Below are 112145 nucleotides of genomic sequence, written 5' to 3'. Positions count from 1 at the left end.
CGTTCGCCTCCTGCCCGACCGTCCGGTCGAACGCACCGCCGCCCTGGCCCAACTCACCAAGCGCGACGTGGTGGTCCTCTTCGACTACCGCCGCTACGAGGACGACAAAACGGCCATCGCCCAACTCGTCCGCGAGACCGCCGGCAAAGTGATCGTCTTCACCGACCCCTGGCTCTCGCCCGCCGCGACCCACGCCGACGTCGTCCTGCCCAGCCAAGTCGGCACCCTCTCGCCCTACGACAGCCTCGTCCCCACCCTCGCCGTCGTCGAAGCACTGGTAGCCGGCGTGATCAACGCTCTGGGATCGGGAGCCCACCAGCGGATGAAGAGCTACGAGGAGGTCGCCCGCCGGTCGGGACTCGTCTGACCACTCCCCGGCACGCTTTGCCGGGCAGGTCAGACAGTCACTCACAGCTTCCACGCGCGTCGACAAACCGCACTGGGACGTGAATGTGGCTGTGATCATTTTCCATGGCGTGCCCGCTCTCGAACGGCGCCCCCGCGGTGGCTCCCTCAGCACTCCCTGAGTAGGCGGCCGGCGCCTGTGATGCGGTCGTCGAGGCCGTGCTCGCGCAGGGCGTGCCACAGCGTGGCCGTGTTGATGGCGACGACCGGTTTGCCGAGTTCGGATTCGAGGGCGTCGGCTTGGGAGACGAAGGAGAGGTTCGTTCCGACCTGGACGATCGCCTCGACGGAAGGGTCGTCGAGTTCGAGGACCATCTCCCGGATGCGGGGCGGCCCGACCCGGGCAATGTCCAGGGCGCTCGGGCAGCGCAGCCCGGAGACAGCCAATACGTCGAATCCGGCTTCGGCGAAGAATCGCTTCACCTCGCGGTCGGCGACGGGCTGGTAGGGAGAGAAGACGGCGATGCGTCGGCATCCGAGCGCATGCAGTGCTGCGCGGCAGGAGCTAGCACCGGTGGTGACCGGCAGCCCCGTCCGTTCGCGGAGCCGCTGTTCGAAGGCGGCGTTTCCTGCGACACCGCCCCAGAACGTCTCCGCTGACATCCCCATCACCATTCGGTCCGGCTCGGCTGTCAGGACATCACGGACCGCCGCGCCGAGCGAGGTTCTGATCTGGGCCAGCAGGGCTTGGAAGTCGTGGTCGCTGTCCATCGAGGGGTGCGCGATGTGCATCGACCCGGCGCGGTAGGTGACACCGGGGATTCGCGCTGCCCAATAGTCATGCTCGACGACGGTGTTGGTGCTCGGCACGATGACACCGAAGACGGCTCGGGGACCGACGGCATTGGTCATTTCGGGCTCTCCAGTCCGGGGCGGGGATGTCGTCAAGGCGTCCGGTGTTGTCGGTGCCGTTCTGGCGCCCGACCCCGATGGACTGCCCGCGCTGCGGCGGGCGGGTCGTTGCCGGCGGTGAGGCCGCCCGCCGGGTTTCCCCGGCAGGGCCGTCGCCGAACTGCTGCTCGGTGCGACGGGCGCGTAGCTGGGGAAACCCGCCCCCTTCGGCCTGGGTGGCGCCGCCGACGCGGTGTTGTGCCGGAAGGAATATGAGGCAGCATGTCCGCGCTTGCGGGGCAGCCGCAGGTCCGAGGAGCGGAACGACGGGGTGGCACTCCTGGCGTGGCGGCAATCGGGTTCACACGTGTTTCGGTCTGTGAAACTATGTTTCGCAAATCTAGAAGAAGGTCGTCGGGCCGTCAACTGACACCCGGCGTCGGCGCCGTCGGGGGCCGGGAGGCGGCCGTGCGGACCCGCTCGCGCCGGAGTTCTTTGAGGTAGCTCAGGGCGTCGACCTGGATGGTGTGGCGGGTAGAGGCGACGTAGCGCCGTGCCGTCTGCCTGCGGTACGTGGCAATCTCGCGGTGCATGGCGCCCTGCGGGGGCAGGGCGCAGCGTCCTTGGAGGAGGTCGGCGACCCAGTGGGACTGTGCCTCCGCCAGCGGCATGATTGCCCCGAGCGGCTGGACCAGGCCGATGAAGTACAGGCCCTGGTGATCGGGTGCGGCGACGCGGCGGTAGAGGCTCACCGCGTTGCCGGCGGGGTCGATCAGGTCTTTCGGGAGGAAGGGGAAGGCGATGTCGTACCCCGTGCAGTAGATCACCGCGTCGATCTCCTCCCTGTGGCCGTCCTCGAAGAGGGCGCTTCCCCCGTCGAGTGCGCTGATCATCGGCGTCACGGTGATGTCGCCGTGCCCGAGGCGTGAGAGCAGGTCGTCGGAGATGGTGGGGTGGGCTCCGAGTACGCCGTGGCGCGGTTCGGGCAGGCCGTAGGCGGAGAGTCTGCCGCGGCTGAGCCGCAGGAGGGCGGCCAGGCCGCGGGCTTGCACGGGCAGGGGTGCCCGGGCGAGCCAGGAACCGGTGAGGTGGTCGGTGGGGGAGCCGAACAGGTATTTGGGCAGGATGTGCGCGCCGCGGCGCATGGTGAGAAGGGTGCGGGCGGAGACGCGGGAGGTTTCCACGGCGATGTCGCACGCCGAGTTGCCGATGCCGAGGACGAGGACGCGCGTTCCCGTGAAGGGCTCTGGAGTGCGGTAGTGGTGGGAGTGCGTCTGGATGCCCGTGAAGGAGTCCGCTCCGGGCAGTGCCGGGCGCGGCATCCGTGGTTTCCAGTGGTGTCCGTTGGCGACGAGGACCGCGTCGTAGATCCCGGTGGTCACGGCGCCGTCGTCCCGCCGGCGGGCGGTGACCTCCCAGCTGCCGCCGGAGGACTTTTCCACGCCGGTCACCTCGGTGCGGAAGGCGATCGAGGGGCGTAGGTCGAAGTGGTCGACGAAAGCGTCGAAGTAGCGGGCGATGTCGAAGTGGCTCGGGTAGACCGGGTAAGTCTTCGACATGGGGAAGCACGCGTACTCCATCACCTGGCGGGAGGTGTTGATGTGGAGCGAGCGGTAGGCGGAGGACATGCCGTTGTCGTTGAGGTAGCGCCAGTTGCCGCCGACCTGCGACCCGCTCTCGTAGCAGTCGTAGGCGATGCCGCGTTCGGCGAGCACCTGGCAGGCGGCGATGCCGGAGGAGCCGGCTCCGATGACGCAGACACGTTCCATGCGGACCTCCCTTGTGACCACCCGGTCACGTGACCGGGTGGTCACAAGGTTCGTCCGGTGGTGAGGCGTTGTCAACGAGTCTGACTGTGCACCGAGTTGGCGCCAGCTGCCCCGCTGCACGGGCGTCGTCGGACTCATTGACAGGGATTCCCCGGTCGCACACTATGACCGGGCGGTCACGTGACCGCCCGGTCATAGTGTGGACGCGCGCCCTCGGCCGCAATGTGACCGCCCCGGGTCGGTCGCATGCGGGAGCCGTGATGCCCACCTCTTCACCACCGAAAGCCGCTTCACCCAGGAATGGCCCGCCGCCCGCCGCCCCGCCCGACGACGTCGACGTGCTCGTCATCGGCTCCGGATTCGGCGGGAGCGTCACAGCCCTGCGCCTGACCGAGAAGGGCTACCGCGTCGCCGTCCTGGAGGCCGGCCGCCGCTTCGCGGACGACGACTTCCCCCGTACCTCGTGGCGCGTGCGCGACTACCTCTTCGCCCCACGCCTCGGCTGTCGAGGCATCCTCCGTATGACCTTGCTGGGCAGGGTCCTGGTGCTCACCGGAGCGGGTGTCGGAGGCGGCTCCCTCGGCTACGCCAACACCCTCTACGACCCCCCGCCGCCGTTCTACGAGGGAACCCGCTGGGCGTCCATCACCGACTGGCGCACCGAACTCGCCCCGTACTACGACCAGGCCCGCCGCATGCTCGGTGTCACCCCGAACCCCCGCGTCACCCCCTCCGACCGCGTACTGAAGGACGCTGCGCGGGCTATGGGACGCGAAGACACCTTTCGCCCCACCCCCGTGGGCGTTCACTTCGGGCCGCCCGGAACCGCACCCGGAACGACCGTCCCCGACCCGTACTTCGGCGGCGCCGGGCCTGACCGCAGTGCCTGCCTGCACTGCGGGGCCTGCATGACGGGCTGCCGCCACAACGCCAAGAACACCCTGCCCAAGAACTACCTCGGCCTTGCCGAAGCCGCCGGCGCGACCGTCATCCCCGAACGCACCGTCACCGACTGCCGCCCGAACGGCGCCGGAACCGGCGCGCACCCCGGCTGGACAGTCACCTCCGTACGCACCGGACGCGCCCTGCGCCGCGACCCCCGCACCACCACCGCACGGCACGTCGTCTTCGCCGCCGGAGCCCTCGGCACCCAGCGCCTGCTGCACCGGCTACGCGCCGACGGCGCGCTGCCCCGCCTCTCCCCGCGCCTGGGCCACCTGACCCGGACGAACTCCGAGGCCATCTTGGCCGTGCGCTCCAAGGACCCTGACGCAGACTTCACCCACGGCGTGGCCATCACCTCCTCCGTGCAGCTGGACGACGACACCCACGTGGAGCCCGTCCGCTACGGCCCCGGCAGCAACCTCCTCGCTCTGCTGGGCGCGACGCTGACCGACCCGGTCCCCGGCCGCCCCCGGCTCATGGCCGGTCTCGCCGCGATGGCCGCGAACGCCCGCAGCCTGCCCGCCCTGCACCGCCCCCGCCGCTGGGCCACCCAGTCGGTGGTCCTGCTGGTGATGCAATCCGTGGACAACTCCCTCACCACCCATCTCCGCCGCGGCCTGCTCGGACCCCGCCTGACCAGCCGGCCCGGCGAGGGTGCGCCCAACCCCACCTGGATCCCGGCCGGCCACCGCCTGGCCCGCACCGCTGCCCGGCAGAACGACGCACTGGCCTGCGGGACCTGGGGCGACCTGCTCGACATACCCGCCACCGGCCACCTCATCGGCGGCTGCACCATCGCCGCCGACGCCGAGCACGGGGTCGTCGACCCCTACCACCGCGTCCACGGACACCCCGGGCTGCACATCATCGACGGCTCCACCATCTCGGCCAACCTCGGTGTGAACCCCTCCCTCACCATCACCGCCCTCGCCGAACGGGCCACAGCCCTGTGGCCCAACCACGGCGACGCCGACCCCCGCCCCCGGCCCGGCGCACCCTACCGCCGGGTGGACCCCGTCCCGCCGCGCCACCCCGCCGTCCCCGCGCATGCTCCCGCCGCACTGCGCCTGGGCCCCCGACCGCCCGAAGGGCAGGACACCGATGCCGACGTACCCGCCTGAACCCTGGCACCTCGCCGGCCAGATGTACCTCTCCCTGTGGCCCGTACCGCGCCGCGCCCTGCCGCCCCTGCCGCCGGGAGTGCGGCCCTTCACCCTCGCCGGCCGGGCCCTGATGGGCGCCGCCTGGGTCCTCTACGAGAACGACAGCGTCCTGCGCTACAACGAGGTCCTCTCGGCGGTCCTGGTCCGCGACGGCCTTCGGCCGCGGGTCACCATCACCGACATCTGGGTGGACAGCTCCCCGTCGATGGCCGGAGGACGCGAACTGTGGGGGATCCCGAAAGAGCTGGCCGCATTCGACGTCAGCCGGGACAAGGGCTTTGACGCCTCTGCCCGCACCGGATCCACGGCGCTGTGCACCGCGTCCTTCCGCTCCCTGACCAGCCTCCCGGGGCGGTGGCCGGTGGCCTACCGCGTCACCCAGCTCCTGGACGGACACCTCAAGACCAGCCCCGTGCGCAGCCGCAGCACCGTGGGCCTGGCCCGCGCGACCTGGCAGATCCCGCCAGGCAGCCCCCTGCGGCTCCCGGCAGACCGCCCACCGCTGCTCAGCCTCACCCTGCACGACTTCACCCTCAGCTTCGGCAGCCCCGCCCCGACCCCGTCCGCCCGCACCGTCTGAGCCGCCTCCCCGCCGGGCCGCCGCAGCCGCGCGGTGGCCCGGCGCCCTTCCCGAGGAGCCTGTATGACACCCACGCCCGATCCGCCAGCCACCCTCTGCGAGGCCTTCCAGTGGACCGTTGCCGCCCGGCCGCAGGAACCCGCCCTCCTCACTCTCGCGGGCACCGCGCTGACCTGGGCCCAGTACGCAGAACGCGTGGCCTCCGTCGCCGCAGCGCTGCGCCACCTCGGTGTCCGCCGGGGCGAGCCGGTGGCCCTGATGCTCACCAACCGGCCCGAGTTCCACGTCGCCGACTGCGCCGCCCTGCACCTGGGAGCTGTCCCGTTCTCCCTCTACAACAGCCTGCCCGCCGATCAGATACACGACCTGCTCGCCAACACCGCGGCCCGGCTGGTCGTCACCGAACGCCGCTTCCTGCCGGTACTCCACGCCGCCGCAGCCGGAACCTCAGTCCGGTACCTCGTGACCGTGGACCAGGTTGATCAAACACCGGAGGAGGGCGTCCTCACCCTCGAGGAAGCCGAGGCGAGGGCCCCCCGCCCCTTCGAACTCGCTGCCGCCTTGGACTGCGTGGGGCCCGACGATCTCGTGACCCTGATCCACACCTCGGGCACCACAGGCCGCCCCAAGGCCGTCGAAATCACCCACCGCGCCATGCTGAGCCAACTCTCGGGCAGCCAGCAGGTGTTGAAGGTCACCGACCAGGACAGCCACATCTCCTTCCTGCCCGCGGCCCACATCGCCGACCGGTGGGGCTCCCATTACACCAACCTCCTCTGCGGAACCCGTCTGACCTGCCTGGATGACATCACCCGGCTGTCCGAGGCGCTCGCCCTCGTGCGGCCGACGCTCTTCGGAGCCGTCCCCTCCGTCTGGCAGCGCATGCGCACCACGCTGGAAAGGGCCCTCGCCGAAGCCGACCCCGGGCTCCGCGCCCTCGCCGAGGAGGCCCTCGCCACCGGACGGCGCCACGCCCCCCGCCGGTGGAAGGGCGTCCTCACCCAGGCCGAGCGCAAGGAACTCGACGGGGCCGACGCCGTCCTCGCCGAACTGCGTCGCCGCGTCGGTCTTGACCGAGCCCGGGTCTGTATCACGGGGGCCGCGCCCGCACCTGAAGGTCTCCAGGAGTTCTTTCACGCCCTCGGGCTGCCGCTCACCGACGCCTGGGGAATGTCCGAGCTCAGCGGTATCGCCCTGATCGCCCCGCCCGGAATGCCGCGGCCCGGCACTGTGGGCCGGCCGGTCCCCGGCGCGGAGATCAGGATCGCCGACGACGGCGAACTCCTCGTACGGGCGCCCTTCCTGATGCGCGGATACCGCGGTGAGTCGGAGCTCACCGCGCGGACCATCGACGCGGCAGGCTGGCTGCACACCGGTGACCTCGCCGCCGTCGACGCCCAAGGAGACATCCGGATCATCGACCGGAAGAAGGACCTCATCATCAATACCGGAGGCCAGAACATGGCCCCCGCCCGCATCGAAGGGGTCCTGAGGGAATCCACGCCCCTGATCGCCCACGCCGTCGTCATCGGCGACGGCCGACCCTACAACGTCGCCCTCCTGGTCCCCGACCGGGAGGCAGTCACCGCTTGGGCCAGGCGAACGGGCATCGCAACGGCGGCGCCCTGGGACACCCGCGGCGCCGAACTCGCCGCCGCGTTCGCCGGGGCTGTCGCCGACGCCAACGCACGCCTTTCGCGAGCCGAGCGGATCCGCGTCCACGAGGTGATCGCCGACGAGTGGGCGCCCGGTGGACCGGAGCTCACCGTGACGCTGAAGGTCCGGCGGGCCGCCGTCACCGGCCGGTACGCCGACCTGGTCGAGACCTTGTACCGGCGCGGGGCGGCGGACCGGTGATCTCGGCCGGTCTCGCGCTGCTCGCAGCGTTCCAGATATGCCTCGCCGCGGCCGCCTGGCGCACTGGTGCGGCCGGCCGGCTCACCGGTGTCCTCGGCTATGCCCTGGCCTACGATTCCGCCGTCGTGGCCGCCGGCGCCATGCTGGGCGAGGGTCGGCTGCTGGAGAGTTTGAGCGCCGGCCGCTTCATCATCCACGTGTTGGGCACACCCCTCGTGCTGCCCTGCGCCGCCCTCGCCCTGCGGGCCGGCCGCGCCGCCCTCGGCGTGGCTTGGGCCACCGCCGGCGCTCTGGCCGTGCTCGGCGCGGCCACTACCCTGCCGGGCCTGGATCTGCGGCCCCGCAGCTGGGCCGACACCCTGCGCTATGCGGACGCCGATCCCGACGGATTCCCTGTTGCGGCCGTCCTCGCAATCGTGGTGCTCCTGCTGATCGGCATCGCCGCGTGGGTGAGCCGGGGAACACCTTGGATAGCGCTTGGCGCTCTCGCCGTGTTCGCTGCCTCGGCCGCCGCCTTCGCGGCGCCGCCGCTGGGAAACCTTGGCGAAGCGTTCATGCTGGCCGGACTGCTCGTTGGCATGAGGCGGCTGATGGCGCAGCCCAGCGACAGCTGGCGAGTTGTTCCGCCAGAGTGAACGACGTTTCACTGAAAGAAACGTCTCGGCTATTGGCGTGTACGTGTCAGCATGCTGAACTGTCGTACAGCGTTTCCCTCTCCGATACCCCCATAGGAGGGCACTTCCGTGTTGCGCAGTCTCATGCGCGCCGTCCCAGCCATCATGCTGGCCGTCGCCGCCACCCTGACCGCCCCCACCGCCCTGGCGGTCCCCGCCGCCCCCGCCATCGCGGCCGACCCCGCCGCGCCGGGGGCTTACCCCGTCGCCTACGCCGACCTCACCGTCTCCGCCTCCGGCCGTTCCTACAGCGCCCGCGTCTGGTATCCCGGCACGACCGCCGGCGCCAACGCCCCCGTCGCCCAAGGCCTCCACCCCGGCCTCGCCTTCGGACACGGCTTCTTCCAGGACATCTCCAAGTACGAGAGCACCCTGCGCCACTACGCCTCGTGGGGCCTCATCACGGTCACCCCCAAGTCCCAGGGTGGCATCTCACCCAGCCACAGCGGATTCGCCGACGACCTCAACGCCGGCCTGACCTGGCTGACCACCCAGAACTCCACCACCGGATCCCGCTTCGCGGGCGCCGTCGACACCAGCCGCTACGCCCTGTCCGGCCACTCCATGGGCGGCGGCGCGGCCCTGCTCGCCGCATCCCGCAACCCGGCAGTCAAATCCGTCAGCACGCTCGCCGCCGCCGAGACCAACCCCTCCGCGGTCACGGCCTCCGCCGCCCTCACCATCCCGGCCCAGTACGTCGGCGGCAGCAAGGACACCGTCGCAGGAGTCGACGGCCACCAACGCAAGATGTACAACGCGAAGCCCGCCCCGACGCAGTTGCGCGTCATCACCGGCGGATTCCATTGCGGCTTCACAGACAGCGGCGGCTTCGGCTGCGACAGCGGCTCGGTCACCCGCGCCGAACAGCAACGCCTCACCCGCGCGGTGACCACCACGTACCTGCTCTACACGCTCGGCCTCGACACCTCCCTCCGGGACCAGGTGTGGGGCGCCGCCGCGCAGAACCTGCCCGGAGTCGTGTACACGGCAAGGCCCTGACCCCACCTCGCTGATCCGCCCGCCCGGAGGAGCACCGTGAGCGAAGCCGCCCCTCATCTCGACCCCGATCGTGAGCTGCGCGCGTTCACCGTGTTCCCCGGGCGGCCCCCGGTCACCGTCCGGCGCGGCGATCCCGCGCCGTTCGGATGGTGGCCGGCCGTCTGCATCGCCCTCGTCGCGGCGATCGACCGTATCGAGTACAACCTCCTCGCCGGCGCCCTGCCCAAGATCCAGGAGGAGTTCGGCTTCGGCGACGCCGCCGGCGGCGCCATCGCCACCGCCGGATCGCTCGCCGCCGTGATCCTGCTGCTCCCGGCCGGCCGGCTCGCCGACACCGCCCGCCGCAACTGGACCATCGCCGGCGTCGTGGCGGTCTGGTCGCTGCTCACGGTCGGAACCGGGCTGGCCGGCAGCTTTCTCACCCTCTTCACCGTCCGCATGTTCCTCGGGGCCGCCGGACAGCTCTACAACCCGTCCGCCTCCAGCCTCCTCGCCGACTTCTACCCCGGCCCCGGCCGCACCCGCGCCTTCGGGTACGAGCGCATGGCCTATTTCGGTGGCCTGCCCATAGGCGTCATCGCCGGCGGCGCCCTCGCCGAGACCGTCGGCTGGCGCACCGGATTCCTCCTCGTCGCCGTGCCCGGCCTTGTCGTCGCCGTCCTCGTCCTCACACTGCGCGAACCGGACCGCGGCACCGGCGACCGTCTCACCCTGTGGTACCGGCGGGATGGCGGGGCCCCGGCCCCTCCGGCCGGTACGGAACGCCGTGCCGACTCCCCGACGCCGCCACCCCTGCGCACCCAGCTGCGCGAACTGCTGCGGATCCGCACCCTGCGCACGGTCGTCACCGGCCTGAGCATCCTCATCTTCGGCCTGGGCGGTCTCTTCTACTGGATGCCCTCCTACTACAACCGCTTCTTCGGCCTGGGCGAGGCCGAGGCCGCCGCCGTGGCGGGCGGCAGCGGGCTGGTCGGCATCGTCGCGGGGATCGTGACGGGCAGCTGGCTCGGCGACCGCGAACGGGGCCCGCGCAAAGGCCGCCGCATCGCCATCGGCGGCGCCGGTCTGCTGTTCGGCACCTTCGCCCTGGCCGGAGCCGTCGCGCTGCCGGTCCTCGTGCCACAGGCCCTGTGCTTCACCCTCGCCAACTTCGGATTTGCCGCCGCGCTGGCCAACCTCACTGCCGCGAACGCCGACGTCGTCGCGGCCGAGCGCCGGGGTCTCGGCTTCGCCGTCCTGCAACTCCTCGTCACCCTCGGCGGATCGCTCGGTCCCTGGCTCATAGGCCTGGCCTCCGACGCCACCGGATCGCTGCGCACGGCCTTCCTGGCGGTGCTGCTGCCCCTGCTCGTCGGATCCGTGGTCGTCCTGCGCGGCCGGGGCTCCTACGACGCGGACGCGGCTGAGGCGGCCCGCCGCTCGGCCTGAACCGGAACCGGAACCACCTTCACGTGCGGAGGTCTCGCTCAGCTATTTACAGGAAGCAATGTTCCGTCTAGAGAAACAAAACTCACGCCAATGACAGCGAAGAAGATCGGATCACTGATGGCACACACCCCGCACCGCGCGCCGCGCAGCGTCAGCCGCGCCATCGCGGCAGGCCTGCTCGGATTCGCCCTGCTGACCGCCTCGGGCACCGCGGCCGCCGCCGAGACCCCCGAGAACCCCACCCCCGTCCCCACGCTCGCCTACACGGCCTCGGTCGGAGCGGACGTGGCCGACGTCTACTACCCCGAGACCGGCAGCCTGCTTCCGGTCGTGCTGCTCCAGCAGGGCGCCAACGTCGACAAGAGTCACTACGAGGGATACGCCCGCACCGTCGCGGCGTTCGGCTTCGTCGTGGTGGTGCCCAATCACCTCCGGTCCGTGTTCGGCGTCCCCGGCCTGTGGGCCTCAGCCGACCAGGGCCTGACCACCGTCGCCTGGTCGAAGGCCGAGAACGCCCGGGCCGGCAGCCCCCTCGCCGGCCGAATGGAGCCGACGACCTTCGCACTCCTCGGCCACTCCTTCGGCGGCGCCGCGGGTGTCGCCACCGTCCAGGGCCAGTGCGCGCCGCCGTTCTGCTTCGGCCTCCCGCCGGGCGCGGTCAAGCCCGCCGAACTCAAGGCGGCCGCCTTCTTCGGCACCAACAACGCCCCGCCCGGCGGCGGTCCGGTCGCCCCGGTCAACAACACCGTACCGGTGGCGCTGATCCAGGGCTCCGCCGACGGCGTGGCCGCCCCCGCGGCCGCGCAGGCCACGTACGAGGCCCTCCTGGGCAAGCCGAAGGCGCTCGTCACCGTGGCCGGCGTCAATCACTACGGCATCACCAACGTGCAGAACCCGCCCGGCGCCGCCCCCGATCCCTCGGCCCAGTCCATCGACCAGATCGACGGTATCCGTACGTCGGCCCGCTGGGCGGCGCTGTTCCTGAAGGCCTCGCTGGGCGACGCCTTCGCCCGCTCCTACGTCCGCTACTGGGGGGACGCCGCGGACCCCGCGGTCACCGTCCAGCAGGCCTACTGAGCCCCACCGCACGCCAAGAGGCGGCGTCCGCCCGGTCCACCGCCGGCGGGCGCCGCCTCTTGGCGTGCGGGGCGCGGCTCAGCCGTGCCGCAGCCGGATCAGCACACGCAGGACGGGGCGCTTCCACCACGGCGAGCGCAGCCGGGTCAGGCCGGACCCGGTCAGGTGCGCGCGGCGTACGGTCACGGCCTGGGCCGAGGTGAACTCCCGCAGCCCCTCCCGCCCGTGCACCCGGCCGAAGCCGCTCGCGCCGTTGCCGCCGAACGGCAGGCCGGGAATGCCGCCGAAGGTCAGGACGCCGTTCACCGACACCATGCCCGCCCGCAGGCGCGCGGCGACCGACTCGTCCGCCGAGCGGGAGAAGACGGCGGCGCCCAGCGCCTGCGGGACGGCGTTGGCGAGCGTGAGGCCCTCGTCCAGATCCCGTACCAGCCGTACCACCGCCACCGGCCCGAAGGTCTCCTCCTGTACCGCGGGCCGGCCCTCGGGGACATCGGTCAGCACCAGGGGATCGACAACCCCGGACGTGCGGAACGACTCGGGGCCGCCGAAGAGGAAACGGCCGCCGTGGGCCGTCGCGTCCTCGACGTGGACGCGCACCACCTTCTCCTGCTCTCCGGTCGTCAGACGGCCGTAGTGGAGTCCGGCGCGCACCGGCGCCAGTTCCGCCGTCAGCGCCGCGAGGAACTCCTCGCCGACCGCCCGGGCCACGTAGATCCGCTCCACCCCGGCGCAGGTCTGCCCGGCGTTGGAGAAGGCGCCCCACACGGCGGCCCGGGCCGCGGCCCGTACGTCCGCGTCCGCGGCCACGATCAGCGCGTCGTTGCCGCCGCACTCCAGCACCACCGGCGTGAGGGAGTCGGCGCAGGCGGCCATCACGGCCCGGCCGGTCCGCGTCGAACCGATGAAGGCGACCTTGTCCACGCCCGCCCGGCACAGTGCCTCCCCGGCCCGCGCCCCTCCGGTCAGCAGCCGCAGGGTGCCCGCCGACCCCGGGTTGGCCCGTTCGAAGGCGTCGACCAGCGCCCGCCCGGTCTCCGTCGTGTGCTCGCTCGGTTTGAACACCGCGGCGTTCCCCGCCGCCAGTACGCCGGCCAGCACGCCCAGCGGTGTCAGGGCCGGGTAGTTCCACGGGCCGATCACGCCGACGACCCCCAGCGGCCGGCGCTCCACCCGCGCCCGGTGCTCCGCGGCAAGCAGCCCCGGCGACACCCTGCGCGGGCGCAGGGTCCGGCGCGCGCGGCGGGCGGTCCAGGCCAGGTGTTCCAGACCGACCAGCAGTTCGAGTTCCGCGTCGGCCGCCGGTTTGCCGGTCTCCTCCCGGATGGTGGCGACGAGAGCGGCCCGCGAGCGCGCCAGCTCGGCGGCCCACCGGCGCAGCCGGTGCTCCCGCTCGCCGAAGGTGAGCGCGCTCCAGTCGGCCGCGGCCTCGCGGGACCGCGCCGTCATCCGGTCGACCTGTGATGCGTTCATGGTGATTTCAGCTCCCTGGCCGGGCGGCGGGCATGGGTGACCCCCGGGCGCCGCGCCGCGGCCGGCCCCCGGGGGCTGTGCGGACGCGCCGTCAGTGCTCGCGCAGTAGCGTGCCGAAACCGTGCAGCGTGTCACGGCAGCCGTTGTCCCGCAGCGCCATCCACCACGTGGCGGCGTTGATGGCGATAACGGGCAGGCCGAGCCAGCGTTCCGCCTCGTCCGCGAGTGAGACCATCGACAGGTTCGTCCCGCACTGCACGATCGCCTCGACGCCCGGCAGTGCCGCCAACTGCGCGAGGGCGGTGCGTAGTTCGGCCTCCGGTACATGGGCGATGGACACGGCCGTCGGGCAGCGCAGGCCCTTGATGCCCGCCACCTCGAAGCCCAGCTCGGTGAAGAACCGGTCGACGTTGGCGTCGCCGACCGGCTGGTACGGGGTCACCACGGCGATGCGCCGTGCCCCGAAGAGGCGCAGGGCCCGCTCGCAGGCCTCGGCGCCGGTGGCCACCTGGAGGCCGGTGATGTCGTGGATCTGCTGGACGAAGGCCCGGTTGCCCTCGACGCCGCCCCAGAAGGTCTCCGCGCTCATGCCCATGACCATGTACTCCGGCTCGCAGGTCAGCACCCGCTCGCAGGCTGCGCCGATTTCGTCGCGGATCTGCTCCAGCAGCCGTTCCATGCCGGAGTCCTCGGCCATGTTCTGATCGCGGATGTGGATGCGCGAGAAGTGCGCCGTCACACCCGGTACGGACATGCGGGAGAAGTCGGGTTCGACGATGGTGTTGGTGCTGGGGGCGATCACGCCGAACTTGCGCCGCCAGCCGAGACTGTCCGTCATTCACGCCGCCGATCGGGTCGGGGTGGTGGGGGATGGGGGGAGAGCGCGGCGGTGGCGTTTGGCCAGCCGCCACGCGAGCAGGGCGAAGGCCCCCTGGGTAAGGGTGTTCGCCGACTGCTCCACCCACTGCAGAGCCACGCTCTGGTCGGGACGGGCCGCCAGCGGCCCCAGTACGTACATGCCGGTGAGCCAGAGTCCGCCCGCCGTCGCCGCCGCGGTATCCCCGTGGGAGCGGGCGAGCAGGATGAGCCGGACGCCGCAGACGGTGACGGCCACGACGGTCAGCACCATCAGCGGCGCCGTCGACCCAAGGAGCAGCCCCGCCGCGCCGGCGGCCAGCCAGACCGCGGCGAACCCCCACAGCGGCGGAGGCGTCCGGCCGGCCGCCGGCTCGCGTCCGTTCGCGGGCAGCGTGAGCAGCGCGTGGGCGAGCAGCAGGAACCCGGCCGACAGGCACGGGAACAGCGCCTTGTTCATGACCTGGACGTTGGGACCGTCCAAGGCCACCACGAGCTTCCAGGTGGCTTTCGAGAGTCCGCCGAGGAGGACCAGCGCCGTCCCCGCCGCTGCGATCCGGCCGGTGCGCACGGCGTGGCCGCGCAGCGGCCTGACCAGCAGGGCGGCCCCGACACCCGTCAGGAGGACCGGGACGAAGTCCTCCACCGCGAGCGACAGTGGATAGTCCAGGGCCGCGTTCACGAAGTCCCCTCCTGCTCCTGCGCGGCCGACGATGCCTCGGGCAGCGCCTCCGGCAGGACCGACCGCTTGCGCAGCGCGGCCGCGGCGAAGCGCCCGGCCGCCTTGCGGCGCGTCAGCCACGCCACCCGGCAGCCGTTGGCCGTACGGTCGGCCAGCACGCGGTCCGCCAGCCACGGGGTGACCGTCTCCACCCGGTCTGCCAGGATGTTGAGCACGGCCCGCGCCTTCGCGTACTCGTCCGGGGTGTAGTCGTGCAGCAGCAGGTCGGTGACCACGATCCCGGGCGACAGCAGCAGCGCCCGGACGTCGTGGGGGCGGGCGTTAGCCTCCTTGCGGAGGTCGGCCGCCAGGGCGCCGGTGAGGTAGCTGACGGCGCGCTTGCTCGCCCCGTACACGCTGAGCCCGGGCATGATCCGCCCGTCGGAACCGAAGCCCTCCATGTTCCACACGCGGCCGCTGCCCTGGCGCAGGAAGCGCTCCGCCGCGACGGCGCTGCCGTTGACGACGCCGCGCAGATTGACCGCCGTCACGCCGTCGGCCTCGTGCGGGCCGAGGCTCCACAGCGGTCTGCGCGCCGTGGTCGCCCCGGCGTTGTTGATCCACACGTCGACCCGGCCGAAGGCCCCCTCGGCCGCCGTCCACAGGCCGGCCACTTGGTCCCGATCGGTCACGTCCGCCACATGGCCGACTGCGTGCGCCCCGCCCCCGAGGCTCTTGAGTGCGGCCTCCACGCCCGCCGCGTTCCGCCCGCAGACGGCGACCCGGCAGCCGCGGGCGAGGAACGCCCGGGCCAGCCCGTGCCCGATGCCGCGGGTACCGCCGGTGATCACCACGGTCGAGGTCATGACGCGGGCTCCCAGTCCAGTACCCCGTGCAGGACCGCGGACAGCGCGTTCCCGCCGAACAGCTCGTACGTCACGGCCATCCGCCCGCCCGCCGCCATCGCGGGGCGCGCGTCGAGAACGAACTCTCGCCCGCGCACGCGGTGCACGTCCCCGCCGGTGAAGTGCCACAGCGGGAAGTTGGCCCGGCCGAACGCCTGCGCGTTGCCCCAGGCATCCGGGCCCTCCCAGAACTCGCGGGTGCCGTCCCGCCGGCGTTCCACCGTGAAGGACCGGTCCAGGCCGGCCCCGCGCCAGGTGACGTGATGCCGCGCGCGCAGCAGGTCCACGGGTCGTACGGCGATCTCCACCTCGACGTCCCCGAGGTGCTTCTGCTCCGCGCTCCACAGCTCGCACGAGCCCGTGAAGCTGCCGGGCCGTTTCGTGGGCAGGATCCACGGCACCGGCCCAGCGTCCGTCTCGGCCGCCACGTGTCGCGCGACGTGTGCGCGGGTGGCCTCGTTGTCGTCGTGGTCGGCGGTGCGGACGTACACGCCGTTGAAGCAGCCGATCACGGTCCAGCCTTGGTAAAGCACCGAGGAGTAGACCTGGGTCAGCCCGTCCGGCAGGACGTGGTTCCAGGTGTTGAGGGCCACCTGCCAGCCGGGCCCGTAGTAGTGGGCGTCGACGAAGGAGCCGTAGGGCTGCCCGCTGCCGTGGAAGTCGGGCCCGGTGTAGAGGCGGTTGTCGTCGGCGTCGGTCACCGCGAAGGCGAACGGCGCGGCGAGCTGGAAACGGCCGGCGAGCGGGCCGCCCTGCAGGAGGCCGCCGTCCATCCGGTAGACGGTCTCCCCGTCGGTGAACTCGGAGGAGCGGCGGATGTCCTCGTACCCGCACCAGGTGCCCTGTGCGTCGAACAGCGAGGGCCGGCCGTGCCATTCCCCCGCGATGCGCTGCTGCCACTCGCTCGGCTCGGGCCTGGAGACGTCGCTCATGCCCCTGCCTCCTCGGCCGGCAGTCTGCCGGTGGTCAGCAGCCCGCGCAGGCCGTCGGTGGCGGCCGTCCCCAGCAGCCGGTCCACCTGTGCCCAGACGGGGTCGATCTCCCGGCTGAACAGGGCTTGGCGCAGCCGCCGGTCGCGTACCGCCGCGTCGCCCTCCTTGGCCTCGCCGGCGGCGCCGGCCGGGAAGGTGCGGGTGAGTTCCAGCCAGTGCCGCAGGTACGCCTCGGCGACGGGGGTGATGGCCCGCAGTGCGGCCTCGTCGGCGCGGTGGACGAGCATCCACGGCGACATCAGGGAGCGCTGGCGGGGGCTGATCGCCGCCGGGGCGAGTCCCGGTATCTCCGAGGCCCGGGCGAACGGCGCCGTGAGCGGCCCGTACACGAGGTCCGCGTACGCGGGGCTCACGGCGAGGTCGACGCGCTGGACCAGGTCCAGGTGGAAGGCGTACCCGCCGCCCGCCTGGACGGAGTCGAGGGTGAAGTGCGGCAGCGGGGAGTCCGCGGCGCCGAAGGCGAACACCATGTGGCTGTCGAGGCCGAAGGCGGGCACGACCAGGGAGACGGTGACGACCGCGTCGACCCCGCCCTGGCCCCCGCCGCGGAAGTACCGTACGGAGCCCACCGGATCGGGGGTCGCCGGGTTGGTCAGCGCGGCCCAGGGCGTGGGCCGCTCTTCGAGCGCCGTCCCGGCCAACAGCGCGTCCAGGACGGTTCGGGACAGCCGGGCGGCGGGGGTCGCGCCGTCCGGGGCGGCGTCGGGTGCGGGTGCTGAGGACGTCATGCGACTACTCCTTCTCACTGGCCGGTGCCGGGGACTGGGCCCCTTCGACCGTCGGGTGGAATCCCTGGGCCTTCTGCTCCCAGGCGCGGGCCAGCTCGGGGACCGCGCGCCGGCCGGGGGAGGCGATCACGGTGGCGCTGCGCGCCGGGACGTCGCCGATGATGCGGTCGGCGTCGCTCACCGCCCAGCCCTTGGCGGCGAGCTCCTGGCGACGCCTGCGGTAGGCGACGGAGATCATGTCTGAGCGCAGGTGCAGCTCGGCTCCGAGGTCGGCGGGCAGCAGCTCGGGGCGGGTCCCGTCCACGACCGGGGCGTCCTGGTCGAAGATCCCCAGGACCCGCTTGCGGGCGTTGTTGTCCGCCCAGCCACCGGTGAAGAAGTCGCGCAGCGCCACCCACTTCACCAGGGTGGTGGTCTCGTCCACGGGGATGTTGGTGTCGTAGATGATCATGTTGCCGAGCGGTAGCCGCACATGCAGTTTGATCATGTTGGGCAGCATCCAGCCCGCCGTGGTCACCACCGGCGGCCGGTCCTTGCCCCGGGACCTGTGGTCCGTGTACAGCTTGGCCCACAGCCCCTTGGCGGCGGGCGGGTTCAGGGCCACGGTGGCGAAGGCCGACCACTCGTCGGGCTGCTCGACCGTGTACTCCTCGACCTCCGGCCGGTCCGGGTTGCCGAAGGCGCCCGCGTGCACGAATGGGGTGTGCGCGATGTCGCAGCCGTTCTCCAGGATCCGCTCGTAGTTGGAGTGCCACAGGTATTCGCCGGTCACCGCCTTGAACCGGCCGCCGTCCTGGACCAGGTCGTCGAACTCGGGCCAGTACGGGATCGGCGGCCGCTCCTCCTCGGGTAGATCGCCCAGGAACACCCAGACGAATCCGTACCTCTCCTGCACGGGGTACGAGTCGACCCGTGCCTTCTTCGGGATGCCACGGCCCGGCTGGTTTGCGGGAATCGTGGTGCAGGCGCCGGCGGGGTCGAAACGCCAGCCGTGGTAAGGGCACACCACGCAGTCGTCCTTGAGAGTGCCCGCCGACAGCGCGGCCCCGCGGTGCGCGCAGAGGTCCGACAGCGCGACCGGATTCCCGGCCGCGGTGCGGTACAGCACGAGGGACTGGCCGAGGCAGACGACCTTCAGCGGCTTGCGGACGACACGGTCGCAGAACTCGACCGCGTACCAGAAATTCTTGAGCATCGGATGGGCACCTCGCGCTCCGCTAGCGTTTCGACAAGGAAATGAGGAGTGGACATCAGCGGCGCAGCACGGAGACCAGTCCCGGATGCGGCGGCGCCAGCAGCGCGCCGTAGGCCCTGGTGTCCGCGGGGGACGGCCGCTCAGGGAGGGTCGCCGCGCAGAACGCGGCCGCGAGGCGGCCGATGAGGGCGCGCGCCTGGTCCCCGCCCGCCTGCGGCGCCTCCAGGAAGCTCCGGGCGCTGGTCGCGTCCACGGGATCGCAGATCGTGAAGTGGCCCGCCCCGGCGATCTTGACCCAGGCGTGCGCGCCGCCGGCGTCGGTCAGGGCGTCGTGGAAGGTGCGGGCGACGGGGTCGGCGATGGCGGCCGGGGCCGCTCCGTACCGGTCAGTGCTCGCGGCGACCACCCCGTCGTGCTCGCCGGACATCAGCAGGACCGGAACCTCCGCGCCCACCGGCAGGACCGTCCCCGGCGGATGGCCGAGGGCCGCCGCCACCAGCGTGTGGGCGCTGTACGTGAACACCCCGCGCAGCCCCGGTACGTGGGCGGCAGACTGCAGCGCCACTGTGCCGCCGGCCGAGTGGCCGCCCACCACCACCCGATCCACGTCCAGCAGCCCCGCCAGCGGGGAGGCGGGGGCCCGTTCGGCCAGGGCGGCGAGCACCGCGCCGATCAACGGCGTCGTCGCCCGGCTGCCGAACGCGCCCGGGCCGCAGGCCTCCAGGTCGATGCCCGGCGTCACTCCGTGGCTCCCGCCGAACAACTCCCCGACCAGTTCGGGCGTCACCACGACGAAGCCTCGGCCGGCCAGCAGTACGGCGAGCCACCGGTAGGAGTCGGTGGGCACGTTGATGCCGGGCAGCAGCACGACGACCGGGAACGGGCCGCTCCCGGCGTCGGCCGCGACCACCCCGGTCAGCCGCTCGGCGTCGGACCCGGTGGCGCGGGCGGGGTAGAAGACCCGCAGGTGCGCGGTGTCGAAAGGCTCCTTGAGACCGGGCACCCGGCAGGCCCACCAGAGGGAACGGACCTCGTTCACGAGGGCCTCGGCAGGCCGCGGTCGCCGCCCCACAGGGCCCGTACCAGCCGGTCGGTCATCCGCTCGCCGAAGTACCGTACGGCCATCACGTTCGCCGGGTCACGCTCCACGATGTTGCGGCGGACCGCCAGGTCGGCGCCGGCCAGCTCCTCGCGCTCCCCGGCCGGCACCGCCTCCGCCTCCTCCACCCAGGCGAGCCAGCGGTCGACGTGCTCGTGCAGCAGGCGGCGGACCAGCTCGATGTGCCGCGCGTCGCGGGGCATGGAGTAGCAGTAGGCGGTAGGGGAGAGGCTGCCGCGGATGAACCCGGAGCGGCTGGTGAACCACGACAGGTCCTTGTACTCCTCGCGTACCGCGAGCCACTCCTCCTCGGCGGGGGCGTAGTAGCGGTCGTAGTAGTCGCCGTCGGCCACCAGGCTGGCACGCGGCACAGAGTCGAGGTAGAACCAGCCACCGGGCCAGCACAGCAGGGCGATCCCCAGGTGCGGGACACGGACCTGCGGGCCCAGCCAGACGGTGAGGTGGAGGTTGACGAAACCGTGCTCGGGGTCGCCGACCCAGGAGTGGATCATCCAGTCCACCTCCGGGCCGCTGAAGCCGGCCAGCGAGCCCCGCGGGCCGCCGGTCTCACCGAAGGACTCCAGTTCCTCGGTGGAGGGGTCCCGGTGCAGTTCGAAACGGGCCGCGATCTTCTTCTTGAGCTCGCCCAGCAGCTCCTGCCACTGCACGAAGGTCTCGGTCACATCGGTGGCCGGGGCCTCGTCCGTCATGTCCTGTACAGCCTTGAGTGTCTCTGACACGTCGCTCCTTCACTGACCGGGTAGGGGGTGGGGAACGGGGCTCGGGCCCGGGGCGGGAGGCCGCGGAGACACCAGGGCGTTGGCCAGCTTCCAGGGGCGGCCGTCGACCAGGTCCGTACCGCGCGACACCAGCCGCCTCTCGGCCTGGCGGGGGCGGACCGGGGCGAGGGTGAGGCCGGGGCCGGCAGCCGTGGTGGCGGGCGTGCTGATGGTGCCGTCGAAGGGGCTTTCCCGGGAGCGCCACAGGCCGAACTCCACGGGCAGGGCGTGAATGGCGCCGGCGTCGTGGCCTGCGGTGACGAGGTTGATCCGGTTCTCTGCCGCCCGCTCGGGCAGACCGAGGGCAGTCTCCCAGGGCTCGGCCGTGCCGAGGCAGACCGCCGCGGTGTCCACTCCCATAAGCGCTGCGAGGCGGAGCGTCTCCGGCTGGGCGGCGTCATCGCCCAGGACGACCGCGACCCGGCCCCAGGGCGTGTCGTGGGTGAGCAGCGCCTCCGCTTCACCCGCGCGGGCCCAGCCGTCGTGCCGCCTGCTCTCGTGCAGCTGGCGCTGGGTCAGCACCGGCCCATCGCGGTCGAGCAGCACGGCGCCATGACCGTCTGGCAGCGGGATCGTACAGGCGAGGTATGCCGGACTGCCCTCCAGCGCGGCGCGCAGGGCCAGCAGGACGGCCTGGCCCTCCTCGGTATCCGGCCGCCGCGGGCTGGTGCGAACGCCGCTGGGGTGCCAGAACAGTTCGGGCAGCACGATCAGCGCCGCGCCGCGTCCCGCGGCCTGGCGGGCCAGTCGCGCGGCGTCCGCGACGGCGGCGGGGCCGCTGCCGGACGGCCGGACGACCGCGGCTCCGACCTGCTCGGCGCGGGTCCCGGTGAAGGTGGGGGCGGGGGCGGGCGGGGAGGCGATCGGCAGGTAGAGGTCGGGCCGGCGCACCGCGAACGCGTCCGTGCCGTCCGTCCGGCGCTTGTCGGCGGCCGCGGCCGGCTGGATGTCGGCGACCACAACAGCCTCCCCGCGCCGGGGACCCTTGGCGACGACCGTGCCGTCGGGGGCGACGATCTGGCTCTCGCCTGCCCCGTCCAGGGCCTCGGGCGGCACCCCCATGGCGGCGCTTATCGCGTCGATCCGGTCGGCTGGGAGCAGCGGGCCGACCTTGTTGGCCGCGATGACCCACACCCGGTTCTCCGCGGCGCGTACCGGGATGTGGAGCGCCGCCTCGTCGAGGGCAAAGGAGTTGAGGCTGTTGAGCAGCAGGTGCGCCCCGCGCAGGGCGAGCCCCCGGCACACCTCGTGGATCACTCCTTCCATGCACGAGTACAGCCCGACGGGCCCCAGGGCGGTGGCGATGACCGGTCCGGCCTCGATGGCGGGGTCCAGATGGTCGTTCTCACTTCCCATCAGGACCTGTTTCTCCGCCGTTCCGGTCAGAGCGCCGTCCGGTCCGTAGAGCATGCTGGCCGCCGTGATGCGCTCAGCGCCAGGGCTCCCGGAGGCCAGCGTGACGTGGATCTTGACGTAGACGCCGTGGCGGGCGGCGTGTTCGGCCACCGGCGCCAGGAAGTCGTCCCCCGGCCGACAGGCTGCGGCCAAGGCCTGCTGCCGGTCGTCGTACCAGGAGAGGTGATTGCAGAACTCCGGCAGGACCACGAGAATCGCGCCTTGCTCCGCCGCGGCGTCGATCATCCTGAGACAGGCGGCCAGATTGGCCCTCCGGTCCCGGCCCACGGCGAACTGGGCGGCCGCGACGCGGAACGTGCGCGCTTCGTCCATGGTGAACTCCATTGGTTCCTCTAGCGGAACAGCGTTTCCCAAACATACACTCGGTGGCCCCACCGCGACAGGGGAAGCGACATCGACCCGAAGGAGCAAGTGCCTTGCTGGTGCACGTCGTTCTGATGCGATTCACCGATCCCGCCCGCGCCCCGGAGGCCGCTGAAAGGCTGCGGAGCCTCGACGTCACCGGCTCCGACGTCTCCTACGACCTCGTCCTCACCACCTGCCACGAGGACGCCGGCGAGCTCGCGGCCTACCAGCGGCACCCCGAACACCAGGCGCTGGCAGCATGGCTGACCCCGCTGCTCGCCCAACGCGCCGTCGTCGACCACCTGGAACCGGCACGGCGTCAAGTTCCGGGACCGCCGACCGGATAGGCCCCCGGCGCCATGCCCCCGCCCCCTGTCCGGAAGGCGGCCGGTGCGTGTGTGAGCACCGGCTGTACGTACTCCATCAGCCCCTCGGCACCGTACTCGCGGCCGTGTCCGCTGCCCTTGACCCCGCCGAAGGCGGCGCGCAGCGCCATCCCCGTCCGGTTGTGGGTGTTCACAAAGCGGAAGCCCGCGTCGAGCCGGGCCGCCAGCGCGAAGGCCCGTGGCTCGTCGGCGCTCCACACGGATGCCGCCAGGCCGTACGGTCCGGCGTTGACTCGGTCGACGAGCTCGTCCTCGTCCTCGTAGGCCAGAACGGGGAGAGCCGGGCCGAACTGCTCCTCGCACACCAGCGGCGCGTCCTCCCTGAGCCCCAGCAGCAGCGTGGGACGCACGAAGTGTCCGCCGGAGAGGTCCGTACCCGGCTGTACGGTCCCCAGCTCGACGGCGCTGCCGCCGCGCGCCCGGGCGTCGGCGATCAGCCCGCGGACCCGGTCCGCGGACGCCGCGGAGATCACCGGCCCCACGGTGGTGCGGGCGGCCAGCGGGTCCCCCAGCCGCAGTACGCGTCCGGCCGCCGCCACGTACCGCTCCACGAAGGAGTCCAGCCCGGCTCGCGGCGCGTAGATCCGCTTGGCGGCCATGCACACCTGACCGGCCGTCGCGAAACTCGCCAGGACCAGCCGGTCCATGTCCGTGTCCGTCAGCGTGGCGTCGTCCAGCAGCACAGCGGCGTCGTTTCCGCCGAGCTCCATCGTGGCCGGTGTCAGCGCCCGCGCGGCGGCCGCGCCGACCGCCCGGCCCGCCACCGCCCCGCCGGTGAAGGACAGCTTGCCCACAGCCGGATGGCCGGCCAGCCGCAGCGCGGCCTCCGCGTGTCCGTGGCATACCCGCACCGCGTCCGGCGGAAGTTCGCGGGCGGCGCCCTCCAGGAACGCCGAGACGGCCAGTGGGGCCAGCGGCGACGGCTTGACGACCACCGTGTTGCCCGCGGCGAGCGCGGGGGCGAGCTTGACGGCGGTCAGGATCACCGGGGCGTTCCACGGGGTGAGCGCGGCGACCACCCCGTACGGCCGGAAGTCGCGCTCCAGCCGGCCCTGGGCGTCGTCGACCGTGCGCCGCACCAGCAGCGGCGGAGCGTGCTCGGCATACCAGCGCAGCACGGCGCAGGCATAGCCCACCTCGCCCCGGCAGTCGGCGAGCGGCTTGCCGGACTCCCGCGCCAGCAAAGCCGCGAGGTCCCCGGTGGAGGCCTCCAGTCCGGCGGCTATCCGGGTCAGCGCCGCCGACCGGTCCGAGCCGGCCGTCCGGGCCCAGCCGGGCGCCGCGGCGGCCGCGGCCTCAACGGCGGCGTCCACCTCCGCTTCGCTGTGGAGCCGCACGCTCCCCACGGGGCGCGCCGTGCACGCCGGATTCTCCACCGTGATGGCCGCCCCGATCTCGCCCGCCTCCCACGGCAGTGTCACCGTGACCACCGCACGCCGCGCAGCGAGTCGATCATCGAACTGCGCAGCAGTGACCGCCGTGCCGCCGCCGGGTCCGCGGCCGTCGCCCGCAACTCTGCCGCGAGCGCCGCCCGTTCTTCCGGATCCCGGGTGCGCAGCCGCTCCCAGTTCCCGTGCGTCTCGGCCCCGACGTAGCGCAGCGCGCAGGCGCGGCGTTCCTCGGCGCAGTCCGACAGCTCCTCGTCGGACCCCGCGCCCGTCAGGAGGTCTGCCAGCGCGCGGCCCATCAGTACGGCGTCGTGGATCCCGCTGTTCATGCCCATGCCGCCCAGCGGGTTGTTCACGTGCGCGGCGTCCCCGCACAGCAGCACCCGGCCGCTGCGAAAGGTCCCGGCCACCCGCTGGTGGACGCGGTAGAGACTGGCGTGGGCGAGGGCGGGGCCGCCCGGATGCGCGGTGATGTCCAGCAGTCGGCCGGGCAGGCGCGCCAACTCGCTCCGGTCGGACGTGCCGGCCGGCGTGGGCAGCAGGACCCGCCAGTGGTCGGGGGTCTGCAGCAGCACCATCCACTCGTCGGGATCCAGCACGTAGGCGATGGGTGCCAGGTCGGGCAGGACGGCGCCGGGATTCTCGTCCAGCGAGGCGACAAGGAACCGCTCCGGGTAGGTGATGCCGTGGAACTCGGCCCCCACCGAGCGGCGTACGGCGGAGTGCGCCCCGTCCGCGCCCACCAGCCAGCTGCCGAGCACCCTGCTCCCGTCGGAGAGGACCGCGCAGACGCCCCGCGAGGTCCGCTCCACTTCGGCCACCCGCGCCCCGAAGCGCACCTCGCTGTCGGGAAAGCGGCCCAGCGCGTCCACGAGCAGCGGCGTCAGCTTGTTCTGCTCGCACTGGAGCCGGAAGGGGTACGGGGTGTCCTCGGACAGCAGCGACAGGTCGAGGGTCGCGACGGGCCCGGTCCGCCGGTCGCGGAACTGGAAGGAGCCGGCGATCAGCCCGCGCGCCAGGAGCGCGTCCACGACGCCCAGTTCGGCCAGCATCTCGAGCGTGGGCGGATGGAAGGTGGAGGCCCGGGACTCCGTCGCCAGCTCTGCCCCCGCCTCCAGCACGGTCACGGGCACGCCCCGGCGGGCCAGGACCAGCGCGGCCGTCAGGCCCACCGGGCCGGCTCCCGCTACGAGGACCCGGTCGGCGGCGGGCGTCCGCCGGGTGGCGGTCACCGGTTCTCCTCCTGCCAGTGCGATGTGCGCGGGGTGAAGCCCGCTTCCACGCCCGTTACCCGGGTGCCGGTGAAATGCAGCAGGGTCTCGGCGCTGCCCTCGTCGACCAGGCCGGACGCCCCCCAGGCCGGGCGGGGGGTGTCCAGGTGGAGGCTCATCACCGACGACCCGTTCACCTTTACCTCCCCGGCGGTGATGCGGGCAGCCACGCGCAGCCCGTCGTCGGGGTCCGCGGCGCACACGTACCCCTCCAGGCCGTAGCCGGTGGCGTTGGCCAGGTGTAGGGCCTCCTCCTCCCGCTCGTAGGTGTGCACGGCGGCCACCGGGCCGAACAGTTCCCGGCGGGTCGCCTCCTCGGGCGCTCCGGTGATCAGCAGCGGCGCGAAGTGGCTGCCGCGTTCCGGCACCTCGGTCCACGTGTTGGCCTTGGCGCCGGCGGTGGTCAGGGCGTGTACGCCTGCCGTCAGGGTCGCGTGGTGGCGGGAGTGGGCGAGCGGTCCGTAGCCGGTGCCCAGGGCCAGGGGGCCGCCCGCCCGCAATGCGGCGAGCTCGCGGCCGGTGGCGTCCAGCACCTCCGGTGCCAGGTCGGTGGGCAGGATCAGCCGGCCCAGCCCCCGGCACCACTGGCCGTTGAGTGCCGTCAGCAGTTCGGCGGCCATCCGGCCGGCTACCACCGGGTCGGATCCCGGCAGGACGAGCAGCGGGTTGTTGCCGCCCAGTTCGAGCTGTACGGGCTTGAGGGACTGACCGCAGACGGCGCCGATCCTCCGGCCCGCCTCGGTCCCCCCGGTGAAGGAGACGACGCGGATCCGCTCGTCGGCCACCAGGCGGGCTCCGGTCGCGGCGTCCCCGTGCAGCAGTTGCAGGACGGCCGTCGGCGCCCCGGCCGCCGCCAGACCCAGGGCGGCGGACTCCACCAGCAACTGGGTTCCGTACGGGCTGATTTCCGGAGCCTTGACGACCACCGGGCAGCCCGCGGCGAGGGCACTGGCCGCCTTGTGGGCTGCCATCGGCGCGGGGGCGTTGTAGGGGAGCACGCACAGGGCGGGACCGAGCGCGGCGCGCCGCACCAGCACCGGGTGGCCGCCGTGACCCGTGACCGTGCGCCGCAGCAGTCCGGCGCGCAGCTGGGCCGCCGCGATGTGGAAGGCCCCTGAGAGGATGACCCCCAGGCGGGTCGTCTGGGTGAGCGGTACACCGGTGGCGAAGGCCTCCGCCGCCACGATGCGCTCCACCGATCCTTCGACCGCGGCGGCCGCGCTTTCCAGCGCCCGGGCGCGATCCTCGTCCGGCAGACCGCGCCAGGCCCCGGAGCGGTGGAGCGCGGCGGCCGCCGCCAGTGCGGTTTCGACCCGCTCGGCGGAGCTGGCGAAGGCCGGCCGGATCCGGTCGCCGGTGTCCGGGTCCTCCAAGTCGAAGCCGAGGCGCAGCTCGCAGGGCTGCCATGTCCCCTCAACGAAGTCGCTCGTGGCAGGCAGGGTGACGGGTGCGCCGGCGGGATCGGGGAGAGGGGGTACGAGGGTCACTGGCTCTCTCCGAGCGTAGCGAACAGCGCGTTCTCCTGCGCCTCGGTGGCGATCTTCGCCGCCTCCAGGCGGCCACGCTCGGCGGGGAAGGTCATCACGAGGCCCATGGCCAGGTCGCGCAGGGTGCGACCGATGACGCCGTCCAACCGTGCCTCTGAGGTGCCAGACGCCTTCAGGGCGCCGAGGGCGACGCCGAAGCAGGCCTCGGTGACCGCGCCCTTGCCCAGCCGCCACTGGCTGAACACCTCTGACTTGGGCCTGATCGGGGGCTCGGAGGTCTCCAGTTCGAGCTGGCGCCGCAGCCACTGGTAGGCGGTCTCCAGGTTTTGGGTCATGTCCCCGATGAGGACCTGGTGCATGGGGGAAGAGGCGATGGGCCGGCCGGTGTCGGCGAAGGTCTTCCTGGTCAGCAGGTCCAGCGTGTAGTCGTAGACGGCCTGTGCGGCGCCGGTGTAGACGGCTGCGATGGCGAGCTGGTTGCCCACGAAGCTGCCGCGGCTTACCTGGAGCATGCGCGTGAAGGCCCCCGGCACGGTCAGGGCGTCGCGGTCGGCGACGAAGACCTCGTCGAGCCGGATGCCGTGGTTGGCGCTGCCGCGCATGCCGAGTCCGTTCCAGTGCGGGCGGGAGGACACTCCGGCGGCGTCGCGCGGCACGAGGAACATGGCCAGGCCGTCCGCGGTCTCCGTCTTCTCCCGCCGGGCGGTGACGAGGTAGACGTCGGCGACTCCGGTCGCGCAGCCGAAGGACTTCTCACCGGTGAGGACCCAGCCGCCCTCGGTACGGGCGGCTGTGGTCGCAATGGATATGTTCGCGGCGGCGCTCTTGGCCGACTCGCTGGCGAAGTTGGCGAGCCAGGAGCCTGCCGCCATCGTGGTCAGGACCCGCTCGGCGAAAGCGGTGACGGCGGGCGTCTCCTCCTGGGTGAACAGGCCCGCGCGGATGGCCTCCAGGGGCAGCAGACCGCGCGAGGCACTGGTGTTGTGGAAGAAGAAGGCGAGCGCCGTGGAGGGGCAGGCAGTGCCCATGGCGTAGGTGGCTGCCGCGAGGTCGCGCAGACCGCCCCCGATCCCGCCGTACTTCTCGGGCACGACGAGCCCGAGCAGGCCGGCCTCTCGCAGCAGCCCGGTGTGACCCGTCGGGAAGGCGGCCTGCGCATCGGCGTCGGCGGCCGCCGCCCGCAGGGCAGGCAGTACGGATTCGACGCGCTCGGCGCGGGCCCGCTCGGCCGGCGTCATGCGGTCGACGAGCTGCGCGCCCGTGAGTTGATGTGTGGTCATCGGCGTTGACTCCTTACTGGGATTCCGGGCCGCGGGAGGCGGCTGCCCGGGCGGGGGAGCAGGGTGCGGGCGCGGCGGGCGGTTGCCGTCGCAGCACACCCAGTTCGGCGCGCAGAGCCCGTACCGCGGCGATGTCCAGGGGGGCCGCGACGCCCATGCGGGAGCAAAGCAGCACGAGCCGCTCGGTGGCCAGAAGGCCGCCGTGGCCGCCGAGGGCGGTGTCGAAGCACCTGACCCCGCTTTTCATCCCGGTCAGGGCGTTGACCAGGCCGAGGCCGTGGTTGTCGCGCAGCGCGAGGCGCAGGGGGACGGGCCCGGCCGCGGGGACCGCGTCCTGGAGCAGTCGGCGCAGTGCCAAAGGTGATGCTCCGTCCGCGTCGTCGGGGCCCTCTGCGGGTTCCTCCAGGACGATCTCCCCGCAACCGGCGGCGGCCAGCCGCTGCACGGTCAGCAGGACGGCTCGGGCCGCCCCCGGGCGCAGCGCGTCGCGTATCCGTGCGACCACGAGGGTGTCCGGGTGCCCGGCGCCGTTGACCGCCCGGACCGCGTGGACGGACTCCCCGCCGGTACCGTCCGGTGCGACGGTGAGCTCGATGGCGGGGCAGCCGGCCTCGGCGGCGGCGACGGCGGCCGAGGCGTTGTCGACGTGGACCGAGGAGCAGCTCAGACCGGCGGCCCCGGCGCCGGCCGTTCCTGCGCCGTCGAGCGATGTGAGGCGCACCCGTACGCCCGCCCGCCGCAGCGCGTGGGTCAGGCGAGCGGTGTGCGGCGCTGCCACCGCGTCGGTCAGGCCGGTCTCGGCCAGGTCCACGCGGTCGGGGAGCGGATCCGCGAGCTGCCCCCAGGAGCGCGAGTGGAACAGCAGCGGGGAGGTGATGCGCGGTACTCCTGCTGCCACTACCTCACCCAGGAAGATGGAGTGGTCCCCGCCGGGGTAGCGGTGCAGGACGCGGCAGTCGACCCAGGCCGCCGAGTCCGTCAGCACGGGACTGCCGGTGGCGCCGGGCAGCCAGTCGCCCGCCGCGAAGCGATCGGTGACCCCCGGCTCCATGCCCGCGAACCTGCGTCCCAGTGCGAGGTGGTCCCGGCCCAAAACGTTGACGGCGAACACCCCGTTGCGTATGAGGAGATCGTGGGAGCGGATCCCCTGGGCCAAGCAGACCAGGACGAGAGGTGGTGCGAGGCTGACGCTGCTGAACGAGCTCGCCGTCATGCCGTGCCAGCCCTCCTCGCCGGCCGTGGTGACGATCCCCACGCCACTGGGCCACCGGGACAGCACCTGACGGAAGGTTGTTTCGTCGATGACGGTGGTCATCGCACCCCCGCTCGATTGTGTTTCCTCTAGTGGAACACTGTATCCATGAGCGTAACGACGGTCGCGGCGCGGTGTCAACGAATTCACCCGCCCCGGGATCACTGTTTCCCCTGGGGAAATCGACGTTATGCTTTTGCCAAGTCGGGGGACGACCTCGAAACCATCGCGCAAAAGGGGCACCTGTGACCGAGGAGACGAGCAGCAGCAGGTCCATCGCCGCAGTCGAGCGCGCCATGGACGTGCTGCTGATGTTCGGCCGCAGCGGCCGCCCCGACCTCGGTGTCACTGAGATCGCCCAAGAACTGGACATCACCAAGGCCGCCGTGCATCGCGTCCTCACGGCCCTGCGCAACCGCGACCTGATCATCACGGATCCCGTCACCCGCCGCTACGCCCTCGGACCGGCCGCCATCTCCCTCGGCCGCGCCTACTTGGCGCGCACCGACCTGCGGGTCCTCGCGGCCCCGGAGCTGCGCCGGCTCGCCGCCCAATGCGGGGAGACCGCCACCCTCTCCATCCGCCGCGGCGACACCAGGCTCTACGTCGACCAGGTCGTCCCCGAGCAGGAGCTGCGTATGGAAGTGGCCCTCGGGATCCCGCTCCCCCTGCACGCGGGCAGCTCCTCCAAGGCGTTCCTCGCCTTCCTGCCCGACGCCGAGATCGAGACCTACCTCGAACGCCACCCCCTGGACGCGGTCACCGACCGGACCATCACCGACCCCGAGCGCATGCGCAAGGAGCTGTCCGCCATCAAGCGGCGCGGCTACGCCATGTCGGTGGGGGAGCGGCAGAGCGGTTCCGCCTCGCTCGCCGCGCCCGTCTTCGGGCACGACGGCCATGTCATCGCGGTGGTCAGCCTGGCCGGCCCGCAGTCCCGGTTCAAGCCGCGCCTGGCCGAGTGCGCCCCGCTGCTGATGGCGAGCGTCGAACGGCTCTCGGCCGAGTTCGGGTACCGGCCAGGGGTCCGGTGACCCGCCTCAGAGGTCGGCCCCAGGCTTGAGCACCCCCAGCGTCGCGGCGGCCAGGACGCACGTCCAGATCCCCGCCACGTACGGGACGCAGCCGTTGACCGCCCGACGCAACGTCCGCTCGACCCCATCGCCTCCTCCCGAGCCCGCCAGGTCGCGGAACGCGGCCCCGAACGGGCGCAGCGTCAGCCGGATGCCCAGCCCGCAGGCGATCGCCGTCGCATACAGCAGGACCTTGGCGCCCAGCCAGCGGGGATCGGTCCGCACCCCGAACGGCTCCGCGGCCAGCAGGGTGTAGAGCCCGACGCCCCACAGTGAGGCCGTCAGTGCGATGCGTATCGCCCAGTCCGCTCGGCGTATCCAGGGGCGGCGGCCCGGACGGTGGTGCTCGCGCACGGTCAGCCATAGCCAGAGCGCCGCGAACACCCAGGTCGCCCCGGCGGACCAGCCGTTGAGCAGGCGCTGCGCCCCGTGCGGCTCCAGCGCCATGAGCGTGATTCCGCTCGGCAGTATCAGCACCAGGCAGATCTTCGGGCCGAGATCCAGCACACTCATGATCGACAGCGCCGTCGAGCGGGCGGCGACGGGCAGGCCCGGCTGCAGGACGTACCGGCTGGAGACGTAGACGCCGAGGTCGCCGCCCAGCCAGAAGACGAATAGCAGGATGTGGAGCAGGATCCACCATCCGTGCGGATGTGCTCCCATGTCTACTCCTCCCCCCGCTCGCCGCTGCGCCCGGACCCGGGGAAGGGGCCTGCCCGGCCCAGCAGGGCGGGCACCTGGATGCCGAGCACGGTGCCCAGCCAGGTCCCCGCCGCAGCGGCCGATTCCAGGTCGATGCCCGGTTCCAGGCCCATCCGCCGCAGCAGGTAGACCAGGTCCTCGGTCGCGATGTTGCCGGTGGCGGCCGGGGCGAAGGGGCAGCCGCCGATGCCGCCGAGGGAGGAGTCGAGCCACGCCGCACCGGCCGCGGCGGCTGCCACCGCGTTCGCGTAGCCGGTGTTGCGCGTGTTGTGGAAGTGGCAGCGCAGGACCACTCCGGGCGCCTGTTCCCGTACCGCCGTGAGCAGCCGGGTGACCGCGTCGGGGGCGCCCACGCCGATGGTGTCGGCGAGGACGATCTCCTCGGCGCCCGACTCCGCGGCGATCCGCGCCAGTTCGGCCACGGCCGACTCCGGGGTCTCCCCCTCGAAGGGGCAGCCGAACGCCGCCGCGATGGTCAGTGAGCGCCCGATCCCCTCCGCGTGGGCGCGGGAGGCGATCCCCTCCCACGCGGCCAGCGCCTCGCGCGTGCCCATGCCCTGATTGCGGCGCGAGAACGCGTCGCTCGCCACCACCACGTAGTTGACCTCGTCCACGCCGCTCGCACTCGCCCGTTCCATGCCGCGGGCGTTGAGCACCAGGCCGCTGTAGCGAACACCGTCCGGGCGCTTGAGCAGTCCCATCACCTCCTCCGCTCCCGCCATCTGCGGCACCCGGCCGGGATGGACGAAGGCCACCGCCTCCACCCGCCGCGCGCCCGCGGCCACCGCCCGCTCGATCAGGGCCACGCGCTGCGCCGGGGACAGTGCACGCACCTCGTTCTGCAGTCCGTCACGCGGGGCCACTTCCACCACGCCGGGACCAGTGAGCGGCTTGGCCGCCAAAGAGTTGTCCATGCGTCATATTCTGTCGCGTCGATTCCTCTAGCGAAACAGTGTTTCCCAAACTTACACTCGCCGTATGAGTGGACCCCTCTCCGACATCCGTGTCATCGAGACCGGCACCCTGCTTGCCGGTCCCTTCTGCGGCCAGCTCCTCGGCGACCACGGCGCCGAGGTCATCAAGCTCGAGGACCCCGGACGCGGCGACCCCATGCGCCAGTGGGGACGCGAACGGCCCTACGGCAAGTCCCTGTGGTGGCCGGTCGTCGCACGCAACAAGAAGTCCGTCACCTGCAACCTGCGCCGCGAGGAAGGCCAAGAACTGGTCCGCCGCCTCGTCGCCCGCGCCGACGTCCTCGTGGAGAACTTCCGCCCCGGCACCCTGGAACGCTGGGGCCTCGGCTTCGAGGAGCTCCGCGCCATCAACCCCGGCCTCGTCATGGTCCGCGTCACCGGCTACGGACAGGACGGCCCGTACGCGCCCCGCGCCGGCTTCGGCTCCATCGGCGAGGCCATGGGCGGCATCCGCCACATCACCGGCGAACCCGACCGCCCCCCGTCCCGCGCCGGCATCTCGCTCGGCGACGCCCTCGCCGGCACCATGGCCGCGTACGGCGCCGTCATGGCCCTGCACGCCCGCACCCGCACCGGAACCGGCCAGATCGTCGATTCCGCGCTCTACGAAGCAGTCCTCGCCTACATGGAGTCCCTCCTCCCCGAATGGGAGGTGGGCGGCTACCAGCGCGAACGCACCGGCCCCGTCCTCCCCAACGTCGCCCCCAGCAACGTCTACCCGACCGCAGACGGAGCCGCCGTCCTCATCGCCGCCAACCAGGACACCGTCTTCCGCCGCCTCACCGAGGTCATGGACCGCGCAGACCTGGCCGAGGACCCCCGCTACGCCACGCACACCGCGCGCGGAGCCCACCAAGGCGAGCTCGATGACGTCATCACCACCTGGACCGCCGGCCACGACGCGGCCACCCTGCTCGGCGCCCTGCACGCCGCCGGCGTCCCGGCCGGCAAGACCTTCACCGCCGCCGACATGCTCGCCGACCCGCACTTCGCCGCCCGCAACGCCATCGTCCGCCTCCCGCACCCCGACTTCGGCGAGATCCCCATGCAGAACGTCGTCCCGAAACTCTCCGGCACCCCCGGCGCCGTACGCTGGGTCGGCCCCGAACTGGGAGCCCACAACGACGAGGTGTACGGCGACCTCCTGGGCCTCACCGGGGAAGAGCGCGAGAAGCTCACCGCGGACGGAGTGATCTGACGTGGCCTACACGCCCCTCGCCGATGACTACGAAGCCGCCGGATTCGGCCGCCGCATCGGCTGGGGCGAACACCCCGCCGTCCTCCTCGTCGACCCCGTCCAGGCCTACGCCGTCCCCGACAGCCGCCTCTACCTCGACACGGCGGAACCGGCCCTGCACGCCATGGCGCACCTCGTCCGCGCCGCCCGCCGCACCCAGTTTCCCGTCATCTTCACCGCCGTCCACTACGACGACGAACCGAGCTCCCACGCACCGCACTTCGCCCGCAAGGTGCCCAGCCTCGACGCCTTCCGCGCGGGCAACCCCCTCGCGGCCTTCACCCCGCTCTGCGCCCCGCAACCGGGTGAGATCGTCATCCACAAGCACTACCCGAGCGCCTTCTTCCAGACCCGGCTGCGCGACGTCCTCACGGTCCTCGGCGTGGACACGCTCGTCATAGGAGGGTTCTCCACCAGCGGCTGCGTGCGGGCCACCACCTTGGACGCACTTCAGTACGGGCTGCGCCCCATCGTCGTGCGCGACGCCGTGGCCGACCGGGACACCGGTCCCCACGAGGGCAATCTCTTCGATCTCGACTCCAAGTACGCCGACGTGGTCGATGTCGGCGTGGCCTGCCGCCGCCTGGGGGACCCCGTGCACCCCCGCCCCGGGCGGATCTGACGGCCGTCATCCGACACGGTCCCGGCTCTCCGGTCCCAGCCCCGGACCCAGCCCCGCCCGTGCCCAGGGCTACCCTCGGGCGGTGAGGGCGGCGCGGGAAGCGGATCCGCACGAACCCCACCGCGTGCGGGCGGACCCGCTTCCCGCACCGCCACCGCTCACGCCCGGCTGCCGCGCCGCAGCAGGACCAGCGTGCAGCCGCCGAGCAGGAACAGCGTGCCGCCCAGCAGGGCGGCCACCGGCAGGCCGTCGGTGGACCCGGTCTGCGGCAGCGACCCCGCCGCGCCCGCGCTGGCCCCCGTCGTGCCCGCGCCGGACGTGGCCGTGCCTCCGCCGGACGCCGTCGGTGCCGGACGGGAGGGCGGCGGACTGCTCGCGCCGGGGCCGGCCGCCCCCACGGTCAGCGGCACCTCAACCAGTTCCTTCGTCGCGGAGATCGACACCGCGATGACGCAGTTCCCCGCCTTGGCCACGCAGTCCGCCCCGCCCGCCTTGGCCTTGACCGTGATCTCGGCCGTGGTCGCGTCGCTGGCCGCGCTGTGCCAGACCCCGGACGCGTCGGTCTTGCCGATGACTGCGGCGTCGGGTGACGTCTCGCAGTCCGTCGGACCGGCCGGCTTCGGCTTGCACAGACCGATCGGCACGAAACCCTGATTTGGGCTCAGCCCCTTCGCCGACACCGTGACCTTGTCCCCGACGGCGAGTCCGGTCGACTTGCTGACGGTCAGTGTCCCGGCGGCGGCGGCCGGCCCGGCCGAAACGGCGACCAGGGCCGAGGCCGCGGCGAGTGCGCTCGCGCAGCGGATTCTTCGTAGCGATGTCATGAGTTTCCTCCAGATGGGGACAGCGGGGACCTTCCGGGCGCCGCCCTCCGGCGGCCCCGGACGAGGGAGAGGACGCCGAGCACGAGACAGGCGACGGCCACGCCGAGGGACAGGGACCACACCGGGGTCGACGGCCCGCTCCAGTCGTTGCCGCGGCCACCGCTGGGAGCGGCGGCGGATGGCGCGGCCGGTTCGGCTCGGCCGGTGCCGGATGCCTCGCCGGGGACCGTCCCGCCCTCGAAACCGACCGCGACCTGAACGCTGTTGGCGGCGATCAGCGCGGGCGGGGTCCCGGAGGGCAGTGGCGCGACGCCGACCACACACGGCGTGGAGCGGCAGTCGCCACCGGCGAAGCGCGCGTGCACGGTGAGGGTGACCTGCGGGAGCAGTCCGTCGGGGCCGATGGTCACCAGCCGGGCCCCGCCGCCGAGGTCGCAGTCCTTGTTGCCGGTGTAACCCTTCTTGCACAGGCCGACGGCGACAGACGTCAGCCCGGCGCGGAACCCGGAGCCGTCGACGGTGATCTGCTGGCCCTCGGTCAGCCCGGTTGCCGCGGACACGTGAACCGTGGCGGTCGGCGTATCGGCGGCCCCGGCCGTGCCTGCCGCAATGGCGGCAGCGGCGAACTGGCCGGACAGAGTGAGCACCGTGGTCGCCGCGAGGGCCACCCGGCAGCTCCGGCTCTTCGTCGAGATCCTCACGGCATGGCCTTTCTGTTCCGTCGCAGGAGGGCTGTCCGGGAGCCGCCGGACGCGGGGAGCGCGATCGGACGCTGACCGGGGACGGCCTGCGCCGGGGCGGAGGCGACCAGGACCGCCGTCCCCTGGCCTGCGATGTGGCGCAGTACGGACGTGACCGCCGGATCGGCTGCGAGCGGCCCGCATCCGGGCCCGGTCAGGTCCAGCAGGAGCAGCGCCGGCTGCGCGATGAGGGTCTGGACCAGCCCGAGGACGCAGCGTTCGTCGGGGCCGAGCCGCCCGCAGGGGTCGGCGCCCTTCGCCGCGAGGAACGGGAAGGCCGCGCGGGCGGCCACCGTCAGCTCCGCCGCCCGCTCGGGGTCCAGATGCGCGGCTGCGGCCGCCACCGCGTCCGTCACCGAGACCGCGGGATGACCGGGGTGCAGAGCGCCCGTCCGGGCCGCGTCCGCCGGGTCCACGAAGGCGGAGAGCCGCAGGTCCCACCGGGCCCGCGCCTCGACGCGGGAGACGTCGTGGCCGCGCAGCCGCCAGGTTCCGCCGTCGGCCTTGCGCAGGCCGGCGAGGACCGCCAGTACAGCGCCCGCCCGTCGGCCGGGGAGCGCGTCGGTCAGGCATGCGATCTCGCCCGGCGCCAGCGTCAGGTCGAGACGGCGCACGGGCGGCGCCCCCGCCTGACGGACGCCGAGGCCGCGGACGGTCAGGGGGCCGTCGCAAGCACCGGCGCCGTTGTCGTCGTCCGGCTCGGCGTCCTGCCCGCGCCCGCGGTGCGCCATCGCGCCGGCGGCTGCCATGGCGGGCGCCAGGCCGATCACGGTCAGGGTGTCCGCGCCGCCCAGCAGCCGGCCGGACAGCGCGACGGCGGTCATCGCGGTCGCCCCGCCGAACAGCGCGGCGACGGCGTACCCGGCGTGCCCGGCAGCTCCCGCGTGCACGTTGTCCCGCGCGGGGGACGAGCCGGCGCGGGCCGCCGAGGTGGCAGCACCGCTGGTGAGGACGGCGGCCAGCGCGAGGACGAGCTGCCAGGGCCGGGCGGCGCTCGCGCATGCCGCCACCGCCGCCGTGAGCCCGGCCGCCGTGAACAGCGCCCCACGCAGGCCCGTACCCGTGCCCGTACCGGCGCCGGTGATCGGTCGGCGTCGGCCGGCCACGGCGACGCCGCTCGTCAGGGCCGCCGCCAGCAGCGCCGCGTAGGCGAACGGCCGGGCGCCCGCGCCGCCGAGCAGTTCCCAGCGGAAGACGACCAGGCTCTGCCCGGCGAACACCACGCCGAACACGGCCGCGCCCACGGCACCCGCCGTCCAGTGCGAGGCTGCGGCGCGCCCGGAGTCGTCCGGCGCGGCCCGTACGCAGGCCGGAGTGAGGAGCAGCGCGGCGAGCGCGCACGCGAGTGCGCAGGCCACCTGGGGGTGCTGCGCGAGGAGCACCACCGCGGCGCCCGCCGCACCCGCGCCCGCCAAGCAGGCGGCGTGCCAGGAGTGCCGCGGCCGGTAGAGGCGGAGAGAGCCGCCGCCGAGGGCCGCAGCCATCGCCAGCAGCGCCGCGAACACCAGTGGCGAGGCGAGCAGCGCGGCGGCCGGCGGTGCCGCGCCGGCCAGCACACAGGCCGCCAGTGCCCGCCGCGCGGCAGCCGTAGCCCTGCCCGGACGGCCCCGGCCTCGCCGCCGCAGCACCGTGCCGACCACCGCGGCGAGCAGCATGCCCGTCAGGAGGAGGTAGCGGACGGCCTCGCCGGGCATGCCGACGGGCCCTGCGAGCAGCGGCGCCGAGGCAAGGAACACGCCGGCGGCCAGCCCGGCCGCCGCAGCGGCACCCAGGTCCGGACGCGGGCGGGTGAGGAACAGGGGGAAGAGGGAGGAGAAGGCCATTACCGCTCCGTTTCCAGGGGTGACGCCCGCAAGGCGTCGGCGAACGCCCGTAGCGCTCGGAAGTCAACGAGCGCGGCGTCTCCCGCCAGTTCGCGGACCAGCGCCCGGGTACTGACCAGTCCGGGGTGCTCACCGTCCCCCGCGCCGGCCGCGAGGACCTCGGCCAGCCGGCCCGCGTCCACGAAGGCGGGAAGGGCGGCCGGCGCCGACCCGGGCGCCCACTCCGGCCGCCCCGCCCGGCGGCGCTCGACGCCGCGGCGTACGGCGACCGCTGCCGTGAACACGGTCAGCAGGGCGGCGAGGAAGGCCAGCCCCAGCAGCCCCCAGGGGTAGACATCGGTGCTGACGGCGAACTCGGCCGAGGCGTACCGTCCGCCGACCGAGTAGCGGCCGAACGCCGCGGCGGGAAGCCGTACGGGGATCCGGTAGGTCTGCTCCGCGTGCGGCGGCAGTTCGGCAGCCAGCGGGGTGCCCACCGGGAGGTCGGCGCTGCCGCCGGGCCCCCAGGCGGCGATCAGCGGCGCCCGCCCCAGCGGCCGGTCACCAGGGTTGCGCAGGGTTACGGTCAGCGTCCGGTGGGCGGGAGCGCCGAACAGTTCGGCGAACCGCGGCCCGCCGGACAGGGCCGCCGCGACGACATCGACGCGTACGGCGGGCACGGGCGCCGTCGGCGCCGCGTCGGCCGCCCCGGCCAGGGTCAGCGGGGTCTGGGCGCGCACCCCGCTCTGTCCGGCCACCGCCCGCAGCACACACGGGCACGCGGCGGGCGGCGCACCCGCGATGAGCGTCAGGCGGAAGGTGCCGTCGGCGGCCACCAACGCGACCGCGGCGCGCAGCGTGTCGCAGTCGGCGCTGCCGTGCAGCGCCTCGCCTCCGCAAACCTCGACCTGTACGGTCACGCCGGGCTGCCAGCCCGCCCCGGAGGCCTTGACCGGCAGGCCGGGGGCGGCCCGGGGATCGTCCACGGTGACGCTCGGCCCGGTCGCGGCGGCCGGGCCGGCGCCCGCCACCGACAGGACCGCCGCGGTCAGCAGCACGACGGCGGCCAGCGTCAGACTGACGGCGCGGCCCGGAGGTGCGGCCGGTACCTGGCGGCTGGTCATGAGACCACCCCGGTGCGGCCGGACCGCTTGCGGCGGAGCCAGCCCAAGGCGACCGCGAGGACGGCGAGGAGCGCGGCCACGGCGTCGAGCGTGGGCCAGGACAGGACGACCCGGCCGCTCTGCGCCGAGGTCGCAGGCAGGCCGGGCGCAGTGACGCGCACGGAGGCGGTGAGGTAGTCGAGGCCGGGGGCGTCCGGCCAGTCCGCGCTGATCTCGGCGCTCTGCCCCGGCAGCAGCAGGGGCAGCGTACGGTCGGCAATGACGCCGTGCCGCAGACCGAACAGTCCGTCGACCCGAGGTGAGACGGTGGGTCGCAGCGCCGCGTTGCCGGTGTTGACAACCGTGTACGTGAGCGTGGCGCGAGCCCCCGCGAAAGGCGTGCCCGACGGGTGGTGGCGGACGCGGACGGACCGGACGGCGAGTCCGGGAGTCACCGGCCCCTCCACCGTGAGCTGGATCCGGACGGCGATGGCCCGCTGAATGCCGACGTCGACCCCGGAGGCCTCGCCAGCCTGCTCGACGGCGTTGTTGAGCGCGACGATCCCGCCGACGTGGCTGCCGGGGGTGGCGTCGGCGGGCACGTGCAGCGTGAAGGGGATGTCCGCGGCCCGGCCGGGCGGGATGACCAGGGCGTTCGTACCGAGGGTGAGCCAGCTCCCGAGACCTGTCTGGGCCTCGCCTGCCTGGCGGTAGGCGAGCGCGCCGTCCCGGGGCGTGTTGTAGGCGTCCGAGCCGTAGACCTGGAAGGAGAGGGGGGCGCCGGACAGATTGCTGACGCGCACCGCGTCCTTGACGACCGAGCCGGGCGCAGAGTCCATGACGAAGGCGGGCCGGCCGGTGGTTCCGGCAGGCTGCACCGACCAGGAGCCGGTGCCGGTGACGGCGCCGGCTCGCACCGCCGCGGCGGCCGCGGGCGGGGCGCCCCCCAGCACGGCGGCCGACAACGCGGCCAACAAGGCGGCCAGGCAGGCCGATGCGACGCGGACGGCCGTGCTCACGTGCGTCCCGGCGGGTGCCCTCGGGGCCCGGCCGGGCGGGGGATCACTGCGTAGGGGGGTCATGGTTCCGCTCTTTGCCGGTGTCCGGCGGCGAGCCCGGGAGCTCGCCGCCGGCACGTTGCTCTGGGGAGGGGTCAGGACGAGGTCAGGACAGGGTCAGGCGCAGCACGGCCGCGTACTCGCCGCTCTGGACGATCTCCGGGACGCGCAAGTTCAGCGCCGCGCCCGCGTCGAAGTGGCCGCCGGTGACGGAGGCCGGGTCGGCGCTCGCCGCCTGGGTGCACAGCGCGGCCGCGGTGGCCGAGCTGAGCGGACCGGCGCTGCCCGGGACGACGGCGGAGGCCGCCGCCGAGCCCGGGTGCACCGTGCACTGCGGGGTCCAGGAGAGCTGTGAGGCGGGGATGGCGGCTCCGGCGGCGTTGCGGAAGTCGGTGACCGTGCCGACCAGCGACCAGCCTTCGGTGGTGCCGCGGAAGTCCTTGACCTCCAGGGCGCGCAGGCTGCCGGTGGAGTCGTGCGCGGTGCCGTCCACGGTCGCGGGGGAGAGGACCACTTCGCCGGGCTCGGCCGACATGGTCAGCGCGCCGCCGCTGACGACCACCTTCAGCGTCTGGTCGGAGCCGCCGCCGTTGGCGCTTCCCGACCAGGGCGTCTCGGCGGCGTCCCCGCCGTCCTTCTCCGTCGCCACGATCTTCACGGCCCCCACGGCTGGGACGAGGGTGGCGGTGAAGTTGCCCCGGGCGTCGACGGGGGCGGTGAGCCCCGCCCCGCCGACCGGCCGGCCGTCCTTGTCGAGGGTGGTGACGCTGACCTGGTCGCCGGGGTCGAAGCTGGCCCCGTTGACGGTGGCGCTCGTACCCGGCCCGCCGCCGCCGGGCGTGACCTGGAGTGCACGGCTGCCCAGGACGCCGAGGACCAGCGAGACGGTGGCGGAACCCTGGGTGATCTTCAAGCGGTGCGGCCCGGGGGCGGCGCCCGCGCCGACCGTCACCGTACCGGCCAGCTTTCCGTCGGCGCCGACCCGCAGGTCGGGGGTGAGGTCGGCGCCCGAACAGCCGGTGCCGGCCAGGCTGCACAGCTCGACCGTGCCGATCGGAGCGGCGGCGTTCCAGCCCGTTCCGGCCAGGGTGAGGATGTCCCCGGGGCGGGCGCCCGTGGTGTCCGTCGCCGGGCGGCCCGAGATGCCCGTGACGGCCGCGGTGGTGTTGCCGGCGGCCGGGGTGACGGTCATGGTGTGCAGGGCGGTGGCCGTGCCTTGCAGGGTGCAGCTGAGGGACAGGCCATAGCTCGGGATGTCGAGGGTGAGCTGGTCCGGCGTCAGCGTCACCGTGCCGGGCTGGGCCACGGTGAGCTTGCCGGTCAGGTCGGGTATCGGGATCTCGCCCTTGGCGGGGATCGGCGGGTTCGAGGCCGCGGCGGTGAGCGTGAGCGGCGCCTGCCCCGAAACGAGGATCTTGGCGGAAGGGACGACGCTGCCCGCGGGCAGTGCCACGGGGCCGTTGGCCGGGCCCTTGTCGGCGAGGCTGAGCTTGACGTCCACGCTCTCACCGGCCGCCGCGGTCGCCGGGGCGGTGAGGGTGGCGGTGGTGGTGAAGAGGGAGTGGGAGGAGCTGAAGACGCAGTCGTAGGTCACGGGTGCGCTGCCCGCGTGGGCGGGCGAACCGGCGAGGACCAGTGAGCCGGCCGCCGCCACCACCAGGGCGGCGAGCGTGGCACCACCCCGGGTCCGGGCGGATCTGGCGGGTTGAGGGTGCATGAGCGGTGGGGTTCCTCTCGAAGGGAGCGATGAGTTTCCCTGTACGGAACTTTGTTTCGCTTGTGTTCTCATATGGAGCCCTTCGCCCGCTCGGCGTGTCAAGGGTCGGGGCGTGCGGCGGGGTAAAAGCTGCGTTTCCGAGCCGCGCGTCTCGTGCGAAACGGCGGATCCCACAGCGAAACGAATCCATTGACCCGGCCTGCCCGCGCTCCTAGGGTGGGAAGCCGCCCAACTCCCCGACCGGGCCGCGTCCTCAGCGAATCGGAGAACCGCGCCATGACCGCGAACCAGCTCGCCCCCGTGCCCCGCTCCTACCTCTACGTCCCCGGCGACCGCCCCGAGATGCTCGCCAAGGCCCTCGGGCGCGGCGCCGACGCCCTGATCGTGGACCTGGAGGACGCCGTCCCTGCCTCGGGCAAGCAGCGGGCGCGGGAGCTGGTGCGCGCCTGGCTCACCGGCCTCGACGACCACGCCGATGTCCCGCGCGGTACCCCGGAGATCTGGATCCGCGTCAACCCGGGGGAGCGGGGGCGTGCGGAGAGCGCCCTGCTCGCAGCGCCCCGGGTGACGGGCTTCTGCCTCGCCAAGTGCTCCGATGCCGACATCGCCGCCCAGCACGAGACCCTGACCGCCGCCGAGGAGCGGCACGGGCTCGCCCCGGGCACCTTCGCCCTCGCACCGCTGCTGGAGACAGCCTCGGCGGTCCTCGACGTACGGCAGATCGCGCGGGCGCCCCGGGTGCGCCACCTTCAGCTCGGCGAGGCCGACCTGTGCGCCGAACTCGGCATCGAGGGACCCGATGTGACGGACCCGGACGGCGCGGCGGCTGGTGCGGCCCTGGTCGCCATCCGCATGGACCTCCTCCTCGCCTCGGCCGCTGCCGGACTGCTGCCCCCGGTCGGGCCGGTCAGCACCGACTTCACCGACCTCGACGCCCTCGCCCGCACCACCCGGGCCCTGCGCGGGCTCGGCTACCGCTCCAGGTCCTGTGTCCACCCGCGCCAACTGGGCACGGTGCACGCCGCTTTCACCCCCGGCCCGGAGGAGGTCGCCGCGGCGCAGACCCTGCTGGACCGCTTCGCCGAAGCGGTGCGGGACGGCTCGGGCGTCATCACCGGCCCCGACGGCCGCATGGTGGACGAGGCGGTCGTACGCGCCGCCCGCCGGGTGCTCGCCACCCGCCGCTGACCGGCCCACCGGCCGCTCTGCCCGCCCCGCCGCTATCCGATCCGCGTGAGGCCCAGCAGCGCGCCTGCCGCGCCGCGGGGCGCCCCACCCAGGGCGCGTACCGCCTCGACCACCCCGTCCGCGCGGGCTGCTCCGAGCACCGGCTCCGTGTTCAGCCGGAACTTGCCCGCCAACTGGGCCCGCGACAGTGGCATGCCCGGGCCGCCCAGTGAGCTGGTGACCCGCGACTGCATCACCTGGCCGCTGTGCGTACGCACCCGCAGTACCGCGCTGAAGGCCTGTGGGAACTCCGCGTCGCACTGCGGGTCGGCCACCACCTCGACCCGCTCCGCCAGCGCGAGCCGGCGCGGATCGGTGAATGCCTCCGGGGAGAAGTCCGCGTGCCGCAGCCCCGGGCCGGCGCCGTCCGCGGCCGTCTCCGACAGGAGCGCCGCCGCCACCGTGTACGGACCCGAGAACTTGGCGTGGTACGGTGTACGGGGGCGCGCCTTCTCGGCGTGCGGCTCCCCGATGGTGCGCCGGGGCGCCGCGGCCACTCCGAGTTGCGCGCTCGCCACATCCTCGGCGCGCAGCCCGGCTCGGCGCAGGGCCAGTGCGCAGTCGATCCCGGGGTGGGTGAAGTGGTTGGAGGGATACGGCTTGAACACGGTCCGCGCGTACTGCCAGTTCCCGGCCGCGCCCATCTCCTCCAGGCCGGCCAGCAGCGGCTGCGCCGTCCACCTCTCGTCCAGGAACGCCGTCAGGAATCCGAAGCGGCCTTCGATCACGGTCGGCGGCCCGGTGACCCCGCCCGCCGCGAACTGGGCGGCGCACACCCCGGAGTGGGCCGCCCACCCGCAGTGCAGGCGTTTGACGCTGCCGCCGGTGCGGTTCGCCTCGATCACCCCGGCGCCCATCGAGCAGGCGATGCCGATGGCGTGCGCCAGCTCGGCCGCGGTCAGCCCGTACAGCAGGCCCGCGGCCACGGCGGCGCCGACGGTGCCGCAGATCGAGGTGGCGTGCAGGCCCTTCTCGAAGAACACCGAGTTGCGCAGCTCCGGGTCGTAGGAGGCCATCCCGAGGCGGACGCACACCTCGCCGCCCGCCGCGAGCGCGGTCAGCAGCGCGTCCCCCGTTGCTCCGGTCGCCTCGGCGGCGGCGAGCGCGGCGGGCAGGACGGCGGCCGTGGGGTGCAGGACGGACGGCAGGTGGGTGTCGTCGAAGTCGAGGGCGTGCGCGAGGGTGCCGTTGACCAGGGCGGCCCGGTCGGCCGGCATCCGCAGGCCGCTGCCGACGGCGGTGGCCTCGCCGACCCCGCCGGCCGCGCGCGCCAGGGCCAGCGCCGCCGCCTGGGGCGAGGCACCCGCGTCCTCACCGGAGTGGGCGCCGAGCGCCCCCAGACTGTTGCCGAGGCAGTCCAGCGTGCGCGCGGCAGCGTCCGCCGCGATCTCCCGCGGTACTCCGTCGGCGCGGCACGCCGCCGCGAAGGCGGCCAGGCGCGCCGCGTACCCCTGACCGCTCATGCCCGGCCTTCCCTGTCGTGGTCGTGCAGGACGGCGAGCGGGCGTACAGGGGAGCCGGTGGCGCCGACGACCGGCAGAGGCGCGAGCATCAGCAGGAAGTCCGCCCGCCTCCGCGAGGCGAGTCCGGCGGGCTCGGTGAGCCCGGTGAGCCGCATCGTTTCGACGATGTGGATGCCCGCCTCGACCAGCAGCAGCCGGTGCACGGGCAGTTCGGCGTGCCCGCGCCCCGGCGGGACATGCTCGAAGGCGATGGTCTCCCCGCCGGTCACTCGCACCCCCCGCTCCGCGATCCAGGCCCCGGCCGCGGGACCGGGGCCCGGCGCCCCGCCCTCCTGGCCGGTGAAGACGCGCGCGTCAGCCCAGTGCCGGGACCATCCCGTCCCCAGCAGCAGCGCCTCGCCCGCCTCGATGTCCACGCCGGCCGCGTCCCGAGCTTTCTCCAGGTCGGCGACGGTGATCTCGTACCCGGCGGGCAGGACGGGGACGCCGTGCACGGCGGCGACGTCGAGGAAGACCGCCCGGCCCACGTACGCCGGGAACTCCTCGATGCCGTGCCGGGAGAAGCCCTCGTGGCTCTGCACCGAGGCCGCCGGGACGTCCCCGTGCAGCAGCCCGGCTTGTGAGACGTGGGCGAGGGCGTCGACGTGGGTGCCGACGTGGCCGCCGGTGACGATCAGCTCGTTCGCCGCGGAGCCGCCGTCGGCGCGTACGTGGTCGCCGTGGCGGCGTTCCAAGAGCATGCGGAAAGGCGGGTGGTTGGGTGACTGCGGCATGCCTCGGCGCATCGGCTGGGAGAGGTCGATCACGGGCGCGCCGGCGAGGGACAGCGGCCCGCTACGGTACCCGTGGACGCTGTTCATGGGGTCTCCAAGAGGGGGTCAGATCGTACGGTCTGCGGCGAGTTCGTCCAGCTCGCGCGGCGACAGGCCGAGCCGTGCGGCGTAGACGGCCCGGGTGTCGCGGCCGTGCGGGCGGCCGGTCCAGCGGATGGCGCCGGGCGTGGCGGAGAGCCGAAAGAGGACGTTCTGCATCCGGATCGGTCCCAGCACCGGATCCTCCACGGTCGTCAGCGAGTCCAGGGCCCGGTACTGCGGGTCCTCGAAGATGTCGGCGATGCCGTACACGGGGGAGATCGCGGCTTCGGCCTCCTCGAACGCGGCGATCACCGTGTCCCGGTCGCGGGCTGCGATCCACTCCCCGACCTGCCCGTCGAGCAGGTCCGCGTGCGCGGCGCGCCCGGCGCCGCCGGCGAACCAGGGCTCGGCGGTCACCTCCGGGTGCCCGACGAGCTTCATGACCCGCTCGGCGACGGACTGCGCCGAGGTGCTCACGGCCACCCACGCGCCGTCCCGGGTCGGGTAGATGTTGCGGGGGGCGTTGTTCACCGAACGGTTGCCCGTGCGTGCCGGCACGGTGCCGAGCTGGTCGTACGCGGTGGGCTGCGGGCCCAGCAGGGTCAGCAGCGGTTCGATGATCGCGAGGTCGACCACCTGCCCCGGCCCGCCGTGCACGTCGCGGTGGTAGAGCGCGGTCTGTACGGCCGAGGCGGCGACCAGCGCGGCCACCCCGTCGGCCAGCCCGAAGGGCGGTAGCGTCGGCGGGCCGTCCGGCTCGCCCGTCAGGGCCGCGAAGCCGCTCATGGACTCGGCGAGCGTGCCGAAGCCGGGCCTGCGGGCGTAGGGCCCGTACTGGCCGAAGCCGGTCACGCGGGCGATGACCAGCCGGCGGTTGGCACGGTGCAGGTCCTGCGGGCCGAGCCCCCAGCGCTCCAGGGTGCCCGGCCGGAAGTTCTCGATCAGTACGTCGGCCTGCGAGGCGAGCCGGAGCAGCAGATCCGCTCCGGCGGGGCGGCTCAAATCCAGGGTGACGGTGTGCTTGTTGCGGCCGAGCATCTTCCACCACAGTCCCTCGCCGTCCTTCGACGGGCCGTGGGTGCGGGCCGGGTCCGGTTGGGCCGGGTGCTCGATCTTGATGATGTCGGCGCCGTAGTCGCCGAGGACCGTCGCGGCCAGCGGCCCCGCGAACAGGGTGGCGCAGTCCAGCACGGTCACGCCACGCAGGGCAGCCGGAGCAGGCGGCGGGGCTGCGCGGGGGAGGGAAGGCTCCATCGGGGCTCACGCACCTTCACGGATCGCTGTTTCTCCTTGTGAAACGCTGTTCCGGAAAGCTAGCATGACCCTTCGTCACGAAAAAGGGAAACAGTGTTTCCCGTTAGCCCACGGGTGCGGAAGGGAGGTGCGGGCGGCGCCCCCTGCGGCTGCCCGGCCTGTCATGTCTCGTTACGACCTGCTCATCAAGAACGGCACGCTCATCCAGCCCCACCTCGGCGAGATCACCGCAGATCTTGCCGTGCGCGACGGGAAGGTCGCGGCCTTGGCCGACCGCATCGACACCTCCGAGGCCGCCGAGGTCATCGACGCCTCAGGCCGGGCGGTCTTCCCCGGCGCGGTCGACGCGCACTTCCATCTCGGCATCTACCGCTCCCTGGAACAGGACGCGGCGGAGGAGACCCGGTCCTCCCTGGTCGGCGGCGCGACGAGCGTCCTGTCCTACTTCCGCACGGGCGAGCACTACCTCAACCGGACCGGGGCCTACAGCGACATCTTCCCCGAGGTCCTCGCGGCGGTCGGCGGCCGCAGCCACACGGACTACGGCTTCCACCTCGCCCCGATGGACACCGCCCAGGTGCGCGAGATACCCGACCTCGTGGCAAAGCACGGGGTCAGCTCCTTCAAGTACTACATGTTCTACAAGGGGTTCAACCTGTCCGCCGACTCCCGGGACGCCAAAGGCTTCCGGATGGCCGAGGAGGGCGAGGAGTACGACCTCGGTCACCTTTACCAGCTCATGGAGGCGGTCGCCGCCGCCGGCGCCGCCCGCCCCCACGGCCGCGTCTCGCTCTCCCTGCACTGCGAACAGTCCGAGCTGATGAGGCTGTTCATCGACCGGGTCCGGCGCTCGGGCGACCCCCAGACCCTGCGCGCCTACCACGACGGCCGCCCGCCCCTGACCGAGGAGGTCGCGATCGCGGAGGCGGCCACCCTGGCCCGCGCCACCGGCTGCCCGGTCAACCTGCTGCACCTCTCCAGTGCCGCCGCCCTCGCCGGGGCCCGCGCCGCCCGTGCCGCCTCGCCCGGGCTGGACCTGCGCACCGAGGTGACCCTGCATCACCTGTGCCTGGACCACGAGAGCCTGGACGCCGCCGGCTGCGGCCTCGGTGCCAAGGTCAACCCGCCGATCCGCACCCGAGCCGACAACGACGCGCTGTGGGCGGGCGTGCTCGACGGCACCGTGGACTGGGTCGCCTCCGACCACGCCTGCTGCATGGAGGAGTCCAAGGGAGACGCTCTGTGGCCCGCGCTGCCCGGCTTCGGCGGCACCGCCCTCCTCTATCCGATCCTGCTCTCCGAAGGCCACCACAAGCGCGGCCTGCCGCTGCGCCGCGTCGCGGAACTGCTCTCCGCGAACCCGGCCGCCGCCTACGGCCTCACCGGCAAGGGGTCGCTGATGGTGGGCGCCGACGCCGACATCGTCGTCGCCGACCTGGACGCCGTCCGCACGGTCACGGCCGACCTGCTGCTGTCCGGACAGGACCACTGCCCCTTCGAGGGGCAGGAACTGCGCGGTTGGCCCACGGTCACCATCGTCGGCGGCCAGGTCGCCTACCGCGACGGAGCCGTCACCGCCGCCCCCGCCGGCCGCTACCTCGCCCGCTGAACGGATCCCGCTGACAGGCCCCTTGCGTTGACAGAGCGCCTCCACGCCCCCGACGATGACCGGGCGGTCACCTGACCGCCCGGTCATACGTCGGGGGAGCGCGCATGCCCACCACCACCTGGACCCACCTCCCGCCCGACCGGCGGGAGCGGATCCTGGTCGCCGCGATGGACGAGTTCGGCACCCACGGCTACTCGACCGGCAGCCTCAACGTCATCGCCCGGCAGGCGGGCGTCGCCAAAGGGTCTCTCTTCCAGTACTTCGCCGGAAAGCTCGACCTGTTCACCTACGTCGCCGAGCAGACCTCCCTGCGCATCTTCGAGGCCATGCGGCCCTGGCTCGACGGCTACAGCGGCGCCACGCCCGGTACCGACGGGCCCCGCGCCGCCCAGGACTTCCCCTCGTACCTCGTCGACGCGATCGTCGCCTGGGTCTCCTACTTCGAGACCCATCCCCTGGAACGGGGCGTGACCGCCGCCACCAACATGGAGATCGACCCCGTCGTACGCCAGGCCGTACTGGAACCCGTCCAGCACCTCTACCTCGCCGGACTGCGCCCCCTTGTCGAGGAGGCGGTCGCTGCCGGAGAACTGCGCGCGGACGCCGATGTCGACGCCCTCCTCTCCCTCCTTCTCCTGCTGCTGCCCCACACCGCCCTCGCCCCCTTCTTCCCGGCCGTCGCCGGACCCGTCGCACTGCCCCGGGGTGACCGGGCCGCCCGCCGTACCGCGATCGAACGCCTCGTGCGCCCCGTCCTCGCCGGATTCCGTCCGGCACACGCACCCGACTGATCAGCGCTGATCCGCCCGCCGACCCCGTCACCGCGCCCCGCGTGCCGGGGCTTTCGGCATGCTCCGAAGCGGCCCGCGTAACCGTAAAAGAATCACCGCCGCTCTGCTTGACGCGGTGCCCACGCTGGGGCCCAATGGGACCGCTGGAGAAACAAAGTTCCAACAGTGGAAACAGTCCGGCCCCTTCCGGGCCGGCCCGGCGACGCCGCGACGCCACGCGGCCTTCCCCCTGGGAGTCCCCATGAGCGACACCTCGCACCGACGCATGTCCCTCCCGCGCACCCTCTTCGCCGCGGCCCTGGCCGCCGCCGCGACCCTCACCGCCCTCTCGCCCGCCACCGCCGCGGAGCAGGCCCCCACCGGCGTCGTGAAGGTCTCCAACACCGTCGACGTCCGCTGCGCCTTCCTGGTCTACAAGCGCTCCGGCGACTGGTACTTCCCGTCCACCGCGCCCAAGGGCACCGTCTGGCTCCAGCACGGCTTCAGCCGTGCCAACGACCACCTGGAGGACATCGCCCGGCGCTACGCCGCCGCCGGCTTCGTCGTCTTCGCCCCCACGCTGCCCTCCGCCGACATGTTCGGCTGTACGGTCTCCAACATCGGGAACAACACCGCCTTCCTCAACAACGTCGCCGACCTCTTCGGCAAGGCCGCCGACCCGAACGACAAGCTCGGCCGCAGCTTCGCCGATGCCGCGGCCAAGGCCGGCCGGCCCGGCCTCCAGATGCCCGCCAAGTTCGTCTTCTCCGGTCACTCCGCAGGCGGAGAGGCCGTCAGCTACGTCGCCAACCGGCTCCGCACCCAGTACCCGGCGGCGTTCGCCCGCCTCTCGGGCCTCGTACTCCTGGACCCCGTCAACTCCTTTACCGGGCTCAACATGGCCAACGCGCTGAACGGCCTGAACACCACGAACCTGCCCATGCACGCCATCTCCTCGCCGCCCTACCTCGCCAACGGCCAGGCCTCCGGCACCCGCGAGCTGACCACCGACGTGCACCGGGACTTCCTCGGCATCCGGCTCAGCACGGGCTCGCACTGCGACGCCGAGGGCGCCAGCACCGACACGCTCTGCACCCTGCCCAACGGGGCACCCCAGGACGCCAACGTCGCCGTCCTCCAGGAGTTCGCCACCGTCTGGGCCGCCGACGATGTGAGCGGCACGGTCACCGCCACCCACCGCCCCGGCGGCAGCCGTTACGAGGCCCTGCGCACGGCCGGCACCATCCAGACCCTCAGTGGATCCTGAAACCGTTCCACGCGTGCCCGCCCCCGCGCCGACGGGGGCGGGCACGACCGCGCTCGCGGCCCCACCGGGTTAGTCCGTGCAGGTGGAGGCGGCTGACCGGCAAGGAGACGACGAAGCCCGCGCCCAGCGGCCCAGCGCCTCTTGGCCCCCTACGGGAGGGCCTCGCCATGCGTTCGACAGGGGGAGAGAGTCATGCCAACTCCGGAGGCCTGACGCCCCATCGCGGGGCACTGAAAAGGCAGTGGGGGGTGTCCAGGACCGCGTCGACAGTGCGGTGGGCGCGCTCTCGCGCCGCCGGGCGGTCCAGCAGCAGCGCGTCGAGCAGCAGGGGCGAGACGATCGCGGAGACGGCGTCCTCCCGTGCCACGCCGGTCAGGCCCGCGGGGGCCAGCGCGGTGCGGAAGGGTGCCAGCAGGTCTTCCACGTACCGGCGCCGCAGGTCCGTCATCGCGGAGTCCCATGCCGCCGCCGCGACGATGGCGTGCAGGAAGCCGCCGACCGGCTTGTCGCGCAGGCGGTCGCAGAGCGCGTCCACCTCGGCGTGCAGATCCGTCCGGGCCTCACCCGTTTGGGAGGGTGCGGGGCGCGGGGCGACCTCGATCAGCGCCGCCAGTACCACGTGAGGGGTGGGCCAGTGGCGGTAGATCGTCGACCGCGACACCCCGGTGGCGGTGTGCAAGCGCTGCGCGGAGAGCGCCGCTGCGCCCTCGGTGAGTAGCAAGTCCAGCGCAGCGGTCAGGACGACCGCCTCGGTGTCCGAGGTGGGTCCTGCGGGGCGGCCAGGTCGAGTCACCTGATTAACGGTACATCTTGTATCGGGTGTTTGTCAGCGCTACATTCCGTATCGGAATCCGAATCGGAGGGAGCCGCCATGCGGCCGCACGTGGAGCTTGTGGACGAGCGCGATCTGATCTGGCACATGGGGGAGTTCGAGCACGCGCAGGGCAGTACCCGGCAGCGCAACCTCAGCTACGACGAGGAGGACGGCTCGGCGTCGCTGAAGGTCTGCTTCGACACTGACTGGTCGCGGCCGGGCGGCGTGCACCACGCCGCCACCGAGTGGTACGTCCTCTCCGGCCAGGTGACCGTCGGGGACGCCGTCCTCGGCCCCGAGGGCTTCTGGATGGCGCCGGTCGGAGTCCGCACCCCCGCCGTCACGGCCGCGGCCGGTACGGAGATCCTGCTGTTCCGCGAGTACGGCGACTGGCGCTTCGACCTCGCGGATGCCGACCGGGAGGGCCTGCGCGCCGACCAGAAGCTGGTAGTCCTGCAGACCTCGGAGATGCCCTGGACCGACGTGCGCGACGGCAGCCCGATGCGCTTCGACCTCGGCGGCACCCCGGTCCCCGGCCTGTACATCAAGATGCTGCACCGGGACGAGAAGACCGGCTTCTACAGCAGGCTGATCAAGGCCAAGCCGGGCTGGCGCGAGGAGCCGCTCGCCCACCACCCGTGCACGGAGGAGGCGTACTGCCTCGAAGGCGCCTTCGACTACAACTACGGCAAGATGTGGCCCGGCACCTACTTCTGGCGCCCCGCCCTCATCCGGCACGGCGACTTCACCGCCGACGCTGAACAGGGCTGCACCTGGATCGTGCGCTCCGACAGTGATCTCGTGGACTGGTACACCTCAGAGGCCCGCGTCGTCATGCAGGGCCAGGCCACCAACTGGGGACCCGACCACCCGCACAGCGTCCCTCCGCGCTTCGTGGAACCGGTCCGCTCCCGAAGCGTCGGTCCGTGGGAGGACCCGTCCTACCAGTGACTCCCGCCCGGCGGAGACCGCGCTCTCGGGCGGACCTGGCCAGCTCGATCGTGGGCGTGGTGGCCGACAGCCACGCCGCGGCCTGCGAGCGCACCCCGCCGCAGCGCCCCCCGCGCCGGCTGCGTCCTGCGCGCGGGGGGACTGTAAAACTTCGGATCTGTCGCACTTGCGGTGGTGACGGAGGGTGACGCTGTTCACCCGCGAGCCCGCCGCTCGGCGCCCGCGATCCTCACGATCGCGGGCGCCGTCCTCTACACGATGCCCGCCGAGCGGCCTGAGCTGTACGCGGCCGCCGCACTGGTGCTCGCGGCGGCTGCTGCCTGGTGCCTCCCGCCAGGGCTGATCACAACCTGACACCGATCTGATCTTGGGGAGGCGTGCGGGGCAGACAGTCTTCCCTCCGCTGGATACGGTGTAAAGAACGCGTCAAGAAGAGGCGCGAGGTGTGCCGGGAAGTCTGGTCGGCGTCCTGGGGGCAGTGTGCCCTCTTGTCGTCGACACACCGGAGGCCCGATGCCATGGCCGGCACCCGCTCCCCCTTCCTCGGTTTGCTGCCCCTGCCCGAGCGGCAGGCAATCACCCGAGCCCTGCGCACCGAGACCGTCGGCGGCCTGGTCCTCCTCGGCGCGGCACTCCTCGCTCTAAGCTGGGCCAACAGCCCCTGGAGCGCGGCGTACACGTCCGTGCGCGACTTCCACTTCGGGATACAGGCCCTGGGCCTGGATCTGTCGGTGGGGCACTGGACGGCCGACGGGCTGCTGGCCGTGTTCTTCCTCGTCGCCGGGATCGAGCTGAAACGCGAGCTCGTCGTAGGCGAACTGCGCACCCCGGCCACCGCGGCGCTGCCCGTCATCGCCGCGCTCTGCGGGATGGCCGTACCCGCCGCCCTCTACCTGGCCACCGTCGCAGCCGGCGGAGGCAGCAATGCGGGCTGGGCGGTGCCGATGGCCACCGACATCGCCTTCGCCCTCGCCGTGCTGGCCGTACTGTCCACCCACCTGCCGGCCGCGCTGCGCGCCTTCCTCCTCACCCTCGCCGTCGTCGACGACCTCTGCGCGATCCTGATCATCGCGGTATTCTTCACCTCCGACCTGAACCTGTGGGCGCTCGCCGGCGCCTTCGCGAGCCTCGTGCTCTTCTACCTCCTCCAGCGGCTGCGGGTACGCGGCTGGTGTTGGTACGTGCCCCTCGGGCTGGCGATCTGGGCGCTGATGTACAACAGCGGCGTCCACGCCACCGTCGCCGGCGTCGCCATGGGTCTGATCCTGCGCACCACCGCCGACAAGGGTGAGAAGGTCTCGCCGGCCTCCCGGGCCTCGCACCTTATTCACCCGCTGTCCGCAGGCATCGCGGTACCTCTGTTCGCGCTGTTCGCCGCCGGGGTGAGCATCTCCGGCCCGGCCCTGAGCGCGGTGTTCACCAGCCCCGAACCCCTCGGCGTCGTGATCGGCCTGATCGCCGGCAAGACACTGGGCATCTTCGCCGGGACCTACCTGGCCGCCCGCTTTACCCGCGCCCAGCTCAACCCCGATCTGGCCTGGGCCGACGTACTCGGCCTGTCGGTGCTGGCCGGGATCGGCTTCACCGTCGCCCTGCTCATCGGCGAACTCGCCTTCCCCGGCACCCAGGCCGGCGAGCACGTCAAGGCCGCCATCCTGGTCGCCTCGCTGATCGCCGCAGTCTTCGCCGCTGTCCTGCTGCGACGGCGCAACACCCTCTACCGGCGCCTGTACGAGGCGGAGAACCTCGACGCCGACGCCGACGGCATCCCCGACATCTACCAGCGCGACATCACGGCGAAGACCCAGAGCACCGCTGTCCGGCCGGACGGGCAGCCCACCTGATGGCCGGCGGCGATGCCTCACCGCTGACACCCGTGATCGTCATCGCTGCCCTGGTCATCCGCATGGGCATCACCGAGCTCCGGTGCCCGGGCAGCGCCCGGCGCCAGTGGGTGTTCGCCACGCCCCCCGGGCCATGGCGGCTGGTGCGACGGTCACCGCGGCCACGCTCTTGATCGGCGGCACCCGCCAAGGCTGGGCGGCGGCCGCATGGGCCCTGCTCACCGGAGCGCTCACCGCCTTCCTCACCGGCCGCGACACCCCAGCCGCCTCAACCCATCCGAACAAGGAGCAGCCCGTGTCGGAGCGACAGGTCGGAAAGGTGATGGCCGCCATCGGCGCACCTCTCACCCTGGCCGGTGCGGCGATGTACTTCCTGCCCGGACCCGGCTTCCCCGTCCTCATCATCGGTCTGGCCCTGCTCATCACCGGCCTCGTCATGACCGCAGCCGGCCGCCGGTAGCACCACCGGCCCCTACCCGCCCCCGCACCGACAGGAACCGACGTTGACCTGGCAGTGGATCGGCCTGACCGTCTTCTCCCTCACCCTGCTGCCCGCCGGACTGGCGATGGCCGCCGGATGGGCACCCGCCCGCTGGCGCACCAGGCTCACACCGGTACGCGCCCGCGGCTGGGCCATCCTCGCCCTCTACGCAGCAGCACCCCTCAACGCGATTCCCCGCCTGGCCGGAGCGTCTCCGGAGGTCAGTCTGGCCTTGACCGCTGTCGCCGGGGCGCCCTGGCCTCGCTCAAAACAGTCAGCAACAGCGCCCGATGACATCCAAGACGCTCTCCCGATTCCCGGCCTGGTCGATCCTCGCCCGGTGGGCAACCCTCACCGGCATCCTCTGGCTGGCGAGCACGGCTCTCGGGCACCGCACACCGCTCGCGGCTTGCGCCGCGTCCGCAGCTCTCCTGGTCGCGGTCGGCGAAGCCGGTGACTGGCTGCGGCGACGCTGGACGGCGCACTGTGACAGCCGGTCACCGCGCTAGCGGTCCCCGGCTGTGGTGGCGGCGGCTTCGTCGTACGCGCCCACAGGGGCCTTCCCGCAAGCGTGCGCACCGGCGTGGAGGCCCCGGCCTGTCAGCGACCAGCAGGAGCGCCATTGCGCGGTCACGGCCGACGAGCGAAGGGCACGACCGTGCCGGACTGGTCGGTGAGTTCGGCTCGCAGGGCCTGGTTGTCGTGGTGGAGGGCGGCGATCGCGGTCGCGGCTGCCTTCAGCTTCATCTCCAGGTGCGTGCATTCCTGTGTCTTGGCGGCGAGCCTCTTACGGAGGCGGGTGATCTCGGCGTCCCGGCGGGCCTCTCCTGCCGTGGTCTTGCCCCGCTTGGCGATGTGGGCGTCCCATTCGGCGAGGATCGGCTGGGCTCGGTTCATCGTGGCGCGGCTGACCTGGGCTTCTCGCCACAGGTTCTCCTTGGTGAGCCGTCCGTTGGTGCGCTGGGGCTTTCCGGTGAACAGGCGCTGCATCGCGGCCCGCAGGGACCTCGCCGTCTCGGGTGAGACGCCGTCGGACGTGACGCGGCTTGGGGTGGTCATGCGGATGTGCCTCGAATCTTGTCCAGGACGGCCTGGGCGCGTTCGGCCTCTCTGGAGATCAGGGCCTTGCGGCTGGCGGGCAGGCCCGGTGTCTGGAGGAGTTGGAGCTGGGTGCGGAGGTGGGAGTCGTAGAGCGGGACGTGCTCGGTGCCGATCATGCTGTTGGGGCAGCGGTCGGGGCGGCAGCGGTCCTCCAGCGGGCCGGTGTGTCCCTCGGGGACGACCGCGTTCTCCAGGCAGACGGCCCCGGCCGGGTTGCGCTCGTCGAACAGGCAGTTGTTGAGTGTGCCGAACCGGATGGTGATCCGGGCCTTTCGCAGCAGGTCGTCCTCGACCCGGGCGTCCCCATGGCGTGCCTTGACTGTGGCCCTGACCTGGTCAAAGACGGCCTTGAGGCGTTCGGCCGCGGGACCGAAGCCGATCTCCTCGCCGCTGGCATGGGCCACGTAGAGATCCTTGAGCCGACGGAACCGGGCGGCGTGGACCGCGTCGTCGAGATGGTTGGCCCACGTGACGTCGGGCGCGGCGTAGCCGCGGGTGGCGCGGTTGGCCAGGGCCCGGGTGGCGATGTGCTTGAGCTGGATGCCCAGCGCGATTTCGGATCCGGCGAACTGGTCGGTGAGCATCGCCATCGTGCGGCGGAACATGTGGGGCCGGACCGTGCCGGCCGGGATCGGGTCCAGCCCGGAGTAGACGCGGCCGGCGTTGACGGCGGCGATGAAGGAGTCGACCATGTGGCCGCCGTCGAGCTCCTCGTTGACCGCGTGCGGGGTGAGCGTCGTGAAGACCCTGGTGGGGTGAGGGGAGAGGGCCTCGGCGACCGCGATGGCCTCGGCGACCGGCTCACTGATCCACCAGTGCTTACGCGGGCGCCCGTCGTGGCCCTTGACGAGGGTGGAGGCGATGGCGGGCGCGTTGTAGTGCTCCACCACGCTCCCATGGACGATCTCCTGCAATTCCGAGTCCCGCATCATCGACAACGCCGCCACCAGGACGAACGCGGCGTTTCGGAGGGTGGTCGCCAGGACGGACAGCTCGTAGAGATCGAATCCGGGATGCCACGGCCCGTGGCTGCCGTCCGTACGGGTCACCTCGGCCAAGGGCATTGGGTAGCCGAGGTGGTAGCGGCCGTCGGCGACGGCGCGCAGGACCTTCGCCCGCCGGCTCCGCGCCGCGGCCGACGACCGGCCGAACAGCGCCCCGCTGCGACGTTCGTTCACGCCGAGCTGCAGCGTAAGCATCGACCAGTTGACCTCGGGCGGCAGGTCCTTCGGCCACTGCGGGTCGTAGTGGCAGGGCACTTTCCAGTCCGGGTCCGCCAGGCAGGCGTCCAGGGTGGCGTCTTTCCCGGCAGCCGACGTGGCAGCGGCGTCCTTCAGCTGCTCGACCTGACGCAGGGCACGCAGGATGTCGGGGGCGAAGGTGTGCACGTACGCCCAGGCTGCCCGTACCAGTGGAAACCAGATGTCCGGCGGCACGGCCCTCGTGGAAAGTTCGCCGTCCCGTACGTCCTCGGCGACCTGTCCCGCCGTCTTGCCCGGCCACGGATCCTCGGCCGGCCAGGCACAACTCAGCGCCGGGGCGAAGAGCGACAACTTCTTCAGGAACGCGACATGCCGGGTCAGTGTCGGGGCCTTGACCGTCGTCCTCAAAGCTGTGATCCGCCGGCGCAGATCGGCCACGTTCCAGTGCGCCGGGTCATCGTCCAGGCCCTCGCTTCGTGCCCACGCGATCAGACCGCGCAGACAGCCCATGTTCAAGTTGATGGTGCCGATGTCCCAGGGAGCGAAGCCGAAATGGAGGCCGTTGGCCTGCAGCGTCTCGTGCTGCGGATTGGCCAGGATCATCGCCACCTCGCGGGCGAGGAGGTTCCAGTGCGGCTCGGCCAGCGTCCCGGCCAGGCGGATGCGCCACCACGACGGGTTACGGTTGGCGGGCTTGGCCACCACCCCGTTGAAGTCGAGGACTTCGGTGTCTCCGAAACGCGGCTGCCGGGCGCCTTCCCCGCGGGCCTGCGGCAGCAGGGGCCGGCCCTGGACGATCGGCTCGTCCGGCCGGAACAGGGACTGCGTACGAGCAGTCGGGCGGGGAATGATCATGCGTCGAACTCCACGTGAGCGGACAGCGGCAGGTCCAGCCGGACCAGTCCGTCGTTGATGTGCTGCCATGCCAGGGCCTTCTCCTGCTCGCTGTGCTCCTCCAGTACGGCACGGAGGTTGACGTAGGACTGGCCCCACCGCCGGGTGAAGGCTCGCGGATCGAGGCGGAGGCGTACCCTCTCCAGGTGCTCGGCGAGCAGGATCAGTTGCGGCAAGTGGCTGGGTAGGACCCAGGCGTTGCGGCACTCCATGCAGCGCAGCGGCGCGACCGCGCAGAGTTCCCCAGGCTTGCTGAATGGGGAGTCCCACGGGTTCTTGCAGTGGGAGACGCCCATGTCGAGTTCGCCCTGGATCATGCCGTCCGCCTGCTCCGCCTCCAGTCCGAGTTCCCGCAGCCGCTCGCTGTCCTCGGCGATCTCAGCCGCCTCCGGGGCGATCACGGTCGGCCCGTTCACCGCCTGCTCGAACCAGTGGGCCTGGGCCGTGGTGATGACCTTGCCGGACAGGATCCGCAGTGTGGTGCCCTGGGCGTAGTGGCCGGCGAAGGTTTCCTCGAGGTGGTCGTCGGCGGCGGCGCTGATACGGCCACCGGAGACGATGGCCTTCTCCACCTTGGTGGACTTCCGCAGCCGCCCGATGTGCGCCGGGCCGTCGACCGTGACCCCGACCGAGTCCAGCCAGTCGGTGAACCGCTGCCCTGCGGCGTTGGCGTTCCAGCGTCCGAACCTGAGGTCGTAGTACACAAGTGAGGGGCGCACGAACAGGGTGTCGGACGCCTCCGGGCATTGCCTCCGCGCCTGCTCCGTGACCTGCGCCAGCCGGCGCACGATCGCGCTCGCCTCACGCCGCGGTCGATCGAGCGTCTCTGCCGTCTCGGCCTTTTCATCCCCGGGGGCGTCGGGGAAGGCCCGATGACGCACGCGGTGGGCGCGCTCCTTGACCAGCGTCAGACGCACACCCTTCGGGAGGAACTCGATATCCGACAGACCGAAGCTGGTGACCTCCTCCGAGGCGTGCCCGGTGGCATCCATCAGCAGGACCCTGAAGGCGTGAAGATCCAGGTTCGTCGGGTAGAGGCGGCGCACCAGCTGCCAGATCAGATCCCGCCGGGCCCGCCGAGGTGCGACGGTCCCGTCCTTGCGTAAGATCATGTCGCGCAGCACCGTGGGCCACAGCGCGGTGGTCGGCGGGAGCCGGTCGCCGATCTGCCGGGGCAGGATCGCTCCCCGCGACAGGCCCCACAGCAGATCCGGCACATCCAGCCAGTCCCCTTCATCGGGATGCCGACCCTGCTCCGCCAGGGCCCAGCCCTCGGCCAGCCGCTTCTCCAGTGCGTGCACCGACGACCACGCGGCCTTGACCAGCGCCTGCTTGTCGGCCCGGCTAAACTCGTCCCGCTCCGCACACTCACCCCACCCGGTCAGAGTCATCCCGCGGGCGAACCTCGCCAGCGACTCGTCGACCCGGCGCTCGGGGTGGTCGTCCCGCCGCACGATCAAAGTCCGCACGCTCGAGGCCGCCATACCCGGCTGCCGTGAACCCTCCCCGTACGCGGCCGGCAAGGTGCGCTCCCACCGGGCCAGCAACGGCATCAGATCCACCGACTCCAGCGACAAGGCGGCCGAGTCCTCGGATGCGGCATCCATGGCCGCGCACACCAGATCAACCGCCCGCACGTAGTCCCGGGACGCCGAGGCCGACAGACCAGTAGCGTCGACGTACTCCACCCATTCATCAGCCAGCTCCGCGGCCAACCGCGGGCACCGGTAGTCCCCGGGATCGATGTACTGCAGCCGCTCCCGCCCCTGGTCATTGACCGCCACCACACGCACCCCGATCCGGTCCTCCCCGCCCGGAGCCCCCAGCGCCTGCCGCAGATGCGCCGTCCACTCAGCAGACCTCCGCCACTTGGTCCGCGCCATCAGCACGCCCCTGCCGGCTGCTCCAACTGGAAGGCCCTGGAGGCGATCTGTGCGTAGGTAGCCTCTTCCGCCGGGTCGCCGAGCCACCCGGCGAACGCCGCCTCGTACTCGTGCACCAGGTCGTCGGTGTACTCGAGGTACGCGTACGTGGTCTCCGGGCTGGAATGACCGAGCCTGCGGCTGACGATCAGCAGCGGGTTGTAGCGGATGTGCCCGCTCAAGTAGGAGCGATGCCGACGCCGCCGCGCCACCAGGTCCGGCTCGGCCCCGTCCATCTGCCGCTCCAGATAGGTCAACAGCTGCAAGGCGTACGTGTGGCGCAGATCGTGCCAGCGCCACCTCTTGGCCGGCAGCCGCGGCGTCGTCTCATCGGCCAGGGCCACCATCCGGCGCCACGCGGCGTGCCGGTACCGCTTCCAAGAGTCCGCCCCCGGCATGAGTCCGCCTCGCCCGAGAAACACCGCCATGGCCTCCAGCCCGAACTCGCCTTCCCACACCGTGATCCGGCGCAACTTCGGCGGCATCGCCTGCATCACGAACACCTGCCGGACACCGTCGAGCGTGCCGTGAACCCGGCCCGTTTCCGGCTCGACACGGGAGACGACGAACAGCTCCCGGTGCCGGCGCTCCAGCCGCCGGGCCGCGGTCGCGGTGAACTCCGGTCGCTCCAGCAGGCAGTAGGTCTCCACAGCCCGCACGGCCTGCTCGGGGAGGAAGACTCCCCGGGTCTTGCCGTACTTCGCGCACGCCTGGACGGTGAACTCGGTCTCGTCCCCAGGATGGTCCACTCCCATGCCGAGCTCGGGCAGCAGTACCGTGGCCCACTCCTGCCACCGCATCCCGCTGCACACCGCCAGATCCGCCCCCGCCCGGTCGCGATGCGGGGAACTCCCCCGGTAGGACCGGTTCAGCCGCGAGTCCGGGCCCTGCCCGCCGAGCCCGACATCCCGGAAGTACCGGTACTGCTCCAGACTCAGGTGCCGGATGTCCATCCCGCGCCGAGTCCTCGAACTCAGTGCGTTCCGTCCCCGTGACGCCACCCGCACGGGCCGCCGCCGCAGGTAGTTCTGCTCGACCGCGAAGGCGAAGAACTGGTCCAAGATCGATGATTCCTTCGACCACGCCGAAGAACCGATGGGCTTCTCCTGCAGATGCGTGCGCGACTTCTTGTAGGCCACCAAGTCGGCCTCGGTGGCCATGAGCACTGAGCGGTCACGCTTGGCCTGATGGGCATCGAACCGGGCCATGATCCGCCCGTAGTCCTTCATCGTGCCCTCGGCCAGATCCGCGTACGACATGCTCCGGCCCCACGCGCACAGGGGCTCCACCGGCATCATCGTCTCGTCATCCAAGAAGACCGGCGTGCCGTCGGAGATCCCGTGGAGCTCCAGCAACCGCGCTGCGTCAGTGCCCGTGAGAACCGGGCTGTCCAAATACCGGCGCACCAGCGCCATGTCAACCGTGAACAACTGCATGCTCGTCACCTCCCGAGACATCTGGGAGAAGAGAGATAGCAGTCAGCGGAGAGCCAAGAGGACACCGTTCACCGGTACGAGGGACCTGCCATGAGACAAAACTGAAACGCCCCAAGAAAGGGATCTTTGACTCGTCCCGGACGCGGTGGCCCAGAACAACTGCACGGCCAGGACCAGGGCGAGGGCGGACTGCCAGAGGAGGCCGGGCCCAGCGAGGAGGAGGGGCACCTGTGCCAGAGGGCTGACCGCGAATCCGACGATGATCGTCGGCCCGATGCCGAAGCGGGAGGCGATCTTCGGGGCGAGGAGTGCCCCGGCCAGACTGCCGGCGCCTCCGACGCCCATGATCACCCCGAACGCCGTCGGGGTGACCTTCAGGACGGCGAGCAGGTTTGTTTCCGCAGAGACCGTGTCCCCCACAGGTCGTGTCGCTTTACGAGGCGGCTGGCGACGTGGTCGGTGTCGCCTTGCTGTAGCGCATCGTGTCGCTATCCCCATCCCGGGCCGTGATGAAGCACACACCCTACTGGCTTCCGTTCCCGGTCTCGACAAGTCCACCGACGCGCTGTCCGGCGTTCGACTTGAGGGGCCGCGACCCTCCACTCCTGTTGCTACGTCCAACAATGTCCGTGTTGTCGTCGGCGGTCCCGGGCCGGGTTTCAGTGGCTCACAGTCGGGGATCTTGGAAGGTCCCAAATCTGCCGGGCAGCCTTGGGAGAAATGGGGTCTCGGGACGTACGGCCGTTAGCCCTGAGCACTTGATTTGGAGCGGCTACCAGCGGGTGGGAGCTGGTCAGTGCCGGCCGTCGTGAGACGTGAAGACGTCCAGCAGTTTCCGGACGGGCACGTGTGCCTCTGCTGGATGGTGGAGGGTGCCGTCCAGGCAGAGGATGTAGCGCGTGCGCCGTCCGTCGCGCTCGCGGCGCATGTAGCTGGCCTGTTCGAGGTCGGTGACGATGCTCTGTGCGGTGCGTTCCGTGATGCGGCAGACCGCGGCGATGTCGCGGAGCCGGGTGGCAGGGTCACGCGCGATGGCGAACAGCACGCGGGCGTGGTTGGTGAGGAAGTGCCACTGCCCGGCCTGCTCGCTCACGTTCTGCTCCGTCCCATGAACTCTGCCCAGGTGGCAATACCCGCAGCGCATTTCTGGAAACAGATCTCGTCGGTTTGCGCGTGCTGCGATGTTGCGGGGGTATGCGGGTTGGGCAATGAGCGGCGCTTCGGACGTGAGGCGGTTCCATGGACCTTGCTGGGCAAGACGAGGGCCCGAAGTCGCTTGTCGACCGTCGGGTCGCGGCCGGTGCCGCGTTCGAGGGCAGTGCGGAGATCGCGGAGGCCCGTGACATGGCCCGCGACTTCCTCATGTCTGTGCAGGCCGTGCACGGGCTGCCGGTGTCGGCGCGGGCGATGGGCACGGTGCAGTTGGTGGTGAGCGAGCTGGTCACGAACGCCCGCAAATACGCGCCCGGCCCGTGCCTGCTGGACCTGGAGATCAGCGAGGGCGCCGTCCACATCAGCGTGTGGGACAGCAGTACCACCCTGCCGTCGATCCAGGCAGCCGACCCAGAACGGATCGGTCAGCACGGCACTGAGATCGCCATGGCGGTGTCCCAGACCTTCTGCGTTCACAAGGAACCGGTGGGCAAGCGCATCACCGGGGTCATCGAGCTGGCCGACGACCCCGGCGGAGACCCGGCCGGTCGGCAGCCCTCCTGACCGCGCCCGGCCGGACTGTTCCCGAAGCCGGAATTGGGCTGCTCGTGGGGTCCGACCCGCAGGGATCCGGGCCAAGACGGTGACCATCACCCTCAGAATGAGCAGTTCAGCCTGACCAGCGCGGAGGGCAGGCCGGGCGGCCTGACCATCCCGAGGACCATCCGCGGCAAGATCGAGGAACGCGAAGGGGGTCAGCGGCTCCGCGTCGCCGGCTTCTTCTCTCGGGTGCCTTCGATGGTGACGCCGTTCCAGAAGGCGACGTGGTTCTTGATGCGGCGGGCGAGTGGGCTGGGGTGCGGGTAATACCAGGCTGCGTCCGGATTGATGACGCCGTCGACGGTCACGGAGTAGTAGCGGGCGATGCCCTTCCAAGGGCACAGCGACTTGGTGGAGCTGTCGGTGAAGTAGTCGCGTTTGAGGGCCTCGGGCGGGAAGTAGTCGTTGCCTTCCATGCGCTTGGTGCGGGGGGTTTCGGCGATGACGACGCCGTTGAAGATCGCTCGCATCATGTCGGCTCACACTCCTTGCTGTTTGCGGGGCGTCAGGGGAACCCAGCGGGCTTGGTCCGGGCTTCCGTTTCACCGGGCGACTCTTGGAAGGCGGCAGTGCCCTCGGCGGGTTTCCCTTCTGGACGGCCCGTTCGGGCAGTTGTGAGTCGATGGAGGCAATGTAGATGTCCAGGGTTCCGGTCCATACGGTCGACAGCGCTCCGGAGCAGAGCCGTGAAGCGCTGCGGGTGCTGGAGAAGCGGTTCGGGAAGCTGCTGAACATCCATGCGGAGATGGTGCATTCGCCGGTGGTGCTGGCGGCGTACGCCGCGATGAGTGACGCGATCGCGGAGCACGAACCTTCGACGCCCGTACGCGGGAGGCGGTCGCGCTGGCGGTCGGCGCGGTCGACCACTGCGACTACTGCCAGTCCGCCCACACTCTGTCGGCCAAGGCGGCCGGGTTGAGCGAGGAGCAGACCGTGGCCATCCGCCTCGGAGAGGTCGACTTCGATCCCAAGCTGGCCGCGCTGGTCGCCGTCGTACGCAAGGTCGCTTCGGCGGTCGGGGAGGTGGACGATGCGACGTGGCAGCGTGGCCTGGATGCGGGCTGGAGTGATGTGGAGCTGACCGAGGCGTTCGCGCATGTGGCGGCGAACCTGTTCACGAACTACTTCAACCACTACGCCCGTACCGACCTGGACGTTCCACCTGCTCTTGGCCTTCAGGGCTGAGCGCGGGCGGGCAGCAGGCGCTGCGGCCCGCGCGACGGCGGCGGACGAGCACGGCGATCGCGGCGGCCACCACGGCGGTGGCCGCCGCGATGATCCAGGGGTTTCGCAGTGCGCCACCGAGGGCGCCGAACGCGCCGCCGGCCAGCAGCACCGGTCCGGCGCAGCAGACCACCATCACCAGCCCGGCCCCCACGGCGGCCAGTGCACCGATCGGCCGGGGGCTTGGGCTGTTGCCGTTCAACGGAGGTCGCCTCCTTCGGTGCGTGCGGGGTCGATGCGGGGGCAGCAGGCCAGGGCCGTGGCGTTGTCGGCGGCCAGGGCGCGGGCGAGTACGACCAGGTCCGCGACGCGCGGGTCGCCGACGGAGTAGAGCAGTCTGCGGCCGTCGCGTCGGGCAGTCACGTAGCCGCAGTCGGTCAGGCAGGACAGGTGGACCGACACCCTGGGCTGGGAGATCTGGGCGTGGGCGACGCATTCTGCGGTGGTGCGCTCGCCGCCGAGGATGAATTCCAGCAGCTTCAGCCGGGTGGGGTCGGCCAGGGCACGGAAGAACGTCGCCACCGTGTCGGTGTGCGGGCAGGTGCCCGCCGGTGCGGCCGGGGTGGGGCGCTGGAGCATGCGAGGGGCCTCCATACCTTGAACTATTCGCCTACCCGAATAGTATGCCAGTATTGACCTATTCGGAAGAGCGAATAGGTGGCGGGTCCTGCGCGGCCCGGCACTGGGAGAGAGGCGCGTCATGACAGGTATGGACGCCGGTTTCGACTTGGCGGTCATCGGTTCCGGGTCGGCCGCCTTCGCCGCCGCCATCGCCGCGACCGGTAAGGGCAAGCGCGTGGTGATGATCGAGCGCGGGACGACCGGTGGCACCTGCGTCAACGTCGGCTGTGTGCCGTCCAAGGCGCTGCTGGCCGCCGCCGAGGCACGTCACACCGCCCAGGCTGCGGGGCGTTTCCCCGGCCTGGCCGCGAAGGATGTCCCGGTCGGCCTTGCCGCTTTGATCAGGGGGAAGGACGCACTGGTCGAGGACTTGCGGGCCAACAAGTACACCAGTCTCGCGGCCGGCTACGGCTGGGAGATCATCCGTGGCAGCGCCGCCTTCGGTGGGGATGCCGACGGCCCGGTCCTACGGGTTACGTCCGTGGACGGCGGTGAGAGGCGGATCGAGGCGGGGCACTATCTGATCGCCACGGGGGCCGCACCGTGGGTGCCGGCCGTGGAAGGGCTGGAGCAGGCCGGGTACCTGACCTCCACCAGTGCGATGGAGCTGGGCCGGCTGCCCGAGTCGGTGGTCGTGGTGGGCGGTAACGCGGTCGGGCTGGAGCAGGCCCAGCTCTTCTCCCGGCTCGGTACGCGGGTCACCGTGGTCGAGATGCTGGAGCGGCTCGCCCCGTTCGAGGAGCCGGAGGTCTCCGCCGCGATCGAGGAGGTCTTCGCGGACGAGGGCATCGCGGTCCGCACCGGCACGACTGTCACCGCCGTCCGGCGGGACGCGGACGGCTATGTCCTTTCCACCACGGCCGGGGACCTGCGGGCCGAGCAGCTGCTGATGGCGACGGGCCGTCGTCCCGTCACCGCCGGACTGAACCTGGAGCGGGTCGGAGTGAAGACCGGTGCGCTGGGCGAGGTGGTCGTGGACGAGCGGTCGCGCACCACGCATCCGAGGATCTGGGCTGCCGGGGATGTCACCGGCCAGGCGCAGCTCGTCTATGTCGCAGCGGCTCAGGGTGCGTTGGTCGCTGACGCCGCCTTCGACGGTTCGCGGCGGTCGCTGGACTATACGAGCCTGCCCCGGGTCACTTTCACCAGCCCCGCCCTGGCCTCGGTGGGTATGACCGACGCTCAGGCGGCTCAGGCCGGCATCGACTGCGACTGCCGTACGCTGCCGCTGGCGCACGTGCCCCGGGCGCTGGTCAACCGGGACACCCGCGGCCTGGTGAAGATCGTCGCCGAGGCGGTCACCGGCCGCGTGCTCGGCGTGCATGCCGTCGCCGAAGGCGCCGGAGACGTCATCACCGCCGCTACGTACGCGATCAGCGCGGGAATGACCGTCGATCAGCTGGCACACACCTGGGCCCCGTACCTGACCATGACCGAGGCCCTCAAACTCGCCGCCCAGACCTTCACCCGGGATGTGGACATGCTGTCCTGCTGCGCCGAGTGAACCCGCGGAGCCACGCCGACCCTCAGCGTCCCGCATAGGCGGTGGGGCCGCATCGCTACGGACACAGCAGGCCCGCAGCCGTCCTCACGGACGGAGTTCGCGGGCAGGTGGATGGCTTTCGTGCCGCGGATGGGGTCGCTACCCGGCCTCGTCGCGCAGCCGGTCCGGCTCCAGCACGGTGATGCGGCCCCGGCCCAGCCGCAGCAGGCCCCGGTCGGCCAGGTCACGCAGCACCTTGGTGACCGTCTCGCGGGACGTGCCGGCCAGGGCTGCCACCTGCTCATGGGTGAGGGTGACCTGTGGGTGTCCGGCCATGGGGCGCAGTGGCCGGCTGGGCGGCTTCGCGGGGATGAGGGTGATCAGGGTGCAGGCGACGCGCTGGGCGACGGATTTGAAGACGGTGTCGGACAGGCGCTGTTCGAGGTCGGCGAGGCGGCGGCCGAGGATCGCGGTGATCCGGGCGGCGATCCTCGGCTCCGAGAGCAGCAGCCGGTGGACGTCGTCGCGGCTCATCACGCAGATCGGCGTAGTTGCCGTACATGCGCTGCCCGAGCAGCACCATCTCACCGAAGATCGTGCCGGGGTTGATGATCGCCGCGGTCAGGGCGCGGCCCTCGGCGGAGACGCGGAAGACGCGGATGCGTCCGCGTTTGAGGATGAACAGCACCTCGCACGGCTGGGGCGGGGAGTAGAGGATCTCGCCGGCGGTGTAGGTCTTCATCGGTGCGGCTGCCGCGATGGCCGCCATCTCCGGCTCGCTCAGGTCGCAGAAGATGTCGACTTCGGACAGGCACCAGGTACGGTCGGCGTCTTCGTGATGGTTCTCGCGCATGCGGGCTATGTCCTCGCGTCGGCCCGGGGCCCAGGGCGGTGGTGCCGCACCCCAGGGCGGGTCCGCCAGGGCGTCGGCACCCTCAGCCAGACAGTAGGGCACCTGTCCCTCGACAGGGACGTCTCTGCCCACCTGTGCCCCTTCGAGTGAAGGAAACCCCTCCGGTGGAGCACCCCGGGGCGGGGGCGCGCCCGGGGTGCCTGCTGACTTGGGCGGTGTGCGTGCCATGCTCAGGCCGACCCTGTGCGCTTGCCCATCATCGAGGCGATACAGGCGAAAGCCAGTCCCAGCAGCAGCCCGAAGACGAGATGGGCGCCGAAGCTGGAGCTGGTGACGTCGTTCCACTCGAAGACCGGCATGCCCATGTTCGCGGGCATGATCCACATCGCTCCGATCAGCCAGGCCACGACGCCGTACCCCAGCCCGAGCACAGCTGAGGGCAGCATCTTCTGGGCGTAGTTCCCCAGGAGCGCGCCGAAGGCCAGACCGAAGGAGACGGCGATGGCCAGGTGGATGAGCCAGCCCACGACGGCGTTCGTCGAGCCCAGCAGACCGGCGACCATCGTGATCATCGCGGTGTCCATCATCGGCCTGGAGACGGACATCCAGATCCCCATGCCGATGCCTCCGACCACGCCGGCAGCAGCGCCCCAGGCGGCGTGCAGCGGCAAGACGGCGGTTCTCGGCGATACCTGCGCGGTGGTTGCCATGATGTACGACCTCTCTGTCTGCGGGTGGCTTCCTTCCTTGTCGACGCTATGACCAGTGCATGGGGAAGGTATGTGATCACGCTTACGTACCGGCAGGTAGCAGCAGCGATTCTGCGGCGTACGCGGCAGCGAGCTGGCCGATCTGCTCGTAGCCGGTGCGCAGCAGGAAGGTGTTGAGGCGGCCGTAGGACTTGGCGCCCAGGATGAAGAAGTGCGGCTCGGGATTGCGCAGCGCCTCGATCCCGACGGACGGCTGGGCGAGACAGTCCCCGCCCGCGGAGCCGAGGAGGGCGGCGGAGAGGTTCATCGGGGCGCCGGTGGCGTAGCACTCGTGGACCTGCAACTGCCGGTAGAGGGAGGCGTCGCCGGTGTAGCCGGTCAGTGCCACGACGTGGTCGCAGACGATCTCGCGCGGGCCGCCCTCGGTGGCGAGACAGGCGCGGACCCGGTCACCGTCGGGGCTCAGGGCCTGGACGTGGGCGCCGGTGTGGAGGGTGACGCGGTCGTTGGCACCGTCGGCGAGGGCCCAGGAGGTGTCCACGAGGTGCCGGCGGCCGGGCAGCGTGTCGCCCGGGACCGCGCCCCAGTCGGGCGCCGTACCGCGCACCGCCCACTGGACACGGGTGCCGGGCAGGACGGCGAGGTCGCGGGCCGCGGTCTGGGCGGACTTTCCGGCGCCGACGAGCAGGACGGTGCCCGCCCAGCGGCCGGCGTCGCCGGTATCGGGGAGGGTACGGGTGATGCGGTCGGCGAGGGCGCGTTCGCCGGGGGCGGGGATGCCTCCGGGGCCCAGGGTGTTGGGGTGGGAGTAGGTGCCGGTGCAGTCCAGGACGAGGTCCGCCGCGGCGGTGTCCTCGCCGTCGGGGGTGTCCAGGAGGAGGGCGAAGGGGGCGGCGGCGCGGGTGCCGGTGCCGATGTGCTCGTGCTTGAGCAGGCCGGTGCGGGCGATGCCGGCCACGCGGGTGCGTAGCCTGATCCGGCCTTCGAGGGCGGGCAGTGCGGCGAGCGGGTCGAGCAGGCGGGTGGCCAGGTCGGCCCCGGTGGGGCAGTCGCCGCCGGCCGGGGCGCCCGGCAGGTGGGTCCGCATCCGGCCCGAGACGTTCAGGTCCCACGGAGTGAAGAGGCAGACATGGCCCCAGGCCCGCACGTGGGCGGCGACCGTCTCTCCGGCTTCGTAGACGGTGAACGCCCATCCCGCGTCGGCGCAGGCGAGAGCGGCGTCGAGGCCGATGGGCCCGGCGCCGAGGATCGCGACGTGTCGCTGCATGGTCGACTTCCTTTCGGTACGCGTGCGTCTCAGATGGCGCAGTGGACGGGGCGGGGCAGGGTGCCGTCGGTGAGGCGGGCGGCGAAGAACCGCTCGGTGACCAGCTGTTGGCCCGCGGTGAGCGGGGTTCCGGCGGGCGCGAGATAGAGATCGGGGCTGGTGGCGAGGTCGGCGCCAGCGGGGTGCCAGTGCAGCCCGTCGGCGGTGACGGTCAGCTCGGGGATGCTGGAGTCCTCACCGATCTCCACTCCACTCTCGGCGAATCCTCGGCGCAGCAGCGGCCGTACGGCGAAGTGACCGGCGGGCAGGCCGAGTCCGGCCAGCAGCTCGGCGACCGCGGAGACCTCGTGGGTGTTCTCCGGGGTTTCGGTGAGGGCGACGCGCGGAGGCAGTCCCATGCTGATCAGGTGGCGGATGCCGTCGAGGGTGCGCTGCCAGGAGCCGGAACCGCGGTGAATGTCGTGGGTATGGGCGGTGGCGCCGTCCAGGGAGGTCTGGACGGTGAGCTTGCGGCCGGCCAGATCCGCGAGGCCGGCGGCACGCCGGCCACGCAGCAGCATCGCGTTGGTCATCACGACGGTGGGCAGCTCGGCGGAGGCGTAGTCGAGGAGGCAGACGATGTCAGGGTGCAGGAAGGGCTCACCGCCGGTGAGGTACAGCTCGGTGAACCCGGCCTGTACGGCCTCGTCGACCAGGGCGCGGAAGATGTCGGTGGGCAGGCTGCGGGCGAGTGCTTTCGGGGAGGAGGCGACCGCGCAGTAGTCGCAGGCCAGATTGCAGTGGAAATTGGTGTAGATCCACAGCCGGGAGGGAAAGTAGGGGGTGCCGAACAGCGGGACCACCGGCCGGTCGCTCTGAAGGGCCTGAGGCGTGGTCTCTCCCCAGCCGTCGTCCGCCGGGCGGAAGCCGGAGGGCAGGGTGGAGCGGTAGAGGTGGTAGCGGCCCCGGGAACGCTCCTGCGGCGGCAGGATCTCCAGGCAGGTGGTCCACCAGCCGGTCTCGATGGTCTCGGCGAAGATCTCGGGCAGCCCCGCAGCTCGCATCGAGGCGGCTTGCCTCCGCCAGTCGTACGCGAGGGGGATCAGTTCGGCGGTGACGTGCCCGTCGGAGAGGTCGAGGATCGCGTACCAGACCTCGCGGCGGCCGTCGTTGGCGGGTTTGCCGAGCACGCCGACGTTGACGGCGAGTGTGTCGCCGACGCGTCGCTGCCAGGGCAGACCGCTGTGGGTGCACAGCACGACAGAGGCCCCGGACGCCTCTACTCGCTGGCGGTGCTGCTCCTCGGGGAGCGACTCCCACCAGAAGTCGTTCAGCGCCAGCGTGGAGCCGTGGACCATGTGGACGTCGACGCCGTCGATGGTCTCCCGGCGCTCGGTGGGCAGGGTGCCCATCCAGGCGGCGAAGTCGCGGCTGGTGGTGGCGAGGGTGTGGTCGTAGATGAGCTGGGCGTACTCGTTGTCCTTCGGGTCGCGGTAGCCGCAGCCGCAGTCGGTGTCGCCGCGGGCGATGGCCACGTCGTAGTTCCCGGCGACGCACTCGACGGTGTTGTCGGTGAGGATCGGCCACAGCGCGTCGACGTCGGCGCCGAATCCGCCGAGGTCTCCCAGACAGAACAGCCGCTCGGCGCCCCGGGCACGGGCGTCGTCGACGAACGCCTGGAGGGCGTACGGGTTGCCGTAGGGCCCTCCGCAGACTGCGATGCGCATGAGGTCGGTCTCCAAAAGTGTCGAGGGCGAAAGGAACAAGGGGGCGTTCAGATGCGTCTGGTTCGTGCCGCTCTCGGGCTTCTGTTCGGCAAGAGGCGGGGGCCTGCGGTGTAGCGGGCGCGAATGGCCTCTGGGTCGACGCCGGCGAAGTACAGCAGCTTCAGGTACTGCATGAAGGCGATCATGCGCCAGGTCCCGTGAGCAACAAGACGGCGTGAGGAGGCCGTCGACGTGGCGGGCAGCAGGCGCAGTTGGCCGCGGCGGTGCAGGCGCCGCGACATCTCCAGGTCCTCCATGATCGCCAGGGCGGGGAAGCCGCCGAGAGCCTCGAAGACGGTGCGGCGGATGAACATGGCCTGGTCGCCGAAGATGTGATGGAGGCGCCGCGCGCGGGCGTTGGATGTCCACGCGAGGTAGTTCAGGCCGGGTGTCCGGCGGTCGAAGCGGAGGGTGAGGCCGCCTGCGACCACGGTCGGGTCGGCGAGCGCGGCCCGGATCTGGCCCAGGGCTTCGGGCTCGATGGCCGTGTCGGCGTGGATGAACCACAGAATGTCGCCGGACGTGTGCCGGGCGCCCTCGTTCATCTGCAGGGCCCGGCCGCGCTCACTGCCGATCACGGTGGCGTGCAGGGCGGCGAGTTCGGCGGTGGCGTCGGTGGAACCGCCGTCCACGACGATCAGCTCGCAGTCGGGGAAGTCCCGGCACAGGCGGCTCACCGCACCATGGATCGTGGCCTCCTCGTTCAGGACCGGGACGATGATCGACACCTGCGTCATGGCCTCACCTCGGGCTGGAGCAGGGCGGCGATCGGCGTGGGCAGCACCGGATCCGTCAGGAGCACGGCAGCGTCCTCGGGGGTATCCAGGTCTCGCAGCGGACGCAGCATTCCCACGCTCAGCCCTTCGCCGTCGGCGAGGGCACGGGTCGCCGCGAGGACCCGGTCCGTGCTCCAGACATCCGGGTCGAGGGCGAAGATCATGGTGTGGGGTGCTCGAAGGCCGATCAGGTAGTAGCCGCCGTCGAGCGCCGGGCCCAGCGTCACGTCATGGTGTTCCAGGGCGGTGAACGCTGCGCTCAGATGGTCGGCGGTGAGGGTCGGCGCGTCGGTGCCGATGACCAGCAGCGGGCCCGCGCCGTCGGCGAAAGCCTCGGTGGCAGCAGCGGCCAGGCGCTGTCCGAGGTCTTCACCGCGCTGGACGAGTAACCGGACACCGACCGGCACCGCCGCGCTGAGGGCGTCCGCGCCGTCGTCCGGCGCGTAGGCGAGGTAGGTGCGCGGGGTGTGGGCGGTGATGACGGCCATGGTGTGGCGGATGAGTTCGGCCTGGAGTTCCGCGCAGCGCTGCGGGCCCAGCAGGGGATGCAGCCGGGTCTTGACCGTGCCGGGCCGGGGCACCTTGGCCATGACCAGGATCGCGGGGGTGCCCCCGTGGCCGGCGGCGTTCACGTGTCGAACCGGTAGACGAAACCGGCCCCGCTCACGGCGCTCAGGGAAGGCAGCGCGTGCCCGGCCAGCGTGGCGAAGACCTCCTTGCTCGCCGCCATGCGCTCCAGCAACGCCTCTACCGGTTCCGGTTCGGGGGCGACGCCGTTGGCGTAGTCGGTGACGAAACCGACCAGCGCCATGGGCAGTTCGGCCTCACCGGCCAGGACGACCTCCGGGCCGGCGGTCTGGCTGACGGCACTGACCCCGGCCGCGGCCAGGGCGGCCACCTCGGGGCGTGAGTTAAAACGGGGGCCGTCGACGTGCCCGTACACACCCCGCGTCGCGACCGGCACCCCACTCTGCCCGGCGGCCGTGATGAGCGCTTGGCGCAGCGGTTCGCTGAAGGGCTTCTCGAAGATCCAGTGGCCGCGCCCGGCCTCGCCGGGTGTGTCGTACCAGGTGCAGGGGGTTCCGTCGGGCAGCCGGTTGGCGGGGAAGTACAGGTCGTCGAAGACCACCAGCGAGCCCGGCTGCAGCTCCCGGTCGAGGGAGCCGCAGACGGTGAAGGACACCACGGCCTTTGTCTTGCAGGCCAGCAGGGCGGCGAGGTTGGCCTTGTGGTCGACCTGGCTGGAGAGCCGGTGGTGACCGGCGCCGTGCCGGGACAGCTGCACGATCTCCGTGTTCCCCAGGCGTCCTTCGGTGACGGTGACCGCGCCGTGGTCCGTGACGACGGTCCGCTCCGCGGCCTCTTCCAGGTGGGGCCAGTCGTAGCTGCCGGAGCCGGTGATCACACCTATGCGCATGAAACTACTTCTCCTTCGGTGACGTGCCGGACGCACGGTCGGTGGTGGTGCGGACTTCGACGATCGGGAGCAACGTGCGCAGCGCGGCGTTCTCGGCGGGGTCGAGTACGGCGTGCTGCACGCAGGCGGGGACGAGGGTGCCGGTTTCGGGGTGGGCCATGGCGTAGTGGCAGGCGGCCAGCCGCTCCTGGGTCTCGCGCAGCCGGGGCTCCGCGGCCTGCTCGCCCCGCTGCATCATCTCCCAGGCCGGGGCGACGACCTCGGCGTCCATGAACTGGTGCATGACGAACGTGACCGGGCGCACCCGCATCCGGTGGTGGACGAGCCGCAGCAGCCCGACGCGGCGGGCGGTGCAGGCCAGCCAGCGCAGCCCTGTCACCGCGGTGGACGGGTGGCGGGCCACCACCCGCACGATCCTTGCCGCGAGAAGGGTGGGCGGGGTGCCGGTGAAGGTCATCTTCCCGAAGTAGCGGAAGAACGCGTCGCGTACGGCGAGGTCGCGCGGGTCGCCGCCGTCGAGGAACGGGTACCAGCGGCGGCCGACGTAGAAGCCGTAGGCGGTGCGGTTGCAGCGCACATCGCCGTTCTCGAAGACCCGGTAGTTCAGCCGGGTTCCGGCGCCGCGTTCGATCTCCGCCCACACCGCGTCCGGGGTCGCCTCGCGGAACTTCTCCTTCCAGCGGCGTTCGTCGCCGAGGAAGGCTGCGGGCTGGAAGGAGAACATGCCGTAGCCCATGGCGTGGCAGTCACGGATCACATCCGCGATCTCGTCGAGGTTGCCGGGGGTGACGGTCATGTTGTGGGCGAGGAAGAACCGCACTCCGTGCTCACGCCGCAGACGGGCGAACATGGCGGCGAACCGCGCCCGGTACGGGTTCAGCGACTGCTCGTCGGGCGGGCGTTCGATGCCTCGCCTGCCGTACATGAACTTGTCGAAGTGCGCGGCGAAGGACAGCCGCCCGAACCGCCGCGTGCCGTCCGGGCCGAGCGCGAGGCGGGTGAGGTAGTCGTCGTCGAAGTCGCCGTGGGTGAAGCTCATCGGTTCCCGGCCGTGCTCCCGCATGATCGCTAGCGCGGCGGCGTGGTCGTCGGGGGTGAGCAGGCTGACCTCGCCGCCGATGAGCTGGGTGTGGGCGCGGGGACCCCGCAGCCTGCGCAGCAATCCCATTTGGGCCGCGAGCTGTTCGTGGGTGTGCGGGCCGTCGATGCGTACCTGGTTGGCGTCCCGGGAGTGGTAGCAGGGGGTGCACTTGAGGTTGCACTTGGGGAAGACGCCGTGGGTGCCCTCGCAGCCGACGCCGTGCCGCCCCAGGATCTGGCCGGGAGTTCTGGCCGCGTCGGGGAGTTCCGCCCAGCGGCGTTCCATGGCCTCGGTGAACTCGGTGTCGTAGGGGCGGGTGGCGTGTTCGAGGGCACGTAGTGCCGCGATGATCCGCATCAGTGGTTCTCCTGCGGTGTCGGGGCTGCCGTGGAGGTTCGGTCGGTGAGGGGGGTGGGCCGGGCCCGTCGCAGTGCGCGCCACAGCAGGCAGGCGTACAGCAGCATCAGGGCGTCCTCGACGAGGACGTACCAGCGCAGCGGCTGGGTGGCATACGTGCCGAAGCAGCCGCAGTTGTCCAGGACGAGTCCGCGGGCGAACGCCTGGGCGGCGAGGGCCGACCACACCAGGGCGACGCCCGTGTACAGCCAGACGGGCGTGGCGGCGCGGGAGCGGGGCCGGGTGAGGAACCAGCCGGCCGTCACCGCCTCAGCGCTGATCAGGGCCACGGCCAGAGCTGTCGAGGCCGCTCCGGAGGTCAGGCCGTAGGCGGTCAGGATGGCGGGCATCGCGTCGAACGAGGCGATCTGGCCCAGCGCCATCGCCGCGAGGACGGCGCCCAGAACGATGCGGAGGATCACCGGATCACCCCTCTGCGGAGCTTCAGCAGCGCGCCGATGGGACCGCTGCCACGGGCCAGGCGGGCGTAGACATCGGCCAGTGCCGTATGCCAGGGCCCGTCGGCGTAGGTGGGGTAGGGGTGCACAGTGCGCGCGTAGTCCGAGGGCGACCAGCCCAGGCGCACCGCCGCCGCCAGATGGGCGATGGTCTCCCCGGCCCTCGGAGACACCACGGTGGCTCCGACGATCTTCCCGCGCGGGCCAAGGACCAGGGTGGTGAAGCCCTCGGTGCGGCCGTCGGCGACGGCCCGGTCGACCCGGTCGTTCTCCATCGTGTGGACGCGTGCGCTGTCGCCGTACTCTTCGCGCGCCTCGTCGGCGGTGAGGCCGACCCGGGCGATCTCGGGGTCGGTGTACGTCACCCAGGGCACCGCGCGATAGTCGATGGGGCGCCGCACCCCCAGCAGAGCGTCGGTGACAGCCGCTCCGCCCTGCGTGCCGCCCAGGTGGGTGAAGGCGGAACGGCCGGTGACGTCGCCGGCGGCGTAGATCCGGTGGTTGGTGGTGCGCAGCCGGTCGTCGGTGCGGACGTGACCGGTGTCGGTCAGCTCCACACCGGCCGCCTCCAGGCCGAGGCCCCGGGTGTTGGCGCGGCGACCTGTGACGGCCAGCAGTGTGTCGTACGGGAGAGGGCCACCGGGCCCCTGGACGGCATCGGCATCGACACTCTCGGCGCGGTAGCCGGTCAGCACGGTGACGCCCTCGGCCTCCAGCCGCTCCCGCAGCACCTGTGCCGCCCGGGGTTCCTCGCGGGGCACCAGGCGTTCCATCGCCTCCACGAGGGTGACCTGCGATCCGAGCCGGGCGAACGCCTGGCCCAGCTCGCAGCCGATGGGCCCACCGCCCAGCACCACCAGGCGGCGCGGGAGTTCGGACAGCTCCCACACGGTGTCGCTGGTCAGCGGGTCGGCCTCGGCCAGGCCGGGGACCGGCACCAGGGCCGGCGAGGAGCCCGTGGCGATCAGCGCGTACCGGAAGGAGACCTCCTGCTCGCCTGCGGTCAGGGTTCCCGGGCCGGTGAAGGACGCCGAGCCGTACGTGACGTCGACTCCGTACGGGGCGAGTGCCTCGGCCGAGTCGTGCGGTTCGATTGCACCGATCGCCCGTTTCACCTCCGCCATGGCCGCCGTGAGGTCGGCCGGACCGGTCACCGGCGGGAGCCCGTAGGCAGCGGCTCGGCGGGCCGCTTGGACGTCGGATGCGACGTGCAGCAGCGCCTTGCTCGGTACGCACCCCGTCCACAGACAGTCTCCGCCCAGTCGGTCCCGCTCGACGAGCAGCGTCCGGGCGCCGAAGCGACCGGCGGTGCGGGCCGCGGTCAGGCCGGCGCTTCCGCCGCCGATGACCACCAGGTCGTACCTGTTCATGGTGCGGACTCTCTCCAGTCGGTGGGGCGCCGTGGGATGGGCTGCGCGCGATCGTGGGACGTGGGGGAAACCCGCTGACACAGCCAGGGCCTTCCCTTTCTCAGCCCCACGATCACGGCCACGATGGCCCTTCCTCGCGATCCGTGCGGGTCCGGCGTGTCCGAAACGGAATGGGGGACTGGCCCGGCAGGGTTCCCGACGCGAAGCACAAGGGGCGAGCGGCCCCACAGGTCGGAAGATCGGATGAGGGGCGAAGGCTGGATGGACGAACCGGACTGGCGGCGCTTCATCGCCGCCTACCACCAGGCGCACCCCGGCATCACCGAGCAGCTCTTCGCCCTGGCCGATACCTCCCCCTACGCCTGGCTGGCCGAACCGCTGCGCGGTATCGAGGGCACGGTCCTCGATCTGGCCTGCGGCTCGGCACCCACCCGCGACGAACTCCCGGACGCCGACTGGGTCGGGATCGACCTGTCGGCGGCAGAACTCGCCGAAGCGGCACGCCGGGGCCGCGGACCGCTAATCCGGGCCGGTGCGGACGCGCTTCCGGCCGCCTCCGCGAGCACCGGGGCGGTCTGCGCGGCCATGTGCCTGCCGGTCGTCACCCCCCTGCCGCAGGTCCTCGGGGAGATCCGACGCGTACTGCGACCCGGAGGGGTGCTCGTGGCGCTGGTGCCCTCCCAGTCCGGGCTCTCCCCGTCCGGCATACTCGGCTGGCTCCGGGTCATGGCAGCCCTGCGCTCCCTACGCCAGCCGTGGCCCAACCCGCAGGCCCGCGACGGGCTGCCCGCTGTGCTGCGCACGGCGGGCTTCCGCGTCCGCACAGACGAGCGACGCGTCTTCACCCTCGCCGTCGACTCGGCCGACGCGGCTTCCTTGCTGGCCGACGCCCTGTACCTGCCCGATCTGACACCCGATCGCTCCCAGGCCGCCAAGCGTTCCCTGACACGGTGGGCGGCCCCAAGGCGCCGCCTGGAGCTGCCGCTGCGCCGCGTGGTGGCCGAACTTCCCGCCGACCCACCGTCACAGGAGCCGCTATGAACCACCAGGCAACCCCCTCCTCCGCCACCGAGCCCACGCCGCCCGACACCGGCCCGGATTCCGACACCGGCCCGGATTCCGGCGCGGGCCTGGACGGGGTGGCGCGGAGGCCGGCGCGCGCGGCGTGGATACGGCTGGCCTTCCTCGTGGTCCTGCTGGTGGCGCTCGGGGCCTGGGTGGCACTGGGAGGCGGGGACCTGTTGCGCGAGGTGCGCCAGTGGGTCGACTCGCTCGGCATGTGGGGGCCGGTCGTCTTCGCGGTCTGCTACGCCCTGGCCGTGACGGCACTGCTGCCCGGCTCAGTATTGACCGCCTCCGCGGGGGCGCTGTTCGGGCTGCCGCTGGGGGTGGCGGCCGTGCTCGTGGGAGCGACGGCGGGTGCGGCCCTGTCGTTCGGTCTCGCCCGCTGGCTGGGGCGTCCGGTCGTATCCCGCTATGCCGGGTCGGGGCGGCTGTCCCGGCTGGACGCCTACCTGACACGCCGTGGGTTCGCTGCCGTGCTGCTCGTGCGGCTGGTGCCGCTGTTCCCCTTCTCGGTGATCAACTACGGGGCGGGGGTGGCCGGTGTCCGCTTCTCCTCCTACGTGACCGCCACGGCCCTGGGCATCATCCCGGGCACGGTCGTCTACACCGGGCTCGGCGGTTCCCTGGGCGACCCCGGCTCCCCGGGGCTGTGGATCGCGCTGGGCGCTCTGCTCGTGCTGAGCGCGGGCGGCTGGTGGGCGGCACGGCTGGTCCGCTCCCGCAGCGTCGAGGCCGGCGCGGCTGCCGGTAGCCGGTGACGGCCCGGAGGACGCCGCCGGCGAACGTCCCGTGAGGCAGGAAGTCCGTGCTGATGTTGGAGGTAGCCCACCGCGCCTCGGAGCGCGGTGGGCGGCATCAGCCCTGCACCCCGGTGGTTGATCGCCGCTGACCTGAGACCCGTCCGGATCACGGCACAGCGGAGGGGGAATGGCAACCGCCGCACAGCGGGTTCCCGTCGCGGCCCCGGCGAACCACCGGCCGGAGCACGAGGGACCACCAGGGAGAGACATGGCGACGATTGACGTATCCCCGGGGCAGCAGACGCCCCTTTCGTCCGTGGCGGAATCGGTCAGGGACTACTACGGAAAGGTGCTCGCCTCCTCCGCGGACCTGAAGACCTCGGCCTGCTGCACGGACACGGCACCGCCGCCCCACATCGCGGCGGCTCTCGCGCAGGTCCACGACGAGGTCATGGAGCGTTTCTACGGCTGCGGTTCGCCCATCCCGCCCGGACTTGACGGGGCCACTGTGCTCGACCTGGGCTGCGGCAGCGGGCGGGACGTCTACGTGCTGTCCCAACTGGTCGGGCCAACCGGCCGGGTGATCGGCGTCGACATGACCGAGGAACAGCTGGCCGTGGCGCGTCGCCATCAGGACTGGCACGCCGAACGGTTCGGCTACGCCAACACCGACTTCCGCCACGGCTACATCGAAGACCTGGCCACGGCCGGCATCCCGGACGCCTCCGTGGACGTGGTGGTCTCCAACTGCGTCCTGAACCTGTCGCCGGACAAGCCGCGCGTCTTCTCCGAGATCTTCCGCGTCCTCAAGCCCGGCGGCGAGCTGTACTTCTCCGACATCTTCGCCGACCGCCGCCTGCCCACCCCCCTCCTCGACGATCCCGTCCTCGTCGGCGAATGCCTCGCCGGGGCCCTGTACACCGAGGACTTCCGGCGCATCCTGGACCGTGCCGGCTGCCCGGACGCCCGCACCGTCACCGCCTCTCCGGTGGAGATCAGCGACCCGGACATCGAGCGGAAGATCGGCTTTGCCGCCTTCACCTCCCGCACCGTCCGCGCCTTCAAGCTCCCCCTGGAGGACCGCTGCGAGGACTACGGCCAGGTCGCCGTCTACCGCGGCACCGTCGCCGAGCACCCGCACGCCTTCGACCTCGACGACCACCACCGCTTCCGCACCGGTAAGCCGATGCTCGTCTGCGGCAACACCGCCGACATGCTCGCCGCCACCCGATACGCGGCCCACTTCACCGTCACCGGCGACAAGAGCCACCACTTCGGCCTGTTCCCCTGCGATCCCGTGGACGGGGCAGCCGTGCCGGCCATGGGCGCACCGTCGGGCTGCTGCTGACCGGCACGCCGGGCCACCGGGACGCCCGGCCGCCAGGGTTCGCGCGAGATCGGTGAGGCTCGGTGTCCTTCAACGGCGGGGCCGGTCCCGGCCCGGCGGCGTGGTGAGGTGATGAGCGAAGCGCCGTACCCGGGCTGACGCGAGAGACGGGGGCGTCCGCTGGGGATGGTGCCGGAGGGATGTCTTGACCAGCCGCAGCAGTTGCAGACTGCCGCTGCAGGCCCAGCAGCAGGCGATGTGGGCGGCCACCCGCACGCGGTGCGCACCGGTGAGCTGCCCGTCGGCGTACGCTTCCACGTCACCGCGCAGCCGCACATGCCGCATTTTCTCCCGGCACTCGGCCCACACTCGCCCGGGCCCGGGAACGCGCTGCCATTTCATACAGCGGAAACCCGTCTCGCCGCACGCGGCATTCCAGCCCCCGCACAAGCTCCTCACCTTGCCACTGACCACAGTGGCGCCCGGGGGCCGGGAAGCAGAAGGATGAAGAGGATGGAATGCGGGTCCGGGGAGAAGGGGTTTCCACCGTGTGGAAGACGAAGTGACAGCGCCGCCTGACCCCGCGGACCCTCGAGGTCAGGCGTTCGCCGCCTATGTGCTGCCGGAGGTGGAGGTACTGCTGCGGGTGGCGATGACGCTGACCGCGCAGCCGGCGGATGCCGAGGACCTCGTGCAGGACACTCTTCTGCGCGCCTACCGGGCCGTGGACCGCTTCGACGGGAAGCACCCGCGCGCGTGGCTGCTGACGATCATGCGGCGAGCCGAGATCAACCGCCACCGACGCCGCCGTCCCCACCTCCTGGACGACCCGGACACCGATCTGGACCGGCTCACCACCACGGGCCCCAGCGGGTCGGCGGAAGAGATCGTGGTGGGTGAGGCGTTCGACGAGGTGGTGGACGAGGCCCTGTGCGCGCTGCCGGACAAGCACCGTCAGGTGGTGCAGCTGGTGGACATCGACGGCCTCACCTATGCCGAGGCCGCCCACCTGCTGGACGTGCCCGAAGGCACCGTGATGAGCCGGCTGCACCGGGCGCGCAAACGGATACGGGCGCGGCTGGCCACGGCCGGACTGGCACCGAAGCGAGGTGTGATGTGAAGAGGCGTCCATGGTGGCGGCGTGCAGCGGCCGAGCGCCGAATGAACTGCATGCAGGTCGCCCGCGTGCTGCAGTCCTACCTCGACGGCGAAACCGACGAGGTCACCGCGCGCCGTGTCTCGGCACACCTGGAGGACTGCCGCCGCTGCGGCCTGGAGGCGTCCGTCTACCAGGAGATCCACAACGCGCTGGCCCGCCGCACGGAGCCCGACAGCCAAGCGGTGGAGCGCTTGCAGGCGTTTGGTGCATCGCTCCTGCACGACCCGCCGACCGGAGACGATGACGCGGAACACGGCACGACGCCTCCGACAGGCGCGTAGGGAACTCTCCGAGAGGAGAGGCTTCTCAGCGGCTCCTCAAGAACAGAACGTCATCGCTTACGGAGCGCTTCCCGACACGGCGTGGATCGTCCCCAGCGGAGAGCTGGGCACACGTCACGGGCCGAGGACGGGACCGGGTGTCGTCGGGCCACTGCATCCGTGCGGCATAGGCGGAGACCTGCCGCTTGTGCTGGGCCGACCGGCGGTGTGCACGGCGCGCGCACGGACCGACGTGCGGGTCGGCTTCCTGGCCGCGCTGGACGCCGGTCCCGCCCTGGCCCCGGCCGGCTGACCGGACTCCGGAGCTTCTGGCCATCTGGAAGACGGTCGGGGCGTGCCGCGACTGCGCCGCGTGCGTACGCTCAGTTCAGGGCACAGAAAGGCTTCGACAGGAAGCTGGCAATTCGTTCGCCTATGATTTTTGGAGGGCACTGTGCCGCGCCAGAACGCCCGCGACGTACTCGTGTTCGATGTCAACGAGACACTCAGCGACATGAGCCCGCTGGAGAGCCGCTTCGAGGAGATCGGCGCCCCGCCGTCCTTGTTCCGCCTCTGGTTCGCAGGCGTCCTCCGTGATGGCTTCGCACTCACCGCTGCCGGAGCGTTCGCGGAGTTCTCCGCCGTGGCGCGAGAGGGATTGCGGGGGTTGTTGCCGAGCGTGCCAGGGTGGTCCGGCGACGTCGAGGAGGCGGCCGGTCACGTGCTGGACGGGTTGTCCCGCCTTCAAGTGCATCCGGATGTGTCCGACGGCGTCCGTGGTCTTCGCGAGGGGGGATTTCGGCTGGTGACCATGACCAACGGCAGCTCGCAACTCAGCGAACGGCTCCTTGGCCGAGCAGGACTCACGGACTGCTTCGAGGGCCATCTGGACGTAAGCGGGCCGCGCCGCTGGAAACCGGCCCGAGCTGCCTACCAGTACGTCGTGGACCAGACTGGAGTACGCCCGGACGAAGCAGTGCTGGTGGCAGTTCACCCGTGGGACATCGACGGTGCACAGCGCGCCGGACTCCGCGGCGCATGGCTGCGGCGGGGAGCGGCGCACTATCCGCAGGTCATGCTGAATCCCACGCACACGGCCGAGGACCTACGGGAACTCGCGCAGGCACTCGCATAGGCCCCGTACCTTCCCGGCCGGTGTGATGCTCCCTCGCTGTCCCACCGCCGGGAACGGCACATACCGGCGGGCGGATGCGGTCATGACGAGGCCGGTGATGAGCAGGGCCAGACCGATGATGAGGACGGGGAAGCCGGGGCCGGGCAGGAAGTACATCGCCACACCGGCCAGGGTGAGCGGTGCGCCGATGGCGGCCATCACCCTTCCGACCTGTCGCTCCGACACCGGCTGCTCCTTGCTCGGGCGAGATGAGGCGGCCTGGCTGTCGCGGCCGGTGAGGAAGGCGGTGAGCGCCCCGGCGAGCAGAGCCCATGCGGCGGCCGCCCAGCCGAAGCGGGTACCGCCGATCAAGATCGTGGCCGCGGCTGCCGTCGCACCGGCCGCCATGGCCCGGGGGTTCGTGGCGAAGGTCCACTGGCTCCGGGCACTGCCCGGGCGGCGGAGCTCGGTGATGGCCGTGCGGATGACCAGGGCCGCGATGACGATCACGGGTGCCAGCGGTGAGGCATCGCCGCCGGCCATCAGGTGGGCTGCCCGTCCGGCCGGGCGGCGGTGCCCTCTGTCGCCGTGGTGTCGTGCTGGTAGATGTCGGGGATGCCGTCGGCGTCGGCGTCGATGTTCTCCGCCTCATACAGGCGCCGGTAGACGGTGTTCCTCCTGCGCAGCAGGACAGCGGCGAGGACTGCGGCGATCAGCGAGGCGACCAGGACGGCGGCCTTGACGTGCTCGCCGGTCTGGCCGCCGGGGAAGGCGAGTTCGCCGATGAGCAGGGCGACGGTGAAGCCGATCCCGGCCAGCATCGACAGACCGAGTACGTCGGCCCAGGCCAGATCGGGGTTGAGCTGGGCGCGGGTGAAGCGGGCGGCCAGGTAGGTCCCGGCGAAGATGCCCAGTGTCTTGCCGGCGACCAGGCCGATCACGACACCGAGGGGTTCGGGGCTGGTGAACACCGCGCCCAGGGCCGGGCCGCAGATGCTCACCCCGGCGGCGAACAGTGCGAACAGCGGCACCGCGATGCCTGCGGAGAGCGGGTGGACCCGGTGCGCGACCCGGGCGGCCGGCGAGACATTCTCGCCCTTGTCGCGGGTGGTGCGCAGGATCAGGCCCATGGCGACGCCGGCGACGGTGGCGTGGACGCCGCTGTTGTACATCAGTGCCCAGGTCGCCAGTCCGAGTGGCACGTACCACCACCAGCCGCGGACCCGCAGCCGCTGCAGGAGGTAGAAGAGCACCAGGCCCGCGAAGGCGCCGGCGAGCGCCCACAGGTTCAGGTCGGAGGTGAAGAACATCGCGATGATCAGGATCGCGCCCAGGTCGTCGACCACGGCCAGGGTGAGGAGGAAGGCGCGTAGCGCGGCCGGCAGGTGCGTGGACAGGACGGCCAGCACGGCTAGGGCGAAGGCGATGTCGGTGGCCATCGGGACCGCCCAGCCGGCCCTGCTGCCTCCGCCGGCTGTGACGGTGGCCAGGTAGAGGGCGGCGGGTACGGCCATCCCGCAGAGCGCGGCGATGACGGGCAGGGCCGCGGTGGCCGGGGTGCGCAGTTCGCCGACGACGAGCTCGCGTTTCAGCTCGATCCCGGCGACGAGAAAGAACACGGCCAGCAGCCCGTCGGCCGTCCAGTGCCCCACCGACATATCCAGGCCCAGGGCCGGTATCCCGAAGTGGAAGTCGCGCACGGACGTGTACGCCGCGCTCCACGGACTGTTGGCCCAGATCAGTGCGAGGACGGCTGCGCCGAGGAGGACCAGGCCGCCGACGGTCTCGGTGCGCAGGGCGCGGGTGATTGCCTGCCGCTCGGGCAGGGGCAGCAGACCGAGGAAGGGGGAGCGGGCGCCGGCCATGGCAGTGGGCCTCCGGTGTGTCGACGAGACGAGGGCACACTGCCCCCAGGACGCCGACCAGACTTCCCGGCACACCGCGCGCCTTTTCTTGACGCGTTCCTTACACCGTATCCACCGGGGGGAACGCTGTCCGCCCCGCACGCCTCCCCAAGATCACATCGGTGTCAGGTTGTGATCAGCCCTGGCGGGCGGCACGCCGCCAGGCAGCACCTGCCGCGAGCATCAGTGCGGCGACCGCGTACACCTCAGGCCGCCCGGCGGGCACCGTGTAAAGGATGGCTCCCGCGTTCGTGAGGATCGCGCCCACCACCAGTAGGGCGAGGGCCGGACAGCTGGCGGGCCGGGGGGTCACCGCGGGGCTTCGGGCGGCGTGGCCCGGGAGGCGCGGGCGATCCATACGGGGTTCCTGGGGGACTCTCGTCACGTGCAGGTCGGGGTGTGTCTGGTCTGCCAGACGGGCCTGCGGGTCAGGATGTGGCAGGTGCGGCCTGGTGCAGGCGCGTGCGGAGCGTTTCGGCGAAGTCCTCGGCGCGGGCCAGCTGGACCCGGAGTTTGTCGACCTGCTCGGTGGCGGCCTGCTCGTACTCGCGCACGCGGCCCAGCAGGGCCTCGCGCTCGGCGGAGCCGAGGGCCTCGTCGCTGTCGAGGCGGTCGGTGGCGTCGAGGAGGTCGCGCATCTGGTCGAGGGTGAAGCCGAGCGGCTTCATGCGGCGGATGACCATGAGTCGTTGCACGTCGGCCTCGGTGTAGAGGCGGAAGCCGCCCTGGGAGCGGGCGGAGGGGATGACCAGGCCGGTCTCCTCGTAGTGCCGGATGGTGCGCAGGGAGAGTTCGGTCCGCGCGGCGACTTCGCCGATCTGCATGTGCTCGCTGTCCACGTCCGTGGTCCTGGCCCTTCTCGTTCCTCAGTAGCGGCGTCGCGTCCCGTGCGGCCTCGATCTCCCCCTACTCTAACGTTAGGGTAGAGTTGCTGATGTTGAGGGGCGGCCCGGCGCCGTCCTCAGCCCACTTCCGTGTCGGGGGCCGATGGCTCCCCCGGCGAAGATCCCGAGCCTTGCAGGAGAGAAGCGTGCGCGTGTCCATGGTGCCCTGCGCCGCCGCCTGCCCGCCGTGATGCTTCACTCCTGACGAGCGCCCCGGTCGCGAATCCACGCCCTGCTGCTCTGTCGCTCCAGACTTCCGGCCCGATCTTGCGGGCCGTCCGCGGGGTGCCACCTCGGTCTTCCGCACTCTTCCCGTACACCTCGGCCCGTCGGCGCGGGGTGTGCCCGAACACGACAGGTTCCTGTTCTCTTGTCTTCTTCCGTCGTCTCTCCCGCCGCGCGGTTGCGCGGCCTGCGTCCGGACTGGCTGAACAATCCGAAGGTCTGGCGCACCGAGGTGCTCGCCGGCCTGGTCGTCGCCTTGGCCCTGATCCCCGAGGCGATCTCGTTCTCGATCATCGCCGGGGTCGACCCGGCGGTCGGTCTGTTCGCCTCGTTCACCATGGCCGTGGTCATCTCGATCGTCGGCGGCCGCCGGGCGATGATCTCCGCCGCCACCGGCGCGATCGCCCTCGTGATCGCACCGCTGAACCGTGAGCACGGTCTGGGCTACCTGATCGCTGCCGTCATCCTGGCGGGCGTTATCCAGGTCGCGCTCGGCGCGCTCGGCGTCGCGAAGCTGATGCGGTTCGTACCGCGCTCGGTGATGGTCGGTTTCGTCAACGCTCTCGCGATCCTGATTTTCATGGCCCAGGTTCCTGAGATGCACGACGTTCCGTGGGCGGTCTATCCGCTGATCATCGGCGGGCTTGCGCTGATGGTGTTCTTCCCGAAGGTCACCAAGGTGATCCCGGCGCCGCTGGTCTCCATCGTCATCCTGACGGTGATCACCGTGGCTGCCGGGATCGCGGTGCCGACCGTGGGCGACAAGGGTGCCCTGCCGTCCTCGCTGCCGGTGCCCGGCCTGCCGGACGTGCCGTTCACGATGGACACCCTGACGTCGATCGCCCCGTACGCCTTCGCGATGGCGTTGGTCGGCCTGATGGAATCCCTGATGACGGCCAAGCTCGTCGACGACATCACCGACACCCACTCCTCCAAGACCCGCGAGTCCATCGGCCAGGGCATCGCCAATATCGTCACCGGCTTCTTCGGCGGCATGGGCGGTTGCGCCATGATCGGCCAGACGATGATCAACGTGAAGGTGGCCGGAGCCCGCACGCGCCTGTCCACCTTCCTGGCCGGCGTGTTCCTGATGGTGCTGTGCATCGTCTTCGGCCCGGTCGTCTCCGACATCCCCATGGCCGCACTGGTCGCGGTGATGATCCTGGTCGCCTTCGGCACCTTCGACTGGCACTCCATCGCGCCCAAGACCCTCAAGCGGATGCCTGCCGGTGAGATCGCTGTCATGGTGATCACCGTGATCTGCGTGGTCGCCACCGACAACCTCGCCATCGGTGTCGTCGTCGGCTCTGTCACCGCGATGGTCATCTTCGCCAAGCGCGTCGCCCACCTGGCCAACGTCACCGCCGTTACCGACCCGGACAGCACCACGGTGGTCTACTCCGTGACCGGCGAGCTGTTCTTCGCCTCGTCCAACGACCTCGTCGGCCAGTTCAACTATGCGGGCGACCCCGACAGGGTCGTCATCGACCTCACCGCTGCCCACATCTGGGACGCCTCCTCGGTCGCCGCCCTGGACGCCATCGAGACGAAGTACGCCCAGCGCGGCAAGACCGTTGAGATCATCGGCCTGAACGACCCCAGCGCTGACCTTCACGGCAAGCTCACCGGCGAACTCACCAGCCACTGACCCGGCTCCTACAGAACGCGAGGGCCCCCGCCGTCGGCTGGGGGTCTTTCGCCGTTCGCACAATCGGTCCTTTGCCCGAGCAAGATCGAGGCGATGGCCCGGGAGCACACCGAGGACGGGCTGGTACTGCGCTACCGGCTGACCGACGACCGGAACATCGACGGACTCGCGGGAAGCGAGGGCACCTTCGTGCTCTGCTCGTTCTGGCTCGCCTCGGCCCTCGCCAGCGCCGACCACCCTGACCGCGCGAAGGCCCTGTTTGACCGCGTCGCCGGCTTCGCCACCGACCTTGGGCTGCTCACCGAGGAGAGCGACCCGCACAACGGCGAACTGCTCCGGAACTTCCCGCAGGCGTTCAGCCACGTCGGGCTGATCAACGCGGCTGCGGCCATCGACCAGGCCGACGGAACACTCGCCACGGCGTCGACCCGTCGCGATGGAGCGCGCAGGACGGTGACGTACGCACCCGCCGGTGCTGTCACGTCGCACTGCGGTAGCGCTATGAAGCGAGGCGTTCCCACGCCGCCGCACGGGGGACCGGAAGGGAAGGACAGGGAGAGCCCACCGGGTTCCCGGTACACCAGGAAAGACCCCGGAGTACCTCAGCGAGGAGACGGACATGGTGCAGGAGACCGATGTCGTGGTGATCGGGATGGGCGTGGGCGGTGAGCATGTCGCCGAGCGCCTGGCCGAGGAAGGGCTGGACGTCGTCGGGGTCGAGGCGGAGCTGGTCGGCGGGGAGTGCCCGTACTGGGCCTGCATCCCGAGCAAGATGATGATCCGCGGCGGGAACCTGCTCGCGGAGGCCCGCCGCATCCCGGGGATGGCGGGGCAGGCGCAGGTCACTCCGGACTTCGCACCGGTCGCCTCCCGGATCCGCGACGAGGCGACCGACGACTGGAACGATCAGGTGGCCGTGGACCGGTTCACCGGCAAGGGCGGTCACTTCGTCCGCGGGCGCGCCAGGCTGGCCGGGCCAGGGCGAGTCGAGATCGACGGTCGGCAGTTCACCGCACGGCGCGGCGTGGTGCTCGCCACCGGCAGCCGCCCGCAGATCCCCCCGGTGCCGGGTCTGGACACCGTTCCGTACTGGACGAACCGCGACGCGACCGCCGCCAAGGAGAACCCGCACTCGCTCATGGTGCTCGGTGGAGGGGCGGTGGGCGTCGAGCTGGCCCAGGCTTTCGCCCGCTTCGGTACGGCGGTCACCATCGTCGAGGCGGCGGAACGGCTGCTGCCGGCGGAGGAGCCCGAAACGGGCGGTCTGCTCGCCGACGTGCTGGCCGCCGAGGGCCTCACCGTACGCACCGGGGCACAGGCCACCCAGGCACGCCACGACGGCGATACCTTCACCCTCACCCTCGACGGCGGCGAGGAACTCACCGCGGAGCGGCTGCTGGTGGCCACCGGCCGGCGCGCCAACCTGGCGGGGCTCGGGCTGGAGACGGTCGGCCTCGACCCCGACGCCCGCGCCCTGGACGTGGACGAGCAGCTGCGAGCGGGCCCGGGCCTGTGGGGCGTCGGAGACGTCACCGGGCGCGGAGCCTTCACGCACGTCGCGATGTACCAGGCCGAGATCGCGGTCCGTGCCGTCCTCGGCGAACCCGGACCCGGCGCGGACTACCGCGCCCTGCCCCGGGTCACCTTCACCGATCCGGAGGTCGGTTCGGTGGGGCTGAGCGAGGCCCAGGCCCGTGAGCGGGGCCTGCGGGTGCGCACCGGTACCGCCCAGGTGCCGTCCTCAGCCCGCGGCTGGATCCACAAGGCGGGCAACGAGGGCTTGATCAAACTCGTCGAGGACGTGGACCGCGGGGTACTGGTCGGCGCCACCTCCATCGGCCCCATGGGAGGCGAGGTCCTCTACGGCCTCGTGGTGGCGGTCCATGCCGAGGTCCCTGTCGACCGGCTGCGGCACATGATGTACGCCTACCCCACGTTCCACCGCGCCGTGGAAGACGCACTCACGGCGCTCCGCAGCAACTGACGCCCGAATCAGCCGAGGAGCCGGCGCGGTGCGCCGCTCAGCGCCCGGTGACGTGCATCAGCGCTGCCGCGTACCCCTGATGCGGCACTTGGCCTGGCCGGCGTCGGCATCACCTCGGCCCCCACCGGGATGGGCGGACGCCGACGGCACCGGGACCAGCCGTGGGACGTGCTGGCGGCTGCGCCGAAGGGCCTGGGCGAGGCCGGCCTGCCGGATCTTCGACCGGATGCTCCGCCCCCTGTACATGAACGCTCCTGCAGGCGCCGCAGTACCGCACCTTGCGCGGGTGCCAGCCGAAACCGGTGCTGGAGCGGGCGGTCAGCTGCACGATCCGTACGGCGCACTCGCTCTTGGGCTGTTCGGCAGAGCCCGGACATTCGACGGTGCGGCCAAGACATCGCGAAGCCGCTCGATCTCCATCCTCTGGGCGGCGATCTGCGACAGAGCCCGCCCCCGGAAGTCAGTGAGACCATCGATCTGCGCGTCACGCGCGGCGAGGCGCTCCTTCAGCCCGGAGACCTGTTCCTTGAGGCGCTCGATCTGTGCAGCCCGCGGGTCTGGAATCACGCCCGTCTCCCGAAGCTCGGCCAGCCGTCGCTCGAACTCCTCCGCCAGGTGCTGGTAGGGGCCCGGCCGCGGCGAGCCGTCGCGGTTCTTCTTGGGATAGAAACCGGTGCGGGCAACCCCGGCCCGGGTCGCGAGGGCCTTGATGTCGCACTTGCCGCCCGCGGGAACGTCACCGGCAAGCAGCCGTTCCATGACCTGCCGAATGGCCGTCTCGTTGTCCCGCCGGGTCGCGTCGCTGATGCGGGCCACGTCATGCCCCCGTTCCGCAGAGGGCGTCGATCTCGGCCAGCACCCGTTCATCGCGGGCGAGTTCCGTACTCAGCCGGGCCTTCTCCGTCCGCTGTGCGCGTCCGATGGTGGCAATGAAGACCTTCTTGCTTTCGGCGCTGGCCGCCCATACCGGGCGATGCCCGGCATGGTGGGTGGCCTGGGGGCACCGCGCCGAATCACACATGCCGATCAAGGGCTCTGTCGCCCCACTGGCATGGGCCCCTGCGAGCTTGAGGCACAGCGCCTTGGATGGATCGAGGAACCAGCAGTAGTTCGCCGGCCCCAGATGCAGAGCTTTCGCCCGCTTGGCGAGCAGGTTCGTCACCTCCTGGTCGCTGCGCTTGATGTTCGGTGCCCCGGACGAATCCAACTGTTCGTCGACGAACGCGAAGAAGTCCAGGAGGTCGCTGGCGCCGGGCCCCGCAGGCCGGATACCGTTCTGGTAGTCGTGGAAGGCATCGAGGGCGACGCGCATCTTGTGCTCTCGCTCTTCCTGGCCGAACTCGGCCATCAGCACCGACTGGGCCCCACCGGGGCGGTCCGCGTAGCCCTCGGTGGTCACCACGGAAATGTGCTTGAGATGGATCTTGGCGGCCAGCAGACCACCGGGCCGGTGTGCCATTTCCACTGCGAGGGTGCGCCGAAGCATCCGCAGACTGACCGGTACCTCGGGGATCGGCGCCAGTCCAAGCCGAAGTCCTTCCGGGCCATTGACCCAGGTCACGAACCATTCGTATGGGGTGAAGAAGGAGAGCGACTTGAACAGGTGTCCGGTGTTCTTCACCGGGTCAGCGAGCGAGACCGCTACGCCGGCGGTGTCGTACGCCTGCTTGACGGTCACCCACTGATCGTGTTCACCGCCCAGCTTCCGCCCCTTGATGACCTTGCCTTTCAGGCGGTAGCGCAGGCGGCCCTCGCCAAGCTGTTCGGGAGGCTGGCGGCAGTCATGGGTCAGCTCGGCCAGTTCGCTCTTACGCATTCCCGTCAGGGCGGCGAGCGCGATGAGGCAGGCTGTGCGAGCCCGGGAGAGTTGCAGTCGGGCCTCGGTGGTGTTCATCGGGAGGGTCCAGGGGACACTGCCCCGTCCGTCCGCGCGCTCTACCAGGGCAGCCGCCCGTCCCCAGCGTTTGACGAGGCCGACTCCCCTGACGGCCTCCTCGAGGCGACCGCGCAGGGTGGGCAGCCACGTGTAGTGGAAGGCGTGCCGTCCGGTCTCGTGAGCCAGGGAGATCAGGTTGACCCGCAACAGCGGATCGTCCGGAGCCCAGCCGTCCGCCAGCCGCTCGGCTACAACGTGGTCCAGGGCTACATCGAACGGATCGCCCTCCTGTATGTGGCGGTCGATGGCCTGCGCGACCTCGACCTTCCAGGTCGGGCGCCTGCTGTTACGGCCTGGTCGGTTCGGAATCATCTCCTGCAACTGCTGCTGGAGTTCAACGACGTGCGGCGCCAGCACCTCCACCACGTACAGGGCCGCCGCCACGAGGGGTTGGAAGACGTCGTTGCTCAGCGGGGGCGTCGTGTTGCCCGTTCGCCGGACCATGCCGGCGACGGAGTACGCCGTGCGATGCCCCCACGGACGGAAGGTCGGCACGTAGCCGTCGGTGGAGAACAATTCGGTGTAGTAGCCCAGTTCCTGGATGACCGCCACTACTTCCATGCGGTAGCCGGGGCCGCTGTCGCGGATGACGACCCCATGCTTGTCCCGTACCTTCTTGCGAAGTTCCAGGTAGGCGGCGCAGTGCTGCTGGGTGACCTCGCCGAGGTTGTCCACGCCCTGTTCGGTGAGCCAGTTCAGCCAGCCGGTCAGCAGGGTCAGGCGCCCGTTCACCGTGGCTACCTGGACTGGCGTCCGGTAGGCGTGGGCAAGCTCTCGCACCGCAGGGTGGTCCGGCGCGAGCCGGGCGAAGAGGAACTCCTTTGCGAGTGCCCTCCACTGGGGATTGAGGATCTCCAGGTAAGACAAGATTCGGGCGTGGCGGGAAAGGTACCGGGGCAGTCCGATGACACCGGTGAAGTCCCAGATGTCGTCGTCGAAGTGCGGGTGCGGGCCCGCGCCGTGGACCGGCAGACTGGCCGCAGCACACACGTCTTCACCTTGAAAGACGGGGCGGCGAAACGTAGCCGAGAGGGCCGTGGGGTGGTGCGGAGTGGTCATACGGTGTGCTCCTCGGGCCGCAAGGGAAGCTCGATGTCCAAGTCGGTGACCTCGGCAGCAGCGGCGCGCAGCGCAGGCTCGGAGAAGTACCGGTCGGGAGTCAGGATCTCGTCGAGACGGTGGGCGTACGGGCCGAAAACGGGGATGAACTCGGCGGTGGTCATCTGCTGCCACTGGCGGGAGAAGAACGCCCGGAGTCTCAGCAGGTTCGGCAAATGGCGGGGTGCGAACAAGGCCAGTGGGCACAGCAGGCACACCCACGGACGTGCCGGGCAGGGCTTGCCCTTCGGCCCGTGGAGTCCCGACAGTTGGTCGCCACATGCGGCGGTGAATACGTCGCGTTCCCCGGACAGCAACTGCGCCAAGGCGTCGTCGTCCAGGCCGAGCCGCTTCATGTGCTCGGGGTAGTTCTTCACCAGGTCGGCCATTTCGGCGGTGGCCAGCACCAAGGGCGGCAGCGCCCGGCGGACGAGGTCTTCCTGGGCCTGGGCGATGATGTCTTCCACTGCCGTGCGCTGCGCCGGCGTCGTGTTCGTCAGGTAGTGGTCCCCCTCGACGCCGGGGGACCGGTTCGGATCCAGCGTGGACCGGCGGCTGCCGCGCCAATGTGACCGGTCTTGCAGCGCGTCGTGCGTAGTGCGGATGCGGTGCAGGTGAAGGGACAGGGGGAGACCATCGTCGCCAGTCATCTGCATGGGGCGCCCGTCCTCGTCGACGGCTTGGCGCCGAACGACCCAAGCGCATATGGACAGGCGCGTGGGCGGCTTGGCCAACCATCGACCTCCGGCCCTTGTGCCGCCCGGCGTGAAGCGCACCCAGAGTTCGTGGCGCAGTTCCTCGGGCGCGAAGCGGCGGGCCACCGCGGAGTGATCGAGCCACTGTTCCAGCAGGCGAGTGGCCTGACGTGACAGAGCAAGGCCCTCCGCCGCCGTGCGGCCCTTGACGTAGCTGAGGAGGATCTTCTCGTCACCCGCCCACTCGATGTCGTCGAGTCCCAGGTCCGCGATCCCGTCCGGCACGATCCCGGTGTAAGCGCCGAACAGCAGCTGATAGGCGATCATCACGTCCAGGGTCGGGATCAGCGGATCCAGCACGGCGCGTAGACCGACCCCGTATCTCTGCCGGAAGGGGAAGGAACCGTTCTCTGCCATCTCGTTGACGAGAGGATCGGGCCCGCGGTGAAGCACCAGCCAGTGATGGGCTGTGCGCTCGCGGAGTGAGGCCCCTGGCCCGTCACCTTCCGAACCCTGCTCTCGGGCCGCGCGGAACGCGCGGAAGGCGCTGTCGACCTCGTCCCGGCAGGTACGGATGAGCCGGGCCCATTCGGCCTCGCTGTACGGCTGGTGCGAGCCGTACCTCTCGCCCGTGTTGAACAGCCGGCCGTCGACGAACGCGCGCACGTCCGGCGCCAGCACCTGGCCCTGGTCGTCGGCGCAACGCAGCATCGCCCGCAGTGCGCTCTCCTGGGAGGATCGCACCCCTCGCCGCCAGTACCGGGCGAGGAGCGCGCGCGTCAGCTCGGATGCCTCGCCGGTGAACCCGAACTCGGCCAGCCAGTCGGTGAAGCCGCGGACGGCCGTGAGGTAGAGGTCGATACCTCCCGCGCTGTCGACCTGGCCGTGCGGATGGACAAGATCCGTAGCGCCTTCCAGCAGGGTGCGTGCCAGCCCCGGGATCTCCACTGGGCGCCGCACGCGCAGGCTGCGGCGGTACTCCGACCCGTCGCTGAAGATGCAGTGCACGCCCAGCGGGTCAAGCGTGACGGTGGCCGGCATCAGACCACCGCCAGTTCGTCGTCGAACTCGGTCTCGAGCTCAAGCTCGGCCTCCTCGTCCAGCAGGCCGTACTCCTTGCCGACCCGCCGGTACAGGGAGGTGAACAGGCGGAGCACGTCCAAGCGGTGGAGGTACGCTTCCGTGGTCAGTGAAGTGGTATGTCCCAGCAGATCGCGCAGGATCAGCAGCGGTTCCTGGGTCCGCAGGTAGTGCGCCAGGGCGGCATCGTCATCGGTGTCGCGGACTTGCCGCGCGGCCTGCTCATACCAGCCGCGCATGAGCCGAGCCATGGTCGCCATGGCCATGGTGTGACGCAGCCGATGCGGATTGACGTGCGGGAAGCGCGGCTCGTAACGCTCTCGGATGCGATCCGCGGTCCTGGCGAAGACCGAGGACCATCCGGTGAACGGGCGTCCCTGGCCCCACACCGACAGCAGCATCGAACCACCGTCCGGGGCGACCAGGCGCCGCCGCTCGTCAGGGACGAGCGCACTCCACTGCACACGGACCCCGTTGACACGCCCTCCCCGCTGGTCGGCCTCCGTCACGAACAGCGGCTCCCCCCACCGGGCCGGCGGACGCCACGGCGATCCGAACGTCGCCGCTGCCCGGTCGAGAGCGATGTAGGAGTGCAGTTCAGCCAGCGCGTCGTAATCGATCCACGACTCGCGGTACTTGCTTCCCTTGGTGATCCCGGAAGGGATCGGGAACGACACCGGCACCGCGGTCCGCCGAGAGGGAAGCGCGGGCACCTCGCAGACCAGCAAGTACGTGTACTCCTGGCTGCGTAGCCCGCTGGAGACGATCATTCGGCCGACCGCCGAGTTTCGGGCCAACTCTCGCCCTCGGTAGCGCAGATCCCGCTCCCCGTCCGGGCCCAGGCCCGCCAACGCCTTCAGGAGGATGTCCGTGAAGTCGTCGTCGAGATACTTGATCGTCACATGGGGCTTGGCCTGGCGCCTTCGTGACTGGTTGACCCGTCCGCGACGGACCTGCCCCTTGAAGGCCCAGACCGCCTGCCGGTACGTGAACGGCTCGGAGTCTGCGTACTCCTCATCCTTCGCCCACTTGTAGAAACCCGCCAGAATCCCCATGTTCTGGTTCCACGTAGATGCCTCGAAGCGGTGCTTGAGGGGGCCCCGGGCTCGATAGACGGAGTACGCGCCCAACGCCGCCTTCAGGCGACGCCGCGTGTCGAACAGGGCGACCCCGTGCTCGGATGTGAACTCCAGCCACTCACGCACCGTCCGTACGTAGTAGGGCCACGAATTCGGCGATGGGCATCCGTTCGCCGGCAGCTCGCAGGCCCAACAGTTGATCACGGTTGTGGGACGGACGCCGTTGCTGTCCTCGAAGAGGAGGTCGTCGTCGAACAGCAACGGCATCCCCTCCGGGATCGCCGGACTGAACGCAAGGCCCCAGGACTCCCAGCCCGCTGATGAGTACGTCGATTGGTGCATGGCCGATGAGTATCAATGCAACCCGGCTGAGTGCAACAAACAAACGAGCAGGTCAGGTGGCACATCAGGCAGTAAGCAACACTGTCGCTAAGCGGGAACAAGGAGGTAGTACGCCCAGTAGGTGTTCATGACGCTCAGTCCGAAGCTGAGCGTGGACAACGCCGCGATCACCGTGCGGATCGTCGGCTGTCCGGCCACGTAGTGCAGTCCCTCACGGATGTCCCGTGCGAGGCTGCGTCGGCCCTGTGGCCGCGGGGCGGCCGGCTCGGGGGTGCGAATGCGCCAGACGAGGGCAGCGGAGACGAGGTAGGACAGGACATCGACGATCACCGAGCGGGCCGCGCCGACGCCGGCGATCAGTGCGGCGCCCAAGTTGCTTCCCAGGCTGTCGGCGACCGACGAGGCCGCACCGAGGCGCCCGTTCGCGCGCTGGAGGTGGCGGGGCTCGACGAGGACGGGCAAGTAGCTGATAGATGCCGCACCATGCACGATCTTGGCGATGCCGAGGACGACGGCGACCGCGTACAGCTGGCCGATGCTGAGCTTGCCGGACACGGCGGCGGCCGGGATGGTTGCGAGGGCGAGCGCGGCCGCGATATCGGCGCCGATCATCTGGGGGCGCTTGGGGTGGCGGTCCGAGAGCGCACCGGCCGGGAGCGCAACGATCGCGTACGGCAGCTGGCCGAGGAAGGCGAGCACAGCGATCTGGAGGGTAGAGGCGTGGAGCAGGAGCACGGCCAAGGTCGGGATCGCGACGGCGCTGACCGCCGATCCCGACAGGCTCGCGCATTCGCTCGCGACCAGTAGCCGCAGTGCCGGTGAGGTCCACCGCGGGGACTTCGCCATCTGGGCGGGGGCCGTCACCGACCTCCACCGCCCGGGCGCTCCGAGGGAACCCTGCTCACGACCCGATCTCCTTCATCAGCCGGTCCAGGGTCCGCCGGCCTCGGGCCGTGACCACCTCGTCGTTGTTGTCCGGGCCCCAGGCCAGGCAGTTGACCGCGTCCAGCGCGGTCAGGCAGCGCAGGGCATGCCGCTCGGCGTCGGTGAGAGCGCGCCCGTAGGACGAGAGGAACGCCCGCTCGCGGTCCGGATGGTCGATCCACTGGGTGACCGCCAAGATGACCAGGTCCTGGACACGGGCGGCCGGCCGAGTCCTTTCGAAGTCGATGATGGCGAGCACGCCCTCGGAAACCATCCAGTTCCTGGGCTGGTTATCGCCGTGGATGTAACCGACGGGTACCGGACCGACGCAGCGAAGCTGGGCGGCGTGGTCGCGGACCAGTCGCTGCTCACCGCCGCTGAGCCGGTCACCGGCGCGGGCCAAATACTTCTCCGCCCCGTCGGCGGCGGCCCCCAGGGAGGCTTCGGCCTCCACCCGATCGGCCCGACCGAGCTCCCCGGCCTCATGGAGCCGGGCACACAGCGCCCCGGCCTGCTGGTGCACAGCCCGCCAGTCACCGGCGGACAGGCCGAGCTCCTTCGCCGGGGCACCGTGTACCGCAGTGAGCAGCAGGGCCAGGTCCTCGGCGCGGCTGTCGATCAGTTGGGGTGCCCGACTGTGCCCGAGGGTGGGAACGACATACCTGTATGCGCGGGTTTCACGGGTGAAGAACTTCTCGCTCGGGGACACCTTCACGTACCGGTGTACGCCGTCAGCGCCCTCCACCTCCCACACTCGGGAGCGGTCCCAGTCGTGCGAGGCGTCGCGTACGGATACGACGGGCCCGATCAGCTGCTCCGCCCACCTCCGCACCGTCGGCGGTAGTGGCTTCGGCTGCCTCATCGGACGGTCCTCCTGCTCGGGCTTGCGGATCTCACGGAGCAGGGCACGCTGCCGTCGGATGCGGTGAGGTGGGGGAACAACGAGTCCTCCTTGCCGGGTCGGCCGCGCCGGCCGACGGTGGGTCGGGCAGGGTGATGAAGGTCAGCGGTCCTGGGAGAACGCGAGGAGCTCGGCGAAGGTCCCGCCACCATGGACAAGATCGTCGTAGCGGCCCTGCTCGGAAATCCGGCCCTCTTCCAGCACGATGATGTGGTCCGCGATCCGGGTGTTCTCCAGCCGGTGGGTGACCATGATGGTGATCCGGTCGGCGGCGATGGCCTTGATCTGCTCGAAGATCAGGTGCTCACCGCGCGGGTCCATCTGAGACGTCGGCTCGTCCAGGATCAGCAGCTCGGGCTTGCGGTACAGCGCCCTGGCGCACGCCTCCCGTTGCCACTGCCCGCCGGAGAACTCGACTCCTCCCCAGATGTCGCGGGCCTGCAGGCTGTCGAGCCCGTTGGGGAGGTCTTCGACGGCTTCGCGCAGGCCGACCGCGTCGATGGCCTCCCACACGGGTCCGTCGTCGTGGGTGCGGGGCTGGCCGAGGGTGATGTTCTCGCGCACCCGCCACGGCCACTTGGCGAACTCCTGCGGAACCAGGCCGGTGCGGGCCCAGACGGTGCCTGGGTCGGTGTCGGCGAGATCACTTCCGTTCCAGGCGACCTGGCCCTTGTCGCTCAGGTAGACCCCGGTGATCAGGCGTAGCAAGGTCGACTTCCCGGAGCCGTTCGCTCCGACGATCGCGAGGATCTGGCCGCGCTCGAGGGCGAGGGAGACGCCATCGACCGCGGGCTTGTCCTTGCCCGGGTACTGGTAGACGACCTCGTCGAGCCGGATCTGCTGGACCGGGCCGGTGATCTCACGCGGTCCGCGCTGGGGAGTGCGGGCGGCGGCCTCGTCGAGGAAGGACTGCATGTCGGTGAGGTACAGGCTGGTGTGGAAGATCGCGGCGCCGTTGATGATGACCTGGGAGAGGGCGGCGAGTGCAGTCTGGACGGCGATGACGGCCGTGGCGGCGATGGCGGGTTCGATACGGCCGGTCACGGCGAGCCAGGCGAGCGCTCCCCAGGTCGCGAGGAGGAAGACGCCGCCGGCCAGCGCGGAGAGCAGGGAGATCCGCAGCGTCCGTGGAGCTGCGGCCAGGTTCCGCTGGTCGCACCGGTCCGAGAGGGCCCGGTACCAGTAGACGAGGTAGTCGGTCATGGAGTTGGCGCGGACCTCGTCACCGTACTGGGACGCGGTGGCCCACCAGCGCATCATCCCCCGCACGTTGCGGTCGGAGATGTTGGAGTAGTGGATCTCGTAGTCGACGCGGGCGGTCAGTACGGCGCCGATACCGGCCGGGAGCACGGCGAGGAGCAGCAGGGGCAGCATCATGACGTTGAGCACGGACAGGACGCTGCCGGCGGTGACTAGTCGGATCAGCGAGGACATGAAGCGCTGGGCGTCGGTGACCATCACGTGGGTGCGGACCACCCCCATCTCGGCCGCCTCCTGTCGGTCGGAGAAGCCGTCCCCGGCGTAGGCCGCGGCCTCGACCCGGCAGACGGCCTCGACCAGGGCGCTGTCCGTCTCCGAGGTCAGCAGCGGGGTGATCCGCCGGGCGGCGTACGTGGACACGGCCCCCGCGACGCGGTTCATCGTGGCGGCGAGCGCGACCACGAGCAGCGCGGGCAGCGCCCCTTGGAGACGGTCGCCGGCGCTTCCGGCGCCGAGTACGGGCCCCATCGCGCGGGCGGTGGCGGCCAGGAGTACCGCGGCGGATACGCCCGTGATGACCTGGCATCCGATCAGGAGCCGGACGGCCTGCCGGTCGGTCTGCCACGACAGGCGGCCGATCCGGGACAGGACCGACGGGAGCGTGGCGCACATCCTTCGGAAGGAGACCTCGGCGAGCGGATTGACCGAGTACTGCCCGCTGTAGGTGATCTCCGCCGGAGGCGGCGGAGGCGGAGCACCGGCCGGTTTGCTGTGTGCTTGGGATGTGGTCATCGGGTCCCCCTGGATTGCCGTTCGGACGCTGTCGGAAGCTCAACGACAGCCCTCATTTTTCGAACACACGTTTTTCGGTCGGTCCCGAAGTCCCGGAATAGAGCGTGCGGGGGACCGTGGAAACTACACCGACCCGCCCCCCGTAACGCCCGTGCCACCAAGGGAGGTTGGCCGAATCGCCGAGGTTCCCAAGCGTCGCAAGGCCACGGGCGAGTTGGAGCGGATCGGGCCGGGCCCGCTTGTAGAGTGCGGGGTTTCTCGTACGCCACGGACCAATGTGGAGCTGACTGTGCACCTGCCTGGTTGAAGGTTCGCCTCGCGGCGGACCTTCCCGATGCATGTGACCGCCCGGCGCGCTCCTGGTCCGCGGCGCGCCGAGGTCCTGCTGGTCGATGACCGGGCCTACGGGCTCACTTTGCAGCCAGGCGGGCATCTCGAACCGACAGATACCGCGCTGCTGGGCGCGGCCATAGGGGAGCTTTACGAGGAGACGGGCATCGACCCCGGGCGGATCGTCCAGGTCTCCGGGCTTCCCGCCTACGTCGAGTTCGGCCAGGTGCCGGCCAGGCCCGCGAAGGACGAGCCGGAGCATTACCACCTGGACATCGGCTATGCCTTCGCGACGGCCGGAGCGGAGGTTGGATGTATCGAGGAATCCAGTGTTGTCTGTTGTGTGGGGGAGTAGCTTGTCAAAGGCCACTGACAACGTGGCCGTATGCAGCTACGTGACCTGGTGGCCGCCGGTTCCGTGGGAGGCGTCGAGTACGCCGAACATCCAACCCAGGGTGATCAGGTGCGGGTCGTGCTCGGCGCTCCAGCGCGCCCGTAGCGCTCGGATCCGCTTCTTCATCCCGTCGTGGGAGAGGTCGCAGTGCTCTGCGATCTCGGCGTAGGTTCCGTCCAGGGCGAGGGACCAGAGGATCTTGGTCTCGATGTCGTCGACGCCGCCGGGCGGTGGTGCTGTCGGCCCCGGCCGGGGCAGCTGCTCGGTGACGTAGCACGCGTGGACCAGGGCGTGACGGTGGCGTACTCCGGCCCGCCGGTTCCCGTGCGACATCTGGATCGCGACGGTGCCCTCGGACAGGCCCAGTTCGGCTGCCGCCTTGGCGGTGCTCATGCCCTGGGCGAGTGTTCCAGCGATCTTCACCTGTGCCGGGGTCGGATGTGAGGCGGCCGTGGCGGGCCGTGCGGACATGATCGGGTCCTTACGTTACGGCGGCGGTGGTGTGGTGGTGCAGGTTGGGCAGACCCCGACCGAGGGGGGAACTCTCCCGGCCGGAGTCTGGTCTTGGTGCGGCAGGATCAGGCGCGGGTGAACCAGCGGGCCTGTTCCGCGTCGGTGACGATGCCGCGATGGTGGACGAGTTCGAGCTGCGCGAGGTGGGCGTAGTGCTCGACCACCTCCTTCCCGAACGCCTCCTGGGCGACGGGGCTGTGCCGGAACGCGGAGCGGGCCTGACCGAGGGTGAGGGGCAGGAGGGGCACGTCGGTGGCCTCGTAGGCGTTGGCCATGCAGGGTGCCGACGGGGTGAGCTGCCGCTCGATTCCGTGGATGATCGAAGCGAGAACGGCGGAGAGAGCCAAGTACGGGTTCGCGTCCGCCCCCGGCACGCGGATCTCCAAGTGCAGGCCCGGACCGTGGCCGGTGAGTCGCACGGCGCACGTGCGGTTGTCCCACCCCCACGCCATGCGAGTGGGGGCGAAGGAGCCGGGCACGTACCGCTTGTAGGAATTGACGTTCGGCGCGTACAGCGGGGCGAGCCCCGGCAGCGCCGTCAGCAGCCCGGCGATGGCCTGCTCGCCGATCTCGGACAGCCGTCCGGCCGCATCGGGGAGCATGGCATTGCCACTGCGCGTAAGGGAGACATGCAGGTGGAGTCCGCTGGCGATGCCCGTCTGGGGGGAGGCCATGAACGTGGCCGTCATGCCGGACCGCCCTGCGAGGGTGCGCACCGCGTGCTTGAAGACGACATGGTTGTCGCACGCGGGCAGCGCAGCGCCGTAGGGGAAGGTGACCTCGACCTGGCCCGGCGCGCCTTCCGTCTTGATCGCCTCGACGGGCATGCCCGCCTTGGACAGCGAGCCCTGGAGGCGGCGGAAGAGCCGGTCGGTGTCCGGCGTGTGGTCGAGGGCGTAGTCCAGGTTCTCCTCGGTCACCGGCATGAGTCCGCCCGGGCCGATGCCGACGGTCGGGGTGTAGGTGCCGCGGTAGAGCATGAACTCGGTCTCCAGGCCGGCCTGGGCGTGCAGCCCGTGGGCGGCAAGCCGGGTCAGCTGGTGGCGCAGAATCTGCCGCGGCGCCACCTCGATGGGCTCCTCGTCCAGACCGATCGCGTTGCCGAGGACAAGCGCGGTGCGCGGCATCCACGGCAGGGTGCGCAGCGTCGAGGGGTCCGGCACGACCGTCATGTCCTCGTACCCGCTCGCCCAGGACGTGAGCGCGAACCCATCGGCGGGCGTCATGTCGACATCAGTGGCCAGGAGGTAGGCACACATCTCCGCACCGCCGTCGAGGACACGGTCGAGGAAGTGCCGCGCCCCGTACCGTTTGCCTTTGAGGCGGCCCTGTAGGTCGGGAACGGCGAGGAGGACCGTGTCGATTACGCCGGCTCCGACGGCCTTGCGCAACTCGTCGACGCTGAACGCCCGGGCCGGCCGCCGCGGGGCGGTCGAGGCGGCATCGGCATCACGCTGCGACGGGCCGCTCGGGCGCGGCGTGGCTCCGGTCTGGGTGGACACAGCGGTCATCAGATGACTTCTTCCTGGATCCTGGCCATGCCCGAGCCCGCGTCGGCCGCCGCGGTCGGCACCTTGTAGTCCCGTCCCGCAACGCGCCACCACACGGTGGCCAGGGCGAGGACGACCAGCAGGGCGATGGGTGCGTAGTTGAACGTGGTCACGGAGACGAGACCGGACGCGGGCCGGGACTGGGGGAGGCAGAACAGCACGGTCACGAAGACCACCCAGGCCACAGCGATCGCGCCGACGGGCACGCCCCAGCGGCCCAGGTTCCAGGGGCCGGGCTGGAAGCGGTGGCGGTTGCGGATCCGCAGATAGATCGGGATGGCGTACGCGGGTGTGATCCCGATGACGTTGATCGCGGTGACGGCGGCGTACGCGGTCGGGCTGTACAGCGACGGCAGCGCCAGAACCGCGGCCACGCCGACCGCCAGCCACACCGCGCGGGTCGGGGTGCCGGTGCGGGCATCGACGTGACGCCACAGCTTCGACCCGGGCAGGGCGCCGTCCCGGGAGAAGGCGAACACCATCCGGCTGGCGGCGGCCGTCTCGGCGTTGCCGCAGAACAGCTGCGCGACGATCACCACCAGCAACAGGCCCTTCGCGCCGGCGACGCCGAGGGCGTCGAGGAAGATCTGGGCCGGCGGCACCCCGGTCGCGGTGGCCTGGGTGGCGGCGTAGTCCTGGATGGCGAAGGTCAGTCCGGCCAGCAGGACGAACCCCGCGAGCCACGACCAGCCGATCGCCCGCATGATGCCGCGGGACGCGGAGACCTGTGCGTTGGTGGTCTCCTCCGACAGGTGCGCAGAGGCGTCGTACCCGCTGAACGTGTACTGGGCGAGCAGCAGCCCGATCAGCACCACGTACAGCGAGCTGGACCAGCCGGTGTTGTTGACGAACTCCCCGAAGACGAAGGACGGGGACTGGTGGTGTGACGGGACGATCGCCAGCGCGCCGACGATGACGGCGACCCCGCCCAGGTGCCACCACACGCTGGTGGAGTTCAGGATGCTCACCAGCCGGACACCGAAGAGGTTGAGGGTGGCGTGCAGCGCGAGGATGCAGAAGTAGATCGCCATGATCTTGCCCGGCGTGGGGACGAAGCCGAACTGCAGGTTCAAGAAGGCGCCGGTGAACAGCGCGGCACCGTAGTCGATGCCAGCGATCGCACCGAGCAGGCCCAGCAGGTTCAGCCAGCCGGTGTACCAGCCCCACTTGCGCCCGCCAAGCTGCTCAGCCTGGTAATAGAGGGCGCCCGAGGTGGGGTACGCGGAGGTGACCTCGGCGAGGCCGGCTCCCACGAGCATCACCATGGCGCCGACCGCGATCCAGCCCCACATCATCACGGCGGGCCCCCCGGTCGCGAGACCGAAGCCGTACAGGGTCATGCAGCCGCTCAGCACGGAGATCACCGAGAAGCTGATGGCGAAGTTGCCGAACGGGCCCATGCGGCGGGCGAGCACTGGCTCGTAGCCCAGTTCTCGAAGGAATGCGTCATCTGTCTGGGGTCCCGGCGCGGGGCGAGTCGGGCGTGTTCGTAACACTGGACATCCTCCATGGAATGGGTGGAACGGGCACGGAAAGGCAGGTGCATGCCAAGTCGTGTTTGCTGTGCGCGATGGTCAGCGCACCGGTCCGGCGTGAGGTGCGTGGGTGCGTGCGAAGGACAGGGACTCCCGGCGGGCCCGCAGCAGCAGAGTCTCGCCGCCGTCGGGGTGGTTTGGGTCCTCGTGGACGGACGCCCACGGCTCCCGTGAGGCGTAGGTGCCCGCGGCTGTGAACACCTCGGCGGCCTCCACGAACCGGTGGCCGGCCCACAAGGCGTACGCCAGGTGGTGCAGGTCTGTCACCGAGCGCCGCACGGTATCCGGCTGCTTGAACCAGTGGTGGAACGCCTTGACCGTGTACGCGATCGTCGGCTCCTGCGCCCACTGCCGACGCCACAGCGGATCGGCACGGTGCTGGAGGGACTGCTGCCGGCACTGCTCGACGAGCGCGTACAGCGGCAGCAGCAACGGGGAACCCGCTGGCGACCACGAGGCCACCCATCGGCCGAAGTCGAAGACCGCGGCGAGTGAGGCCGCCGGTGGGACGGGGCGGGCCAGGATGAACTGCATTACCCGGTGGTACGCCTCCCGGTTGTACGGGTCGCGCTGGTTGATCCCGTGCAGCAGCCCCCACGGCCCGCTCGGCAGCATCGGCTCTGCCGAGACCTCACGATGCTCCCGGCGCACCTGGCGTCCATCGATCTGTGCGAGGGCGAGCAAGCAGATCCAGGGCACCGGATCCCGCGGCTCCCGGTGCGCCATCATCAACGAGGCATGCCGTGCAGCCTCCTCCAATGCCGCAGCGCCTGCGTGCTGCTGGTGATGGGCGCGCAGGGCTCGCTCCACCGACACGCGGCTACGCATCACCTGGGCGTCGTAACTGTTCGGCTCCTCCGCCAGCCACACGCCCATCACATCGGAGTGGGCAGCCGTGACTGCCAGGACCTGCGTACGCGACGTCCGCAGCCCCCACTGCCCACCAGTTGCCGCCAGCAAGTCACGCGCCGGTCTCCACCGGCCGGCCTGCAACTCGACCATGGCCATACCGAGGGCTTCATCGGTGCCGGCCGGGTGGTAAACGGGGCGCATCAGTGCACCTCGCGGCCGGGGTCGTCGACGGTCGCAGTCGAGGGCCGGGAAAGTTGAAACCTCGTGCTCTCGATCGCGGTACAAGGGTGCGTCATGCTCTTCGCGGTCATCGAATGCTTCCTCGGCAGAGAGAGGGACGTTGGTGCCGGACAGGATCGCTGCGCGGCCGGAAAGATCCACCGGACTGCCAGCGCCCGGTCTAGAACTTGATCCCACTGATCAGGCCCGCGACGTTCGTCGCGAACTCGGCGATCGCGGGGGCCATCGAAGAGCTGGCCAGGTAGAACCCCAGGAGCACGCACACGACGGCGTGCCCAGCTTTCAGCCCGCCCTTCTTGACGAAGAGGATGACGAGGACCGCGAGCAGCACGACAGCGGAGATGCTGACCGCCACGGATGTGTCCCCCTTCCGAACCGCCGGTGATGTGGCCCGTTCCCGGCTCAAGTCCCCCGTAGCGGAGCCCAAGCCCATTTCCGACGACATTGCCGACGAACCGGTGCGAGAGGTACACGGGCCCGGATGCGTTCGTGCTGCGAGTGGTAATCGGCCCTGAACAGAGGCTGATTGAGGCACAAGGCTGACCGGGAAACGCCCGGTGCGCACATTCCGCCGGTGATATCACTGAGGTGATCTCGGTTTTCGGCGGGCTACGCCGACGGCTGACGCACTTTCGTTAGGGGAGGTACAGGTGGCCCAGCAGGCGCTGCGACAGTGCGACGACTGCGGTTGCCGGCTCAGCCAGTACAACCCGGACGGGCTCTGCTCCGCTTGCGCGCGATCTCGCATCCCTTCCACCCCCGCGTTACCCGCCGTACCGGAGCGGGTCTGGCAAGACCTCGATGTCCGGCAGGCCCTTGCAGCCCTGGACTTCGGCAAGGCCAGCCGTTTAATCAGACAGCGAGGCTCGCTGCGCCAAGAGGACATGGCCCAGCTCACGGGACTGAGCCAGGCGTTCTTGTCCATGCTGGAGTCGGGCAGCCGCCGCCTCACCAACATCGACAAGATCATCGAATTCGTCGCAGGCATCGGCGCACCCGCCGAGCTCCTACAGCTCCCGCTCCCACGGTCAGCGGGCAGACCGCTTCAGCGGCCGGCGGACCAGTCGGCCGGAGATCTCGACCCAACCTTGCCCTGGACTGCGGCCCGTATGGTGGCGGCACTGAACCACGCGGTTGGAGGCGACGTGCTTGACCGTCGGCAGTTCCTCACGGTGAGCGGCATCGCGCTCACCGCCTTCGTCCACTACTGGGGCACAGCTGAGGCAGAGCCCCTTCAACGCGCTGCGGACGGCAGCCAGCTCACCTCAGACCTATTGGACAACCTGCAGGCGACCACCGACCACCTGCGCATCATGGACGCCAGCGCCGGCAGCGGCACCCTCACCGAGCTCGGCGACGCGCACCTCGAACTCCTCAAACGCCTTCTACAGAAGGCGTCATACACCGAGGACATAGGCCGCCGCCTGGCGGCCATTGTCGCCGACACCGCCACCCAGACCGGCTGGTTCGCCTTCGACTCCGGGCGCCACGACCACGCGCAGAGCTACCTGCTCGCCGCACTACGCGCCGCCAAGGTCTCCGGCGACGACCGCCTGGGGGCCGGCGCCCTGTCCTACCTGGCCATCCACGGATACTCCACCGGACAGCCACGCAGCGCAGTCACCGCGGCTCGAGCCGCCCGCGAGAAGATCAAGACCCTGGGCACCCCCGCCCTGGAGGCGATGCTGCTGACCCGGCAAGCACGCGGGCATGCCAAACTCGGGGAACGGCAGGCAGCCCTAATCGCGCTCGGCGAGGCAGCTGAACTCTGCGCCCGGGGGCGTTCCGAGTTCGACCCCCACTGGCTGTACTGGATCAACGAAGGTGAGATCCACGGCCAGTCGGGCAGCGCCTATCTCGACCTGGACGATGCGCCCTATGCCGCCGTCAGCTTCACCGAGGCACGCAAGGCCCTTAACCCGGCAGACCAACGCACCAACGCCCTGTTCCTCTCCCGCGCGGCCTCCGCCTACCTCCGGAAGGGCGAGCTCGAAGCAGGCTGCACCACGGCACACCACGCGCTCGACCTTGCCGAACAGCTCCAATCGGCCCGCCTCAACGAGCACATCGAGGACATGATCGGCGAGCTCGCCCCGGTTCGCCGCAGCCCGTACGCTCGGGAACTGATCGACCGTTCCGCACTCGTGACCGGTGCAAGGAGCTGAACGTGACCCAGGCCCAGCAGGTCCTCGTGCTGTGGGACATCGACCGCACACTGCTGTACGTCGGCGACATCGACCGGCAGGTCTACCGCGAGACCTTCGCCGAGGTCGTCGGCCGCCCCGCCGAACACTTGCCGGCCCGCGGCACCGGCGTCACCATGCCGCTGGCTATCCGATCGCTCCTTATCGACAACGGAGTCCCGGAAGGCGAAGTCGATGGTCTGCTGCCGCGCATGGTGGATCTCCTGCCGGTCCACCTCGCCACACATGCGGAGGATCTGCGTGCACAGGGCGTCCTCATGCCAGGAGCCGCCGCAGCGCTGCGTGCGATGCACGATCACCCCGGCTTGATCCCGACCGCCGTGACCGGGAACCTCAAACCGAACGCCGTGCTCAAGCTCGCCGCCTTCGACCTCGACGGCCTCCTCGACATCGAGATCGGCGGCTTCGCCTCTGACGACCACCACCGGCCGGCGCTCGTCGCCATCGCCCAGAAGCGCGCCCAGGTCAAATACGGCACGGTCTTCACCCGCTCGAACACCGTGATCATCGGGGACTCGCTGGAGGATGTCCGCACCGGCCTCGAGGGCGGTGCCCCCGTCATCGGCATCGCATCGGGCAAGACCACGGCCGCCGAACTTACCAAGGCTGGCGCCGACCTCGTATTCGACTCCCTCGCAGACGTGGCACGGGTTCTGGAGGGCATCGTTGCGCTGACGACGACGAGCCGTGCCAATGTCGGCAGCGCTGAAGAGCCCCGCCCATATTCGTCATTGTGACGTGAATTTGCCTGAACCTGGCCGCCGTACAGGCCTATTCTGCGATGCTGGAGGCCGATCGAGAGGGGCCGCAGCGATGCAGTGGAAGATCCACGGTGAACGTCCGATCTACGAAAACAAGTGGGTGAACCTGTGGCTCACCGACATCGAGACGCCGGACGGGAACCGCTGGGAACACCACGTCGTCAAGCTCCGCCACCTGGCTGTGGCCGCTGTGATCAACGACCGCCAAGAGGTCCTGATGATGTGGCGTCACCGCTTCATCACGGACGCGTGGGCTTGGGAGCTGCCCATGGGCCTGGTGGAGGCAGGCGAGACGCCTGGTGAGGCTGCCGCCCGTGAAGTCCTCGAAGAGACTGGTTGGCGTCCGGGCCCGATGAAGCCGCTGATCTATGCCGAACCGGCGAACGGCATCACCGACTCCCAGCACCACTTGTTCCGCGCGGTCGGCGCCACGTACGACGGGCCGCCGACCGAGAAGAACGAGTCGGACCGGATCGAGTGGATTCCGCTGGCGAACATCCGGGGCATGATCGACCGCCGCGAGATCGTCAGCAGCGGCTCGCTCGTCGGCCTGCTCTACGTCCTGATGGATGGAGGGGTTCGCTGACCCTGCGGGGGAAGCATCGCTCGTAGGCGTGCCTCGAAGGCGACTGCGGCCGGCACCTCGCGATAGGGCGCAAGCTGTTCGTAGAACTCGCGAAGGTGCCCGGTCACCCGCTCGGACGACACGGCTGCGGCGGGCACCAGCGCCTCGATCGCCGTGTGGCACGCCTGGTCGAGCTTGCCGCGCTGGAGCTGCGTACGGGCCAACCAGAAGGCGTGGAACGCCCTACCGCGCTGGTTCGCGGGGTCCTCTCGCTCCAGCGCGTCCGCGATCAACGGTTCGGCGATCGCTGCCTCGCCGAGACGGCCGTGCGCGATGCCCGTGTCCACGATGAGCTTCGGCTCGTCGAAGTACGTCACCCATGCGGGGTCCGGGTCGTCCGCCTTGATCCGGCCGTACTGACTGTGTGCCTCGGAGATCGCGGTGTGGGTCGCTGTCCGGTCGCCCAAGGTCGCGTGGGCGAACGCCTCACGCATGGCCAGCATGGCCCGGACTCTCGGCGTCGTGCCGCTGGCCGCTCGGGCCTGGTCTTGGGCGGCAGACACCAGCGCAAGGGCGTCCGTCGGCTTGTCCTGGTAGGTCGCTTGCAGGCTCATGCACGCCAGCACGTTGGCCATGAATGGGTGGTCGTCAATCTCCCGGGCCAGTTGCAGAGCTTCGGAGAAGTATGCGCGAGCCTGGTGGTACTGCCGGGCATCGAAGTACGTCCACCCGGTCAGCCGCGCCAGCTCCGCCGCGATGCCGTACAGGCCGTGCTGTATCGGCGTCGGTCGCTGGTCCTTCAGTAGCCCTTCGACGTATCGCAGTTGGCCGACGACAGCGGGTCGAAGCGTCTCGCCCCCGTGCTCGTCGTCGCGACGCCAGTAGTCCTCGATCGAAGAACGCAGGGCGTGCAGTGTGGATGGGCTCGGGTTGGTCCCGGCGGCCAGGGCCAGGATGCTGTCCACCTCCACGCCCGGTAAGGCGCTGAGGGGCTTCGGCTCAACGGGCACGTGACCGAACTCCGGCCGTTCCCGCTCGGCTACGGCCAATACAGCCGGCGTCTCCCACGTACGGCGGGCAAGCCCGAGCATGTGCCCCGGGATGCGCAATCCATCGGCGATCCGCTCGATCACGTCCATGTGGAGGAGCTGTCGCTGACCCGCGATCACCTCTCCCACTCGGCTCGGCGTCAGCTCGCACTGCCGCGCGATCATCGACGGGTAGATGCCTGCCCGAGTCTTGACCAGGCGAAAGACCCTCGCAAAGTCGCGCAGGCGGCACGCGTCGATCATCTCGGGCTCGGTGAGCAGACTTACTGGTAGTTCCTTCGTACGACGTGTCTCGGGCATCGGGCACGCTCCGGAGGAAGACTACGGATCGCTTCAAGGTCTCAACCGAACGTGATGTTACCCAAGTTGGGTAATCCGCTGGGCCTTTCTGGCTCGTCGTCCTGATCGCGATCCTTCTGAACATGGCGAAGCGACCGAGGACGACCGCCTTGAACGATTCGGCGGGCACTCCTGACACAGAGCGAACGGCCCTCGGGGCAACCCCTGAGCTGGGCATAGAGCCCCGCGTCCTGATGAGCATCCGGGTATCGCGGGACTCGGGCCGGACGTGGTCGCCGAACACACGGGTCCTGGAAGGCGACCCGTTCGACATCCTCTCCAACCCTGGCCGCTACCCCCCGTGCGAGTGCCCCCGCTGTGGCGGTACCTCGTCGTCGGTCCGTGCCCTTCAGCCGGCATCCATCGCGCCGGGGGCGGCGTAGTGGCCGCCTTCCGACGTTGAAAGCTCCCTTAGAACGGGATTCCTGGGTACGCGGTCGAGCGCCGCGGGGTTGGCGCCAACAGCTCGCCGTGCTCCTCTACGCCGCCGTCGTCATCGTCCTGGTGGTCACCCTGGCAATCGCCGGTGATCCCGGCCGCTGACCGGCAACCGGCTTCCGGCACGAATCCCGCGTTCGCTCGATCCGTGGCCTCACGCCACCTCCGTCTCCTCACCGGCCCCGAAACAACCGAGCTGGTGAGGCACGCCCCATCGGGGCTGGGCTGGCACCCGTCGGCCCTGGACTTCCAGGAAATGGAGACACACATGGCAGCACAGAAGGAAGACCTTTTGATCGGCGTCGAGAGCCTGATCAAGGTCCAGGACCGCTTCACCGCCGCGGCGGCCGAGTCCGACTCCACCGGTACCTCCGCGGGCGACGACGGTGAGAACCGCGACGGCCTGAACCTCCCGCAGGAGTAGCACCACCAGCACGCCGCAGCACCGACCGGGGGCCCGTCATCCACGACGGGCCCCCGGGCCCTCACGCCCATGACGCCGACCGGAGGAACACGTGGACCACCACTTCGTCACCGCACTGGAGAAAGCCCTCGGCTGGGACGGGCCCGGTGCACTCGGAGCCGCCTTCGCCCGGGGAACGATCGAGGACCTTGAACTGCTCGATCGCCTGCTCAACCCCAGGAAACTGCTGGACGTGGTGATGCGCCGCAGCGTCACCACGCCCCAGTTCCGCATCTTCCAGGACGGGGCCGAACTGCACCCCGGCCGCTACATCCAGCCCTCCGTCACCCGGCGGGGACAGGCCATCCCCATGGCCGACATGCGCCGCGTCGGCGGGCTGATGCGCGAGGGCTGCACCATGGTCCTGGACGAGGTCGACTTCTTCGACCCGGCCATGGAGGCCACCTGCCGTGCGCTCCAGTGGTGGGCCCGCGAACTGGTACAGGTGAACGCCTACCTGACCACCCAGGACGCCAGCGGCTTCAAGCTCCACTGGGACGACCACGACACCGTGATCGTCCAGCTCGCCGGCCGCAAGAGCTGGGAAGTCCGCGGCACCTCGCGCAAGGTTCCGATGTACCGCGACTCCGCCCCCAACGCCGAGCCCAGCGAGGAAATCGTGTGGCAGGGCGTCATGGAGCCCGGCGACGTGATGCACATCCCGCGCGGCTTCTGGCACCAGGCCACCCGCGACGACCAGGGCGACGGCTACAGCCTCCATGCCACCTTCGGCATCGTGAAGCGCGTCGGCGTGAACTGGCTGGCCTGGCTCGCCGACCAGGCCCGCACGCAGGACCTGTTCCGCTACGACCTGGACCGCTGGAACTCCCCCGGCCAGTGGGAGGGACAGCAGCAGCTCCTGGCCGACGTCGTCGCCGAGATGGCTACGAAGCTGACTCCGCAGGACTTCTTCGATGCCCGCGAGCGGGAACGCCTGGCCGCCCGGCACGTCCCGGCCACCGGCCTGTTCGGCAACCCCGCGGCCGTCGTGTGCGTCACCGACTTCGAGCCCGTGATCGAGCAGCAGGGCGACACCGTGGATGTCCTCGCTGCGGGTAAGAAGCTCACGTTCGCCGGCAAGGCGTACCCCGCCCTGGCCCTGCTGTTGAGCGGCCACCCCGTCGACATCGCCGACGCCGCCGCGAAGACCGGCGTGGACGTGGAACAGCTCGCCGAAGTCCTGGTGAAGGAGGAACTGTGCACGGAGCTGACCCCCGCCTTGTCCTCGGCCTACACCGGTCTCGTCACCACCGGAACATCCTGACGGCCGCGCTCGACCTCGGCGTCACCGCCCTGGACACTGCGGCTCCCTACCTCGGCTTCCGCTCGCACGCGGTATTGGCCGAGACGGCAGCCGATCTACTGCCGAGGTTCACCCTCTCCACGAAGGTGGGCTTCTTCCCGAGCGCTGGAGGTGCTGAGCACTCCCTTGATCCGGTCCGGCTGCGATTGGCCGTCGAGCGGGCGGCCCGGGAGCTCGGCAGGGAACCTGACACCGTGCTCCTCCACAACCCCGAACGGAGCCTCGCGGGCCTGTCCCCGGCCGATGGCCACGCCCTCCTCGGCAATGCCTGCACCACCCTGGCCGACGCCACCCGTGACGGTCTGTGCCGCGGGTGGGGTGTGGCCTCCTGGGATACCCGGTCGCTCGGCGTGGTCCAGGTGGACGACCTTCCGTCTCCGGACGTCTTGATGGTCCGGACCGGGTTCCTCGTGGGCATCGATCTACTCGACGCCACCACCGTCCTGCGCACGGCCTGGCAGGCGGGCGAGACCTGGGGCATGAGTCCCTTCGGTGGCGGCCACGGGAAGGTGTGGGAGGAATTCGACCCCCGCCCGTTCCTCCGACCGCCCCACGATGTCTTGTCCCGCGTTCAGGCGGCGTTCCGGACCGCGTTCCACCTGCCCACCGCCTCCGCGGTGGCCGTCGGTACCGACGATCCTGGGCACCTGGCCCAGCTGGTCCAGGCCCTGGGCGCGGAGGTGGACACCGCCGCCGTCAGTCAGTACCTGCGGACCCTCCATGGACGCCGTCAGAGCTGAAGCTCGGCTACCAGGCGCGCGGCTTCCTTCCGGGCCGGTGCCAGCAGCGGATCCTCCTCGTACGCGTAGGGTCCGACGATCTTCGACAGGAAGAACAGCGACATCAGCTTGCCGTCCCGGCTCTCCAAGTCCGCACGCCGCTCATGGCGGACGCGGTCCGCGAGCCCCGGGACGGCAAGCGCGTTGCCCCACAGCGTTGCGGCGTCCAGGCCCCGGGGCGCCATGCCCCAGTCCTCCCAGTCGATGAGCGAGAACTCCGGTCCCATCACGTTGGCCCATGTCAGATCCGCATGAGCCGGCGCCCACCGCTCGATCCGCGTATCGGCCACCTCGGGGAAGACCGCCCCGAGGGCCTGGGCCACCTGCTCCTGCGTGATCGTCACCGTGTCCGGCGTCGCGATCCGCGGCGTCTGCTGTGAGGCAAGCGCGTCCAGCGAAGCGTTCAACGCCTCCCACCACTCGTCCGGCAGGCCCGGGTCTTCGAGCAGCAGGGCGCCCTTGCCGACAGGCGGCGACGGAATCAGCTCCAGCTCGTCCGCGCGCCACATCACAGGCTCGCCCGGCTCGCGCCACGCGACGCCCCGGTACCACTGGGGCATCGCGACCCCTTGCAGCACGGCAGCGGCCTCGGTCCCGTTCCAGCCCTGCGGGCCGATCCGCTCGAATCCCCGCCGCTCGATACGCACCCACGTCCCCCGGTCCGAACGGCCCCCCAAGGAACGGCGCTTGCGTACCAATGCCTGCCGATCCAGCCGCACATGCAGGGCCGCTTCCACACGCTCCAACACTTCTTCCACCGGCTGACGGCGCAAATCCACCTGGGCAGCAACGGGCAGGGATCCAGTCATCACGACCTCCTCGGCGAACGAACGACCGTAGCAGGAAGAGCAGCGCCGACACGATCCGTCCGTCAACGCGGAGCACATCAACTTCCCCTATTCGTTGGCCGTAGCAAGAATGGTGCCCGCCTTGCCCAAGTCTTCCGCGGTGGACGAGTCTTCCTTGACCTGGGCAGTGGCCGCGCTCACGGTGATCAGGATCCGCATCCCTCAGCTTTTTGTTTAACCTCGCTGGTCACCCGACCTGCTGATCTTGGTTCGTTCCGGGGACAGCGGGACGGCCGTTCTTCACGCTTCGAGGTGTCGAGCAACGTCGCGTGAAGGAACGGCCGCTGGTGA

107 protein-coding genes and 1 pseudogene (1 of these 108 running past the window's edge) are annotated in these 112145 nt (G+C 71.2%); 40 read left to right on the top strand and 68 right to left on the bottom strand.

Features of this window, described 5'->3' with window-relative positions; genetic code table 11:
• Nucleotides 1–367: the 3' end of a MurR/RpiR family transcriptional regulator gene (locus tag QMF80_RS15455; protein WP_283453531.1), read on the top strand. Its footprint begins 506 nt before the window's first position; 367 of the gene's 873 nt are visible here — the last part of the coding sequence; the start codon falls outside the window, past its left edge; it ends in the stop codon at nt 365–367.
• Nucleotides 368–513: 146 nt separating this feature from the next.
• Here the strand turns inward: QMF80_RS15455 and QMF80_RS15450 are convergent, their stop codons facing one another.
• Together QMF80_RS15450 and QMF80_RS15445 are read right to left on the bottom strand one after the other, a co-directional pair.
• Nucleotides 514–1257 carry a maleate cis-trans isomerase family protein gene (locus QMF80_RS15450; protein ID WP_283453529.1) on the bottom strand — a complete coding sequence of 248 codons (744 nt, stop codon included), beginning with the start codon at nt 1255–1257 and terminating at the stop codon, nt 514–516.
• 401 nt (nt 1258–1658) lie between these two features.
• Nucleotides 1659–3005, bottom strand: coding sequence for an NAD(P)-binding domain-containing protein (locus tag QMF80_RS15445; RefSeq protein ID WP_283453526.1), 1347 nt, complete (start codon nt 3003–3005; stop codon nt 1659–1661).
• A 260-nt stretch (nt 3006–3265) separates the two neighbouring features.
• On the opposite strand from QMF80_RS15445, the gene QMF80_RS15440 reads away from it, so the two are divergent.
• The 7 genes from QMF80_RS15440 to QMF80_RS15410 all read left to right on the top strand — a co-directional run bounded on the left by QMF80_RS15440 (nt 3266) and on the right by QMF80_RS15410 (nt 11728).
• Nucleotides 3266–5071 carry a GMC oxidoreductase gene (locus QMF80_RS15440; RefSeq protein ID WP_283453524.1) on the top strand — a complete coding sequence of 602 codons (1806 nt, stop codon included), beginning with the start codon at nt 3266–3268 and terminating at the stop codon, nt 5069–5071.
• Nucleotides 5052–5693 (top strand): acetoacetate decarboxylase family protein, encoded by a 642-nt coding sequence (locus QMF80_RS15435; RefSeq protein WP_283453522.1) that lies wholly within the window; start codon nt 5052–5054, stop codon nt 5691–5693. The genes QMF80_RS15440 and QMF80_RS15435 overlap by 20 nt, the downstream gene beginning before the upstream one ends.
• A 63-nt stretch (nt 5694–5756) precedes the next feature.
• Complete coding sequence (locus QMF80_RS15430; RefSeq protein WP_283453520.1) at nt 5757–7550, top strand: AMP-dependent synthetase/ligase; 1794 nt, start codon at nt 5757–5759, stop codon at nt 7548–7550.
• Nucleotides 7547–8185 carry a hypothetical protein gene (locus QMF80_RS15425; RefSeq protein ID WP_267821944.1) on the top strand — a complete coding sequence of 213 codons (639 nt, stop codon included), beginning with the start codon at nt 7547–7549 and terminating at the stop codon, nt 8183–8185. The genes QMF80_RS15430 and QMF80_RS15425 overlap by 4 nt, the downstream gene beginning before the upstream one ends.
• A 108-nt stretch (nt 8186–8293) precedes the next feature.
• Entirely contained in the window at nt 8294–9223 is a 930-nt protein-coding gene (locus QMF80_RS15420; protein ID WP_283453517.1) for an alpha/beta hydrolase family protein, read from the top strand.
• A 36-nt stretch (nt 9224–9259) separates the two neighbouring features.
• Nucleotides 9260–10651 (top strand): MFS transporter, encoded by a 1392-nt coding sequence (locus tag QMF80_RS15415; RefSeq protein WP_267821947.1) that lies wholly within the window; start codon nt 9260–9262, stop codon nt 10649–10651.
• 90 nt (nt 10652–10741) lie between these two features.
• Nucleotides 10742–11728, top strand: coding sequence for an alpha/beta hydrolase (locus QMF80_RS15410; protein WP_267821949.1), 987 nt, complete (start codon nt 10742–10744; stop codon nt 11726–11728).
• Between the two features lie 78 nt (nt 11729–11806).
• Here QMF80_RS15410 and QMF80_RS15405 read toward each other — a convergent pair whose 3' ends face one another.
• The 10 genes from QMF80_RS15405 to QMF80_RS15360 all read right to left on the bottom strand — a co-directional run bounded on the left by QMF80_RS15405 (nt 11807) and on the right by QMF80_RS15360 (nt 22143).
• On the bottom strand, nt 11807–13201 hold the full coding sequence (locus tag QMF80_RS15405) for an aldehyde dehydrogenase family protein (RefSeq protein WP_267821951.1): 1395 nt from the start codon (nt 13199–13201) through the stop codon (nt 11807–11809).
• A 91-nt stretch (nt 13202–13292) separates the two neighbouring features.
• Nucleotides 13293–14039, bottom strand: coding sequence for a maleate cis-trans isomerase family protein (locus QMF80_RS15400; RefSeq protein ID WP_267821954.1), 747 nt, complete (start codon nt 14037–14039; stop codon nt 13293–13295).
• Complete coding sequence (locus QMF80_RS15395; protein WP_283453511.1) at nt 14040–14738, bottom strand: hypothetical protein; 699 nt, start codon at nt 14736–14738, stop codon at nt 14040–14042.
• Entirely contained in the window at nt 14735–15583 is an 849-nt protein-coding gene (locus QMF80_RS15390) for an SDR family NAD(P)-dependent oxidoreductase (RefSeq protein WP_283453509.1), read from the bottom strand. The genes QMF80_RS15395 and QMF80_RS15390 overlap by 4 nt, the downstream gene beginning before the upstream one ends.
• On the bottom strand, nt 15580–16554 hold the full coding sequence (locus QMF80_RS15385; RefSeq protein ID WP_283453507.1) for a hypothetical protein: 975 nt from the start codon (nt 16552–16554) through the stop codon (nt 15580–15582). Before QMF80_RS15385 ends, QMF80_RS15390 begins: the two co-directional genes overlap by 4 nt.
• Nucleotides 16551–17342: a hypothetical protein gene (locus QMF80_RS15380; protein ID WP_283453505.1), complete on the bottom strand. Its 792-nt coding sequence runs from the start codon at nt 17340–17342 to the stop codon at nt 16551–16553. The genes QMF80_RS15385 and QMF80_RS15380 overlap by 4 nt, the downstream gene beginning before the upstream one ends.
• Before the next feature lie 4 nt (nt 17343–17346).
• Complete coding sequence (locus QMF80_RS15375; RefSeq protein WP_283453502.1) at nt 17347–18537, bottom strand: aromatic ring-hydroxylating dioxygenase subunit alpha; 1191 nt, start codon at nt 18535–18537, stop codon at nt 17347–17349.
• 55 nt (nt 18538–18592) lie between these two features.
• Nucleotides 18593–19576 (bottom strand): alpha/beta hydrolase family protein, encoded by a 984-nt coding sequence (locus QMF80_RS15370; protein ID WP_283453500.1) that lies wholly within the window; start codon nt 19574–19576, stop codon nt 18593–18595.
• Nucleotides 19573–20376 carry a hypothetical protein gene (locus QMF80_RS15365; protein WP_267718878.1) on the bottom strand — a complete coding sequence of 268 codons (804 nt, stop codon included), beginning with the start codon at nt 20374–20376 and terminating at the stop codon, nt 19573–19575. Before QMF80_RS15365 ends, QMF80_RS15370 begins: the two co-directional genes overlap by 4 nt.
• Before the next feature lie 9 nt (nt 20377–20385).
• Nucleotides 20386–22143, bottom strand: coding sequence for a nitrilase-related carbon-nitrogen hydrolase (locus QMF80_RS15360; RefSeq protein ID WP_283453496.1), 1758 nt, complete (start codon nt 22141–22143; stop codon nt 20386–20388).
• 110 nt (nt 22144–22253) lie between these two features.
• Between QMF80_RS15360 and QMF80_RS15355 the strand changes: the two genes are divergently transcribed.
• A complete protein-coding gene (locus QMF80_RS15355) occupies nt 22254–22523 on the top strand; it encodes a Dabb family protein (protein WP_283453588.1) in 270 nt (89 codons plus the stop codon).
• On the opposite strand, the gene QMF80_RS15350 is transcribed toward QMF80_RS15355, so the two are convergent.
• The 5 genes from QMF80_RS15350 to QMF80_RS15330 are packed head-to-tail and all read right to left on the bottom strand — an operon-like array spanning nt 22496 to nt 29303.
• A complete protein-coding gene (locus QMF80_RS15350) occupies nt 22496–23983 on the bottom strand; it encodes an aldehyde dehydrogenase family protein (RefSeq protein ID WP_283453494.1) in 1488 nt (495 codons plus the stop codon). The two genes, QMF80_RS15355 and QMF80_RS15350, sit on opposite strands and share 28 nt — an antisense overlap.
• A complete protein-coding gene (locus QMF80_RS15345; RefSeq protein WP_283453492.1) occupies nt 23980–25182 on the bottom strand; it encodes an FAD-dependent oxidoreductase in 1203 nt (400 codons plus the stop codon). The genes QMF80_RS15350 and QMF80_RS15345 overlap by 4 nt, the downstream gene beginning before the upstream one ends.
• Nucleotides 25179–26708, bottom strand: a complete 1530-nt coding sequence (locus QMF80_RS15340; protein ID WP_283453490.1) for an aldehyde dehydrogenase family protein — start codon at nt 26706–26708, stop codon at nt 25179–25181. Before QMF80_RS15340 ends, QMF80_RS15345 begins: the two co-directional genes overlap by 4 nt.
• Entirely contained in the window at nt 26705–27988 is a 1284-nt protein-coding gene (locus QMF80_RS15335) for an acyl-CoA dehydrogenase family protein (protein WP_283453488.1), read from the bottom strand. The genes QMF80_RS15340 and QMF80_RS15335 overlap by 4 nt, the downstream gene beginning before the upstream one ends.
• Before the next feature lie 13 nt (nt 27989–28001).
• Nucleotides 28002–29303 carry a flavin reductase gene (locus tag QMF80_RS15330; RefSeq protein ID WP_283453486.1) on the bottom strand — a complete coding sequence of 434 codons (1302 nt, stop codon included), beginning with the start codon at nt 29301–29303 and terminating at the stop codon, nt 28002–28004.
• A 182-nt stretch (nt 29304–29485) separates the two neighbouring features.
• Between QMF80_RS15330 and QMF80_RS15325 the strand changes: the two genes are divergently transcribed.
• Nucleotides 29486–30274, top strand: coding sequence for an IclR family transcriptional regulator (locus QMF80_RS15325; RefSeq protein WP_283453484.1), 789 nt, complete (start codon nt 29486–29488; stop codon nt 30272–30274).
• A 6-nt stretch (nt 30275–30280) separates the two neighbouring features.
• Here the strand turns inward: QMF80_RS15325 and QMF80_RS15320 are convergent, their stop codons facing one another.
• Entirely contained in the window at nt 30281–30976 is a 696-nt protein-coding gene (locus tag QMF80_RS15320) for a hypothetical protein (protein ID WP_283453482.1), read from the bottom strand.
• A gap of 2 nt (nt 30977–30978) precedes the next feature.
• Nucleotides 30979–31929: a hydroxymethylglutaryl-CoA lyase gene (locus tag QMF80_RS15315; RefSeq protein ID WP_283453480.1), complete on the bottom strand. Its 951-nt coding sequence runs from the start codon at nt 31927–31929 to the stop codon at nt 30979–30981.
• 64 nt (nt 31930–31993) lie between these two features.
• Between QMF80_RS15315 and QMF80_RS15310 the strand changes: the two genes are divergently transcribed.
• Together QMF80_RS15310 and QMF80_RS15305 are read left to right on the top strand one after the other, a co-directional pair.
• Nucleotides 31994–33187 (top strand): CaiB/BaiF CoA transferase family protein, encoded by a 1194-nt coding sequence (locus QMF80_RS15310; protein WP_267718888.1) that lies wholly within the window; start codon nt 31994–31996, stop codon nt 33185–33187.
• Nucleotide 33188: 1 nt separating this feature from the next.
• On the top strand, nt 33189–33848 hold the full coding sequence (locus QMF80_RS15305; RefSeq protein ID WP_283453475.1) for an isochorismatase family protein: 660 nt from the start codon (nt 33189–33191) through the stop codon (nt 33846–33848).
• 158 nt (nt 33849–34006) lie between these two features.
• Here QMF80_RS15305 and QMF80_RS15300 read toward each other — a convergent pair whose 3' ends face one another.
• From QMF80_RS15300 to QMF80_RS15275, 6 genes are all read right to left on the bottom strand, one after another.
• A complete protein-coding gene (locus QMF80_RS15300) occupies nt 34007–34672 on the bottom strand; it encodes a neocarzinostatin apoprotein domain-containing protein (RefSeq protein ID WP_283453473.1) in 666 nt (221 codons plus the stop codon).
• A complete protein-coding gene (locus QMF80_RS15295) occupies nt 34669–35373 on the bottom strand; it encodes a neocarzinostatin apoprotein domain-containing protein (protein WP_283453471.1) in 705 nt (234 codons plus the stop codon). Before QMF80_RS15295 ends, QMF80_RS15300 begins: the two co-directional genes overlap by 4 nt.
• Complete coding sequence (locus QMF80_RS15290) at nt 35370–37235, bottom strand: P-loop NTPase family protein (protein WP_283453469.1); 1866 nt, start codon at nt 37233–37235, stop codon at nt 35370–35372. The genes QMF80_RS15295 and QMF80_RS15290 overlap by 4 nt, the downstream gene beginning before the upstream one ends.
• Entirely contained in the window at nt 37235–38338 is a 1104-nt protein-coding gene (locus tag QMF80_RS15285; protein WP_283453467.1) for a hypothetical protein, read from the bottom strand. Before QMF80_RS15285 ends, QMF80_RS15290 begins: the two co-directional genes overlap by 1 nt.
• Entirely contained in the window at nt 38335–39336 is a 1002-nt protein-coding gene (locus tag QMF80_RS15280) for a DUF916 domain-containing protein (RefSeq protein ID WP_283453465.1), read from the bottom strand. The genes QMF80_RS15285 and QMF80_RS15280 overlap by 4 nt, the downstream gene beginning before the upstream one ends.
• Nucleotides 39337–39481: 145 nt before the next feature.
• A complete protein-coding gene (locus QMF80_RS15275) occupies nt 39482–41092 on the bottom strand; it encodes a hypothetical protein (RefSeq protein WP_283453463.1) in 1611 nt (536 codons plus the stop codon).
• Between the two features lie 276 nt (nt 41093–41368).
• On the opposite strand from QMF80_RS15275, the gene QMF80_RS15270 reads away from it, so the two are divergent.
• Entirely contained in the window at nt 41369–42280 is a 912-nt protein-coding gene (locus tag QMF80_RS15270) for an HpcH/HpaI aldolase/citrate lyase family protein (protein WP_283453462.1), read from the top strand.
• Between the two features lie 32 nt (nt 42281–42312).
• Here QMF80_RS15270 and QMF80_RS15265 read toward each other — a convergent pair whose 3' ends face one another.
• From QMF80_RS15265 to QMF80_RS15255, 3 genes are read right to left on the bottom strand one after another with little or no spacing between them, the layout of a single operon-like run.
• A complete protein-coding gene (locus QMF80_RS15265) occupies nt 42313–43782 on the bottom strand; it encodes an MmgE/PrpD family protein (RefSeq protein ID WP_283453461.1) in 1470 nt (489 codons plus the stop codon).
• Entirely contained in the window at nt 43779–44642 is an 864-nt protein-coding gene (locus tag QMF80_RS15260; RefSeq protein ID WP_283453460.1) for a cyclase family protein, read from the bottom strand. Before QMF80_RS15260 ends, QMF80_RS15265 begins: the two co-directional genes overlap by 4 nt.
• 18 nt (nt 44643–44660) lie before the next feature.
• Nucleotides 44661–45890 carry a CaiB/BaiF CoA transferase family protein gene (locus QMF80_RS15255; RefSeq protein WP_283453459.1) on the bottom strand — a complete coding sequence of 410 codons (1230 nt, stop codon included), beginning with the start codon at nt 45888–45890 and terminating at the stop codon, nt 44661–44663.
• 163 nt (nt 45891–46053) lie between these two features.
• Here QMF80_RS15255 and QMF80_RS15250 point away from each other — a divergent pair, with 163 nt between their 5' ends.
• The 3 genes from QMF80_RS15250 (at nt 46054) to QMF80_RS15240 (ending at nt 49536) form a co-directional block, all read left to right on the top strand.
• Nucleotides 46054–47499: a dihydroorotase gene (locus QMF80_RS15250; RefSeq protein ID WP_283453458.1), complete on the top strand. Its 1446-nt coding sequence runs from the start codon at nt 46054–46056 to the stop codon at nt 47497–47499.
• Nucleotides 47500–47603: 104 nt separating this feature from the next.
• Complete coding sequence (locus QMF80_RS15245; RefSeq protein WP_283453457.1) at nt 47604–48290, top strand: TetR/AcrR family transcriptional regulator; 687 nt, start codon at nt 47604–47606, stop codon at nt 48288–48290.
• A 241-nt stretch (nt 48291–48531) separates the two neighbouring features.
• Nucleotides 48532–49536: an alpha/beta hydrolase gene (locus QMF80_RS15240; protein WP_283453455.1), complete on the top strand. Its 1005-nt coding sequence runs from the start codon at nt 48532–48534 to the stop codon at nt 49534–49536.
• A gap of 190 nt (nt 49537–49726) precedes the next feature.
• Here QMF80_RS15240 and QMF80_RS15235 read toward each other — a convergent pair whose 3' ends face one another.
• Nucleotides 49727–50329 carry a TetR/AcrR family transcriptional regulator C-terminal ligand-binding domain-containing protein gene (locus QMF80_RS15235; protein WP_283453453.1) on the bottom strand — a complete coding sequence of 201 codons (603 nt, stop codon included), beginning with the start codon at nt 50327–50329 and terminating at the stop codon, nt 49727–49729.
• A 78-nt stretch (nt 50330–50407) separates the two neighbouring features.
• Between QMF80_RS15235 and QMF80_RS15230 the strand changes: the two genes are divergently transcribed.
• From QMF80_RS15230 to QMF80_RS15210, 5 genes are all read left to right on the top strand, one after another.
• Nucleotides 50408–51301 (top strand): DUF4437 domain-containing protein, encoded by an 894-nt coding sequence (locus QMF80_RS15230; protein ID WP_283453451.1) that lies wholly within the window; start codon nt 50408–50410, stop codon nt 51299–51301.
• Nucleotides 51302–51475: 174 nt separating this feature from the next.
• Complete coding sequence (locus QMF80_RS15225) at nt 51476–51655, top strand: hypothetical protein (RefSeq protein ID WP_283453450.1); 180 nt, start codon at nt 51476–51478, stop codon at nt 51653–51655.
• A gap of 164 nt (nt 51656–51819) precedes the next feature.
• Entirely contained in the window at nt 51820–53145 is a 1326-nt protein-coding gene (gene nhaA / locus QMF80_RS15220; protein ID WP_283453448.1) for a Na+/H+ antiporter NhaA, read from the top strand.
• Nucleotides 53146–53278: 133 nt separating this feature from the next.
• Nucleotides 53279–53605: a hypothetical protein gene (locus QMF80_RS15215; RefSeq protein ID WP_283453446.1), complete on the top strand. Its 327-nt coding sequence runs from the start codon at nt 53279–53281 to the stop codon at nt 53603–53605.
• A gap of 311 nt (nt 53606–53916) precedes the next feature.
• Nucleotides 53917–54135, top strand: a complete 219-nt coding sequence (locus tag QMF80_RS15210) for a hypothetical protein (protein ID WP_283453444.1) — start codon at nt 53917–53919, stop codon at nt 54133–54135.
• Between the two features lie 121 nt (nt 54136–54256).
• On the opposite strand, the gene QMF80_RS15205 is transcribed toward QMF80_RS15210, so the two are convergent.
• From QMF80_RS15205 to QMF80_RS15180, 6 genes are all read right to left on the bottom strand, one after another.
• Entirely contained in the window at nt 54257–54685 is a 429-nt protein-coding gene (locus tag QMF80_RS15205; RefSeq protein WP_283453442.1) for a hypothetical protein, read from the bottom strand.
• Entirely contained in the window at nt 54682–56784 is a 2103-nt protein-coding gene (locus tag QMF80_RS15200; RefSeq protein WP_283453440.1) for an integrase, read from the bottom strand. Before QMF80_RS15200 ends, QMF80_RS15205 begins: the two co-directional genes overlap by 4 nt.
• On the bottom strand, nt 56781–58706 hold the full coding sequence (locus QMF80_RS15195; protein WP_283453438.1) for a hypothetical protein: 1926 nt from the start codon (nt 58704–58706) through the stop codon (nt 56781–56783). The genes QMF80_RS15200 and QMF80_RS15195 overlap by 4 nt, the downstream gene beginning before the upstream one ends.
• Entirely contained in the window at nt 58706–60181 is a 1476-nt protein-coding gene (locus tag QMF80_RS15190; RefSeq protein WP_283453436.1) for a site-specific integrase, read from the bottom strand. Before QMF80_RS15190 ends, QMF80_RS15195 begins: the two co-directional genes overlap by 1 nt.
• 42 nt (nt 60182–60223) lie before the next feature.
• Nucleotides 60224–60601, bottom strand: coding sequence for a hypothetical protein (locus QMF80_RS15185; protein WP_283453434.1), 378 nt, complete (start codon nt 60599–60601; stop codon nt 60224–60226).
• Nucleotides 60602–60974: 373 nt separating this feature from the next.
• A complete protein-coding gene (locus QMF80_RS15180; RefSeq protein WP_283453431.1) occupies nt 60975–61274 on the bottom strand; it encodes a MarR family transcriptional regulator in 300 nt (99 codons plus the stop codon).
• Nucleotides 61275–61420: 146 nt separating this feature from the next.
• Here QMF80_RS15180 and QMF80_RS15175 point away from each other — a divergent pair, with 146 nt between their 5' ends.
• Nucleotides 61421–61897, top strand: a complete 477-nt coding sequence (locus QMF80_RS15175; RefSeq protein WP_283453429.1) for an ATP-binding protein — start codon at nt 61421–61423, stop codon at nt 61895–61897.
• Nucleotides 61898–62088: 191 nt separating this feature from the next.
• On the opposite strand, the gene QMF80_RS15170 is transcribed toward QMF80_RS15175, so the two are convergent.
• Nucleotides 62089–62406, bottom strand: a complete 318-nt coding sequence (locus QMF80_RS15170; protein ID WP_283453427.1) for a DUF427 domain-containing protein — start codon at nt 62404–62406, stop codon at nt 62089–62091.
• A 370-nt stretch (nt 62407–62776) separates the two neighbouring features.
• On the opposite strand from QMF80_RS15170, the gene QMF80_RS15165 reads away from it, so the two are divergent.
• Nucleotides 62777–63118, top strand: a complete 342-nt coding sequence (locus tag QMF80_RS15165; RefSeq protein ID WP_283453586.1) for a carboxymuconolactone decarboxylase family protein — start codon at nt 62777–62779, stop codon at nt 63116–63118.
• On the opposite strand, the gene merT is transcribed toward QMF80_RS15165, so the two are convergent.
• Both merT and QMF80_RS15160 read right to left on the bottom strand, forming a co-directional pair.
• Nucleotides 63060–63359 carry a mercuric ion transporter MerT gene (gene merT / locus QMF80_RS38320; protein WP_502962853.1) on the bottom strand — a complete coding sequence of 100 codons (300 nt, stop codon included), beginning with the start codon at nt 63357–63359 and terminating at the stop codon, nt 63060–63062. The genes QMF80_RS15165 and merT overlap by 59 nt on opposite strands.
• The gene (locus QMF80_RS15160) at nt 63356–63736 is read right to left on the bottom strand and encodes an ArsR/SmtB family transcription factor (RefSeq protein WP_283453425.1); all 381 of its coding nucleotides are present in this window, start codon (nt 63734–63736) and stop codon (nt 63356–63358) included. Before QMF80_RS15160 ends, merT begins: the two co-directional genes overlap by 4 nt.
• Before the next feature lie 121 nt (nt 63737–63857).
• Between QMF80_RS15160 and merA the strand changes: the two genes are divergently transcribed.
• Nucleotides 63858–65282, top strand: coding sequence for a mercury(II) reductase (merA, locus tag QMF80_RS15155; protein ID WP_502962852.1), 1425 nt, complete (start codon nt 63858–63860; stop codon nt 65280–65282).
• Between the two features lie 138 nt (nt 65283–65420).
• On the opposite strand, the gene QMF80_RS15150 is transcribed toward merA, so the two are convergent.
• The 11 genes and pseudogenes from QMF80_RS15150 to QMF80_RS15100 form a co-directional block, all read right to left on the bottom strand.
• Nucleotides 65421–65795 (bottom strand): Crp/Fnr family transcriptional regulator, encoded by a 375-nt coding sequence (locus QMF80_RS15150; RefSeq protein ID WP_283453423.1) that lies wholly within the window; start codon nt 65793–65795, stop codon nt 65421–65423.
• A gap of 91 nt (nt 65796–65886) precedes the next feature.
• Nucleotides 65887–66003 (bottom strand): annotated as a pseudogene (locus tag QMF80_RS15145) (Crp/Fnr family transcriptional regulator); the annotation flags it as partial.
• 341 nt (nt 66004–66344) lie between these two features.
• The gene (locus QMF80_RS15140) at nt 66345–66824 is read right to left on the bottom strand and encodes a hypothetical protein (protein WP_283453421.1); all 480 of its coding nucleotides are present in this window, start codon (nt 66822–66824) and stop codon (nt 66345–66347) included.
• An 82-nt stretch (nt 66825–66906) separates the two neighbouring features.
• The gene (locus tag QMF80_RS15135; RefSeq protein ID WP_283453420.1) at nt 66907–68091 is read right to left on the bottom strand and encodes a Rossmann-fold NAD(P)-binding domain-containing protein; all 1185 of its coding nucleotides are present in this window, start codon (nt 68089–68091) and stop codon (nt 66907–66909) included.
• A gap of 29 nt (nt 68092–68120) precedes the next feature.
• Nucleotides 68121–69797 carry a radical SAM protein gene (locus QMF80_RS15130; RefSeq protein WP_283453418.1) on the bottom strand — a complete coding sequence of 559 codons (1677 nt, stop codon included), beginning with the start codon at nt 69795–69797 and terminating at the stop codon, nt 68121–68123.
• Nucleotides 69798–69844: 47 nt separating this feature from the next.
• Nucleotides 69845–70573, bottom strand: a complete 729-nt coding sequence (locus QMF80_RS15125) for a TIGR04283 family arsenosugar biosynthesis glycosyltransferase (RefSeq protein ID WP_283453416.1) — start codon at nt 70571–70573, stop codon at nt 69845–69847.
• A complete protein-coding gene (locus QMF80_RS15120) occupies nt 70570–71244 on the bottom strand; it encodes a TIGR04282 family arsenosugar biosynthesis glycosyltransferase (protein ID WP_283453414.1) in 675 nt (224 codons plus the stop codon). The genes QMF80_RS15125 and QMF80_RS15120 overlap by 4 nt, the downstream gene beginning before the upstream one ends.
• Entirely contained in the window at nt 71241–72029 is a 789-nt protein-coding gene (locus tag QMF80_RS15115) for an MTAP family purine nucleoside phosphorylase (protein ID WP_283453412.1), read from the bottom strand. The genes QMF80_RS15120 and QMF80_RS15115 overlap by 4 nt, the downstream gene beginning before the upstream one ends.
• Nucleotides 72030–72033: 4 nt before the next feature.
• The gene (locus QMF80_RS15110) at nt 72034–73467 is read right to left on the bottom strand and encodes a radical SAM protein (protein WP_283453410.1); all 1434 of its coding nucleotides are present in this window, start codon (nt 73465–73467) and stop codon (nt 72034–72036) included.
• Nucleotides 73467–73928 carry a MauE/DoxX family redox-associated membrane protein gene (locus QMF80_RS15105; RefSeq protein ID WP_283453408.1) on the bottom strand — a complete coding sequence of 154 codons (462 nt, stop codon included), beginning with the start codon at nt 73926–73928 and terminating at the stop codon, nt 73467–73469. The genes QMF80_RS15110 and QMF80_RS15105 overlap by 1 nt, the downstream gene beginning before the upstream one ends.
• The gene (locus tag QMF80_RS15100) at nt 73925–75334 is read right to left on the bottom strand and encodes a dihydrolipoyl dehydrogenase family protein (RefSeq protein ID WP_283453405.1); all 1410 of its coding nucleotides are present in this window, start codon (nt 75332–75334) and stop codon (nt 73925–73927) included. Before QMF80_RS15100 ends, QMF80_RS15105 begins: the two co-directional genes overlap by 4 nt.
• 261 nt (nt 75335–75595) lie before the next feature.
• Here QMF80_RS15100 and QMF80_RS15095 point away from each other — a divergent pair, with 261 nt between their 5' ends.
• The 3 genes from QMF80_RS15095 to QMF80_RS15085 all read left to right on the top strand — a co-directional run bounded on the left by QMF80_RS15095 (nt 75596) and on the right by QMF80_RS15085 (nt 78487).
• Nucleotides 75596–76375, top strand: a complete 780-nt coding sequence (locus QMF80_RS15095) for a class I SAM-dependent methyltransferase (RefSeq protein WP_283453403.1) — start codon at nt 75596–75598, stop codon at nt 76373–76375.
• Nucleotides 76372–77157 carry a TVP38/TMEM64 family protein gene (locus QMF80_RS15090; protein WP_283453401.1) on the top strand — a complete coding sequence of 262 codons (786 nt, stop codon included), beginning with the start codon at nt 76372–76374 and terminating at the stop codon, nt 77155–77157. The genes QMF80_RS15095 and QMF80_RS15090 overlap by 4 nt, the downstream gene beginning before the upstream one ends.
• Nucleotides 77158–77407: 250 nt before the next feature.
• Nucleotides 77408–78487: a methyltransferase domain-containing protein gene (locus QMF80_RS15085; RefSeq protein ID WP_283453399.1), complete on the top strand. Its 1080-nt coding sequence runs from the start codon at nt 77408–77410 to the stop codon at nt 78485–78487.
• 69 nt (nt 78488–78556) lie between these two features.
• On the opposite strand, the gene QMF80_RS38315 is transcribed toward QMF80_RS15085, so the two are convergent.
• Nucleotides 78557–78811 carry an anti-sigma factor family protein gene (locus tag QMF80_RS38315; protein ID WP_502962851.1) on the bottom strand — a complete coding sequence of 85 codons (255 nt, stop codon included), beginning with the start codon at nt 78809–78811 and terminating at the stop codon, nt 78557–78559.
• Nucleotides 78812–79028: 217 nt separating this feature from the next.
• Between QMF80_RS38315 and QMF80_RS15080 the strand changes: the two genes are divergently transcribed.
• The 3 genes from QMF80_RS15080 (at nt 79029) to QMF80_RS15070 (ending at nt 81020) form a co-directional block, all read left to right on the top strand.
• Complete coding sequence (locus QMF80_RS15080; RefSeq protein WP_283453397.1) at nt 79029–79586, top strand: RNA polymerase sigma factor; 558 nt, start codon at nt 79029–79031, stop codon at nt 79584–79586.
• Between the two features lie 50 nt (nt 79587–79636).
• The gene (locus tag QMF80_RS15075; protein ID WP_283453395.1) at nt 79637–79906 is read left to right on the top strand and encodes an anti-sigma factor family protein; all 270 of its coding nucleotides are present in this window, start codon (nt 79637–79639) and stop codon (nt 79904–79906) included.
• A gap of 433 nt (nt 79907–80339) precedes the next feature.
• Nucleotides 80340–81020 (top strand): haloacid dehalogenase type II, encoded by a 681-nt coding sequence (locus QMF80_RS15070; RefSeq protein WP_283453393.1) that lies wholly within the window; start codon nt 80340–80342, stop codon nt 81018–81020.
• Here the strand turns inward: QMF80_RS15070 and QMF80_RS15065 are convergent.
• The 4 genes from QMF80_RS15065 to QMF80_RS15050 form a co-directional block, all read right to left on the bottom strand.
• Entirely contained in the window at nt 80991–81542 is a 552-nt protein-coding gene (locus QMF80_RS15065) for a PGPGW domain-containing protein (protein WP_283453391.1), read from the bottom strand. The genes QMF80_RS15070 and QMF80_RS15065 overlap by 30 nt on opposite strands.
• Complete coding sequence (gene nhaA / locus QMF80_RS15060; RefSeq protein ID WP_283453389.1) at nt 81542–82864, bottom strand: Na+/H+ antiporter NhaA; 1323 nt, start codon at nt 82862–82864, stop codon at nt 81542–81544. Before nhaA (QMF80_RS15060) ends, QMF80_RS15065 begins: the two co-directional genes overlap by 1 nt.
• A 175-nt stretch (nt 82865–83039) precedes the next feature.
• The gene (locus QMF80_RS15055) at nt 83040–83261 is read right to left on the bottom strand and encodes a hypothetical protein (RefSeq protein WP_283453388.1); all 222 of its coding nucleotides are present in this window, start codon (nt 83259–83261) and stop codon (nt 83040–83042) included.
• 70 nt (nt 83262–83331) lie between these two features.
• The gene (locus QMF80_RS15050; protein WP_283453387.1) at nt 83332–83742 is read right to left on the bottom strand and encodes a MerR family transcriptional regulator; all 411 of its coding nucleotides are present in this window, start codon (nt 83740–83742) and stop codon (nt 83332–83334) included.
• Nucleotides 83743–84157: 415 nt separating this feature from the next.
• Between QMF80_RS15050 and QMF80_RS15045 the strand changes: the two genes are divergently transcribed.
• The 3 genes from QMF80_RS15045 to QMF80_RS15035 all read left to right on the top strand — a co-directional run bounded on the left by QMF80_RS15045 (nt 84158) and on the right by QMF80_RS15035 (nt 87644).
• Complete coding sequence (locus QMF80_RS15045; RefSeq protein WP_283453385.1) at nt 84158–85660, top strand: SulP family inorganic anion transporter; 1503 nt, start codon at nt 84158–84160, stop codon at nt 85658–85660.
• A 93-nt stretch (nt 85661–85753) separates the two neighbouring features.
• Nucleotides 85754–86329 carry a glycoside hydrolase family 15 protein gene (locus tag QMF80_RS15040; RefSeq protein ID WP_283453383.1) on the top strand — a complete coding sequence of 192 codons (576 nt, stop codon included), beginning with the start codon at nt 85754–85756 and terminating at the stop codon, nt 86327–86329.
• Nucleotides 86280–87644: a dihydrolipoyl dehydrogenase family protein gene (locus QMF80_RS15035; RefSeq protein ID WP_283453381.1), complete on the top strand. Its 1365-nt coding sequence runs from the start codon at nt 86280–86282 to the stop codon at nt 87642–87644. Before QMF80_RS15040 ends, QMF80_RS15035 begins: the two co-directional genes overlap by 50 nt.
• Nucleotides 87645–87962: 318 nt before the next feature.
• Here the strand turns inward: QMF80_RS15035 and QMF80_RS15030 are convergent, their stop codons facing one another.
• The 7 genes from QMF80_RS15030 to QMF80_RS15000 form a co-directional block, all read right to left on the bottom strand.
• Nucleotides 87963–88460, bottom strand: coding sequence for a hypothetical protein (locus QMF80_RS15030; RefSeq protein WP_283453379.1), 498 nt, complete (start codon nt 88458–88460; stop codon nt 87963–87965).
• Nucleotide 88461: 1 nt separating this feature from the next.
• Nucleotides 88462–90639: a site-specific integrase gene (locus QMF80_RS15025; protein ID WP_283453377.1), complete on the bottom strand. Its 2178-nt coding sequence runs from the start codon at nt 90637–90639 to the stop codon at nt 88462–88464.
• A complete protein-coding gene (locus tag QMF80_RS15020; protein ID WP_283453375.1) occupies nt 90636–92414 on the bottom strand; it encodes a hypothetical protein in 1779 nt (592 codons plus the stop codon). Before QMF80_RS15020 ends, QMF80_RS15025 begins: the two co-directional genes overlap by 4 nt.
• Nucleotides 92414–93799: a site-specific integrase gene (locus tag QMF80_RS15015; protein WP_283453581.1), complete on the bottom strand. Its 1386-nt coding sequence runs from the start codon at nt 93797–93799 to the stop codon at nt 92414–92416. The genes QMF80_RS15020 and QMF80_RS15015 overlap by 1 nt, the downstream gene beginning before the upstream one ends.
• A 162-nt stretch (nt 93800–93961) precedes the next feature.
• Nucleotides 93962–94738 (bottom strand): MFS transporter, encoded by a 777-nt coding sequence (locus QMF80_RS15010; protein WP_283453373.1) that lies wholly within the window; start codon nt 94736–94738, stop codon nt 93962–93964.
• Nucleotides 94739–94775: 37 nt separating this feature from the next.
• Nucleotides 94776–95660 (bottom strand): phosphotransferase enzyme family protein, encoded by an 885-nt coding sequence (locus QMF80_RS15005; RefSeq protein WP_283453371.1) that lies wholly within the window; start codon nt 95658–95660, stop codon nt 94776–94778.
• A gap of 141 nt (nt 95661–95801) precedes the next feature.
• Nucleotides 95802–97691: an ATP-binding cassette domain-containing protein gene (locus tag QMF80_RS15000; RefSeq protein WP_283453370.1), complete on the bottom strand. Its 1890-nt coding sequence runs from the start codon at nt 97689–97691 to the stop codon at nt 95802–95804.
• A gap of 334 nt (nt 97692–98025) precedes the next feature.
• Between QMF80_RS15000 and QMF80_RS14995 the strand changes: the two genes are divergently transcribed.
• Complete coding sequence (locus tag QMF80_RS14995) at nt 98026–98376, top strand: NUDIX domain-containing protein (RefSeq protein WP_283453368.1); 351 nt, start codon at nt 98026–98028, stop codon at nt 98374–98376.
• A 36-nt stretch (nt 98377–98412) separates the two neighbouring features.
• Here the strand turns inward: QMF80_RS14995 and QMF80_RS14990 are convergent, their stop codons facing one another.
• The 5 genes from QMF80_RS14990 to QMF80_RS14970 all read right to left on the bottom strand — a co-directional run bounded on the left by QMF80_RS14990 (nt 98413) and on the right by QMF80_RS14970 (nt 103460).
• Nucleotides 98413–98886, bottom strand: coding sequence for a LuxR C-terminal-related transcriptional regulator (locus QMF80_RS14990; protein WP_283453366.1), 474 nt, complete (start codon nt 98884–98886; stop codon nt 98413–98415).
• Nucleotides 98887–98993: 107 nt separating this feature from the next.
• The gene (locus QMF80_RS14985) at nt 98994–100439 is read right to left on the bottom strand and encodes a glutamine synthetase family protein (protein WP_283453364.1); all 1446 of its coding nucleotides are present in this window, start codon (nt 100437–100439) and stop codon (nt 98994–98996) included.
• Complete coding sequence (locus QMF80_RS14980; protein ID WP_283453363.1) at nt 100439–101974, bottom strand: amino acid permease; 1536 nt, start codon at nt 101972–101974, stop codon at nt 100439–100441. Before QMF80_RS14980 ends, QMF80_RS14985 begins: the two co-directional genes overlap by 1 nt.
• A gap of 78 nt (nt 101975–102052) precedes the next feature.
• Complete coding sequence (locus QMF80_RS14975; RefSeq protein ID WP_283453360.1) at nt 102053–103066, bottom strand: hypothetical protein; 1014 nt, start codon at nt 103064–103066, stop codon at nt 102053–102055.
• A 199-nt stretch (nt 103067–103265) separates the two neighbouring features.
• Nucleotides 103266–103460 carry a hypothetical protein gene (locus QMF80_RS14970; protein WP_283453358.1) on the bottom strand — a complete coding sequence of 65 codons (195 nt, stop codon included), beginning with the start codon at nt 103458–103460 and terminating at the stop codon, nt 103266–103268.
• Nucleotides 103461–103755: 295 nt separating this feature from the next.
• On the opposite strand from QMF80_RS14970, the gene QMF80_RS14965 reads away from it, so the two are divergent.
• The 3 genes from QMF80_RS14965 to QMF80_RS14955 all read left to right on the top strand — a co-directional run bounded on the left by QMF80_RS14965 (nt 103756) and on the right by QMF80_RS14955 (nt 106656).
• Entirely contained in the window at nt 103756–105270 is a 1515-nt protein-coding gene (locus QMF80_RS14965) for a helix-turn-helix domain-containing protein (protein ID WP_283453356.1), read from the top strand.
• 2 nt (nt 105271–105272) lie between these two features.
• A complete protein-coding gene (locus tag QMF80_RS14960; protein WP_283453355.1) occupies nt 105273–106046 on the top strand; it encodes an HAD family hydrolase in 774 nt (257 codons plus the stop codon).
• A 76-nt stretch (nt 106047–106122) separates the two neighbouring features.
• Nucleotides 106123–106656, top strand: a complete 534-nt coding sequence (locus QMF80_RS14955; RefSeq protein ID WP_283453353.1) for an NUDIX hydrolase — start codon at nt 106123–106125, stop codon at nt 106654–106656.
• On the opposite strand, the gene QMF80_RS14950 is transcribed toward QMF80_RS14955, so the two are convergent.
• Complete coding sequence (locus QMF80_RS14950; protein ID WP_283453351.1) at nt 106626–107984, bottom strand: NsdA family TPR-like regulatory protein; 1359 nt, start codon at nt 107982–107984, stop codon at nt 106626–106628. The genes QMF80_RS14955 and QMF80_RS14950 overlap by 31 nt on opposite strands.
• A 745-nt stretch (nt 107985–108729) precedes the next feature.
• Between QMF80_RS14950 and QMF80_RS14945 the strand changes: the two genes are divergently transcribed.
• From QMF80_RS14945 to QMF80_RS14935, 3 genes are all read left to right on the top strand, one after another.
• Nucleotides 108730–108885: a hypothetical protein gene (locus QMF80_RS14945; protein ID WP_157853303.1), complete on the top strand. Its 156-nt coding sequence runs from the start codon at nt 108730–108732 to the stop codon at nt 108883–108885.
• A 91-nt stretch (nt 108886–108976) separates the two neighbouring features.
• The gene (locus tag QMF80_RS14940; RefSeq protein ID WP_283453347.1) at nt 108977–110188 is read left to right on the top strand and encodes a JmjC domain-containing protein; all 1212 of its coding nucleotides are present in this window, start codon (nt 108977–108979) and stop codon (nt 110186–110188) included.
• Nucleotides 110122–110967 carry an aldo/keto reductase gene (locus tag QMF80_RS14935; protein WP_283453345.1) on the top strand — a complete coding sequence of 282 codons (846 nt, stop codon included), beginning with the start codon at nt 110122–110124 and terminating at the stop codon, nt 110965–110967. Before QMF80_RS14940 ends, QMF80_RS14935 begins: the two co-directional genes overlap by 67 nt.
• On the opposite strand, the gene QMF80_RS14930 is transcribed toward QMF80_RS14935, so the two are convergent.
• Entirely contained in the window at nt 110958–111815 is an 858-nt protein-coding gene (locus QMF80_RS14930) for a hypothetical protein (RefSeq protein ID WP_283453343.1), read from the bottom strand. The two genes, QMF80_RS14935 and QMF80_RS14930, sit on opposite strands and share 10 nt — an antisense overlap.
• Nucleotides 111816–112145 lie beyond the last annotated feature (330 nt).

The organism is Streptomyces sp. G-G2, assembly GCF_030063135.1.
In the GTDB taxonomy this organism is placed as follows: Bacteria; Actinomycetota; Actinomycetes; order Streptomycetales; family Streptomycetaceae; genus Streptomyces.
The sequence above is the reverse complement of the archived record's forward strand: the minus strand, read 5'-3'. Positions and strand labels throughout refer to the sequence as shown.

Bases quoted from the DNA above. Each gene is read 5' to 3' on its own strand.
- QMF80_RS15450 (WP_283453529.1), bottom strand. From the start codon at position 1,257: ATGACCAATGCCGTCGGTCCCCGAGCCGTCTTCGGTGTCATCGTGCCG.
- QMF80_RS15445 (WP_283453526.1), bottom strand. From the start codon at position 3,005: ATGGAACGTGTCTGCGTCATCGGAGCCGGCTCCTCCGGCATCGCCGCC.
- QMF80_RS15440 (WP_283453524.1), top strand. From the start codon at position 3,266: ATGCCCACCTCTTCACCACCGAAAGCCGCTTCACCCAGGAATGGCCCG.
- QMF80_RS15435 (WP_283453522.1), top strand. From the start codon at position 5,052: ATGCCGACGTACCCGCCTGAACCCTGGCACCTCGCCGGCCAGATGTAC.
- QMF80_RS15430 (WP_283453520.1), top strand. From the start codon at position 5,757: ATGACACCCACGCCCGATCCGCCAGCCACCCTCTGCGAGGCCTTCCAG.
- QMF80_RS15410 (WP_267821949.1), top strand. From the start codon at position 10,742: ATGACAGCGAAGAAGATCGGATCACTGATGGCACACACCCCGCACCGC.
- QMF80_RS15405 (WP_267821951.1), bottom strand. From the start codon at position 13,201: ATGAACGCATCACAGGTCGACCGGATGACGGCGCGGTCCCGCGAGGCC.
- QMF80_RS15400 (WP_267821954.1), bottom strand. From the start codon at position 14,039: ATGACGGACAGTCTCGGCTGGCGGCGCAAGTTCGGCGTGATCGCCCCC.
- QMF80_RS15390 (WP_283453509.1), bottom strand. From the start codon at position 15,583: ATGACCTCGACCGTGGTGATCACCGGCGGTACCCGCGGCATCGGGCAC.
- QMF80_RS15385 (WP_283453507.1), bottom strand. From the start codon at position 16,554: ATGAGCGACGTCTCCAGGCCCGAGCCGAGCGAGTGGCAGCAGCGCATC.
- QMF80_RS15380 (WP_283453505.1), bottom strand. From the start codon at position 17,342: ATGACGTCCTCAGCACCCGCACCCGACGCCGCCCCGGACGGCGCGACC.
- QMF80_RS15375 (WP_283453502.1), bottom strand. From the start codon at position 18,537: ATGCTCAAGAATTTCTGGTACGCGGTCGAGTTCTGCGACCGTGTCGTC.
- QMF80_RS15360 (WP_283453496.1), bottom strand. From the start codon at position 22,143: ATGGACGAAGCGCGCACGTTCCGCGTCGCGGCCGCCCAGTTCGCCGTG.
- QMF80_RS15335 (WP_283453488.1), bottom strand. From the start codon at position 27,988: ATGACCACACATCAACTCACGGGCGCGCAGCTCGTCGACCGCATGACG.
- QMF80_RS15330 (WP_283453486.1), bottom strand. From the start codon at position 29,303: ATGACCACCGTCATCGACGAAACAACCTTCCGTCAGGTGCTGTCCCGG.
- QMF80_RS15320 (WP_283453482.1), bottom strand. From the start codon at position 30,976: ATGGGAGCACATCCGCACGGATGGTGGATCCTGCTCCACATCCTGCTA.
- QMF80_RS15315 (WP_283453480.1), bottom strand. From the start codon at position 31,929: ATGGACAACTCTTTGGCGGCCAAGCCGCTCACTGGTCCCGGCGTGGTG.
- QMF80_RS15310 (WP_267718888.1), top strand. From the start codon at position 31,994: ATGAGTGGACCCCTCTCCGACATCCGTGTCATCGAGACCGGCACCCTG.
- QMF80_RS15300 (WP_283453473.1), bottom strand. From the start codon at position 34,672: ATGACATCGCTACGAAGAATCCGCTGCGCGAGCGCACTCGCCGCGGCC.
- QMF80_RS15290 (WP_283453469.1), bottom strand. From the start codon at position 37,235: ATGGCCTTCTCCTCCCTCTTCCCCCTGTTCCTCACCCGCCCGCGTCCG.
- QMF80_RS15285 (WP_283453467.1), bottom strand. From the start codon at position 38,338: ATGACCAGCCGCCAGGTACCGGCCGCACCTCCGGGCCGCGCCGTCAGT.
- QMF80_RS15275 (WP_283453463.1), bottom strand. From the start codon at position 41,092: ATGCACCCTCAACCCGCCAGATCCGCCCGGACCCGGGGTGGTGCCACG.
- QMF80_RS15270 (WP_283453462.1), top strand. From the start codon at position 41,369: ATGACCGCGAACCAGCTCGCCCCCGTGCCCCGCTCCTACCTCTACGTC.
- QMF80_RS15265 (WP_283453461.1), bottom strand. From the start codon at position 43,782: ATGAGCGGTCAGGGGTACGCGGCGCGCCTGGCCGCCTTCGCGGCGGCG.
- QMF80_RS15260 (WP_283453460.1), bottom strand. From the start codon at position 44,642: ATGAACAGCGTCCACGGGTACCGTAGCGGGCCGCTGTCCCTCGCCGGC.
- QMF80_RS15255 (WP_283453459.1), bottom strand. From the start codon at position 45,890: ATGGAGCCTTCCCTCCCCCGCGCAGCCCCGCCGCCTGCTCCGGCTGCC.
- QMF80_RS15250 (WP_283453458.1), top strand. From the start codon at position 46,054: ATGTCTCGTTACGACCTGCTCATCAAGAACGGCACGCTCATCCAGCCC.
- QMF80_RS15245 (WP_283453457.1), top strand. From the start codon at position 47,604: ATGCCCACCACCACCTGGACCCACCTCCCGCCCGACCGGCGGGAGCGG.
- QMF80_RS15240 (WP_283453455.1), top strand. From the start codon at position 48,532: ATGAGCGACACCTCGCACCGACGCATGTCCCTCCCGCGCACCCTCTTC.
- QMF80_RS15230 (WP_283453451.1), top strand. From the start codon at position 50,408: ATGCGGCCGCACGTGGAGCTTGTGGACGAGCGCGATCTGATCTGGCAC.
- nhaA (WP_283453448.1), top strand. From the start codon at position 51,820: ATGGCCGGCACCCGCTCCCCCTTCCTCGGTTTGCTGCCCCTGCCCGAG.
- QMF80_RS15215 (WP_283453446.1), top strand. From the start codon at position 53,279: ATGGCGGCTGGTGCGACGGTCACCGCGGCCACGCTCTTGATCGGCGGC.
- QMF80_RS15210 (WP_283453444.1), top strand. From the start codon at position 53,917: ATGACATCCAAGACGCTCTCCCGATTCCCGGCCTGGTCGATCCTCGCC.
- QMF80_RS15205 (WP_283453442.1), bottom strand. From the start codon at position 54,685: ATGACCACCCCAAGCCGCGTCACGTCCGACGGCGTCTCACCCGAGACG.
- QMF80_RS15200 (WP_283453440.1), bottom strand. From the start codon at position 56,784: ATGATCATTCCCCGCCCGACTGCTCGTACGCAGTCCCTGTTCCGGCCG.
- QMF80_RS15195 (WP_283453438.1), bottom strand. From the start codon at position 58,706: ATGGCGCGGACCAAGTGGCGGAGGTCTGCTGAGTGGACGGCGCATCTG.
- QMF80_RS15190 (WP_283453436.1), bottom strand. From the start codon at position 60,181: ATGCAGTTGTTCACGGTTGACATGGCGCTGGTGCGCCGGTATTTGGAC.
- QMF80_RS15175 (WP_283453429.1), top strand. From the start codon at position 61,421: ATGGACCTTGCTGGGCAAGACGAGGGCCCGAAGTCGCTTGTCGACCGT.
- QMF80_RS15170 (WP_283453427.1), bottom strand. From the start codon at position 62,406: ATGATGCGAGCGATCTTCAACGGCGTCGTCATCGCCGAAACCCCCCGC.
- QMF80_RS15160 (WP_283453425.1), bottom strand. From the start codon at position 63,736: ATGCTCCAGCGCCCCACCCCGGCCGCACCGGCGGGCACCTGCCCGCAC.
- merA (WP_502962852.1), top strand. From the start codon at position 63,858: ATGACAGGTATGGACGCCGGTTTCGACTTGGCGGTCATCGGTTCCGGG.
- QMF80_RS15150 (WP_283453423.1), bottom strand. From the start codon at position 65,795: ATGAGCCGCGACGACGTCCACCGGCTGCTGCTCTCGGAGCCGAGGATC.
- QMF80_RS15140 (WP_283453421.1), bottom strand. From the start codon at position 66,824: ATGGCAACCACCGCGCAGGTATCGCCGAGAACCGCCGTCTTGCCGCTG.
- QMF80_RS15135 (WP_283453420.1), bottom strand. From the start codon at position 68,091: ATGCAGCGACACGTCGCGATCCTCGGCGCCGGGCCCATCGGCCTCGAC.
- QMF80_RS15130 (WP_283453418.1), bottom strand. From the start codon at position 69,797: ATGCGCATCGCAGTCTGCGGAGGGCCCTACGGCAACCCGTACGCCCTC.
- QMF80_RS15125 (WP_283453416.1), bottom strand. From the start codon at position 70,573: ATGACGCAGGTGTCGATCATCGTCCCGGTCCTGAACGAGGAGGCCACG.
- QMF80_RS15115 (WP_283453412.1), bottom strand. From the start codon at position 72,029: ATGCGCATAGGTGTGATCACCGGCTCCGGCAGCTACGACTGGCCCCAC.
- QMF80_RS15110 (WP_283453410.1), bottom strand. From the start codon at position 73,467: ATGCGGATCATCGCGGCACTACGTGCCCTCGAACACGCCACCCGCCCC.
- QMF80_RS15100 (WP_283453405.1), bottom strand. From the start codon at position 75,334: ATGAACAGGTACGACCTGGTGGTCATCGGCGGCGGAAGCGCCGGCCTG.
- QMF80_RS15095 (WP_283453403.1), top strand. From the start codon at position 75,596: ATGGACGAACCGGACTGGCGGCGCTTCATCGCCGCCTACCACCAGGCG.
- QMF80_RS15090 (WP_283453401.1), top strand. From the start codon at position 76,372: ATGAACCACCAGGCAACCCCCTCCTCCGCCACCGAGCCCACGCCGCCC.
- QMF80_RS15085 (WP_283453399.1), top strand. From the start codon at position 77,408: ATGGCGACGATTGACGTATCCCCGGGGCAGCAGACGCCCCTTTCGTCC.
- QMF80_RS38315 (WP_502962851.1), bottom strand. From the start codon at position 78,811: ATGCGGCATGTGCGGCTGCGCGGTGACGTGGAAGCGTACGCCGACGGG.
- QMF80_RS15075 (WP_283453395.1), top strand. From the start codon at position 79,637: ATGCAGGTCGCCCGCGTGCTGCAGTCCTACCTCGACGGCGAAACCGAC.
- QMF80_RS15065 (WP_283453391.1), bottom strand. From the start codon at position 81,542: ATGGCCGGCGGCGATGCCTCACCGCTGGCACCCGTGATCGTCATCGCG.
- nhaA (WP_283453389.1), bottom strand. From the start codon at position 82,864: ATGGCCGGCGCCCGCTCCCCCTTCCTCGGTCTGCTGCCCCTGCCCGAG.
- QMF80_RS15055 (WP_283453388.1), bottom strand. From the start codon at position 83,261: ATGGATCGCCCGCGCCTCCCGGGCCACGCCGCCCGAAGCCCCGCGGTG.
- QMF80_RS15040 (WP_283453383.1), top strand. From the start codon at position 85,754: ATGGCCCGGGAGCACACCGAGGACGGGCTGGTACTGCGCTACCGGCTG.
- QMF80_RS15035 (WP_283453381.1), top strand. From the start codon at position 86,280: ATGGTGCAGGAGACCGATGTCGTGGTGATCGGGATGGGCGTGGGCGGT.
- QMF80_RS15025 (WP_283453377.1), bottom strand. From the start codon at position 90,639: ATGACCACTCCGCACCACCCCACGGCCCTCTCGGCTACGTTTCGCCGC.
- QMF80_RS15020 (WP_283453375.1), bottom strand. From the start codon at position 92,414: ATGCCGGCCACCGTCACGCTTGACCCGCTGGGCGTGCACTGCATCTTC.
- QMF80_RS15015 (WP_283453581.1), bottom strand. From the start codon at position 93,799: ATGCCGTTGCTGTTCGACGACGACCTCCTCTTCGAGGACAGCAACGGC.
- QMF80_RS15005 (WP_283453371.1), bottom strand. From the start codon at position 95,660: ATGAGGCAGCCGAAGCCACTACCGCCGACGGTGCGGAGGTGGGCGGAG.
- QMF80_RS15000 (WP_283453370.1), bottom strand. From the start codon at position 97,691: ATGACCACATCCCAAGCACACAGCAAACCGGCCGGTGCTCCGCCTCCG.
- QMF80_RS14995 (WP_283453368.1), top strand. From the start codon at position 98,026: ATGCATGTGACCGCCCGGCGCGCTCCTGGTCCGCGGCGCGCCGAGGTC.
- QMF80_RS14990 (WP_283453366.1), bottom strand. From the start codon at position 98,886: ATGTCCGCACGGCCCGCCACGGCCGCCTCACATCCGACCCCGGCACAG.
- QMF80_RS14985 (WP_283453364.1), bottom strand. From the start codon at position 100,439: ATGACCGCTGTGTCCACCCAGACCGGAGCCACGCCGCGCCCGAGCGGC.
- QMF80_RS14975 (WP_283453360.1), bottom strand. From the start codon at position 103,066: ATGCGCCCCGTTTACCACCCGGCCGGCACCGATGAAGCCCTCGGTATG.
- QMF80_RS14955 (WP_283453353.1), top strand. From the start codon at position 106,123: ATGCAGTGGAAGATCCACGGTGAACGTCCGATCTACGAAAACAAGTGG.
- QMF80_RS14950 (WP_283453351.1), bottom strand. From the start codon at position 107,984: ATGCCCGAGACACGTCGTACGAAGGAACTACCAGTAAGTCTGCTCACC.
- QMF80_RS14945 (WP_157853303.1), top strand. From the start codon at position 108,730: ATGGCAGCACAGAAGGAAGACCTTTTGATCGGCGTCGAGAGCCTGATC.
- QMF80_RS14930 (WP_283453343.1), bottom strand. From the start codon at position 111,815: ATGACTGGATCCCTGCCCGTTGCTGCCCAGGTGGATTTGCGCCGTCAG.